Raw genomic sequence first — 115,343 nt, forward strand, 5'->3', positions numbered from 1 at the left:
TCCCAAATGGATTTGAACTCATTTGGCTCTCCGGCGCAACGGGAGGTGGCGGTCCCATTGGAGCGCAGCGTGTCGCTGGGTTGCTCTTCGTGAGTAGTACTTTGGCACCGAAGAGCTGCGATGGGTGCCTGGGTCCCCTCCCGCACACGCTGTGTCGTTGCCCGCGGCGGGGTCGGGACACCGGTGCGGCCTCTACTGGGGCAGCGGACATTCATCCGGAATAATGAAGAAATTTCCCGTGAAGTTCTTGACGCCAGATCCGGCGGGCTCGAGCACGCCATGCTCATAGCCGTACATACGGTAGCGCTCGCGTTCGAACATTGCACGAATCTCGTTGCGGTTCTCCGGCTTCCATATCTCGCAGAAGATCAGCGGACGGCAGCGCCTTATCAGTTCCATGCCTCCTTTGAGCACCTCGGCCTCGAACTCCTCGACATCGATCTTGATCGCGTGCACGTCTGTGCGTGTCTTCAGCTCCGGAACGTCGTCGAGCGTCTCTATCTTGATTTGGAAGCGGATGCCTTCCTTGTATTCGCAGTGCCCGTCGTCGACTTGGCACAGTGCGTGTCGTTTGATTCCGCCTATCACGGGCATGATCATCGGAAGCGCTGCAGCCTGGCGGCCCAAGCCGCATTCGTGAACGGTCACGTTGGCGAGCGTATGCTGCGCGACCACGCGCGTCAGGCTCCTGAAGTTCTCGGGCCCCGGCTCGAACGCATGGACTCGGGAGCCGGGCTTCGTGGCCGCCAGAAAATAGGCCGTCACTCCGATATTTGCGCCGATGTCGAGGATCACGCCGTCGTTCGGCACCATGTTAAGAAAGTACAAAAAGTCGGCTTCATAACGGAATGTCTTTATCGTAGCGATGCGCGCTTGAGCAACGAAGAAGAGATAGTTGTCAAATCCGAGAGCGCCGATGAGCAGGCGCTGCGTGAGACGCTTGAGCGGGCCTATCATTGGAGCGGTCTCTGCGGAGCACAACGACAAATCGTTCCGGCCGGCGTGGAGCATATTTCGCACCACTGGACCGTATATGTAGACTGAACTTGGTCTCCGGCCGTCACACAGCGAATCGCATTTGGCATCAATCTGGAGTGAGCGAAGAAGCGGCTCCGCATGATCTCATCGTCATTGGCACGCTGGCCCCAGATTTCGATCGGGCTGTTGTGAACCACTATCTCCTGCCCGAACAGCGTCATGCCGAAATGTACCACAGTTGGAACGATGCGAAGTGAAATGTCGCCATTAAGCGGGCTCGATTGCTCCGTTGCAAGACGGCCACCTTGTTCAGAGACGGAGAACTGGAGTTACCTCCACTGGCTTGTCGTTGCGGTTGCGGCGCCCGTGTCACCCGCATCAAGCGGTGCGCGGCCCATGCTGAGGTTTGGCGCGCGCGAAGACAGGCGGGCCAGGTTCACCATCATCGCGATGAGAAGGAACAGGTACATGTTCTCGAACGATGGGAATACCTCTCGCTCTGTAAACATACTTATTCCATAGCCGACGATGCACGCAAACAAGGCCCAATACAGGTCGCTATGCAACCGCCGGCCGACGCGCCACGCAGTTGATACCCCGACGCACATAAGAACGAGAAGAATGCAGGTCGCGATCGCTCCACAGTCGAGAAAGAAATCGATGATTGCGTTGTGTGCATGGGTCGCTTGTATGAGCGTTCCCGTGTACCAGGCTTCGCTAGTTATAATTCCGGACCGACCCGCACCGAACAGAAACAGGCCGAGATCACTCGTCCATTCATTGAGCAGCGGGATCCAAATGAAATCTACGCGGCCGGTAAGCAATTCATCAGCCGACACTTCCGACGAAGTCCCGTCGAAACCAATGGAAAGGATGGCGTACACAGTTGGCGCGATCCAGAGAACGGATGCGATGGCCACCATCGCGGCGCCGACAGCCAGGACAGCAAATTTGCGCTTGTAAATCAGAATCAGAACGTAGGAGCCCGCAACGGTTAGAAGCGCGCTACGCGATGAGAGTAGAAGGAGCCCCAAAAGCGACAAGGCGACGGGCACTATCCAGAGTGAGCTACGCGTAAGTGCCTTGTACAGCAGCAAAGGCGCCGTGCAGATGTATATCGTGCCCATCGTGTTGTAGTGGATGCCGAAGTAGGCTTCACACAAATCGTTAACGGCGGCCCGCCCTGAAAGCGCGGCCGATGGATTCATGAGGGCGACGAAGATGAAGCTGGCCGACAAGAGCAGAATCGAGACGCAGATTGCGTCGACGACTGTCTCAATCTCCGAAAATGAACGACATCGCTTCAGAATGAACAGAAACGGCAGTATGTAGAACGCCGGAACCATGCCGTATGACATGATGTAATCCAGATAGGACTCTGGAAATACATCCGGGAGGCGCTCATGAAGCAGAGGAGCATTCGGGATCGACCTAGCGAAAGCAATGATGAACGTTACGAAATACAGCAAGAGAATGCGAATGGATGTCCGTTCGATTTTATCGGTCGCTGATAAGAGCGAAACTCGGAATAACAAATAGACCAGGACTCCCGCTGACAGCAGGTTGAAGGGCTTGCAGCCCTGTATGCCGAGTAGGTTCGAATTAACAAACGGCACTCGCTGAAAGGGCAATATGAAAACGACCGCCAGAAAGAGCCATTTTGCACTTTGGCCGAGCGAGTACGCAGACGCGCGATGATAGGGAGTTCCGCCACCATATCTTAACGCAACGGTCATGACGGGCCGGCTCCTTGCCTTCCAGCGCGACCGAACTCGAACGCACGGCTTCTCGGTGCGCGCCGGCTCGCAAGCCCCTGAAGCTCACCTCGAGCGCGCTTGAGCGGTTCTATCGACATGGCCACACCGCGTCGAATCCGCACCCTGTCTTCATCCCAGCCACAAGCTGGACGGCTTGCGAACGCAAATTCCATCGGCCTTCCAGATGGCCCCCGGCCACCGTCATCCCAAACGTTGCGCCTGGGATGCGGCTCACGCCACGATCTCTGCGCCCCGCTCGCCGGGCCAAGGCGCCATCGTGCCTGATACTGATCGTCCGATGGCGCCTGCCCGCCCGCCGTCCATCATAATGCACCCCGAGCGTTGGCAAAAATGGCAACTCCGCCCTCACCCCGAACCCGTAAGGCGTACTGGTCTGGTCTTTGTCGATGTCTCAGATTGATGATCCGGTCGAACTGGGTCCGGGACAGGCCACTCGGCTCTATCATCGTCGCCGCGCAAGATGTCCCACGCACCGAAGTGGATGCGGCCATCCATCAGATCCTGCAGGACAGCGCCGGCGAGGCCAAGAAGCAGCCCGCCAAAGAGCGCTATTGCAAGCACATTCTTGGGCTTTGGCGAAGCGGCCCTCAGGGGAGGCAACGCCTGAGTAATCAGGCTCGCGGCAAACACCGGCGAGGACTGTTGTCGCGTAGCCTCCAGCCTGCGCAGCATGTGACGAAAATTATCATAGGCAGTTTTGGATGATTCCGCAGCGGCTACCAACTTATCCATATCGGCAGCGGAATCCGGTGCATCCTTTTTGTTTCTGTTGAAGTCCTCGAGTGCCTTCTGCGCAGCTGACGCTTGAGTGCTCAAGCCATTCAGTCGCTCCCGGACCCACGTCTCATCTTGCAACGAGCCGCCCTGGTCCATTTGGTGAGTAATATACTTTTCCGCGACGGCGTTCAGAATCTGCGCTGCTCGATCAGGATCTTTGGAACTGAAGGTGAGTTCGACAAGGTAAGTGGGACCGACACGCTTGGCGGTAAGCCTTTGTCCGAAGGATTCGACGGCGTAGCGCATGGCGCTACCCTTGCCTTCCGGTCTGGTCCAGCCGAGCAGACGCGATACCGACAGCACGCTACTACCCTGACCGCCCGCAAATTCCGGATCATGCGCAAGACCGAGCTTCTCGATCACGGCACTGGCGATGCTCTCGGACCTAATGATGCCGATCTGACTCTCGACAATCGTTGCGACTGCCGCAACGTCGCTGGGGGTCGCTTTCGAATCCACGATAAGTTGAGCCTTGGAAACAAACGTTGGAACCGCCATGATGAGGTAGAGCATGGCAACGCCAAGCGCTGCGCAACACGCCAGTGAAATGGTCAACAGGCGTCGCCTTATGAAGGCAATCACCGCTCGCGGGGAAATGACCGACGTGGGATGAAACTCCGGCGGCGGCGGATCGTCCCGATTCATCCAACTGTCCGTTGTATTCTGTAACATTTTCATTCCAGCGTTGATAATTGGAGCTCCGTTGCGGCAGCTAGGTCAAACAGCGCAAGTGGGCTCACTCAAGGAAGCAAGGCTAGCGGACGGTGCGGCCGGCTGAGTCACATCAATAGGCATTCATGCGCCTTTCGAGACGAGGGTAGCTGGCCGAAACCGGCGAGTGGTCACCGCATCAACCTGTGATAGACGACGGCCGCGAAACGAGCCGAAATCACGCTGGCGAGGAATTCGGCGGCGGCCATAGCCAGTGAAGCCATCAACCGGCCCGACGGCACCCGCTGAATTCACCCTGCTGCTATGGAGCGGATGCGCCGGAAGGTCGGCGGAGGCCGGCATGCTGGTGAAGAACACATCGTTCATGGCACTCTACGGCCCAACGGCTCATTTCCAGCTGAATCAGTACATTCCGGGTCACAGGTTGGGAAAGGCAATAAATGGGTAATTACGATGGTCCATTGAGCCGGGGCCCGACCGGACTAAATTCGAGTGGCGATCCGCTCGCTCGCACATCTCCATGGGTCTGATGCAACTTCGAATTGACGATCAACAAGGCCGATCAATCGAGAATGTGGGCGGCACGTCCTGCCCCCCGACAGATGTGGGAACGAACCTCGGTTTTGCCGATCGTCCGTCTCGTTGGCTACCGGAGTGTCAGCGGTGTTGACGTGTCGACACGCCGACAGATTCCGCGGGTTTCATCCTGGTGACCACGTCGCAGAGAAAGTTGCCGTCATGCCGAACCTCATACCGCGCAAGCGTTTCAAATTCAGTATTCTTGGCAACGACATCGGTGGTTACGTCAAATGGGGCTTGGCCGCCCTCGCCTTAACGAGTTCAGTGGCACAAGCGAAAGCCGACTATCTCGTCAATGCCGGAGATGTGCTGGAGGTCGCGGCCGCGGGCGTGCCGGAGTTGCGATCTCGTGCAGCCGTCCAGACGGACGGGAACATATCGTTGCCGCTCGTCGGAGTGCTTCAGGTAGCGGGCCTGAGCTTGCCGCAGATCCGAGCCAAGGTCGGCGCTGCACTAGCGAATAAGGTATTTCGACAGAGAAGTCCGGAAGGGCGTGAAAGCGTCATCGTGATAGATGCAGATGAAATTACTGCAACCGTGGCAGACTACCGGCCAATATATATCAATGGAGATGTCTCGAAGCCGGGTCAGTATCCCTACCTTCCGTCGATCACCACACGTCAACTCATAGCGTTGGCGAGCGGTTACGACATCATGCATGTGAGAATGAACAATCCGTATCTCGATCTGGCGGACCTGAGAGCCGAGTACGGATCGCTTTGGACGGAATTCGCCAAAGAGCAGGCGCGCTTGTGGCGTATCAAGACGGAACTTGGAGAAGCGACCCAGATCGCTCCAGACGCGGCGAAGGAGGCACCGATAGCTCGATCGGCGATTTCAGAAATCTTCAAAGCTGAAACGGAGTATTTGAAGGCGAAGCAGAGTGACTATCAGCAGGAGAAGGATTTCCTCCAGCGCGGTGTTCGGCAGGGAGACGAGGAAGTGCGCGTGCTGTCCGAGCAGCAAAAGCGGGAGGAAGAGGGATTTCAGTCGGACCAAGAAGAGCTGCAAAAGGCGCAAGATATGTTCGCCAGAGGTACCCTGACCAGCCCGCGCGTTACAGATGCGCGTCGAGCGGTTTTACTGTCGTCAACCAGGAAGCTGCAGACCTCTGCGCAGCTGCTGCAGGTCAAGAAGCAGCAGGATGACCTTTCCAGAAGGCTGACAAAGCTCGATGACCAGCGGCGACTTGACCTGCTGCGCGAGCTGCAGGACACGAGCTTGAGGCTTAACCAGGTTCGGGAGAGATTGCAGGCGGTGGGTGAGAAGATTCAGTACACCGCTATGGTTCGATCACAGCTCGTGCGAGGAAGCGGAAGCAAGCCCGACATTACCATCGTCAGGAAGGGCAAGAACGGGCCGGAACAGATTGCCGCAAACGAAGATACCGAATTGCAACCAGGCGACACGGTCGAGGTATCCTTGCGATACCAGGACCTTCCGGACGTACCTCCCCGAAAGCTGAGCGGTTTAGGCCCCTCACCGGCGACGGGCCGAACTGCTGTGACGGAAGCTGATGCGCCTTCAGTCGGTATCAGATGAAGAGGTCGGCCCGATCGCTCACGGTTGCGAGCTGATGGGCCTGGGACCGCGCGTGTCCGCAAATGTCAGCGATGCAGCGCGTCCAGCCGAGCTTTCGCCTCCTTGATTCCTGCTGCATCGGCCTTGGCATACAGCGCCTTTGCTTTGCTCGCATCGCTGCGCGTGCCGTAAGTTCCCCATTTTGCCAGAACCAACGGATCGTAGGTTTCTGCCAGCGCAAAGCTCGCCTGGGCACTGCCCATCTCGACGGCGCGCTCAAGCACAAGCCGCGCCGCACCTACATCGCCCTGCCGAAGCAGGGAACTCGCACGCGCGACCAACCCCGCAGCTTCCGCAACATGCTCGGAAGCGGGCTGAACAACAGCGCGAGCAGGTGCCAAGGGTGCCTGCTCGAGGATCGGATTGGCAGCCACGCCGATGGAGCCGGACTTATCAGAGCCGGTCGAACCGGTCGTCAAGGCGTCTGACACAGCGGCAAGCCCTTTGTGAGCCTGGGCCTCATAGGCATGGATCGCGCTCCGCGACAGGAAGACGTTCTGCGCCCTCACGCCTGCGCTTTCGGCACGCAGTTGCTTCAACTCGGCAGCCTCGGCTTCTGTTACCTTCTTCTGCAGCAAGACGTCCTCGTTAGCCTTTGCGGCCCTCGCCGTCTGCACCTCACTATCGCGACGCGCTGCTGCCAGGTCCTGTTCCAGCCGTGCGGACCGCTCACGCTCCTTTTGCAGGTCCGCGGCGGCGCTCTTGCTCGCTGCTTGCAATCGGGATGTTTGCTCGCTTGCCTGCGTCACCAGCGCGGTCCTACTCTCGACATCACGTCGCACCGCCGCCAGATCCTGCTCCAGCCTCGCGGATCGCTCGCGTTCCTTTTGCAGGTCCACGGCGGCGCTCTTGACCACTACTTGCAGCCGCGTGGTTTCGTCGCCTGCTTTCGTCACCAGCGCAGTCTTGCTCTCGGCATCACGCCGCGCCGCCACCAGATCCTGCTCCAGCCTGTCAGCCCGCTGACGTGCCGCCTGCAGCAGGTTCTGCGACTCTGCCGCGCCGTTCTCCCTCTCCCGCTTCAATCGAGCTGTTTCATCGCTTGCTTTCGCCGCCAGTGCGGCCTGGGCCTCGACTTCACTGCGAGCCGCCGCAAGATCCTGCTCCAGCCGGGCCAATTGTCCGAGTTCGGCGGGTGAGGCTTTCTGCGCTGAAGCCGTGCCGCCTTCAGCCGCCCGCCTGAGCTCCGCCACCTCTTCTCCCGCCTTCAGGGCCTGTGCCTCATATGCGTAGATCGAGCTGCGTGCCTGGGAGAGCTCCTGCGCAAGCGCGTCGGCCTTCGCGCGCGATTGCTTCAGATCGACAACCACCGCTTCCGCCGACAGCTTCTGACGCGAGACTTCCTCGCCCGCCTTTGCCGCCAGCGCAGTTTGGGCCGCCAGATCACGCCGTGTCGCCGCAAGATCCTGCTCCAGCTGCGCGGACCGCTCTTCTTCCCTTTTCAGGTCCGGCGTTCCGCTCTCCCCCGCGGCTTTCAGCCGGGAGGCTTCTTCGCCTGCCTGCACCGCAAGCGCAGTCTGAGTCTCCAGATCACGCCGCGCCGCCGCAAGATCCCGCTCCAGCCGAGCAGATTGCTCGCGTTCCTGCTGCAAGTCGGCTGCGTCTCTCTCCCCCGACTGCCTGAGGCGGAACGCCTCCTCGCTCGCTTTCGTCGCAATTGTCGTCTGCGTCTCCAGCTCCCCTCGCGCGACTACGAGATCCTGCTCGAGACGCGCGAACTTTTCCGGGTAGCGAAGCGACCCGGTATCGCTCGCAGCATCTTGTCCGAGTTCGGCCAGTTCTCCTCCAACCGCACCGGCTTGAGCTTCGTAGGCCTGGATTGCGCTCCGGGTCAAAGAAAAGCCGCCTGCCAACACTCCAACCCTTGCAGGTTGCCTTGTCTCGGCCGTGCCGATCTCCCCCGCCCGCTTCAGCCGTAAAACTTCCTCGCCTGCTTGTGCTGCCAGCGCGGTCTGGGTCTCGACATCATGTCGCGCCGCCACGAGATCCTGTTCCAGCCTTCCTGCCCTCTCCAGCGCTTGTTGCAGCGCATCCTGCACCCCCGCGCCACCCTGCACGGCTTGTTTCACCCTGGCAGCGTCTTCGACGGCCTTGTTGGCCAGGGCAGTCTGGACTTCGAGGTCGCGCCGAGCCGCGGCGAGACCCTGCTCCAACGTCTCTGCCCTCTCACGCTCGTGCTCGATGCGCTGCAACAAGCCAATGTCAAGCCTTGCAGTGGTGAGTTCGCAGGACAGGCTGCCACCCAAATCGGGCTCCTGGTCCGAGGGAGGAGGCCCGCTCTGGTCGCGCCCTCCCTGTGCGATCAGCGCCGGCCGCTTGGTACCGCCTTCGTCCCGCGGCGTAGCCTCGGAATTGCCGTCCTCCGCTGCGGCAGCCGAATTGGCAATGCGCAGCGCCATCGTTTGCTGCGCATCTGCCGCGAGACGCACAGGATCGGGCGACGCCCGTGTTGCTTCTGGTGCCCATGCGATTGCGAGCATGGCGACGGCCGTCGACCACAGGAGTACAGGCTGTGCAATACTGAGCAGGCGTCGCGGCGGTGCGCCTGCGATGTCGGAGGCGGTGCCTACTTCATTGTCGAGGAGAACCGTGCGGTCCATCCGCAATCACCCTTTCGTTTGGCGACACGATCTATCGAGGTGCGGCGTTAAGTGCCCTACCCTCGGCGCGAAGCCCATGATCCGGATTGACGCACCGCTCCCCTTCTCACCGAGATCGCTGTAACATTGCGCGACGTTGGTCGCATTGTTAAGGAGCGGATTGTTCGTGAGCACCAGCACCGCGCGCACGAGCACGGCAATCCGCCGTTTGCGGTTCGTGGCACTGCTGCATTTGTTTTCCCATGGGGCCCTGCCTTCGCCGATCCGAATTTTCATCGTAGTTTCGTGCAGTTCGCCCTCACACGCTATTTCCCCTTGGAGGAGCCCGCCTAACCCTTCCGGATTAGGCGCTCTCCCCACCCTGACCTGACGCTGCAACGAGGAATCGATTGACCGGTGCATCACCGCGCACCAGGAACACCGCTCGACCACTGGGATGGCAGGAGTTCGAAACACCGATCAACTGCGCACCGGAATATTTACAGAGGTACGGATTCGCCGTGCCGGTGTCTTGGCAGTCGTCTGCACTGTCGATCGCGGCAGCCTTTGCTCAACTGGTCCTTGACCACGGACACTGCCGGACTTGAGGCATCGATGGACCGGCGAATAATCCCCCTAGCGAGTGGCATCGTAGTTGCACAAATTGATCGTGACTCCGGATGGCTCCGCGACAGTTTGAAGGAATACCTCGGAATTTCCAGCCAACGCTCTGCAAGGAAGGATAACTAATCTACACTCGCTTGATTACAGCGGGAGCAAATCGTGCGTTGCGCGCCTTCGATATTAGCAAGATGCGGAACAAGGCCTCGATCTTGTAATTGCGGGAGGCCTTATGGTCCTGGATAGGTCGCGCCTCGCGCGATACCGGTTATGATGCGAGTACACATCGCGAGACGCTGCTCCGGTCGTGCAGGGAAGCCATTCGGTGCGCATCGTCGCCTTCCATACTGCCAGGAAAGGTTACGCAAAGTCACAACCGAAATCATTGAAGCGGCGCAGAGACAGTGGCGTGATCTTTCCCGGCTCTCTGCAATCTTGTTGGGAATGGCCGGGGGCTGTCTGCCTATTGCCGGTCTCGCATGGAGACGAAGATGACCGACGAGCAGTTGATGCGCCTGAAAGTCTACGGGAACAATGTCCAGCGCTATCGCCGATTGCTCAAGGGCAACCTAACCGAACAGGAGAGGGAATTCGTTGAAAGGCGCCTCACCGAAGAACAGTTGGCGATCCAGAGGCTACGGGCGAATGGCTTCGTACATCGCACGTCGGAGAAAATGTGAACGGGTTATTCGCTCCGTAAAACCATCGCATCGTGCTGACTTTTGACCGCAGCGCCGGGCGGGAGCATGTGAATGCAGAACAGGCTCTCGCGAAGTTCCCGGCTTGTTCTAAAGGCTCACAAAGCAATCACGGTCCTTAACGCTCAGCAATCACAGTCGAATTCCGCAAGGCCCGAACTTGTTCCACGATGATGTCGCCATTTTGCCCCGCCTCGTTCCCAGAGGTCTCATTCTGTTCATATACCTTACTGAGTAACACAGGCGTCATTTGTTCGCGGTCTGTTTCGTCGACACTTCGCGAGGCAGTCGATCACGATCAAACCCGAGCATTGCCCGCAGGTGCCGGGAGAGCGTCGGTCAACGCCTGCCTTATGTGTTCGGCCTGTTCCTTCGTCAGCTTCTCGGCAAAGCGGCCACCCCGTTCGAGCTGCGCCGGCCCCTTGAGTTCTCGATCATAAACCATCCAGTCGGTGCTTCCCTTCCGAACGAGGAATCTAGCCTGTACACGTGCGGTGAAGTTCAACGATGCCTCCCAATCGGTCAGTCCGCCGGTCTCAAAAGTACACAGCCGGGGACGGTTTATTCCTGAACCGGGACACTGAAATTCCCAGCATCGACTAGACAGCAAGGCCCATGCCGATTCACCCCGTTTCCGCGGCACCATGCGGCGGCGTGTGGTATGGCAACGACCTTGAGGCAGCAGATCTCCGACGCTGAGCTTTGCATGACGCAGAGCCACACAGTTCTCGCAGCTCGGCCTTCTACTCTGCGGGTTCCGCTTGATGTCACTCGCTCGTCCGAGGTATCGCCCGGGTGACGAAGCCCACTTCGCTCGTATGGAGCCGTCTCTTCGACTTTACGAAGGGAACCGTCGATGCCAACGAAGAGCGCTCGCGATGCGCCATGCGCGCGACGTGATCAGAATGAGGCCGCGGGTTAGCCGAGCCACCCGATTGCGCGGCGCCGTTCTGGAAGCACGCCACATCGTCCCGCACCACTTCGCGCGCTGGGCGAGGTGCCGCTCACTGACCGCCGATCCAAGTCACTCCTTGAGATCAGGTTGAAGGGGCCGCCGTCCCAGCGCCGGCGGCCTATCCGTTGCTGCCTGTCATGAAGGTGGCTTCGCAGATTAGCGCACTGACCACGGCCATGTCGACGGTTGCGGCTTGTTGGCTTGCGGGCGCGCCGCGTTCGGCGCCCGCTTCTGCGTCTGGGTGACATTGGTCGGTCGCCGCGGACGCGGCACTGGTATGTCGGGGGTTACCTTCGGTTGTTCTGACGGCTGCTTAGGCTCTTCAGGCTCTGCCTTTGGCGCCGAAGCGTTAGCGATCAGACCGGCCAGCTGTTCCTGGCTTGCGTTGAGCCGCTCGGTCATCGTCTTGCTTTCCTGCGCCATCTGAATCTGGACAGCCTTGATCTGGTCGATGACATCGTTGTTGCGTGCTATTTCCGCCTGACTCGCCTTGAGTTGGCTTGCCACCCCTTCATTGTCGCGGGCCAGCTGTTCTTGCCTCAGTTGCAGTTGTTCGACCGCTTGCCTTAGGGAGGCGAGATCGCGCGCCATCGGTTGGAGCTGTTGTGCAATATCCGGGGACGGTACGACGGCAGTCGACGCAATGTCTTTCGGCCGGGCTTGTGTCAAAGGTGTGGGGTTTGAGGGGGATACGACCGCCGGACCAACGGAGGACCACCACCAAATACCCCCAACAATGGATGCCAGCACAACAAAACCGATGGAGGCCGGATAGCGCCAATCTTCCAATCGATGAATCATTGCTCGCAACGCTCGAGGCACTTTCGTGCTGGTCGTTGGACTCAACGGACTGACTCCCGCTTCACGCGCGAAGCTCGAAAGCTGCTCCTCCAAGCTCGAGAGCCGCTCTTCCGCAGCCTTGTTATCCGGCGTGGAGTCCATTTGGTGCTCCGCAACAAGCAAAATACGATACGACCGACAGCAGAACCAATGGCCGACTGAACGGTCCATTCAAGTGCGCAATTGGGAAAGCGGGTAGCGTACCGCAGCCTAGGCGAGCAGGGAAGCGGCACGACGCGCTTGGCCCCAAACGGAAACTCCTCGGTCCCCGACAAACTAACGCTCGTGCCCTTAAAGCATGATCCGGAAAAGTGCGGAGCGGTTTCCGCAAGATCGTGCCCAAACAAAGAGCCAATGCGCGATGACGATTCAACCTTATCTCATCGCGCATTGGTAACTCAATGGAAAGACGTGGGCCCGGTGCCGTAGTTCTACGGCAAGGCGTTCGCGAACCAATTCGGACAAAATGGCTGCCCGATCGTCCCATGCCGGCGATTTCCGCCGCGCTGGTGCCAAGCTCCGCCGGCGACTTTCGTGGTCGTTTCCTAGCGGGATCGTTGCCCGTCAAACACACTGCGCAAGCAAATAGCTGAGAGACGCATGGCCATAACCATCTTCAACCGACCCTAATGAACGTCCATTCGGGGACTTCAAACGGCAGGCCGCGGGCCGACGGATAATGGGAATAGCCTCCGAGGAGATCGAGCGCGGCCACTGCCGAGTGATAGGACCCAAAATCCTCCTCTTCGAAGAAGAAGTGAAATCGCCCGTTCAGCGGCACGATGCGAAACGTGCCGCCCTTGGAGCGGAATTCCCAATAGCCTGACGTCATTGTCGCCACCAGACGCGCCGACGACCGGTCCTCACGGCTTCGAACGTGTAGGCCATCAACCTAACGTCATCGCCAAGGTGGACGGCTTGGAATGTCATATGAATCACCCCTCGAATCGGGGTGATTTTACAGCGGAGGGAGATCGTCAGCCAAAGCGCGGGCCGACTTATCCATCGACTTTCAAGGCGGGCGGCCAACAGAGCGGCAAGTCATCAATCGGCTGAAGCGCGGAATATGCCGAGAGTATGCACGCCCTGGTCGGCCTACGAATGTGGATGGCGGAGCAGCAAGAAAGCTCGTCTCGGATCGAGCCGGTTGCTACGCCAACGAGCCTCTCGGCGGACGCATGGTGCACGCCAATTGGGGAGCCGAGACGCTCTTAGCCACCGTCACTCGGTCGACCGACTCATCAAACCGCCCGATCAATCAGGTGCCCACTTGATGGAAGCCGGATCGGCGGGCCGCGTGGTGGTGTAGGTCACCAGGTCGTATCCTCGCTCGACGACGAGATCGGCAACTTCGATGAAGCCCTCGTCATTCCCCTCCTTCGAGCTGTGCAGCGTCACATCGCTGATGGAGACATCCTGGTTCGTCAGCGATAGCCTGACCATTCCCTGATGGTCTCGAATTGGCCTGCAGATCGGAACGAGCCGCGCCTCGAAATTTGTCGGGTGATAGGGCTTGAGACGCAGGTTCTTGTGGAAGGTTCTGTCTCCCTCGATCGACAGCACGCTCTTGCAGGCTGCCGAGTTCACCATGAGGCCGCGGATGGATGAATCCGACCCGATGTGGATCGGGTACGTCTCGCCGCGTTCCAGCCGGACACCTGAAAACGTGATCAGCCTCGACGAATACTCCACCGGTGTGCCCGCAATTTGATCTTTGAGCGGCACGCGGTCGTAAGCCGTGAATGCAAACGTGCGTTTGCACTTTGCAGTCTTGGCCGTCCTTATCTTAGTCAAGAAATTGCCAAGGTGCGTCGCTATCACGCCCGACAAGAACTCGGCCGGATGACTGCCGTCTGCATAGAGTTCCTTCGCTTCTACGTTCCTGGACTTGACGACCGCGGCAATGACATCCCTGACATCAAGATAGTACCAGTCCTGCTTCTGGCAGACGGAAATACAAGCGGAGATGATCGTTCTTGATGCGTTGATGTCGCTCACCGGTATGCAAACAAAAACCGGCTCGCAATTGGCGCGTTTGGCGGAATGCCCGATCCACTCGACCCATCTCACAACATCGTAGTAATCGATCGCGTTGGCGGAAAGCAGCGAAAAATCGATCACGCATGTATCGACAATGCAAAACTCCGAGCCTTTGAAGAAATCACCCTGGGCAAAATACGGACCGAGCAAGGACGGAGATGCACCGATCCTTCCTGCCGATGTCATTTCAATTGTGTCATCGGCGTCCAGAAATTTCTGGAAAAAGCCTGCCTTCAGGATGCTGTTTGACTGTCCCAGGATCGAAATGCTCAGCGACATCAGATTGACTGCCCTCAGATGGAACCGCGCAATGACATCGAAAACGCACGATGGAGAACCCCGCAACACCGCGTCAATCGTCCATGTCGCGGCGACGTTATCAATTGTCGCAGCGCTCTGTCTACCATCCGAGGGACGCGCGCAAAGTTCGAGAGCTGCATGCGACAAGACCGATACGCAATTCGCGGTAACAGCCGCGATGCCGGACAATGCCGATGCCCTGCGCAAATATGAGAGAAATGTGTCGAGCCTGTCCGGCGATGTCTCGACAGTGTTGCTTGGCGACTCGCTGGTTGAGGCGTGGCCGAGGGAACTATCTGCCTCGCTCGGCGCCGGCCCGGTGGCCAACCTCGGCGTCGGACGCGACAGGATTCAGAACACGCTCTGGTTCATCGAACACGAACGCGAGCGGCTGCGAAAAATCAGGCCAAAGTCCATCATCGTGCTGGTCGGGACCAACAACATCTATCTCGATAAGCCGTGCGGATTGATGGAATCCTATCAAAAGCTGTTTGAGGAGATCAGGTCGCTTTGGCCGAACGGCAGGATTTTCTCCATCCAGATTCTTCCGCGAGGCGAGCAGATGAAAGGTGCAACCGAGAATATTGCATCTGTCAATGCCGAACTCAGCAGACGAAGCAGGGAACTCGGAATCAGGACGATCGACGCCTCCGACATCGCATGCGGACGAACAACGCCGTGCGCCAATTACAAGAGCGATCTCCTGCACCTGACGCCATCCGGATACGAAGCCCTGACCAGGATCGCCAAACAAGGCATCGGTTCATCGTAGGCGTCCGATGAAGCTGCGCGGGAGCCGTCAATGAGGCTTGGGCGCGATCTGGTCTGCTAAAGCGCGATGAGATTGGGTTGAGATCGTCATCGCGTTTAGTTCATTGTTAAAGCATGATCTCCGCGCAAACGCCTTGCGTTGGCCGCGAGGGAAAACCGCTTCGCGATTTTTCCGGATCACGCCTTACGTCAGCATCGAGATGATCGATTGCAGCTGATCGGATGCCGACGCCACGAGCCCGTCGAACGACGTCTGGCCGTGCGCCGCCGCCCGCAAGATGCATTCTGCGACGGCCGCCTTGAGACCGAACACGGATTGATCGGCCGGCACGCTTGCCATCACCGTGTCCAGCGCATCGCGCATCGTCTGGATCAGTTCGGAGCTGAATTTCATGGCTATCCTCCGCATGCTCAGGATAGACCGGTCGCGCCAGGCCACCACTCACAAGCCCGCGATTCCGGATTGCCTTTTCTTAATGCAATGACAAGCCGGTGAATCGGCGAAGAGCTAAAGCATGATCCGGGAAAGTGCGAAGCGGTTTTCCGAAAAGATCATGCGCAAACAAGAAGCTAAAGCGCGATGACGATTCAACCTGATCTCATCGCGCTTTAGAGGTCCTTCTCGGCCAGCTTGCGGAAATCGTCGGGCACCGAATGAACGACCTCCAGCGCTGCCGAACCGTATCCGATCGCATCCCAGCCGAAACGATCGCGGACCTTGTCGATGGCACAGTCCGCCGCCCAGCGCGCCATCCCTGCCGGACTTCCAGGGCGAAGCGCCTGATCGGCCAGTCCGAGCGGGAGCTCGAGCGCAAGATCCCAATGCTCCTCGAGATGCGACACCGAGATTGCCAGCAGCGAGATGATTTTCTCGCTTGGATGGTCAGCAAGAGTGGCGCGCACCAGATTCTCGGCGAGCCGGGCGAGAATCACCGTCGTGCACACGGGTGCATCGAGCGTCATCGAGCGCGTCACCGATTTCAGGTCAGCGAAGCGAACGCGCACCGTCACGGTTCGTCCAAGCCGGGATTTCGCCCGAAGCCGCGTGGCGACGCGGTCGGCGAGATGGAGCAGCGTCGGCCGAATGACCTCCTCGATCGCGGGCTTTCGGCCAAGCGCCGATTGTGCTCCTGCCGATCGCGCGCGCCGATGCGGCGTGAGCTGTCGCGGATCGCGATTCCAGGCCAGCGCGGCGAGTTTCTCGCCCGCCGCCGGACCGAGCAGCCGCGTCAGCGACCGCTCCGACAATTTGGCGAATTGACCGATCGTCGAGACGCCGATCGCGTCCAGCCGTGTCTTGGTGACCGGCCCTACTCCCCACATCAACTCAACCGGCAGTTTGTGCAGGAATTCGAGCTCGGCGTCTGGATCAACGACGACAAGCCCGTCGGGCTTTGCGACCTGCGAGGCGATCTTTGCCAGATGCTTGGTGCGCGCGACGCCCACCGAGATCGCAAGGCCGAGCTCCGTGCGCACGCGCCGCCGGATCGCCGCGGCTATTTCGGCGGGCGTTCCGAACAGATGCGTGCAGCCGGCCACGTCGGCAAACGCCTCGTCGATCGAAATGCGCTCGACGAGCGGGGTGAAGTCGCCGATCACCTTGATGGCTGCGTCACCCAGCCGTTGATAATCGCTGAAGTGGCCGCCAACGAAAATCAGTTGCGGGCAGAGCCGGCGAGCTTCCTGTCCCGACATGCCGCCATGCACCCCGAAGGCCTTGGCCGCATAGGACGCGGCAAGCACAACCCCGCCTCCGACGGCGATCGGCTTGCCTTGCAGCGACGGATCGAGCAACTGCTCGACCGATGCGTAAAACGCATCCAGGTCGGCGTGAAGGATGGTGGCTGCGGCTGCCATCTCAACCCGTTCATCCCTGACCTGACCAAAACTGCGCGTCCTTGGACGCTACAATAGCCAATAGAACAAAACAAGAACAAAATCCATTCCAGTCGACCAGGAATGACCGCGGGCGCCGGCGGTCTCCCGATGAACGTTGGGCACGCGCTGTCGTACCGGGCATCGATGCGGGCTGCGGGTCGCCTTCGAAGGAATCACCGCAAGGCGGTTGGCAGGTCGCTCGACGTCCACGGGCATTCTCTGCCGAGGACGAGCGTGACAACGCGCAGCCCTCGCGTCCCGCTGCGCCAGCTCGCTCATGAGCCGGCGTTGTTTGACGAGCAGGCTTTTTCGGGTAGAGATCAAGAAATGACCGACCACTCTCATCAGGTGGACTTCCAGGCCGCGGCCTCCCTTTACAAGTGGCCTTCTCTCGGCAATTCCAGGCGAGAGGATCGCGCGCCCTATATGATCGTCAACGGAACACTCGACCAATGCATCCGGGACTTCATGGGTAAGCCCGAGAAGACCCGGCATCTCTACGAGATCCGGACCACGTCGCAGCCGCCCCTGGTGCCGGAGGTGCTGTCGCCCGAGCACGTGATCGAGCTCTCCAGGCTTCGCGAGTTTCTCTGAGGCGCTCCAGCGGACGTGATCCTGACGCGTCTCGTTCGCAGGCGGACTTATCCATCGGTCGTGCGCTGGAAGGCGCATTGTTTGCCTCTGAGGGAGCCGCTACACTTGCCTGGTTCGCCGACTGACGGGCGTCCGCGCCGGCGGTTGCCGGGGCATCGAGAGGCGCCACATGAGGTTCAATCTGGCGATCTTGAGCGTGCTGGCCGCAAGACCCGAGCAACGGATCCCGCTTGACGAGGTCAGCCGCGAAGTCAAGCGCATGATCGCCGCGGGCGATGCAGCTGCGAAGTTGAAGCAATCGTCAGAACTTGGCGATGCCGACGTCTTCCAATCCGGATGGGCTTCGATCAACGAGGCCGGGCTGCAGGTCACGGACTCCGGCCTCGCGCTATGGCACTCGCTTGAAGCGTCCCGCGTCGAACAGGAAATCAGCGAGCAGGAGTTCGGCGAGCAAGAGTTCGGCGACCGGCAAGCGGAGTGTGTGGAGACCGTTGCTGCCGACCCGCACGATGCGATCAGCGATGCTGTTGTCGAACCGAGCGACGCTATTTATGCGCAAATCCCGCGCGCTTCGATCATGCCCGGGCCGGCATTTGGTTCCCTTCACGAGACGGACCGAAACGCTTCCCGGCTCTCGCACCTTGTGAAACTCCTCGGCACCGGCATGCCGCGATTTGCCCGGGCGCGGCGGCGGCGTTCCGAGGGCGGCGTGCCGGATCGGAAAACGGCCAAGGGCGTTGGAATGCCGGGGCTGGCCGTTGCGTGCCTCAGCCTGATCTCGGTCGTTGCGTGCGTTGCGGCAGCGATTGCACTCGGCCAGATCTCGTCGCTGAAGTCGGACAACGCCGCGCTGCGGCGGGAGCTGGTCCCGCTGCGGGACCGTCTCGCTCGGCTCGAGCAGGACGCCGCGAAACGCGAAGCCGCCCAGCAGGAGGCGCAAGACAAGGCCGAAGCGGACAAGAAGGCCGCTGACGCCGGGAGCGAACAGGCCGCGCTCAATCTCTCGCGAGAAGAGATTCAGTTGATCAAGGAGTACATCAAGGCGGCCCCTTCGACCGCTGCCGGCGGGCCGCCGATCAACGTCGGCGATCCCATCACAGGCGGAATGATTCCGTTGCCGTCGTCGCTGACCGAGAAGGCGCCGCGACTGATCGGTGCGAAATTTGCGATCCGAAACGGCGCGATCATCATCAGCACGCGAAACAGCCGCCGCGTCGATGCCGTGCTGACGCCGAATTAGATCGGCACGGCGGCATCGATTGCCGCCGGGACAAGGATCATCAGCCTACGGCTGATTGTTCGGCGGCCGCTCGATGAACTTCCGGCTGCCGTTGAGAAGCTCGAGATTGTTGGCGATGACCGGATTGCCCGGATCGAGCGAATACGCCTTCTCGAACTTGCGCCGCGCGCCGCCCAGATTGCCGCGCAGCATCAGGGAGTAGCCCTGATCGTTGAGGATCTGGACGGTCTCGCCGCCAATCCGGATCGCCTGGGCATAGGCCTGATCGGCAAGATCGAAGCGGCGCAGCTTGTCATAGCTCGCCGCGAGCCCGACCCAGGCCGTCACGTCCTTCGGCGCCTTCTCGACCGCGTCCCTGAAATAGCGCTGGGAGATTCCGTAGTTGCCGCGGTTGTATTGCTCGAGGCCCATCCGCACCGGCTCATCGGAGGGATAGTATTTGACGTCGGTCGGCTCCTGCACAGGGTCCCCGCCCGGCGGATCCACCGGCGCGACGATCGCGGCCTCTCGCGTCGTGTAGTCGCAGGCCGCGAGGCCCGCAGCAAGCCAGCAGCAGGCGAGCGCCGGAATGAGACGCCGCAATGCTCGTCCCATGTTCCAGCTCCAGCGACTTCCCTGCGTCATTCGAAAATCCATCGTGAAACTACCTAACAAAAAACAGACGGCGCGATCCGACACTGTCAGGGCCACAACCCAATCTTCAGCTCGTTATCTGCCGCCTCCTCCTACCCCGACGGCCACCGATCCTCCGGTGCCTGCCCCCAATCCGGTTGTGTTGACGTTCTGAATGGTGGTGACGGGCGGCGCCTGGCCCATCGCCCTCGTGGGATCGCCCATGTCGGGAAGCTGATCCAGCGGGCGTTGTTGATTTCCATAGCGCGTGATCGCACCGCTCGTCCGCCGCGCGTCGTACGCGATCCTGCGATCGCCGACATTTGCCGGCCATGGGTGGATCGTGTGGGTGACGGCGTTGACCTCCTTGGCGTTGCCGGCACTCATCGTGATGGTGTCGGAACGCTGGACATAGCGGTCCATCTCGTCATGCCCGTAGACACCGTAGCAGCCGCCGAGCAGCACGGGGGCGAGCAGAGCCAGATATCTGATAGTCATCTCTCGCCTCCTCTAGTTCAGGGTTTTCACGACCGGCTGGTTGGCAGCGGCGGCCGGTAGCGGAACGGGAGCGACCGCGCTGGGCGCGATGATGTGGCCGTACGGCCCCTTCACCTCGCCGCCGGAATTGACGTAGTCGTCGTAACGCTTGCGAACTTCCATCTGGCCATTGAGGAAGAAATCGACGTCGTTGGCCGGCAGGCGGGAATCGAGCGGTGATGCCAGTTGCTGGCCTGGCGCCGCCGGCGCCACAAGGCGCGGCGTCACGATGATCACGAGATCGGTTTCTTCCTGCTGATAGGATTTGCTGCTGAACAAGCTTCCAATCACGGGCACCGAGCCGATCCATGGCAATTGCGACACGTCCTGCCGGTTGCGGGTCTGCAACAGGCCGGCGATGGCAAAGCTCTGGCCGTCGCGCAGCTCAACCGTGGTGCGCGCGTCGCGTCGGGTCAGCGACGGAACGGTGGTGCCTTGGATCGTCACCGCATTGGCGAAATCGAGCTCGCTGACCGAGGGCTCGACCCGGAGGTTGATCACGCCGCGCGACAGCACAGTGGGCACAAAGGCCAGTTCGACACCGAACTTCTTGTAGTCGATCGACACGGTCGGAAAGCCGGCCGCCGACTGCGTCGGGATCGGCACCGGAAATTCGCCGCCGGCCAGGAAGCGCGCGGCGTCGCCGGAAAGCGTGGTCAGGTTCGGCTCCGCCAGCCGGCGTGCCAGTCCCTTTGTTTCCAGTGCCGTAATCAGGAGGTCGACCGAACTTCCGTTGCCGGTCCGCAAGATGCTCGTCAGCAGGCTTCCGAACGGGGGCGGAGCTACGCCGCCGGCGGAACCAATGAGCGTGCCTGCCGTAGCAAGCACGGGAAGGCTGCCTGTGGGCGGAGAACCAACAGCACTTCCACCGGCGCCCAAGGGGCCATTGCTGGTATTGATACCACCAATGGGAGTCCGGCCCGCGGCCCCGACTCCGCCCTGCCCCGAAATGCCAACATTTGTCCCATTGGCGTTCGCCGCCATAAGGTTCACGCCGAGATCGCGCCCCGCCTGCCGGGAGACCTCGAGGAAGCGCACCTCGAGCATCACCTGCTGCGGCGCCGCAACGCTCATCGCGTTGACGACGATGCCGTCCTTCGGAACGCTGCCCTGGGCAATCGTCATCGCACGCTCCGCGGTGACCGCATCGGGAGCCATTCCGCTCAGTACAACCTGGCCTTCCGACGCGGACACGCGAATGCCGCGCGCACCCGTGCCGGTCTGGATATTCTGTTGCAGATTTCCGATATCGAGCGTCACGTCGACATCGAGAATGCCGATCTGCTTCATCGAGCTGTCGAACAGGATGACGTTGGTGGTGCCGGTCTTCTTGCCCTGGACGTAGATCAGGTGGTCGCTCAGCGACTTCACGTCGGCGATATCGGGCGAGCCGGCGACGATCGACGAGAAGGCCGTCTCGACCCGGAAGGTGCGCGACTTGTTGAGCGTTACCCTGACGCGCTGGACGTCGCTCATCTCGCTGACGAAGACGCCGCTCGACGACGGAGCCCGCCGGTCAGCAGCTGCAGCTGGATCAGCGCAATGAAACAGGGCAACCGCAGCGCCAAGCGCCATGGCGCTCAAGGCCAAGAGCCTAAGTCCCGCATCATCCGAAACGCGACTTCCCATCATGCCAATCCCCCTCGCCGCGTCTCCACGACGATCCCCGTAAATCTACGGCTTCGACGTCCCGATCACTCCCGTTAGCGCATCCACGCCGTAGAGCTTACAGTCTGTCCGACTACAAATAGTTACTTGCGAATTCCCACTCCCCGGCGCGCTGATCCGAACCAAAAACGCAACTCGCCCCAGACGCCAGGCCGCTAATGACGGCTTGAAGATCATCCTCCGCTACGAGCCTTGATTGCAAGGAAAGAGCCCATTCGAACGATGGCAACCCCTGAGAAAACTCCCGGATGTTGCCAGCGCGCACCACTTCCAACATCGGCATGGACGATCGCGAGCCTGCCTCGCAGCAGAGGCTGACCTGCCGGCTGTCGATCCCGAACAACCCACCCCAATCAGCCGCTGCGATTTGGCACTCCTCAGAACGGAATCTTGGTCGTCACGCTCGGCGCGTTGAGTGTCGTGCCCCAGACCGGCATCAGCATCTTGAAGCTGGGCGAAGATGCCGTCACGACGAGCGGACTGCTTGATGTCGACGGGACGTTCAGCGTCGGCGTGAGGCCACCGTTGAACAGGAATGGAGCAACGGCCTGCTTGGCCGCGGTCGTCGGCAGCGGGTCACCGGTGCAGCCGGTCGGTTGATTCTTCAGAATGACCGCGTTGGTGTAGCAATTGATCATCACCGCCCGGGCGCCGGCGTTGGCGAGTGAACGCAGCGACTGCAGCGTGATCGCGTAGCGTCCGAGATCGAAGATCGCGAAGATCAAAGTGAAAAGCGGCACGGCCACGAGGCAGAACTGCATCGCCGCCACGCCGCGCTGATCGAGCCTCCTCATCACTGCACCAATTGTACGTATTGCGGCGGACTCTTCACCTGCACTTGGGTCGGGCAACCAGAGCTGTCGAGCGTAGCATTGCCATTGAACGCGACCGACGCGGCGATCAACTGGCCGCAGGTTGTTCCATTGCCCATGTTGATCGTCGGATTACCCTGAAATGTCACGGCCGCGCTTGGCGCGTAAATTGTTCCTGTGAGGTTGATGTTGCTATTTCCGCCAAACTGCACAGCCGCTGCTGAAGCGTCGTACATGGACATGTCCTGGAACAAGCTGGCAGAAGACTGAAGCGCCGTCGGAAGCGACGATGGGGCAGTCGACGGCCCCGCAATGGTGATGACCGCATTCCCCTTGTTATCGATTGTCGCACCTGGCAGCAGAATGAAGGTCGCGGTACCCGAGATCGTGGGGGTTCCTGTGATTTTCAGAGTACCTGAGATGAAGTATACGCAGAACGATGTCGACGGGGTGCAAGTCGAGGCCGCTCCGTTCAGAGATATGGCCCCATTGGATGTGATATGGAGGTTATCATTAGTGCATGGAGTGGCGGCCGTGTAAGCGACGAGCCCCGATCCTGTGCATACTGGGAGGCCGCATTTGGTGGGGAGCGTCGGATTCGCTCCACACAACGTGGTGAGGGCGCCATCCAGGGCGGTGTAGGGGTTCTGAACCGGCTGCGAATAAAGGAAAGCCTTATTGCAGAATGTTGTATTCCCCGCGCAACCGCCTGCAGCAGACAATGAGCCGGTGAGCGTCATGCCGCCGCCAGTGAAGTCAATTGCGTTGTTGGCCTGACTGTCCGAAAACAGGCTGCAATTCTGCGCATTGATGTTAGGGCTCCCTTGGAAACTCAGAGAGCCTGACAAGGTCAGGACGCATGGTGGATTTGGCGCCACCTGATTGATCTTGGCAACCGCTGTCGCGCCGATGGTCACGGTGGAAAGCCCGAGCATCTTCGCCAGATACGTCGGCTGCGTCTGACTGACAGTGGCCTGAACGTAGCTTCCGGCCGTTCCGCCCCATGACGAGAGCGAGGCGATCTGGACGCTTTGCGACATTCCGTTCGGAAGACTCGTCGCGCATTTCGAACCGGGATAAGACGTATCGCCCGAATTGCAGAACGTGTTCTGCGCTGCAAACTGCTTGCCGCGATAGTCGAACGTCCCCGACGCGACGCAAGAAGTTCCGCAGGCCTTTTGCAGGCCGCCCGAATAGGCGGCGGCATCGGCAGCATTCTGCGCGCGCTGCTGGGTGACGTACCAGGATCCCGCCTCGCCGCCGAGCGCGAGCACGCCGATCAACGGTATCATCGCAACCGTGGTTGCGAATGCGACCGATCCTCGGCGGCAACGGAGCACGTTACGCATGGCACACTCCTATTGAAACCGTTCGGTATAGGGCAACGTGAACGAGCAGGAATTGGCATTGCCGCTGGTACACAGCATCGACTTCAGCACCAACGGCTTCAGGGTAACCGTCGTGCTGTATGAATAGTACTTTGGCGACGGAGGGTTGGCGCCCGAGCACACGGCATTGCTGTCGCCACAGATGAGCTGAATGCTCGTAATCGGGTAACGCGAATCGGCCTTGGCGAGCGCGGTGGTCGCCCAGCTCGACGAGTTCGTCACGTCGGGCGGCGGCGAGTACTGGATGGACTGCCCGAACGCGCGCAGCGCGTCCCACGCCGATGCATATTGGTAGCCGGCGGCCGCGAGATCAGCGAGCGGCAGAAAAACGATCATGAGCAGGAAAAGGTAGACGATCGGCATCTCGAGCGCGACCGCGCCGCGCTGATCCGCGATCAGAGTACGCTTGAGGCTCATTCGACTTTCCCTGCAGGACATGGCCACTCACCAGACATAGGGGATTAATCTCCAGCGCGACGCCTCGTAGCTGGAATATTCGGGAAGGTTGCGCCGAAGCACGTCCTCCTCGTAGAGAATTCGGCAAACCTGGATTCCGACGTGCAGGATCAGCAAGGCCACGGTCACGAGGCTCAGGTGCTGCAGCACGACACCCAGGAACACGATCTCTTCCGACAGATAGAGCGGGTGCTTGATCCAGCGGTACGGACCGGTCTGCACCACCGAACGTGCCTGCGGCACCAGGCTGAACGACCGTCCCAGATGCCGGATGGTGACGAGGATCATGATCATGCCGGTCAGCACGCAAAGTGTCGACGCAAGGTTCGGCACCGCCCCTTCAGTCTTGGCGAAGAACGTGATCGTCCACGGCCAATAGGTGCCGACGAATGCGGCTACCCTCGGCAGCAGGCCTTCGGCGTGCGCCTTGGCCGGCGCCCGGGTCAGAACCAGCACTGCCAGCATCAGGTAAAACACGCCGAGGCAAAGGCTCGACACGAGCGATGGCCACGGCTCGCCAGCCGATGCCCCGAGCTTGAATGTTACGGTCAGTCCCAGAAGAAGGAACCAGGCGCTGCCCAGCACCCGGGTTATCCGATCGTAAGCCAGGCTTGCCGGCAGTGTCATTGTACTTGCGCTCATGGCCTAGTGACCGATGTTGGAGAATGTACGCATGAGGTGAAGGAACGGGCTCGCGCCCAGAATGACGAACATCGCCGGCAGCATGAACAGCACCATCGGAACGGTGAGCTTGGCGCCCAGTTTGTGCGCCCGCTCCTCCAGCTTGGTGATGCGCTCCCGGCGCAAGTCGGTGGCGATGCTGCGCAGCGCCTGACTCAATGGCGTGCCGTATTGCAGGCTTTGGCTGACCATGGTGCCAAAACGACGCAGCCCCTCCGACGTGGAGGCAAGCTTCTCGAATGCATCGGCACGGTTCGGCAATATCCGGAGATCATCAAGAAGACCGTGCAACACATGGGCGATGGCTGGATTGGTCTCCCGCATCTCGTCCGCCACGCGCTCCAGCGCGCCCTCCAGGCCCATGCCTGCTTCACTGCAGACGACAAGCAAGTCGATCGTGTCGGGCGTGCCAAGCCGGATCGCCGCATCGAAGCGGCGCTTCAGCACCGACAGGATCAGGCGTGGTCCCACGATTCCGATCGCCAGGCCAAGCAGCGTATAGATCATCGTGTCGTTGAACGGGCTTCCGAGAATCTGCGCGACAGAGAAAGCTGCGATCGGAGACAGGAACATGCTGACCGTCTTGAATCCGATCCAGATCGGCAGCGTGCGATAGTGATTGAATCCGGCGGACTGGAGAACCACCCGCAACTGGTCGAGGTTTTCCTGACCGTAGAAGCGCCTGTAGCGCGTGCCGAGCGACGAAAGCCAGCCAATCAAGTCCCTTGACGAGGCCGATTGGTCGGGAATCCCCAGCACCGCGTTCGACACACGCGTGTTCAAGGCGCGGAGGTGCACCTCGCGGATGATCAACAGGAAGGTTGCAGCCGCGGTCACGACGGCAAGGGATGCAAAGGCGAGAACAGCCGTCATAGCGCCGTTTCCCTTCTGACCATCCAGCGGATCACGAAATGTCCTATCAGCACCGAACACGCCGCATAAGCGAGCAGCACGTTTCCTTCTGGATCGAACAACAGCAGATCGATCGACTGTGGATTGATCCAGTAGAGCAGCCCGCCGACAACCAGCGGCGCGAACGTAAGGGCGCGCGAGGAGAAGATGACCTCGCCCGCCAGCGCCTTCGCACGGGCCGCCAGCGCAACCCGCTGGCTCACCGTCTCGCCCAGCGTCTGCAGCGTTTCCGCCAGACTGCCGCCGGTCTTCAATTGCACCGCAAGCGTGACCGCAAACATCGCATATTCCGGCACTTGCGTTCGCTGATAGATCTCTTCCACGGCTTCCTCAGGCGACCTGCCCATGTTCAGTTCGCTACAGACGATGGCAAACTGCCCGGATGTCGGTTGCGGCATCTCGCGGGCGATGGTGCGGAATGCTTCGTTGACAGGCAGCCCCGACCGGACGGTACTCGTCACGAGTTGGACCGCGTCGGGAAGCTGCTGGAAGAGTCGATTGGCGAAGGTCCGTTGCTGCCACCCGAAAAGGCCACGCACGACCAGGAGCGCGACGACCGCAGCCGCAATAGCCGCTCGATAGCCAGGAAACTTCAGCACCTCATTGAGGTAGAGGACTCCCGCCGCGGCCATTGCCCCTGCAAGCAGCACATAGACCGGGCGCACGACGTACACCATCTCGGGGCGATAATTGATGAAGCGATTGAGCATATTCCAACGAGACGCCTTGGCCGCGCGACGGATGGACACCAAGATTTCGGCTTGAGCCGTCGGCAGAGCGATCTCGAGCCGGCGGTCCAAACGCCTCTGTCGCCCGTCGAGCCACAGGGTATTGACCGCAGCACACAGCAGAAGCACCAGAACGATGACCAGGGGTGTCGACATCAGATCTGCCTCATCGCTTCGGCCCAGGCTCGCTCGAGCCCGAAGTAGACGAGGCGGCTCTTGAATTTCGGGACCGCGTTCGTGGACCTGTAGCTGCCCGAGATCCGCCCGTGAACGTCCTCGTCCTTGTACTCGAAGAGCGCAATGTCATTGGTGGTGATCACTTCGCCCTCGAGGCCGATCACCTCGCTGACCTGCACGATGCGGCGCTGCCCGTCGCGCATGCGCTCGACCTGCACTATGAGATCCAGCGCGGCGACGATCTGCGCGCGGATCGCGCGCGACGGCAGGTTGACCTGACCCATCTGAACCATGTTCTCGATGCGGGTCAGGGCATCGCGCGCGCTGTTGGCGTGCACGGTGGAGATCGATCCGTCATGACCGGTGTTCATCGCCTGCAGCATGTCGAATGCCTCGGCGCCGCGCACCTCGCCCACGACGATGCGGTCCGGCCGCATGCGCAGCGCATTCCACAGCAGGTCGCGCTGCGTCACCTGTCCCGTGCCCTCGAGGCTCGGCGGCCGCGTCTCCAGGCTGATCACGTGCGGCTGCTGCAGCTGCAACTCCGCGGCATCCTCGATCGTGACCACGCGTTCGCTGTGATCGATGAACTGGCTCATCGCGTTGAGCAGCGTCGTCTTGCCGGAGCCGGTGCCGCCGGAGACCAGCACATTGAGCCGGCAGCGGGAGGCGATCTCCAGGAGTTGCCCGATCGCCGGCGTCATCGAGCCGTTCTCGATCATGCCGACGATATTCAGGCGCCTGCTCGGGAATTTTCGGATCGAGATGCAGGGGCTGTGGACCGAGAGCGGGGGGAGGATGATGTTGACGCGGCTGCCGTCCGGCAGACGGCAGTCGACCATCGGACTGGATTCGTCGACGCGCCGGCCGACCTGCGCGGCTATCTTCTGTGCGACCTGGGCGATGTGGTCGTTGTCGCGAAACCGGACGGCGACCCGCTCGAGCCTGCCGCCCCGCTCGACATAGACGTTGCTCGGCCCGTTGATCATGATGTCGTTGATCGTCTCGTCGAGCAAAAGCGGACGGAGCGGCCCGTAGCCGGTCATGTCGTCCGCGATCTCCTCCGCCAGGAAGAGCTGCTCGCGGCCCGAGAGCTCCAGCCGCTCCTGGTTGGCGATGCCGTGGATGATTTCCTCGATCTGCCGCCGAAGGACGTCGCGGGACACGGTCGCAGCCACCGCCGGCTCGATCTGCTCGATCACGCGTTCGCGCAGCGACGACGGCATCACCGGATGATGCGTCACAGGCTCTTCCTGCCTCGGCTCCGATACAAACAGGCTGGACGCCGAGGGCGCCACGCCCGTCTCCGTCGGCGGCAACGCCGGCGGTACTGGCCAAACGCCTGGCGCCTCTGCCGGCGGGCTTGGCATCGCCCCGGGCATCCGCACTGGCATTTCGTCTGCGCGCCTGCCAAACTTCTTCATAGCCCGAGCCACCTCTTCCACCCTGCCTTCTTCCTGGAGCCGACGCCGGTGATCTCCCGTACGATCGGAGCGAGGTGCCGCCGCAGCGCGGAGACATGCTTGAGAGCGGGAACGCCGAGGTTGACGGCCTGGGTCATTCCCTTGCCGAGGTCCGGGATGATCATGTCCGGCTCAGCGCCCAGCGCCTTGACGATGGTGGCCCTGGGCAGACCGCCGGGACGATCGGCACGATTGAGCAAGGTAAAGACCCGATCCTTGCCGGCGATGTTGGTGACGGCGTTACGGAGCGCGTGCGCGTTGCGCAGGCCGGTCACCTCGGCTTCGAGCAGCACCAGCACGTGACGCGACATCTGAAGTACCGGATAGATGGATGCCGGGAACGGCACCGGCACGTCGACGACGACGTAGTTGAACCGCTGGCGGAGCAGACCCAGCACGTGGCGCACACCCGCTTCGGTGATATCGAGCTTGGCATCGAGATCTTCGTCGCCGGAAATCAGGACAACCCGGTCATTCACCTCGATCGCCGCCCGCTCCAGGAACAGCGTGTCGGCCCGCATCGGGTTTTCAAGGGCGATGCGGAGGCCGGGTCCCGGGCGAACACCCAGCATCACCGCGGTCTCGCCGCCCTGCAGATGCAGGTCGAGCAGTGCCACCTTGGCTTTGGTGGTTTCGGCCAATTGCAGCGCGAGGTTGATGGCGATGCTGGTCGCTCCCGCACCGCCCTGCGCACCGCAGATCGACACCACATGCCCGCCACGGTCATTGTGAGCGGGCGCGACGTCGCCAACCAGCTTCGGCCGGAGTTGGTCCAGCACCATATCCCTTGTGATCGGCGTCGGGAGATACTCGGTAAGGCCGATCTCCATCAGCTCGCGGTAGAAGGTGATCTCCCTGTTCTCGCCGATCAGGCACACTTTGACATCGGGCGGACAGACGCTGGCTAGACGCTCCAGCTCCGTGAAGGGATCATCGATCCCGCTGATATCGGTCACCAGCGCGGACAGATCGGTGTCGGTCTCGAGCATGCGCGTCGCATGACGGATCGTGCCACGCCGGATCACGAGGTTGCTGCCGTCGAGCCCCTTGCGCAGGGCTGCGGCGCTCAGCTCGTCGTTGACGAAGCAGACGATGCGGTTACGCGCGACAATGGACGTCGTCTCTTCCGGTGATTCCATTACGGCCATACTCATCAACGTTTCTCCGGCCCCTTGCCCGCATCCCCCACCACCGCTGTCGCCTGACGATCGGTCTCCGTCGCGCCGTCGCAGTTCGCAAGGGCGTCGTCGTCGAGATCCTGCTTCCTGACCGAGTACTGCTTGACTTCGTTTCCGGTATATATCGCGACCATGGTGCTCTGGCCGGCAAGCGCGCTCTGGCGCGCCAGCTCGGGCGACACGTCGCAGCTGGATGTCGCTCCCGTATCGGTCTTGTCCCATTGCTCGGCCGCAGCCCGGATGACGAGAGAGAGTGTTCCGAGTTGCTTTGCAACGGACACCTTCTTGACCTGATCCGGCTTGAGCTCCAGCGATACGGTTTGCGCCGTCTTGCCCACGACCGCATTGGTAACGGGTCGGCCGCCCTGCGCAATCTCCTGATCGATCGCGATCACGCGCACATTGGACAGAACGGTTTCGCTCACGGCCCGCCGCGCCACGTTCGCCTTCTCGAACACCTGGGTCAGCACCACGTCCACATTGTCGCCCGGCCTGATCAGACCCGAGACGCCCGTCTCCTCATCGACCTTGATGCTGATCGCGCGGCTATCCGGCGCCAGAACACTGGCGAGGAAGCCACGATCCTTCGGACGCAGGATGTCCTCCAAGGTAATGGCGCTGCCGGCTTCGACGAACTTGCGAACCAGAGAACCCGGAAGTCCGGCCTTGGAATCAGGCGTTTCGAGGATGGCTCCTGCGGGAACACGGTTCGGCGCCGCCTGGCGGACTGCGAAATCCTCGTCCCGCGCCAATGTTCCTTTCGAAAGCGCTCGTGTCGTAACAAAATAACCGACTGTCGTTGGCACGGCCGGCTGCTTTTCGGCGACCGCCTCCGCAACAACCGTGGCCTTCGGCTGGTTCACGCTATAGGCAATGAGCCCAAGGGCCGTAGCCGCAAGCAACAGCACCATGATGATCGAGACGCGCAGAGCGGACGACATGTCAAAATCCTTTGCTCAAAATGGTCCAGATGCCGCCGCATGCGATGGCGACGCCGTAGGGCAGAGGCGCATGTCGCACATGACGCCAGCGCTCGACCGCGTAGACCCGGCGCATCAGCGACGATCCGGCGGGTGCCAGCTTCGGATGCGGCAGGCGGCGCATCATCAGATGCACCGCGGCCAGAACGCCACCGGCCAATGCGGTTACCGTCAGCAGCTCAATCACACCGGCCAATGGTAGTCCGATCGCCAGGGCAACCAGCAACTTGACATCGCCGCCGCCGATCAGGCCGCGCTGGTAGATCACGAACAGCGCCAGGAACAGGACTGCGGCGACCATCAGCGAATGGCCAACCTGCATCGGGCTGGCCAATTGGCCGACGATCCCAAGGAGCGCGAGCGCCAGGCAAATTTCGTTTCGGATCAACCGTGTCGCGATATCGATCGTTGCGACATAGAACAACAATGCGATTTCCAGACACGAGGTCGTGGACGCAATCCAACTCATGAAATATGTGCCTCAGAAATGGCGGGGGGCATAGAATGATGCCCCCCTCCGAAGCGCGGTCTTCCGTGTCTAGGCAGAGACCGCGGTCGTAACTGCAGTAGAGATCGCGGTGATCGCAGTGCTCAACGCTTGCCCGATACCGCTGGAAGTACTTGTGCCGAACGCGGCAGCGACCGCGGCCACGACACAGGCGGCCACGATCACGTACTCGAACGACACGACGCCGTCCTTGTCCGCGCGCAGACGCAGCAACACGTCTCTAGCCTTGATGCAATGATGCAACATGGAGCGAGCCTCCTTCTACCTTGCCGACATCTCAATCCTGTTGGCGACCGTTGGCAGAAATAATTCTGCCAACGCCGTCAATGATCGGATTTTAGGCCGAGACAGCGGTGGTGAGAGCGGTGCTGATGCTGGTGATCGCGGTGCTCAGCGCCTTGCCGATGCCGGACGAAGTGCTGGTACCGAACGCAGCCGCGACCGCGGCGACGACGCAAGCGGCGACGATCACGTATTCGAACGACACGACGCCGTCCTTGTCCGAGGCGAGACGCTTGACGGATTCGGTGGTCTGGATATAGAGCTTCAGCATAGGAAAAAATCCCTTTTAGGATGAATGCATTTACAATTAATTTACGCAACTCGTTGGGGCAAAATCCGCCAACTAAGTTTTGCTTATAGTCAGCCGGAAGAAATCTGTCACTCGGTAATCCTTTGTTAACCCTACCGATGTGGCGGCCGGCGTCCCCTTCTGGGCATGCCGCACCGAAGACAACGAACGAATACCCCTTAGATTATAGGTGTTTTGGCGTTTCGCGACATTTCAGTGTGGCGCCCCCGTGTGAATACGGTGACAGCCCCAAGAGCGCCCCCATGGCCAAGTTGTCGCAAGAACGACGTCCGCAATGACGGCCTCGCTTGAGTAACAGGTCCCGGAATCCCCACCGAGCCGGCCGCAGGCCTCCGGGTTGGATGTCGCCACTCGGCGACCGTCGCCGGCGGCTTGCTCGCCTGGGCCGGCGCGGCCGATATTGCCTCCTGCCGATACGAACATCACATCGAGCAGCGGGTCGATCGCGACCGTTCGTTATCGATGAGGGCGAGAGAGTTGCTGAGGCGACGCAACAGACACGCCGCCACGCAGCCACGCCCGCCGGCAATAACAGAAAGTCTGCTCAATCCGGGGACGCAAGGCCGTCCCCGCCTCCGGCGAAACCGGTCTCGGCGAAAACCTGCGTCTGCAAAAAAGTGGTATCTCGAAATATCGCATTGGCACAAAATGGCGCCGATACACCCGATTGATTTTGGATATAGTTTTGTTGGTGACGCATAGTCGCCTCCGGCGCGGCAGCTCGTCGGCGCCGCCGCGATGCACCATTGCCCGGCGCCCGCAGAGCGGCGCTCGCCCGATGAGGTCGAAATGCCATGGCGAGGGAATTCTTCGGCGCTGAATGCACCAGCGTGAGTCGCGGACATAAACGGCAACATTCTTCTCAACGGCGACCGCTTCATTTCCATGCGAGGGGCCGGCCGTACGCTTGGACCATTGCGTTATCAATGGGCGCACGAACACCATGGCACCCGCCGCAGTCGAAAATTACGCTTCATCCCCGCCGAGTCCTTGCTCTAGGATCAGACAGATATTTCAATTGAGCGCCCGGCATGCGCTCGCGAAATTTCCAGGACCAATATTTACTGCAACTGATCCGGGCCTCATGGGGACTTGAGATGACCGATCGTATTGCACTTTTCATCGACGGTGCGAATCTGCACACGACGGTCAAGAACCTCGGCTTTGAAGTCGACTTCCGGCGATTGCTCTCGGAGTTCGGCAAGCATGGGCAAATCGTCCGCGCCTATTTCTATACGGTCGTGAGGGACGACGACGAGTTCAGCAGCCTTCGGCCGCTGGTAGATTGGCTCGATTACAACGGATATGCGGTGAGGAGAAAGGCTGCCAAGCAGCACGACGACGGCGATGGACGGAGGCGAATGAAGCGCAGCATCGGCATCGAGCTCGCGGTCGACGCAATGGAGATTGCGCACCGCATCGACCATGCGTTCGTGTTCTCCGGCGATGGTGACTTGCGAGCCGTTGTCGAAGCCGTCAGGCGGAAGGGCGTGCGTGTCACCGTCGTTTCCAGCATTCGAACGAAGCCTCCGATGGTCGCCGATGAGCTTCGCAGACACGCCGATGCCTTCGTCGAACTCGAGGGCCTCAAGCCATCGATCGAGCGTCCTGCCCATCCGATAGCGCCGGAGTGACGTTGCGGGCGCCTTCCGAGCCACGTTGCGACTGCTTCGAAACGAGGCGCTACACGGCGCGGTTTTGCGTCGGCGAGCGGCCGCCGCCATCGGCGACCAGCACCGCTCCGGTCACGAAGGACGCCTCGTCGGAGGCCAGGAACAGGCAGCATGCCGCGATCTCCGCGGGCTCGGCCATCCGGCCCAAAGCGATCCGCCGTTCGACGCCGCGAAACTCGGTCTCGGCGGTGGTGCCATTCTGGTCCGCGAGCAGCTGCATTTCATAGGCGCTCATCGGCGTCCGCACCCAGCCGGGCGCCACGGCATTGGCGCGGATGCCGTCGGCGCCGTGGGCGTAGGCCAGCGAACGCGTATAGGCGACGACGGCCGCCTTGCTGGCGGCGTAGCTTGCGCTGTCCGGGCTGGCGTTGAACGCCGCAACCGAGGCGATGTTCACGATCGCACCGCCGCGCTGCCGGAGCAGTGGCAGGGATGCCCGGCAGACCCGCATGGTCCCCGTGAGGTTGACATCGAGCGTCCTGGCCCAGACCTCGTCGGAGACGCTCGCGGGCTGATCCGGCACGATCAAGCCGGCGGCGTTGACGACGATGTCGAGCCATGCGCCGCAGGCGGCGACGGCTTTGGCAATGTCGTCCGGACGCGTGACGTCGCCATGGACCGCCTGCCCGCCGCACTCCGCCGCGGCGGCCTGAAGCTCGGCGTCACCGAGGCCGAACATCACGACGCGCGCGCCGCTCAATCCCAGCAGTGAAGCCGTGGCCCGGCCGATCCCGGTGGCTGCGCCCGTCACCAGCGCGGTCTTTCCGTCCAGCCGCGGCATCAGAGCATGATCCGGAAAAGTGGAAACCGGTTTTCCGAAAAGATCATGCTCATCTAGAGCCCCCACTGCCGTTCGACGGCAAATCCGGTCTCCGGCAGCGTCGAACCGCCGTCGACGACGATGGTCTGCCCGGTGACATATTTTGCTTCAGTGGACGCGAGATAGAGCATCGCGCAGGCGATGTCGTCCGCGCTCCCCATATGCCCCATCGGAATGAAGCGTTCGAGCTTCGCCTTGTTCTCCGGCGCGCTCATGGTGCCCCGGCCGGGCTTCTCGATGAAGCCAGCTTCGACGCCGTTGACCGTGATGCCGTCGCGCGCGAGCTCGAAGGCGGCGCCGCGGATGAACGCGTTGACGCCGGCCTTCGCCGCCGAGTAATGCGCGCCGCCGCCCATCGCGACGCGCGCCGACACCGAGGATGTCACCAGAATGCGTCCGAAGCTGGCGGCGCGCATGTGCGGAACTGCGGCCTGCGCGAGCCAGATGCTGGCGTTCAGATTGAGCGCCAGCGTATCGTCAAGCTTGGCTTCGTCGAGCTCGTCAAGCGAGGCCCACGGACAACCGCCGGCATTGTGCACGACGATATCGAGCCGGCCGCATTTGGCAGCTACATCGTCAATCATCTTACCCAGGCTGCCGCGATCGAGCCGGTCAAACGGAACGCAATGCGCCGCCCGTCCATCGGCCGCCAGCTCGCGCGCCAGCGCCTCGGCCACGTCGAGCGTCCGATTGGCGATCACCACGGTCGCGCCGGCCTGCGCGAGCCGCGTCACTATAGCGGCGCCGATGCCCCGGCCGCCGCCCGTGACGATGGCGACCCGGCCGTCGAGATTGAACGGAAGCGTCTGCATCAGATTGCTCCCGCCCCGCGCAGCAGATCGATGAACTGCGCGAACACCGCGGTGTGCCTGTCGACGTCCTGCCCCGAGGTCGCCGGGCACATCAGCAGCATGGTGTGGAACGGGGTCACAAGAATGCCCTCGTTCATGTAGAACGCATGCAGCAAGGTCTCGAGATCGGGTTGCCGGCCGGCAGTGACGTCGGCGCCGCTACGCGGCGGTCGTGGCATGAACATGATCTCGGCACGCGCGCCGATCTGGGTAACGTGCCAGGGCAGCCCGGCCGCCTCGATCAGCCGACGCGCCTCCTGCGCGAGCCAAGTCGCGGTTCCGATCATCCGTTCGTAATTCGCTGATGTCAGAACCTTCTCCAGCACCGCGCGCATGGTCGCGACCGTCAGCGCGTTGCCGGCAAGCGTGCCGCCGAACCCGAGATGCGCCGACTGCCGCTCGCGCGGATTGACGTGGGGAACGAGTTTCCAGAGCCGCTCGGCAATCTCCTCGCTCAGACCGAACACGCCGGCGGGGATGCCGCCCGCGATCGCCTTGCCGGCGACGAAGATGTCGGGCTCGAGCCCGTGGCTCTCCGTGTAGCCGCCCGGCCCGCACGACAACGTGTGCGTCTCGTCGATGATGAGCAAGGTACCGGCGCGGCGGGTCAGCTCGCGCAACGCCTGGTGAAAACCAGGGTCGACCGGGATCATGCCGAAATTCGTCATCAGCGGCTCGGTCAGCGCGCATGCGATATCGCCCTGCGCCAGCGCCGCCTCCAGCCCCACGACATCATTGAATTCGACCACCCGGCTCACGGCGTCATGATCGATGCCGTTGGGATGGATCATGTTGCGCAAGCCGACGCGGCCGTCGCGGATCTCGACATGCGCCTCCTCGACGCCGCCATGATAGCAGCCGGAGAACACCAGCACCTTGCGGCGGCCGGTGATCATGCGCGAGATACGAATCGCGGCGCGGTTGGCGTCGGTCGCCGACGTCGTCAAGGTCCAGTATTTCGGACCGAAGCGGCGCGACAGCTCGGCACCGACCCAGAGGCTGTCCTCCGTCGGCAGCATCATGGTCGCGCCACGCTTGAGCTGATACAGCACGGCTTCCGTCACTGCCTCGGGCGCGTGGCCGCACATGCCGCCGGTGTCGCCGAGGCAGAAATCGATATAGTCGCGGCCGTCGATGTCCCTGATATGCGCGCCGTGCGCCTCCTCGACATAGACCGGGAAGCCGCCGGCCCAGCGCCGCATCCAGTGCGACGGACCGCCATAAAGGTAGTGCTGCCTCCCTTGCTGCCAAGCCGCCGCCGAGCGCGGATGAAGTGCCCGGAAGCGATCCTGCTCGGCATCGAGCAATCGGTTCAGAACGCCGGCGCGTTCGGCAGATGCTGATGTCATAGCGCGATCCAGGCGGTCTTGAGGTCGGTATAGGCGTCGAGGGCGTGGAGCGACTTGTCGCGTCCAAAGCCGGATTGCTTGAAGCCGCCGAGCGGCACCGTGATATCGGCGCCGCCATAGGCGTTGACGTGCACGACGCCGGCCTTGATGGCGCGCACCATTCGATGCGCCGTCGACAGACTTCCGGTCCACACCGCCGATGCAAGTCCATAGGGCGTGGCATTGGCGAGCGCTGTCGCGTCTTCCTCGCCGTCGAACCGCGTGACCGCCAGCACCGGACCAAACACCTCCTCGCGCCAGACCTCCATCGATGGCGTCACCTCGGTGAGGATCGCAGGCGCCATGAAGTTGCCGCCGCTCTCGACGCGGATCTGCTCGCCGCCGACCAGCCGCCTCGCGCCCTGCGCTTCCGCGCGGGCAACCGCATCCAGGTTCTTGCGCAACTGCACCTGGCTCGAAATGGCGCCGATATCCGACGTCAGATCGAGGGGATCGCCGACCCTGAGCTTTCCGGTGGCGTCGAGCAGCGCATCCATGAAGCGGTCATAGATCGCGGACTGCACCAGCAGCCGCGAGCCGGCCACGCAGACTTGACCCGAATTGCGGAAGATGCCGTTGGCCGAGACCTTGGCCGCATGCTTGATGTCGGGCACATCGGCGAGGACGATGTTGGGCGACTTGCCGCCAAGCTCGAGATGGACCCGCTTCAGGTTCGACCGCGCCGAGCATTCCAGCAGCCGCCGGCCGACCGCACCCGAGCCGGTGAAGGCCAGCACATCGACGTCCATATGCAGTGCGAGCGCCTCGCCGGCCGATGCACCGCGGCCGGTGACGATGTTGAGCACGCCGTCCGGCAGGCCAGCCTCGGTCGCAAGCTCGGCAAGGCGCAGCAGGGTCAGCGATGCCAGCTCCGACGGCTTGACCACGACCGAGTTTCCGGCGGCGAGTGCGGGACCGATCTTCCAGGCCCCGATCATCAGCGGGAAATTCCACGGCACGATGACGCCGACGACACCGAGCGGCTCGCGATGCACGAGCCCGAGCACATCACCCGAGGTCGGCGCGATCTCGCCATACACCTTGTCGATCGCCTCGGCGTAGTACCTGACGGTGCCGGCCGCCGACAGCGGCTCGGCCTTGTATGCCATACCGATCTCGGTGCCGTTGTCGCGCACACCGAGCACCGCGATCTCGAGCGCGTGCTGCTCGATCAGATCGGCGAACCGCAACAGCACTTTCTTGCGCTGCGCCGGTGCCGCGCGCGACCAGCTTCCCTGCTCGAAGGCCTGTCGTGCCCGCTTCACCGCAAGGTCGACATCGGTCGCATCGCCGTCTGCAATCGTCGTCAGCACCTTGCCGTCGATCGGCGACACCACATCGAGCCGTGCCTCGCCGACCGCCTGCACCGGCCGGCCGCCGATGAAGAGCTGCTGGGCCGGAATTGCGGCCGAGCGTAACAGATCAATCTGGGCTTGCTGCATGCGCGATCATCGTGACGGTGACAAAAGCGGCTCCCGACCGAGGACCGCTGGCATGGCGCAATCCTCGCCAAATCAAGGCTTTGGCAGCAATCAACCGATAGGTGGATGTCGCCGCGGCCAGCGCACTCATAGCGTGATCGCACGATGGCCGAACGCCCTGCCCGCTGGGTGCAAACCAACTCGTCCACATCCCTCACGCCGCCGGCGAGCCAAAGGTCATGCCCGAGATCACGCAGCCCCGCATTCTTCTGATCGGCACTGGAGACACCAAGGCCGACGAACTGTTGTTCATGAGCGCGTGCATCGCGCGCGCCGGCGGTAGCACGATCATGATGGACATCAGCGTGCTCGGCGATCCGCCGTACCAACCCGCACATGACAAGCACGCGGTGGCATCCGCTGCGCAGACCACGATCGCGGCGATCGCATCCAGCGGCGACGAAAACTCAGCGATGTCCCTGATGGCGATTGGCGCCGCAAATCTGGCGCGCAAGCTCGCGGCGCAGGATGCCATCGACGGCGTGATCGCGATCGGCGGCACGATGGGAACCGACCTTGCGCTCGACGTCGCGCAGGCGCTGCCGCTCGGCCTGCCGAAGCTGATCGTCTCGACCGTCGCATTCTCGCATCTGATCCCGCCCGAGCGCGTCGCCGCCGATCTGATGATGATCCTGTGGGCCGGCGGCCTCTATGGCCTCAACGGCACCTGCACCGCCGTGCTGTCGCAAGCCTGCGGCGCGATCGTCGGCGCGGCGAAAAGCGCAATCAAGCCGAGCCGGGACCGGCCGGTCGTTGCCATCACCTCGCTCGGCAAGAGCTGCCTGCGCTACATGGTGGAGCTCAAGCCGCAGCTTGAGCAGCGCGGCTATGAAGTGGTCGTCTTCCACACCACAGGCATGGGTGGACGTGCGATGGAGTCGATCGCCGCCCAGGGCGGCTTTGCCGCGGTGCTGGACCTCAGCCTGCAGGAGGTCGCCAATCAGCTCACCGGCTCGGTGGTCAATTCAGGCGCCGACCGGCTGGAGAATGCGGGCAGAGCCGGCATTCCGCAAATCGTCGCCCCCGGGGCGGTCGACATGGTCGACTTCCCGGCCTGGCTTGGGGTTCCGAACGAGCTCTCGGATCGGCCGTTCCACGCTCACAACCGGCTGCTCGCGTCGGCGACTTCGGGAGCCGCCGATCGCCGCCGGATCGCCCACGCGATTGCGGAGAAGCTCGCCGGCGCCAGCGCACCCGTCGCCTTTGTGCTCCCCGCCGGCGGCATCCAGCAATGGGACCGCGAAGGCGAAGCCCTGCACGACCCCGACGCCCTCGCCGCCTTTGTCGACGCGATGCGGTCGGCGGTCCGGCCGCCGGTCGAACTGCACGAGATCAAGGACCATATCAACAGCTCGGCGTTCAACGAAACGGTGCTCGGTATCTTCGACCGATGGGTCGCGGCCGGCATCGTTCGCCCCGGCAGCGCAACGGTTGCCGCATGACGAGGCCGTTCGCCAAGGCGCTGGTGCTCGACTTCGGCGGCGTCATCTCAAAGACCCTGTTCGAGACCCATGACCTGACCGAGTGCGCGGTCGGGCTCGCACCGTGCACGCTGCGGTGGCTCGGGCCATTTGCCCCCGACAGCGATCCGCTCTGGGCTGCGATGCAGCGTGGCGAGATCTCCGAACGCGATTACTGGCTGACTCGCAGCCGCGAGGTCGGGCGCATGGTCGGCGAGGACTGGCGCGACATGGAGACCTTCGTGAAGCGTGCGCGCGGCGCCGATCCCGACACCGTGATCCGTCCCGAGGCGGCGCGCGCGATCACCCTCGCCGCCGACGCCGGGTTCCGGCTCGCCATCCTCTCGAACGAGCTCGACCTGTTCTATGGCGCGGAGTTCCGCACCCGCCTCTCCATCCTCAAGCACTTCGATATCATCGTCGACGCGACCCATACCGGAATCCTGAAGCCCGATCGGCGCGCCTATCAAAGCGTGCTGGACGAACTAGCGCTGGAGGCAGAAGATTGCGTCTTCGTCGACGACCAGCGTCGCAACATCGCCGGCGCCGCGGCGTGCAACATGCGTACGGTGCTGTTTGACGTGCGCAATCCTGCCGCGTCCTACAGCGAGGCGCTGCGGCACTTCGGGCTGCAATTCGACTAAAGCGTTTTCGAGCGAAGTGGGTACCGGTTCGCGTGAAGAAAATGCGTCAAAACTAGAATCTGGAGCCTCGTTCCGATTCCATCGGAACGGAAAAGGCTCCAGCCGGACAGAGAGCGATCATGCGCGACAGAAACTTTCTGGTTGAGAACAACGCCAAGCCGATCTGGCATCCGATGGCCCACCCCGCCGAGATGCGGGCGCAGCCGCCGCGGATCGTGATGAAGGGCGAAGGCGTCCACGTCACCGACATCGACGGCAAGACCGTGATCGACGCGGTCGGCGGCCTGTGGAACGTCAACCTCGGCTACAGCTGCGATCCGATCAAGCGAGCGATCGCCGACCAGCTCAGCGCGCTGCCGTATTATTCAGGCTTCCGCGGCTCCTCGAGCGGTCCCTCGATCGAGCTCGCCTACGAGCTCACCGAATGGTTCAAGCCGGAAGGCATGGTTCGCGCCTTCTTCACGTCAGGCGGATCGGACTCGGTCGAGACCGCGCTGCGGCTTGCGCGGCAATACTGGAAGATCAAGGGCCAGGCCGACCGCACCAAGTTCCTGGCGCTGAAAAAGGGCTATCACGGCACCCATTTCGGCGGCGCCTCCGTCAACGGCAACGCCAATTTCCGCCGCAACTATGAGCCGATGCTGCCCGGCGTATTCCACATCCCGGCGCCGTCGACCTATCGCAATCCCTTCAACGAAGCCGATCCTGCGAGGCTCGCGCAGCTTTGCGCGGCGGCGATGGAGGAGGAGATCGCGTTCCAGGGCGCCGATACCATTGCGGCCTTCATCATGGAGCCGGTGCTCGGGGCCGGCGGCGTGATCGTGCCACCGGACAGCTTCATGAAGGTGGCGCGCGAGATCTGCGACCGGCACGGCATCCTGATGATCGCGGACGAGGTCGTCACCGGGTTCGGCCGCACCGGCGCGTGGTCGGGCTCGCTTCTGTGGGGCGTGAAGCCCGACATGATGACGATGGCCAAGGCGATCACCTCGGGCTATTTCCCGCTCGGCGCGACGCTGATTGGCGAGCAGGTCGCGGAGACCTTCGAGACTGACACGACCACGTTCGGCTCGATCGGCCATGGCTACACGTATTCGGGCCATCCGGTCGGCTGCGCCGCGGGCCTTGCTGCGCTCGCCGAGACCCGCCGCCTCAAACTTGACGAGAATGCCGCCGCACGCGGCAAGGACCTCGCGCAAGCGCTGGCCGCGCTCAAGGCCAAGCATCCGCTGGTCGGCGACGTCAGGGGCAAGGGCCTGATGGCCGCGCTCGAGCTCGTCGCCGATCTCGACAGCAAGAAGCCCGCCGACAAGAAGACCATGGCGAAGGTTGCCGATGCCGCCTACGAGGCCGGCGTGATGCTGCGCGTCTCCGGCAACAACCTGATCCTGTCCCCGCCCCTGATCCTCACCTCATTGGATGTGAAGGCGATCGCCGAAGGGATCGAGGCTGGCCTCTCAGCGGCCGGCTGACAGCGCACTGACACACGCCATGGCGCGCTCGAACGGCGCGCCGTCCGCCTTGTCACTATCGAGGCAATCGGCGAGTGATACCGCCGACATTCTCTGGTCGGTGCAGAATATCCGCATGAAGTCGGCCGCGAGCGCGACCTTGCGCGGCGCGGATTGGCGCTCCCAGTCGCCGCTGCTCAAATAGAGCAAGGACGCATCGTCAGCGCCGCTTTCGGCCGCCGCGCCCCACGCGACAGGCTGCGCCGCCAACAGCGCCAGCAGCGCGCCGGCAACCGCTCCCCTGTGATGCACGCGGTCACTCATTTGGTGTCCCTGGCATTCACCATGGGCGGCACATCGAGCGCGGGATTGCGATCGAAGAAGTTGAATGGACGGAGCCGGAAGCCATGCCAAAGGCCGGGCATCACAGGCCAATCCTCGGCGCGCGGCACGTGGCGGAAGCCGACCGTGTACCACAGCACAAGGTCGCGATCCTCGATCGGCCGCTTCGCGGCAGTCCATTTCGGCAAGCCATCGACCTCAGGATTCTCGTTCGGGTACATGCCTGCGGCATATCGCTCGTCCCTGGCGTAGGCCGAGGTCCATAGCGTGTAGGCGCTGAAGCCGGCGCGCAACTGGATCGGATCATCCTTGGCGAGCAGCGAAACGTCGGAATGTCCTGGCACCAGCTGATAGCTGGTGCGATAGCCCTGCTTGTTGGTCTTGCCCGTACTTTCGATCCTGAACTGCGCCGCGCTCAGCGGCGTCGTGATCGGTCCTTCGGTCGCGACCGGCCTGGTGTCGACCTGCCAGAGGCTCTTGCGCTGGCCCTCATCCAGCCGGCGGACGCTGAAGCGGTCCTCGACCAGCCGGTTCGAGGTGCCGTCGACGTCCATGTCGATCCGGAACGTCATGTAGTGATCGTGATTGACGGCCAGCAGCCGCTCGTCGACCAGCGTCCCGTAGGCCGTGTCCTGCTTCGCCGTCGGATCGCTCAAGGTTCGGCTTGCGACGCCCTTGGTTGCATCGATGCCGTAGGCGCCGAGCCGCACGTCGATATTGCCGGCACGGTCGAACACGTAGTCCACCAGATAGTCGTAATTGCCGACCACCGGAGCCATCCGCACCACCAGCTCATTGCTCGGCCGCACCTCGGCGGTATTGTTGAGCAGCTCGCTGTGGCGCCAGATCGGATCGCCGGTCGGGCGCTCGAAGATGCAGACCGCGCCCTTGGAGACGACCGGCATGCCCTTGGTGTCCGAGATCGTCAGATCGAGCAAATGCGCGCCTTCGGGGCAATCGATGCCGCGCTGCAATTCGCTGGAGAGCACGCCAAAGCCGTATTCGCCGATATCCATATAGGCGCGGAACGACCAGGTCGGCGCCGGGTCCATATAGGGCACAAACATCTCGCTCGCCGAGATCTGGTAGGCAATGTCACGGAACGTACCGTGGTCGTCGTAGCGGATCAACGACAGTACCGCGCCGACGCGCGGCTCGAGACGGACATGGAACGACCAGTTGTCCCAGCGGACCTGGCCGCCCTCCACCTTCACATTGCTGCCCTCGGGCGCGGTGATCTCGATCGGCTTCGGCGGCTTGCGGTATTTTCCGGAGTCGGCGTAGGCATGCGAGGGCGTCTGCGCCGGCGGCGGCAGCACCCCGAGATCGGTCACCGACAGCACCGTCTTGCTCTTGAGATCGACCTGGGCGATCAGGTTCTCGATCGGCTTGCCCCAGAGATTGTTGGCGGCGCCGGTGGTGTCGACACAGGGAACGTTGAGCAGGCGGCGGCCTTTCAGGGCGGGGTCGCTCACCGGGCCGACCGTTAACGGCAGGCACAGCACATTGCGGAAGTCGGTGATGCCGCGCTTGGCCATCGCGGCGATCCAGCGCGGGTCCTGCTTCGGCAGATCCCCGGCCGACACCAGCTCGTCGATGGTCAGCGCGGCCTCATGATCCCTGATCTCATCCCAGCCGAGCAGGCTGCGTGCGGCGAGATCGATATGCGCTTCGTAGAGGTGCCCGCCGCTCAGCAGCGTCGCGCTCGCCCGCCGCGCGAAGGGGTGTCCGGGCTTCCACGCCCGCACCTCGTCCTTGGGGTCCTCGTCGATCGTCATGGAGACGACCCGCGCCGCATCGTCGAGCTTGCCGGCGCCGCGGAGAATCTCGGTGACCGAACGGATTTCGTCCGTTGTCAGCCCGTCCATCGGGTGCGTGGCGGCCGCCTGCGGCCACATCCTGCGCTCCGCCTGCGCCGGCAGCGGCGCCGCCATCGTCATCGCAACCAGGCCGGCCAATGCCGATCCGCATCCCCGGAATATCCGAGCCATCACACCCTCCACGCAAAAGCCAGAACCGTCAGAATACAAGCAATGGTGACGGCGTGAAGGCCTGCCTCATCCGGCAACCCGTTCCGATGCACCCGGCAGGATGGTGGCCGCGGCCGGCCGTGGCGCGGCACGGTGGACATCGAGCAGCCGTACACCGAGGCGATCGCGCAAGGCCGGCCAGATGCCGCGCGGCGCCACGATCATCACGGCGACGGCAATGATACCGAGGCCGACCAGATACCAGCCGCCGGACAGGCCGAGCGGCCCGGTCATCAATTCGCGCAGGCCGAAGAAGACGATGACGCCGAGGATCGGGCCTTCCAGCGTCCCAATACCGCCGATGATCACGATGAACATCATGTAGACGGACCAGTTGACGTCGAAGGCCGCGAGCGGCGCGATGAACAGATTGCCCATGAAGCTCAACGCACCCGCAAGCCCGCATCCCGCCGCCGAGAGCACGAAGGCGATGAAGCGGTTATGCCGGACGTCGACGCCGACGCTCGTCGCGGCGAGGTCATTGTCGCGCACGCTCATCAGCCCGAGCCCGAAGCTCGAGGTCATCATCTTGTACAGCGCGGCGATGGTGACGAGCGTCAGCCCGCCCGCGAGCCAGAACATGGTCGGCTCGAACCAGTCGAAATCGATCAGCTTGCTGGTGGCGAGCGGCACGCCCGAGGTGCCGCCAACGGCCTGCGACTTCATCGTGAAGGCGCCGATGATCTCAGCGAACACCCACATCGCGATCGAGAAATAGGCGTCGCGCAAGCGAAACAGCGGAAAGGCGATGATCGCCGCGACAGCCGCGGCCACCAGCGGCGCCACCGGCAGCACCCAGATCGGGGTCACCTCGAGCCAGCCGGAGGTCAGGAACAGCGCATAGGCGCCGAAGGCGATGAAGACCTGATGGCCGAGCGACACCAGCCCGGCATAACCCGCCAGCAGGTTCCACATCTGCGCCATCGTGAGCAGCAGCAGGCATTCGGTCGCGAGCCGCAGGATGCCCTCGTTCAGCACGAAGGGCGCGCCGGCGATGATCGCGACCAGCACGATGGCGCAGGCGAGGAAAATTGTCCGTGTCGGCATCTGCGTCATACCCTGCTCGACACGAGACCCGACGGGCGGATCAACAGCATGATGAAGAACAACAGATGCGCGTAGAGCAGCCCGGCATTCGGATCGATCTTCAGCCCGATCAACTGCGCCATGCCGAGCGCGATGCCGCCGAGCAATGCGCCCCAGAACGAGCCGAGCCCGCCGAGCACCACCACCTCGAAGGCGATCAGCAGCCGCTCGGCGCCCGAGAACGGCGTGAAGCTCGACCGCACCGCGAGCAGCACGCCGCCGATCGCGCCGAGCGCGAGCGACAGGCCCATGACATAGTTGTAGACCCGATCCGGCTTGACGCCGGACAGCCGGACGATGTCGCGGCGGTCGGCGGTGGCGCGCACGATCCGCCCGAACTCGGTATGGCGCAGCACGAGCTGCAGCGCCATGAACAGCAGCGCGGCGAGCACCAGCGTGAGCAGCGGCATGATGCCGATGTTGAGGCCGGCGATCTCGAGGCTGGCGCGCGACAGCTCGCCGACCTGCAGGCTGCGCACGTCGGCGCCGAAGATTTCGACCATGACGTTGCGCAGGATCACCGAGACGCCGAAGGTCAGCAGCAACGGCGACAGCGGATCGGGCGACGTCACGACCCGGTTGACGATGGCCGCCTGATAGAGCCAGCCGACCGCAAAAGACAGCGCGATCACCGGGATCAGCATCAGCAGCGGCGAGACCTGCGGAAACAAATTGGCAAGCAGCACGGCGCAGAACGCGCTCAGCACCATGAACTCGCCGTGCGCGATGTTGACGACGCGCATCACGCCGAACACCAGGGCGAGCCCGATGCCGAGCAGGCCGTAGAGCCCGCCCAGCAGAGCTCCGTTGATCAATGTCTCAACCCAGATCATATCGTGCCAATCCTGGCTAGTTACCGAAATAGGCGTGCGTCAGCTGTTCCGGCTGCAACCCTTGCGCCGGGCCCGTCAGCGACACCCGCCCCTTCAACAGGCAGTAGATCCGCTCCGACGTCGCGAGCGCGCGCTTGACGTCCTGCTCGACCAGAACCACCGCGGTGCCCTCGCGGCGAATGTCGGCAAAGGAGCGATAAATCTGCTCGACCACGACAGGCGCGAGCCCGAGCGAGATCTCGTCGCACAGCAGCAGCCGCGGGTTCGACATCAGCGCGCGGCCGATCGCCGCCATCTGCTGCTGGCCGCCGGAGAGCTGGCCCGGAAACATCCGCCGCCGCTCTTCGAGGATCGGGAACAGGTCGAACACCCGCCGCAGCGTCCAGCTGCCCTTGCGCCGGTTGACGCTGCCCATCAGCAGGTTCTCCTCGATGGTCAGCGAATCGAACAGCAGCCGACCTTCGGGCACCATGATGAGCCCGAGCCGCGACACCTGCTCGGCTGGCATCTGCGAGATATCGATACCGTCGAAATGCACCGCCCCTCGCCGCTCCTCGTTCAGCCCGACCAGCGCCTTCAGGAACGTCGACTTGCCGGCGCCGTTGGCGCCGACCAGCGCCACCGCCTCGCCGTCGGCGACGGTGAAATTCATGTCGAACACGGCCTGGAGATCGCCATAGAAGATCTGCAGGCCGTTCACATCAAGCAACGCCATCGGCCTTCAATCCCATGTAGATCTCGCGCACCACGGCGCTGTCCATCACCTCGGCCGGCGGCCCCTCCAGTACCTTGCGGCCGAAATCGAGCACCAGGATGCGATCCGACGCCGCGCGCAAGGCGTGCGGAATGTGCTCGATCCAGATCATGGCGTGATCTGCCTTCACCGACTTGATGATGGCAACGAGGCGCTCAACCTCGGGCTCGGTCAACCCGGCGGCGATCTCGTCGAGCAGAATCAGCTTGGGTTTCGAGGCCAGCGCCTTGGCGAATTCCAGTCGCTTGCGATCGATCAGCGGCAAGGCGCCGGCGAGCTTGTCCGCCTTGGCGTCGAGCCCGGTGCGCTGCAGCACCTCCATCGTCCAGTTCGACGCCGCCTCGCCATACAGGCCCGCGCCGTAGGACGCCGCCACCAGCGCGTTCTCGTAAACCGACAGATGCGGAAACGGTTGCGGGATCTGGAACGCGCGCCCGAGCCCCAGCCGCGCCCGGCGATGCGGCGGCAGGCCTGAGATCTCCCTGTCGTCGAGCATGATCGAACCGCCGTCGGCCGTGAGCAGGCCGACGATCAGGTTCAACAGCGAGCTCTTGCCGGCGCCATTCGGGCCGATCACGCCGAGGCACTCGCCGCGCGCCAGCTCGAAGCCGACATTGTCGGCGACCACGATCTCGCCGAAACGCTTCGACAGCTCGCTGACGCGCAGAAGAGGTGACATCTCAGGCAAGCTTCGAGAGCAGCTGGAGATCGGCCTGCTTCGGGATGAACGGCGCCGTCCCGTTGTGCACGATCAAGAGCTCGTATTTCGCGTTGCCGCCCTTGGTCTTGCGCCATTGCCCGCCCGACAGCGACGTCACTGCGACGTTCTTGATCGGCGTTCCCTTGAACCTCACCGGTCCGACCACCGTCTCCATGTCGAGACCCGCGATGGCATCGCGCAGCGAGTTCTTGTCCTTCGGATCGCTGTTTTGCAATGCGGCGAGCGCAACCTCCCACAAGGCATGGGCGTAGCCGATCGGCTGGGTCCATTGCTTGCCCGTCGTCTTCTCCCATTCCGCGGCGAGTTCGGCGGCGGTCTGTCCGGTCAGCGACGACTTGAACGGATAGGCCGGTGTCCACCAAACTTCGGTGGACATGCCGTCACCACGATCGCCGAGCGCATTCACCGCACTTGGAAACAGGAACGCCGCCGCCACCGTGCAGATCTGCGGCTTGAAGCCGGCCTGGGCCGCCTGATTCCACAGCGTCACCCAGTGATTGCCGTAAGTGAATCCGGAGACGATGTCGACGCCGTTGTTCTTGAACGACGACACCTGATTGGTGAAGTCGTCGGTCGCAATCTGGAATTTTCCGGCGGAGAATTCCTGATAGCCCGCCTGCGTAATGCCGCCGGGCAAGCCGACCTTCGGGTCGGAGAACGCCTGGCCGGCGGGATTGTCGATGTAGAGCGTGCCGACCTTCTTGTTGGTCTCGACCGACTGCCACATGCCGAGGAAGTTCTTCACGACATCATCGGCGCCCCAGAAGAAGTGATAGCTGTAGGGGAAGCCCTTATCGGGCGTCGACTTGCGCGGAAACATCCAGCCCTGCCACGGCACCATGGTCGAGATCGAGGGAATGCCGCGGGCATCGGCGAGCTCCTGCACCGGTGCCTGCGCGTCGCCGTCCTCGATCAGGATCAGGTCGCACTTCTCGCGCAGCACCAGCTCGCTCGCAACCACCGACGAGCGGTTCGGATCGGACTGATTGTCCTTGAAGACAAACTCGACCTGCCAGGTCTTGCCGCCGATCTTGAGGCCATCCTTGAGGCGCGCCTTGATGCGTTCATGAATCCAGGTGTCGGGTTCGGCAAACGGCGCCCGGACGCCGGAGAGGCAACCGACCCAACCGATCTTGATGGTGTTGCCGGCGGCCCGCGCGACGTTGACCAATGGCACATTCATCGCCGATGCGAGGCCGGTCGCACCGGCCGCCTTCAGCAGCGTGCGCCGGTTGAGCCGGCCGATGGACGAGTTGGTCTTCGAATTCTCCGTCATGTCCCTCTCCCCTGAAACAATTGTCTGAAGTGAATCCTGCCTAGGCCGCCGATCGCCGGATCGCCGCACGGCTCACTGCTGCGAACTTGCACAAGGTGTTCTCGATGATCTGGCGCGGAATGCCGCGCACGATGAAGACCAGCCGCGAACGCCGGTCCGCCGACGGCCAGCCCTGCAGCGTGATCGGCGGATGGAACACATGCTGCACGCCATGCACTACGACCGGCGCATCGGGCTGTTCGGCGACATGCACGATCGCCTTGAAGCGCAGCAGGTCCTCGCCCTTGAGCGCCGCGACATAATCGAGCCAGCGCGCGAACGCGTCGCGCTGGATCGGCTCGTCGATGATCAGGCTGTAGGACGAGACATCAGTGTCGTGCGCATGGTGGCTGTGATGGCCGCACTCTGCGCCATCGCAATCGTGCTCGGCGTGATGATGCGGCGCATTCGCCGCCTGCGATGCCAGATCGAACCAGCGCACGACACCGGCAGAGCGCGCCGCCGGATCGAACAGGCCAGCATCGAGAACCTTCGCCGGATCGACCGTCCCGTTCCGCACGTGCGCGCGCGTCGCGACCGGATTGATCGCCGCGAGCCGTGCATCGAGCCGGGACAATTCATCTTCGCTGGCCAGATCGGTCTTGGTCACCAGCAGCCGGTCGGCAACCGCGATCTGCCTGACGGCTTCGCTGTGCGTATCGAGGGTGCGCGCGCCGTTGACGGCATCGACGGTCGCGACCACGCCGTCGATCCGGTAGCGACTGAGGACATCGGGCGCCGTCATCAGCGTGTGCAGCACCGGCACGGGATCGGCGAGACCCGTGGTCTCGACCAGCACGCGGTGGAACGGCGGGATCGCCCCAGTGGCGCGGCGGGCGGCGAGATCGGTCAGCGTCTCGATCAGATCCTCGCGCACCGAGCAGCAGATGCAGCCATTGTCGAGCAGCGCCAGGCGGTCCTCGCTGCTCTCGACCAGCAGATGATCCAGCGCCACCTCGCCGAACTCGTTGATGATGGCGACGACGCCATTGAGCTCCGGCTGGCGCAGCAGATGGTTCAGCACCGTGGTCTTGCCGCTGCCGAGGAAGCCGGTGAGCACCGTGACCGGAATCTGATTCGCCGTGCCCATCACGCGCCCCGCTGGTAGACCTTGCGGCCTTCGAAGAAGGTCATCTCGACCCGCGTGTCGGCGAGCTGGTCCGGCGGGATGTCGAAGATCATCTGGTCGAGCACGATCAGATCGGCCGACTTGCCGACCTCGATCGAGCCGATCGATTGGCCGAGGCCGGCCGCCCGCGCGGCGTCGATGGTGTAGATGTCGATCACGGTGGCGAGATCGAGCGCCTGCTCGGCCCATAACGACTTGCCGGGAAAATCGCCGGTGGGATTTTGTCGGGTCACCATGCCCTCGATGCCCTGCCAGGGATCGGGAATCGGGATTACCGGCCAGTCCGAGCCGCCGGCCATCAGTGCGCCGGCTTCTTTCAAGTCCTTGTTCGGCCAGAAGCGCTGCGCCCGCTCCTCGCCCATCGCGGCCTTGTGCGCCTCGAGGAAGATGGTCGGATACCAGATGATCGGCGACAGATCGGCCGCGACGCCGAGCTCGGCGAAGCGCTTGATGTCATCGGGCGCGATGTAGCTCGCATGCGCGATCTGGTGGACCAGATGGGTCGGGCCGTTGAAGCTGCGCACGACATCGATCGCGTCGAGCGCCTGCGTCACCGCGGCATCGCCCGCGCAATGGATCTTCGCGGCCAGGCCGAGCTTCTCGCAGCGCCCGAGCCAGCGGATCAGGTCCGGTACGGTCAGCATGGTCGATCCGCGGAAGCAGCAGCCGCGCACCGGATCGGCCACATAAGGCTCGTGGAACGCCGCGGTCTTGGCGCCGGGCACGCCGTCGAGGAACACCTTCACATAGTCCGGCTTCACATGCGCGCCGCGATACTGCTCGCGCAGCGCAAACAACTCCTCGCCGGCCTTGCCGAACATGAAGCCCGGCTCGACCACCGGCATCGCGCAGACCGCCCAGGCGGTCAGCTCGCCGCGATCGTCGAGCCCCTTCAGCGCCGCCATGATCGGCTGCATGCTGGCGGCGTCGATGAAGGCGGTGACGCCATAGGCATTCAGCACCGAAATCGAACGCGCCACCGCCGCGCGGTCCATCTCGGCCGTGTAGTGACCGGAGGCCGCGAGCGCCCGCTCGACCAGGCCGGAGGCGGCCTCGATCATGATGCCGGTCAGCGTCCCGGTCTTGAGGTCGCGGCCGATCTCGCCGTCGGTCGGATCGGGGGTCTCGGCCTGCACGCCGGCCAGCCGCAGCGCCGCAGAGCTCGCCCAGCGATTGTGATAGGTGTCGTCGCGCAGCACGACGGGATGTCCGAGGCACGCCGCATCCAGCAGCGCGCAGGACTCCGCGGTGTTCATCTCGTTCAGGAGATTGTTGCCGAACTGCCCGCCGACGATCCAGGCGCCGGGCGCAGCCACCGAGGCAGCCTTGTGCAAGGTCTCGGCGATCCTTGGCACGCTGTCGGCGTTGGAGAAGCGCAGCTCGTAGAGATCGGCCTGCCCGCCCATCATGATGTGATTGTGGATGTCGATGATGCCCGGCATCGCCATTCGTCCACCAAGATCGACGGTCTTGGTCCCCTCGCCGACCAGCGCCGCGACGTCGCGTTCCTCGCCCACGGCGATGAAGCGGCCGGCCTTCACGGCTGCGCACGCCGCCCAAGGCTGCGCCCGGTTCGACGTGTAGATCCGGCCGTTGCGGAAGACCGTGTCGGCGAATGTCCTGTTCATACGGATCAACTTCTCGATTGGAAAAGTCCGGAGCGATCAGCCTTCGCTGTGCGGTGCACAGGTCGGAACCGTGTACGGCGCCGGCATGATGGCAAAGGTTCGGCATGTCAGCGTCCGGAACAATCCACCATCCGGTGGATGCTACGGCCTGACGGATTCAGGAGACGGAAACGGGCAGCCGTCGGGAGGCCGCGCGATCGACGCAGCTCCCCTTTCTCGCCGTCTCGCGCGCTACGCCGGCGCGTGCGCTACCTGGTGAACATCGGACGTCTGGGCGGAAACACCAGCGGACGGCCATTGTAATATCCGGGGTTGGATACAGCGAGCGGCATGAAGACGAGCGCATCCGGCGAGGCAGAGCCTTGCTTTAGCAGGGCCTGCGTCGTCGTCTCCCGGACGATCTCCAGACCGCGGAGGCGGATCATCACCAGTCGTCCGGCAAACCTTCCCGACGACACCTGGTCCATTCGCATGTTCCAGCCGCTGATGCGCCCGGCATAGTCGCTCGCATCGACGCTTTCGGAATGCGGCGAATTAATCCGACGGCAACGCAGCAAAACTGTGTCAAACCTGTGCGTGAGGAGTGCTTTGACCTATCTGAGTAGTTGTGGGGTCGCCGGCCAATTTTGCGGTGGTTAACTGGTTGCCAAGCTCAGAGCACGATGGCACGCAATTTGGCTCATGTTTGATTTCCAATGCGGATGTCATCTCGCAAAGAGGTTCATGGCACCAGGCGAAATCAGTTCGGTTGCGGGGCTGGTTGGTTACGCATTGCCGCGCCTCTGATCACACTGTCATGCAGTGTCGTCGTTTTCGATGTGCACGCGGCGTCGCCTACGGAAGGGTCGGGCCCACAGGTGATGGCATCCGAATCGTCGGCTCAAGCCGATGCTCGGAGCGCGCCGCCAAGTGCGGACCGAGCGAGCCCCGAGGCTCTGCCAACGACGGAAACCGAGGAACAATCCGAGCAAGCATCTCGGACGGCCAACGTTGCCGACCCGCTCACGGTCACCCCAGACAATATTGATTCAGTCTTGGTCCTTGACGAGTGCTTTGTTGCCGAGGCATGCATCGACCGGTTCCTTGGAGCACTTTACACGCGAGCACCGAAGACCGACTGGATCGTCGTGTACGAGAAAAAGGACGTAACGATCAAGCGGAAGGGAAAACAGATCACCGTCACTCGCAGCATCCCCAAGCGGGTCGAAAACGACTTCGGATGGAAGGACCCCAAAGCAGCAGACAAAGTCGGCATGGCTCTGATGGATTACGTGATCGGAGGGATGGATGGAGCCTTCAAGGGAAAGCTGTTCCATTTGCTCCATGCAGCAGAACAGGCCGGACTGGCACCTGGGATTACAAGCGGATTCCGGGATGACTATCGCCAATCGATCGCAAGCGGGCTGAAGGCCGCGAATGACAAGTCCTATCACGGTGGCAGTTCGCGAGGAGGCTATGGTCACGGGCTCGCCGCAGACGTCACCAGCATGAACGGCGGGAGCAAGGACGAGCGCGTAATCGAGACCAAGCGATTATGGAAATGGATCGACGAACACGAAAAGCAGTTCGGAGTCGGACGTCCATATTTGAATGGAGACCCAGCGCATCTCGCACCGATCGATGGTCAGGAATACGCAGCTCATCGTTCAGCATCAAGCCACGCCAGGCTGATCGGCAAGCGACACACCCGAATTGCAGCATCTTCCAGCCATGGCGTGAAAACGCGAGCAAAGTCAAAGGCAGCGACGAAGCCTGCGACAACGAAAATCAGCTCGCGCCTGTGATCGGCGCACGCGTCGCTGCGCTTCGAAGGTGCGCTCCGGCGAGCCCCAGCCCAGGGGGTGAGCTGGGGCTCACGGCGGCTTCGGAGACTGTAGCGGCCAGCCTCCAGCCATGACGTTACGCCTCTCCCCTGAATCTCATCCACCAGGAACCGCAGTTGCTGCGCCGCGCTACTACCTTTGCGCTGCTGAGTCTGCTCACCGCGAGATCTGTTACTCAGAGCTAGTTCAGAATGGCAATTGTCGCGCGCAACTGTCGATTCTACTATGTCCCCAGTCGTGCGGATTGGCCGACGTCAACCCCACACCCCGACCATGCACATCGCGCGATCAGGGATCGCCGCTTCGGCCCACGGAGCGACGGTCCCGCCCCATTTGGGATGCGACAAACTAACCGACGGGCAACTCAGCAAACACGTGTCAACCCCTCGCCATCAAAATTATTCGGTTTATCGGAATTGCAATTCGGTGTATGGTTGACGCACCTCACCCGATCGAGGGGCGCTGCGCATCGTCTCGGTGTTGCGGTGAGATGCGGTGGACGTTGATTTGCGCAACTGACGATTGCGCATGAGACAGGCGGTGAAGTCGTGTGGTCCTGACGCCCTGGTGGCAGGTGTCCTCTAGCACCTGTGGTCCTGCCCCCGAGCTTAGCTCTTTTGCTCGGGGCCCATGGGTGCGATCGGCACCCGGCTTTCCCTGCGCCCTCTCTTCTCAGAGCGACGAAATGAAATGCAGAGCTCGGACAAATCATGTCGCGAGAGCGCGGACCCTTGACTCACAGAATGCGTCACATCTTCGGTGTCGTCCCGGCGCAGGCCGGGACCCTTAACCACAAATGCCGATTGTTATGCACCGCTGGAACGACGAGTCCCGTCAACTACATCCGCCGCGGAGTATGGGCCCCGGCCTGCGCCGGGACGACGGGAGGAAAGAGCCAGCGCCTCAATGCGGCCGGGACATCAGCGCGACGACGGCGGAGCGGGTCTCGACGCCGAGTTTCTCGAAGATATGGATCAAATGCGTCTTCACCGTTGCGAGACCGATGCTCAGGCACTCGCCGATCTCGCGGTTGGTGCGGCCGCAGCACAACAGCTCGACCACTTCCATCTCGCGCGAGGTCAGTCCGTAGCGCGCCGGCTCGTCGGGATTCGGGGATAGCCGGCTGGTCAGGTTGAACTCGAGGTAATCGTGGATCTTCTCGGCAATGTGCATGCTGCCGTCCGGAATCTTGCAGCCCGGCGCCCAGAGCACGCTCATTCCGGCCACGATCCGGTCGTTGCGGCGGAAGAAGAACTCGATCATGTCGGCGACGCCGCATTGGCCGGCGAAGGCGCGGTAGGTCGCCGCCTCCTGGGACGCGCATTGGTCGAGGGCGACGCTCAGCCGGGCGATCGGCCGGTTGCTCGCGGAGCGCGGATGCAACGGATCGAGCCGGTTCATGCCGGCAAGATACTGGTCGTGGAAGCTCGGCGGAACGTTGCTGCTGAGCACGAAGCGGTTGAGGGTCAGATCGCCGTCGACCTCGTAGAACGCAGTCGCCGAGCCTTCGAGAATCCCGCGCGCGAACTGGATGGCCCGTGTGGTTGCCGGATCCGGTCGGCCCAGAAGCGCGATCATGACCTACCTCCCGATGTTTCCCGATGGCGAGCGTCTGCGCGTCGCATGGTCGTCACGCTGGGGCAGACGCAGGGCGTAGTCAAGCAATTTGCGGGCCAAGCGCACATCCCGGAAACGGTTACGCCGGAGTAACCCGGCCATGACCTCCACCATCTGGTTGATTGCGAGCGGCGCGACCTATACGGAACTTTTGCACGTCCCGGTATCATTATTGGATCAACAATGAATTCGCGTCGCATCATGGCCGCCTTCCCGTCGGCGGCCGACGAACAAGTCACGCTCGCCAACTGGCGCCAGCATCCCTTCAGCGAGTGGGCATTCCGCAATGTCCGCGAACTGCTGCCCACCGCCAACATCGCCCGCGCCTCGACGCCGGCCCCACTGTCCTTTGCGCCGCGCTATCTCGACGACGTCAGCTTCGCTAACCCGCGCGGCGAGACGCTCGGCGTCGGCCAGGCCCTGCGCGCCAGCCACACCGACGGCATCGTCGTGTCGCACCGCGGACAGGTCGCTTTCGAATGGTATGCCCACGGCCTGGCGCCGGACACCCCGCATCTGATTTTTTCGGTCAGCAAGTCGGTGGCCGGAACGCTTGGCGGCATCCTGGCCGATCACGGCAAGCTCGATCCCGACGCGCCGGTGACGCGCTACATCCCGGAGATGGAGGGATCGGTCTATGGCGGCAGCTGTACGGTACGCCATCTGCTCGACATGAGCGTCGGCATCCGCTTCGATGAGGACTACATGGCGCGCGACGGTGACGTCATGAACTACCGGCGCTCGACCGGCTGGGAGCCGCCGGACCCGACCGTGCCGCCGACCAACCTACGCGACTATCTGCGCACCCTGCGGCCGAACGGTACACCGCATGGGCAAACCTTCCACTACGTCTCGACCAACACCGACGTGCTCGGCTGGGTCTATGAGCGCGCCTGCGGCATGTCCTACGCGAAGATCCTCGCGCAGTATCTGTGGCAGCCGATGGGCGCCGAGCACGACGCCTACATCGCCGTCGACTCGCGCGGCGCGGCCCGCGTCGCCGGCGGCATCTGCGCGACACTGCGCGATCTCGCCCGCTTCGGCGAGATGATGCGCAACCACGGCATCAGCAACGGACGGCAGGTGGTGCCCGGCTGGTGGGTCGACGACATCAGGCAAAACGGCAATGCCGAGGCCTGGTCGTGCGGCGACCTGACCAAGGTGTTTCCGAACGGCAACTACCGCAACAAGTGGTACACGATCGATCGCAACGAAACCCCGTTCGCCGCGGTCGGCATCCATGGCCAGTGGATCTACATCGATCCGGCCAACGAGACCGTGATCGCGCGCGTCTCCTCGCAGCCGCTGCCGATGGATCTCGATCTCGATCACATGTGGATGCGCGGCTACCGTGCGATCGCAGCCAAGCTTACCGGCAAGGCCTGATAAAGCGCGACCGGGGGAGTCAACGACGACGCGCTAATCGATCGGCGGCCGCCGCGTATGCCAGTCCGTCACCGATTGGAATGCGGCTCCGGCGCGGACCAGCACGTCCTCGGCGAGATGAGGGCCGACCAGTTGCATGCTGAGCGGCATCTGGTCCGACGCCATGCCCATCGGCAGCGTGATGGTCGGGCTGCCCGAGAAGTCGAACACCGCCGTGAAGCGCAGAATGTTCAGGAGGACGCTGGGATCGGCGCCGTATTCGCTCATCTTGGTGAGCGTCGGGATCGGCACCGGCATTGTCGGGATCAGCAAGAGATCGATATCCTCGAACATCACAGCGAGGCTACCTACGAACTTCAGGCGCTCGTGATGGATCGCCGCGATGTCGACACCGCTCGTCGCCCTGCCCTGCTCGATCAGCTGGGCGAGGTCCGGACCATATTCCGACTTCCGCGACGGATAGGTGTCCAGATGCGCCTCCGCCGTCTCCACCGAGCACATCGCAATCCACTGGCTGACGAGCTTCTGATAGGGCGGGAAATGCACCTCGCGGATGTCGGCGCCGAGATCGACCAGCGTGCGCTCGGCCTGCACCAGGGCGGCGACGACCTGCCGATCGATTCCCTCCTGGGTGTACCTGCGATCGACGCCGATCCTCAAGCCGCGGATGCTCTCGCCGACGCCGGCCAGATAGTTCGGCACCGGCGCGCGCAAGGCGGTCGGATCGTTGGCATCCGCGCCGGCGATGATGCCGAGCATTGCTCCGGCGTCGGCAGCGCTGCGGCACATCGGTCCGACGTGATCGAGCGAGTCCGCCAGCGGGAAGATGCCGTGGCGGCTGACACGGCCCCAGGTCGGCTTGATGCCGGTCAGGCCGCAGGTCGCCGACGGAAACCTGATCGAGCCGCCGGTGTCGCTGCCGATCGAGCCGTAGCAGAGCCCCGCCGAGGTCGCGACGCCCGACCCGGTCGACGACGAGCCGACCCAGTAGTTCACATTCCACGGATTGAGCGGGGCCTGGTCCGCCGGATGATGGCTGGTATAAGCGCCCTCCGTCATCTTGAGCTTGCCGAGCGTGACCGCGCCGGCGACTTCGAGCCGATCCACGATCGTGGCATTGAAGGACGGCACGAACTTCGCATGGATTGTCGTGCCGCCGGCGGTCGGTGCAAACGTCGTGTAGCAGAGGTCCTTCAGCCCGATCGGAACGCCATGCAGCGGGCCGCGCCAGATGCCCTTGGCAATCTCCGCGTCGCGCTGCTTCGCCTGCGCCATGGCGCGCTCCGCCAGGACGAGCGCGTAGCCATGAAACTGCCCATCGAGCTTCGCGATCCGGCCGAGGAGTGCCTCCGCGATCTCCGAGGCCTTCGCCTCGCCACGGCGGATGAGCCCGGAGATCTCGGTGATGGACTTGTAGTGCAATGGATCCGCTGACATGTCGTTGTGGCCCCGGCTAGAACTGGACACCGCGCGTCAGGGCGCCGTCCACGACGAGGTTGGTCCCGGTGATGAAGCTCGCCGCCTTGCTCGCAAGGAACACGACGGCATTCGCCATCTCCTGCGGCGTGCCCATCCGGCCGGTCGGGTTGAGCGCCAGCGCGGTCTTGTAGAGTTCGGGATTGCCGTCCTTGATCATGTTCCAGACGCCGCCCTCGAAATAGGTGTTGCCCGGCGACACCGAATTGGCCCGGATGCCCTTGGCCGCGAGCTGGTAGGCGAGGCCCTGCGTGTAGTGGATGATCGCGGCCTTGAACGTCCCGTAGGGACCGCTGGCAAAATCGACCTCGCGCCCCGACACGCTGGAGATCGTGACGATCGCCGCCGCCGCGCTTTTCTCGAGATAGGGCATCGCCGCGTTGACGAGGCGCACCGTCCCCATCATGTCGGTGGAGAATTCCTTCTCCCAGCTCTCCTCGTCCTGCCCGATCGACAGCGCGCTGACATTGGCGACCACGACATCGATGCCGCCGAGCTTTCCAGCCATGTCGGCGACCCAGGCCTTCAGCGCCGGTCCGTTCGAGACGTCGACGGCACCGCCGAACGCCGCAACGCCCTTGGCCTTGATCGCGGTAATCGCAGTGTCGACATCCGCCTGATTGCGCGCGCAGATGCCGACATTAGCACCCTCGGCCGCGAACGTATCGGCGATCGCGCGCCCGATCCCCCTGGTGCTGCCAGTCACGAGAACCTTTGCTCCCTTGAGTCCCAGATCCATATCCATTCCCTCCGTTGTTATCGATTATGGAACGCTACTTCCTCACCACATGGCGTGGCCGATCAAAGCAGCAGCTGCGCGCGAACATTGTCCGCGTTAACCTCCTCACCGGCCAGCGATCGCGTGATCTTGCCCTTCTCCATGATGTAGCAGCGCTGGGCGATCGCCAGGATGGTGTCAAGGTTCTGCTCCACGAAGATGATCGTGGTCCCGAGCTCGGCTTGGAACGATTGCAGCGCCTCGCAGATGTGCTGCACGATCGAGGGCTGGATGCCCTCGGACGGCTCGTCGAGGATCATCAACGACGGATTGCCGATCAGCGCGCGGCCGATCGCAAGCTGCTGCTGCTCGCCGCCCGACATGGTGCCGGCGATCTGCCGCCGGCGCTCCTTCAGGCGCGGGAAATATTCATACACGAGTTCCGGCAGCTTCTTTCCATCGGTTCCGCCGATCAGTTCACCGACCTGCAGGTTCTCCTCGACGCTCATCTGCGGGAAGACATCGCGGCCCTGCGGGATGTAGCCGAAGCCGGCACGCGCTCGCGCATCGGCCTCGAGCTCCGTGACATCCTGATCCATGAAGGTGATGGTGCCGCGCCAGGATTGCAGCAGCCCGATCAGGCACCGCATCAGGGTCGACTTGCCGACGCCATTGCGGCCGATCACGCCGACGATCTCGCCGCGCGAGACCGACATGCTGACGCCCTGCAGGATCGGCGTCGCGCCGTAGCCCGCCCAAAGTCCCGATACGTCCAGGATGCGATCAATGGGCATGGGTCTTACCCAAATAGATTTCCGCGACCTTCTCGTCTTCCAGGATCGCCTCTAAGCTGCCGCGCGCGAAGATCTTGCCAAGATGCAGAACGGTGACGCGCTGGGCGACCTGACGCACGAACGCCATGTCGTGCTCGACGACAAGAACCGTCATGCCCTCGGCATTGAACGACTTGATCAGTTCGCCGGTCTTGTAGGTCTCTTCCGGCGACATGCCGGCGGTCGGCTCGTCCAGCAGCAAGAGCTGCGGTTGCAATGCCAACGCCATCCCGATCTCCAGCCATTGCTGCTGGCCGTGCGACAGCGCACCGGCAAGCTTGCCGCTATCATCAGCCAGATTGAGCAGCGCCAGCAGCCGTTCCTCCTCAACCCGGCATTCCGCGCCCGAAAGCCGCTCCTGCAGCGCGATCTGGATGTTCTGGCGCACCGGCAATTCCTTGAACACGCTCGGCGCCTGCATCTTGATGCTCATGCCGCGCTGCACACGCGCGTAAGGTCGCTCCGCGGTGATATCGACGGAGTCGAAGAAGATGCTGCCGGTGGTCGGCGGATAGAGGCCGACGATCAGCTTGAACAGCGTGCTCTTCCCGGCTCCGTTGGGCCCGATCAGACAGTGGACTTCGCCGGCATTGACCGTCAGGTCGACCTCGGAGACGGCGGTCAATCCACCGAAGCGTTTGGAGACACCTTTTACATCGACCAGCGCCATGGATCAGGTCTCATCCGATTGCAGACGGCTGGCGCCCGCCAGCGCAGGGGCCTCGTCGCGCCGCCGGCGCCTGGTCCACCAATCGACAACGAGCTTGCCGATGCCGAGGACAAAGCCCTGCGGCGCCAGCATCACGGTGGCGAGCAGAAGCACGCCCATCAACACCAGTGCCGCTTGCTGGCTATAGACCGTGATGGTCTGGAAGCCGAACAGCAGCAGGAACGATCCGACCAGGGTCGCGGTGAGATCATTGCGTCCGGAGAACGCCACCCACACGATCGGCATCGCCGCCGCCGGCAGGCCGATGCTGGACGGCGTGATGAACTGCCCCCAGGACGTGTACAGCGCGCCGCTGAGGCCCGCGAGGCCGCTGCCGATCACGAAGGTCAGGAGTTGGTACTTGCGGACGTCGTAGCCGAGCATCTCGGCGCGCTGCGGATTCTCGCGCGTCGCCACGATCACGTTGCCGATGCTCGAGTTCACCAGCATGCGGAGCGCCACGTAGACGATCACGATCAGCGCGACCATGAGGTAGTAGAGCGCCGATCCTTCGATGTCGAAATTGCCCACGGTGAGCGGGTCCATCCCCTTCATGCCGTTGAAGCCGTTCAGCCGCGCCGGACCGATATGCCATTCCGGCCCGGCGGTCTGCCCGAGGAAGAAGGCCAGCACCAGCGTCGCCGACAGCGTCACGATGCCGAAGAAAATCCCGCTGATCCCACCCCAGATCATGAAATAGCCGAGGACCCCCGCCGCCATCATCGCGATAACAACCGAGAGCACGAGCGCGGCGATCGTGGCCGTTCCCCCGCCCATGTTGATGGCGAGCACGCCATAGCCGTAGCCGGCGATGCCGAAGAAGAAGGTCTGGCCGAACGACAGCATGCCGCCGTAGCCCCACATCAGGCAGAGCCCGAGCGCCATGAAGATCCAGATCAGGAAGTAGGCAAAGTTGCCGACATCATAGGAGTCGGCGAACAGCGGATAGATCAGCGTGCCCGCCAGCACGGCAACAAAGCAGGACCAGAAGATCTTTCCGCGTCCGAGCGTCTGCGGACCGTCGAGCAGCTTCAACATCAGAAATTCCCGTCTAGCGCCCACGACGAACCAGCACGCTGGATAGCCCTTCAGGCAGCACCCGTATGATCAGGATCACAGCAAACAGCATGCCGATCTGCCCGATGATCTGCCCGTAGCTCGCATTGAGCGCCATCCTGATCATCGCCAGGAACACCGCAGCCGGCGCGGTCCCGAGCAGGACATTGGCGCCGCCGATCACGACGGTGACAAAGCTCTCGACCACGAAGGTCGCGCCCATGGTCGGGATCAGCGTCATGGTCGGCGCGTAGAGCGCACCGCAGAGTCCCGCGAGCGCCGTGCCGATCCCGAAGCTGATGGAATAGATGCGTCCCGTACGCGCGCCGAGCGCCTTCGCCATTGCCGCGTTCTGCATCGTTGCGCGCGCGATCACGCCAAAGCGCGTCTTCATGAAGACGATGTAGAGCCCGGCCAGCACGGCAACCGCACAGCCGAACAGCACGAGGCGATAGGTCGAGAACGTGTAGCCTCCGATCGCGAAGCTTCCTTCCGGCGTGCCGATGCCCCGCACGGCCGAGCCTACGATCAGCAGCATCGACTGCGTCACGATCAGGCTGAGGCCCCAGGTGGCGAGCAGCGAGTCGAGCGGACGCTTGTAGAAGCGCCGCACGACGAGGTACTCGACGATCATGCCGATGATCCCCGCGGTCAGCGCGGCCAGGATCTGCGCGATCGGGAGCGGCACACCGAATTCACGAGCCCGACCGTCACATAGGCCCCGCACATGATGAACTCGCCATGCGCCATGTTGATGACGCCCATCATGCCGAACACGATGGCAAGTCCCGCCGCCGACAGGATCAGGAACGCGAAGACGTCGGCGAACTGATAGAACACCGAGAAGAATTCAGCCGACATTCCACTCTCCGTGATCACGGCGCCGCATCATTGCGGCGCCGGTTCGCTTCAAAGCCATGATGCAAAGCACGAGCAAGATACGTGCCCGCTTGCATCACGATTTGCTGGGAAGATGACTCGGCGTGTACTGATCCTTGTCGTTCTTCTTGGTGAGGTCGCAGCCGATCTCGCCGAGCCAGTATGGCTGGATCGTCCCGTAGTCCTTCTCAACGGTCACCTCATGCTTGGGTCCGACCGAGATCAGGCGCATGCGGTGCGACGTATGCTGGCTCTTCGGATCGATGCAGACCTTGCCCTCGGGTGCGTCGATGCAGGCATCACCGGTCGCGATCACCTTGCGCATGTCCTCGAGCTTGGTCGACTTCGCCTTCTCGACCAGAGTCTTGTACATGTAGAGCGCGTTATAGGCATTGTAGCCCATGTCGTTGATGTAGAGCTCGTCAGGGAACTTGGCGTGCCAGCGCTTCTTGAAGTCGTTGGCTTCGGGGGTGTCGATCTCCTCGAACCAGTTCGCGGTCGCATGCATGTTGTTGAGCGCCGGCGGCTTGAACCGCTTATGCTCGAATCCGAGCATGATCTTGATCGAGGACCCCATCGGCAAATTGAGGTTGGCGGCGGCCGCCTGCTCGAAGAACGAGTCCTGCGCGGCGCCGACATTGATCGTCAGCAGCCAGTCCGGCTTCGCCTTCTGGATGTTCTGGATCGTCTGCGCGAATTGCGATACGCCGAGCGGGATGAACTCCTCGCCCACCACCTCGCCGCCGAGGTCCTTCATGATCTTGCGGTTCCACTCCGCCGAGATCTGGCCGAAATTATAGTCTGCGGCGATGACGTAGACTTTCTTGCCGAACTTCTGGACCATCCATGGGATCAGGGTCGAGAATTGCTGCTCCGGCACCGCGCCCATGCTGACCATGGAGGCATCGCAGACGCCGCCCTCATACTGGTTCGTGTAGAAGTACGGCGTGGTGGTGCGATCGACGATCGGGCGCAATGCCTCGCGCGAAGCCGACGTGATGCCGCCGATCAGCACATCGACCTTGTCGCGGTTGAGCAGCCTTCGGCCGAACTCCTGATAGCGGGCATTGTCACCTTGGGGATCAAGGTGAATCAGCTCGATCTGGCGTCCGAGAATGCCGCCGCTCTTGTTGATCTCCTCGACCGCGAGCTGCGAGCCGTGCAGCTTCGGCATGCCCATGAAGGCGAGGTCGCCGGAGACGTCCTCCAGCAGGCCGACCTTCAATGGCGGGTCGGCCGCCTGAGCAGCACCAATGACAGCCGTCCCGAGTACGGCACCAAGCAAAGCCATTCCGACTATACGCCCCGAATTCATCGCGATGTTTCCTGTCGTTGAAAGGTGTTGGAAGTCACGCCTTGAGGTAATTCTTCAGGATCGACGCCCCCATCGTGTATTTGGGGTCGACCATGTTGCCGAGCCGCATGCGGCCGGCCTGGCTGAGCAGCATGTAGGCGTCGATCTCGTCGAAGCCGTAATCCGCGCTCATCCACCGCACGAGCTCGCGATAGGCGATCCGCGCCGCGTCCTCGAGCGGCCGCGCGCTGCCGATCGTCATGATGAAGTCGCGCGTCTCGAGCCGCGGCCAGGCGAAGCTCCAGTTCTTGATCAGATCGATCTGCAGCGTCACGGTGGCGCGCTGCTCGAGCGCGACGCCAGAAAGTTCGCCGTCGCCCTGCGTGGCGTGGCAGTCGCCGACATAGAGCAGCCCGCCTTCGGTATGCACCGGAAAATAGATGATCGAGCCAGGCGCGACGTCAGGCAGATCCATGTTGCCGCCGTGATAGTCGGGCTGCAGCGAGGAGATCGCCTCGATTTCGGGCGACACGCCGATCGTTCCGATGAACGGCTCATAGGGCAGCGTGATCTTGTCGCTCCAGCGCACGCCGTTGCGGTCGACGTGCAGCTTCTTGACGCGCTCCGGCAGCGGCGGATTGAGCAGCGCCGTGGATGCGGTCCCGACCAGGCCGCCGAACTCCGGGATGATGCAGGTGGTGCCTGCCGGCTGCGCGCCGCGGGTCTCGACGTCGCGGATATAGACGGCGAGGCAATCGCCCTTCCTGGCGCCCTTCACCGCGATCGGCCCGCATTGCGGGTTGAGATAAGGGAAGTTCAGCTTCGCCGTCGGGCTGTCGCTTTCGCTGGTGAGCACGCCGCCGAAGGCATCCTCAGTCTCGACGACGACCACCCCGCCCGGATCGATCGACAGGGTCGGCTTGGCATAAGGTCCATAGACGTAATGGAAGCTACCCTGTTGCTCGATCGTCAAACTATGGGTCGTGCCCGTCGCGCCCTTGGCGACGGCCCGCTTGGCCATGATGGAACTCTTCAACCAGTCTTCGGTCATGCGAACGGCTCCTCAACTCAGATCGCGGGATGGCGCTTGTGCCAGTCGGTGGCGCGCTGGAAGGCATCACCGGCACGGACGAGACTTGCCTCGTCGAAATGACGGCCGACAAACTGGAACGCGACCGGACCGCCGTTCGGCGCGAAGCCGCCGGGAAGCGTCACGGTCGGGCTGCCGGTCATGTCGAATGGACAGGTGAAGCGCAGCAGCCCGGTAATCAGCGACGGGTCCTCACCGAGTGCCGCCATCTTGGCCAATGTCGGCGCAGCGAACGCCTGGGCCGGGACCGCGATGAGATCGACCGTCTCGAACAGCAGTCGCACGGCGCCGCGAAACGCCTCGCGCCGCAGCACGATCTTCTGATAGTCCATGCCGGATTGCGCGCGGCCGAGATCGAGCAGGCCGGCGAGCGCCGGACCATATTCGTCCTTGCGTGCCGGATAAGTCTCCTCATGCGCGACGGCCACTTCGATGCCGCACAGCGGGAACCAGTCCTCGATGACCGCCTTCGGATCGGGGAAGGTAATCTCCTTGATCTTCGCGCCCAGATCGGCAGCAATACGCAGACCTTCGCCGAGCACCTTGCCGGCAGCCTCGTCGGTGCCCTCGCTGGTCCAGCGCCGATCGACCCCGATCGTCACGCCGCGCAAGTCTCCGGACAAACCAGCGAGATAGTCCGGCACGGCCAGCGGCACGGACGTGGTGTCCTTGGGATCCTGGCCCGCGATCACGGCCAAGATCGCGCCGCAATCGGCCGCGCTGCGCGCCATCGGACCGATGTGATCCAGCGTTGCGGCGAGCTCGAAAGCGCCGTAACGGCTGACGCGTCCCCAGGTCGGCTTCAACCCGGTGATGCCGTTGGCGGCTGAGGGAAAGCGGATCGACCCGCCCGTGTCGGTTCCCAGCGAACCGAAGCAAAGCCCCGCCGCGGTGGCGACGCCGGAACCGCTCGACGATGCGCCGGACCACAGATCGGCATTCCACGGATTCTTCGGCGGATCGATCTTCGGGTGATGATCGGCATAGGCGCCCTCGGTCTGCTGCAGCTTGCCGAGGATAACAGCGCCGGCGTCCTTCAGCCGCGCGACCACGGTGGCATCCTCACTCGGACGGAAGTCGCGATGAATGGTCATGCCGTGCGCGGCCGGCGCGCCCTTGACCCAGCACAAATCCTTGACGGCGATCGGCACGCCGTGCAGCGGCCCCTTGATCTTGCCGGAGGCGATCTCCTTTTCGGCTGCCGCGGCTTGGGCGAGCGCTGCGTCGCCCATCACATAAGCGTAGCTCTTCAGCTTGCCGTCGAGCTGCTCGATCCGCCCGAGCATCGCTCTCGTCACTTCGACCGGCGAGAGCTTTTTGGCCTGGATTTGCTGCCCGACCTCAATGAGCCCGAGATAGTGAATATCCGTCGTCGGCATCGTTTCTCATCCCCGCACTTGGCCTGCACTTGGCACGACGCAAGCGCAGGCACTGCCCATCACCGCGCATGCGCCTCCGGCTTGGCGACACGGATGTGTCGCCAATTTGTTTGGCGGCAAAAGCAAAAAGCCACCCGCCCCTCCAAACGAAGGTGACGAATGGCCCAAATGCCGCGGCTATGAACTATCGCGTGGGTCCGGGATCGAACGGAGCACTCTGCGCGGCGATCGGGACGTCATCGGCCAAATCGACGCGCGCAAGGTTCGACAGGAAGCCCTGTGGGAGAAAATTCTAAGGAGGTGTGCAGCGCGTTGTCAACGAGGCCGGCTGCACAAATTTCGCGAGGTGCTGCGCAGCAAATCGGCATGACCTCTTGCACCGGTCTCTGCGAAGATGGTTTCCTGCATGAGTTGCACTGAAAGTCGTCGATGACAAAGCCGTCCATTCCCGTTGGCATTATCTGCTCGCAGCACGGGCCCTATCAGGCCATGGGGCGCGAGATCCTCAAGAGCGCCATGATGGCGGTCGACGAAATCAACGAGCAGGACGAGTTCGACTTCGCGATATCGGCGCATGTCCGCGATCCCCGCGGCATCGTTTCGGAATATCATACGGTCTGCGACGATCTCATTCGCAATGTCGGGGTCGAGCACATCATCGGCTGCTACACCTCGGCCTCGCGCAAGCAGGTGCTCCCGATCGTCGAGCGCACCGACCGCCTGCTCTGGTATCCGGCGCGCTACGAGGGGTTCGAATGCTCCGACAACGTCATCTATGTCGGCGCCTCGCCCAATCACAACGTGCTGCCGCTGGTGCGCTATGTGCTCGACAATCTGTCGCGCGAGATTTTCTGCGTCGGCTCCAACTATGTCTGGACCTGGGAAACCAATCGCGTCACCCGCGAACTGGTGACGGCGGCACGCGGAAAGATTCTCGCGGAACGGCTGCTCGAGCTCGGTGAAAGCGCGGTCACGCATATCGTCGACGAAATCGTGCGGCGCCGGCCGCCGGTTGTCTTCAACACGCTGGTCGGCAGTTCGAGCTATGATTTCATCCGTGCGTTTCATGCCGCAACCCTTGCTGCGGGTCTCGACATCCCGCTGCTGAGCTGCAGTCTGTGTGAGCCCGAGCTCAAGATCGCAGGTCCCGCATCGGCCGGCTGCATCACGTCGTCGGCCTATTTCGAAAGCATTCGCCTGCCCGAGAACCAGGCCTTCGTCGCGCGCTGGAAGGCGCGTCACGGCGAGCACAGCAGTCCGTCGGTGGACGGGCAATCCGCCTATGTCGCGGTCTATCTGCTGGCCCGCGCGCTGCAACGCGCCGGCACGTCCGATATCGGCGAGGTACGGCGCGCCGCGGCCGGCCATCGCTACAATTCGCCGCAGGGTCCGGTCTGGATCGACGGCAGCAACAACCACTGCGTCCTGACGCCGCGGCTCGCCGTCTCCAATGCCGACGGACAGTTTGACATCTTCTGGGAAGCTGAAGCTCCGGTTAAGCCGGATCCTTATCTGGCGCAGCTCGACATCGCCGCCGGCCCCGCAAGGGATGGAACGTTGCCGAATGCGCCGCATTTGCGGGTTGTGAAATGAGCAAGCCGTCGTCATTTTCTCTGCGCGGGCGCAAGGCGCTCGTCGCCATCAAGGACGAGCGCGACGCCACCATCGTCAGGCGCCAGTTCGAGCGTCTCGGGATCGACATCGTGACATGGGAGCCGAGCTGGGATGGCGGCGCCGATATCGACTGCCGGCCGGACGTGACGCTGATCGACGACGAGTTCCTGCCGCTCACCTCGCCGGCGCAGCGCGCGTCGCTGGGACGAAGCCCGGTCATCGCCCTGCTCGGCACCGAGACGCCGAGCCGCCTGAAGCTGGTGCTCGACCTCGATCCGGCCTCGTTCCTGGTCAAGCCGCTGCGCTCGGCCGGCATCTATGCCGCCCTCGTCCTGGCCTTCGAGCGAAGCGAGCGCACCAACGAGCTGAAGCAGCAGGTGCTCAAGCTCGAACAGCGCCTTCGATCCCGCCGCGTCGTGCTCGCCGCCGTCCTTCAGGTTATGCACACCCATGCACTCGCCGAGCCGGCCGCCTTTGCGCTGATCCGGCGCGCCGCCATGGAGCAGCGCAAGACCATCGAGGAGCTCTCGGCCGAGATCACCGCGAAAGGCTCCCTGCCCCGAGCGGCCGGCGGTTAGCCGGTATCGCCGCTACCCGGCTCAAGATCGGGCACGACGAGTCCGTGAAGCGATCGAGCACGATTGCCCTGCCGCCGCAGGTGCGCGCCGCCAAAATATCGAAAACAACCCCATGCAAAGGAGCTGGCGGCTGCGGGCGCTCGACCGGGCCACTTGACACGTCGGGCAACTCAGGGGCATATTTCCAATATTCAGAAATCGCGCAAGCGCCTCTCGCCCGCAATCAGCTCAACGGGATGTTCTAGATCGGCAGGCTCTCGCGGCCGAGCGCGAGCGGCTGATCAAGCCGGTTGAGATGATGGCGCGGAGATAGCGTGGTGGATTGTACCTTCGGCAATCTGCACGAAAAACGCCTCATTCACCGACGAGCTTGAAAAAGCCCTTCGAGAAGGAATGAAGCGGGTCGGAACGGCGTTCGAGTTTGGCGCGAAGAACCGCGCCCTCCCAACCGATCCAGAAGAACTCGGCAAGCCAGTCGCAATCTTGGTTGGAAGAGATTGCACCAGCAGCCTGGGTGGCTCTCAAGCACTTGGCAGTGCGTTGCTGCCAGTCGATGAACACATCGAACAGCTGCTGGCGAAATGATTGTGGAAGTACGCTCATCTCCTGCCCAAGATTGCCCACCAAACAGCCTCGCGCATAACGGAAGCGCTTCATGGCGGACGTAGCATCGTCGGTAAAGCCTCTGAGCCTTTCGAGCGGGGGATGCTGCTCGTTCAGGAAGAAGCCGTCGAGCTTCCGCGAAAAGTAGCCAGCGTAGCTGTCGATCAGCTCCGCTCCAAATGCCTCTTTGCTCGGAAAGTAGTGGTAGAACGACCCCTTTGGCACGTCGACGCTCTGCAAGACTTCCTCGATCCCCGTCGCGGAATAGCCCTTCTCCGTCAGCATGACGACACCTGCACGGACCAGCGCGTCACGGGTCGCGCTGGTGCCGGCAAGTTCCTTGGGGGGTCGCCCGCGACGGCGGCGAAGCAGCGTCTTGCTCATGCAGATCGTAATAGACCGATCGTCTAGGCGTAGCAAACTGGCCGTGATGCAGCATTCCGCAAGTGGCGGAGACCCTCTCACTCCGTCAACTAGTTCAGTGGCTGGCCTGGGCTCCGGCTTGGCTCACTCAACGTGGCTCGGAATTCGTTGGCGCGGGCGCGAACAGGTTGGTCGACGCGGCTTCCTGAACGATCACTGCTGCGTCGTCCGGCAGCAGAAACCCACGCGCCATCAGATCCAGGGCGGCGATCCGGATCCGGTTCACGTAATCGTCGCGGCCGTGATAGCGCTCTTCGATCGACGGGCGGGCGTCACCGGTACGCTCCCGTTCCGCTTTCGTCGCTGCGAATGGCGAGAAGGACCCGATCAGCATGCAGGTGAATGTCTGCGGCTGGTTCTGGGCGCCATTGGTGCCGGTCGGCACCGCGACATCCGGCAGCCGCACGCCGCCGAGTGCATTGCCGTCCTGATCGCGCTTCGGCACTTGTATCACTGCGGCGGAATGCCTGGTCGGGGCGCGCAGCGCAGGTGGCTCGCCGCTCGCGGCTTCAAGCGACATCAGTTCGCTGGCGGGCGGCTCGGTGCCGCGGCTTACCCAGGCATCAAGGTCCAGCAGGAGGGCCCGCGACAGCGGCGACCAATCGAGGCGGCCTGGCGTCAGTGTGCAGGCCGGCGTCTTGGGGGCGGGTACATGCGGGCCTCCCGCGATATCGTACATCCGCACATTGGCGGGCAGTGGCTGATCCGCGGTTCCGGACGCGCCCGTGCGGCCAAGCGAAGCGCGCAGCGAATAGTAGTCCGTGGTGGAGTTCACGAGTATCATCCTCGGAGGCACCTCGCCGCGCGCCTCGACTTTGGCCGTGATCTCCCCGATCGTGAGCGGTCCGTCATTCACGCCGGGGAAATCCGGGTTGTCGAATGTGGGAGCCCCCTCGGCGCTCGACATGGGTCCAAGGCCCGTCTGCAGGATCGGAAGAAGGCCGGCGGCCGAGACGAACACATGCATTCCGTCGAAGACGCGCCGGTTGCCCATCATGTTGAATCCGTCCAGGAGAAAGGTCTTCAGGAATCGTCCATCCTGGGATCTGCCGCTCGCGAGCACGCGGTTGATCGCTCCCTTGAGCGGGTTGGGCGTTCCATCCTTGCCAGAAGCTGCATGCGCGAGGAAATCCGCGGCATCGCGGACGATCGCAAAGCCCACTCCCTCGACGAAGCGTGTCTTGCCGTCGGCGTCAGCGAACGAAGGCAGGTCCGCGCCCTGTCCAAGCTCCCAAAAAACCTCCGCAACCGCGAAACCATGGTCCTGAAGAAAGCCGGTGCCCTGCTCCAGCGTGCCCGGGAGAAACCGCACGTCGCGTGGCGAGTTGTAGATCGCCTCGGCCCAGACTTGCCCGCGGTTGGGTACGTCCACCAGCAGCGCGCCGCTTTCCGCGCGTGGAGCCGCCGGCATTATGAGAATGATCTTCGCCGCGTAGTCGACGCGACCGCGTTCATTGCGCGACGCCTGGTCGATCCCAGGGATGGCCTCTTGCGGCGATAGGTCGCCGCGGATCTTGCCCTGCCAGATCACATAGTCGCCGGCGCGAAATGTGCCGTAAGGCTGCTTCGACGTGAACTCGATCCGGGTAACTTCTGCGCTCACCGACCGCGCCGTCGAGATCAGGCTGAACAAGCAAAACAAGAACATCACAATTCGCTCGTTTCGACGATGCGGCATGCGAATTCTCCATGGGAAATAGCGGCTGGTTTCGAGCATTTTTCGATGACGACACGCCGTATCAGAACGGACATGATGGACCGGCAACTTTTCACCGGTCCATCGCCTATCGCGAAGGCCTTCTCACTCCATCCAATAGTCGATGTCCGTCTGATTGGCATTGATGCCGGCCTTCGGCTCGGACGGGCCATGACTGCTGATGATGCCACGCATTCTGGCGAGGCTACCCGTGCCACCGGTAATGACGCCCGATGTCATGTTCGTAAGCTTCCCATCTCCATTGCTTTGAGCGACCAGAGATGTCCTGACAAAAAACTTCTCCCCGTTCTCCAGTATCCAAACGTTGTAGATGAGAGCCGGACCGTTGTTGTCGATGTAGTCCGACATGCCGCGCGTCCACTGCTCCTTCAACCTCGATCCGTTGATGAGGGGAGCATCGTCACCATAGGTCCGCCGAATTTCGAACAGCCGGGCTTGATGTCCCGGAATGTCGCCAACGTCGATGACGTGTTGTTGGGTGTATACCGTCTTGGTTGCCGGCGTATCATAGCTGACGTGGTGCTTTTGCTGCGCAATGGCCACCGGCGCCGTTAGAGCCATCGCGAGAGTGATCGTCATTCCAAGCGCGATATTGCGAAACATGCGTGACCTCTCATGCTGGAATCCACCCAACCGTGAAAGTATGGGCGGACGTTGTTTGTTGAAGATTCCCTCATCCACCGGGTCAGCGCTCGGTAGCGACCAAGCCCCAACCAAAGCTGATTTCACCGCGCTTTTCCGAGGTGACATAAATTAGACCGATCGTCTAGCAATCGACTTGGCTGCAAGCGATTTGGCCCATCAATCTTATTTGACAGTGCTTTGTCGGACGAGGCTTCTGCCCGCTAGGCGGGTCATTGCGGTGCCCGACGCGGAGGTCAGCTACCGGCCAGGAAGGGACATAATCGATTGGTGGGCGTACCGTTGCAGTTCAACGCAAAGCACCATCCAAGGACAATGGAGGTGTCGATCATCTGAACGGCGATGCGTAGGCTCATGGATCCGAGCCCACCCGCGATGGCAGCCCTATTTCTTCAGTTCCGCATAAAGCTGCATCACCCGTTGCGGCAATACCTCGATGCGGGGCACCCGGAGCGCATGGCGCTCGCCAAAAATGCGATCGAGCTGAGGAAACCGGTCCTCACCGATGCCGAAAGCAAAAATGTCGATGCCGCGCCGCCGCAACTGCTGAGCGGCACGGCGCGCGTCCTCCACCAGATATTGCGGATCCGGCACATCGACGTCGGACGGCTCGCCATCGGTCAGAACCAGCAACACTTTGCGGAATGCGCGTCGTCCCGCGAGGTAGCCCCCGGCGTGGCGCAACGCGGCACCGAGCCGGGTGGAATGGCTGCTGCCAAGGCCCGCGACACGCGAACGCACCACGGCGTCCATCGGCTCCTCGAAGCTCTTGATGCGGAGATAGCGCACGCGCTCGCGGCCGTCGGAGCTGAAGCCGTGCACCGCGATCGCGTCATTGGCGGCCTCGACCGCCGTCGCCATGATCGCGGCGGCCTTGCGCTCGACGTCGAGAACCGTCCGGCCGCGACGATCACGGTCCGCGGTCGATTGCGACAGGTCGAGCAGCAGCAGGACCGCAAGATCGCGCGGTCCCGGCGCATCGCGTTGATAGACCCTGGGCTCGCTGATACTGCCGGCACGGCGCTCGATCGTCAGCGCGATCGCCGCATCGATGTCGAGCGCGTCGCCGTCGCGCTGACCTTTATGTCTGATACGGCGGCCGATCGAGGCGTCGCGGGTCAACTCGGTGATCCAGCGCAACGCCTCCGCATCCGTGGAAGGGTCGAACGGCTGTGCGGAAACCACTGCGTCAGCCTCCAGGATCGTGGTCCAGTCCGCGCGCTCGGTGCGCGTCGCATAGTCCCATTCCGGGTAGGTTGCGACCGGAAATCCGTCCAGCAGGGTCACCGCTGCGGCCTTCGCGCGCAGCGTTTCGTCGGGCCTTGCGTCGTTGTCGGCCGACTTTCCATCCGCGTCGTCGCGGCGCTCGATCCGCACCGGATCGACTGCAAGTTCGATCGTCTCGGCCGGGCTGTCCGGCTGATCGCCAAAATCCCACAGCGCCAGATTGTCATCGCGATAGGCCGGCTCGACGACGTAGCTCTTGGCGTTGAACTGCAGCCGCATCTGCCCGATGTCGTTGCCGAGCAGCCCGCCGATCTCGCGGCTGATGGCAGGATCAATCCAGCGGTCGGCGGCTTCGGCAAACAGCGTCCGCCCCTTGGTCACCCACGCGTCGGGATCCTGATAGTCCGGATCGATCAGCGCCCGCGTCAACCGCACCATCAGTCCGGCGGCAGTTGCCTGGCCGGTTGGCGTCGCGCTGTGAAACGGCAACCAAAGCCGGCGCAGCCCGGGCATCTCGCGAAGCGCCAGCGCTTCAACCCTGGCATCCTCGATCAGCGAAACCAGCGCGATCTGCAGCGCCTTCAGTCGCCCCACGGGAAAGCGGACGGTGGAGTGCACCAGATGCGCTCCGGCATGCGCGACGGCGGCGAGATAGATGGTGTCCGCCGCCTCGTCCGCGAAGCCGGGAAAGGTCTCCGGAAGGCCGATGAGGCCGGCGGCGAGCGAGGTACGCCGCGGCACCGGCGTCGGCGCCACGGCAAGCTTGCGGAAACGCGGCTTCCTGTTCCAGAGGGCGAGCGTGGTTGCGGCGAGGCGCCTTTCCAGTCGCGCAAAATCATCGCCGGTCCGGCCGACCGCGAACAGCCGCACCGAGAGCGGATCGTCGAGCGCGAAATAGGCGCGCCGGCGCGACGCGCGGCCGCCGCTTGCGCGCAAGCCGGCCGAAACCCAGGCGGAAAAATCGTCGGCCCCGGCGTGCGCGAGCAGCGGCTCCAGCCGGCCGATCGCAAGGCCCACCGATTCCGGGCCTGCATTTGCGAGTTGGCTAAGCGCTGCAAGAACCGCAGTGAGTTCTCCAGCACCCGCAAGCCGCGGCAGTACTTTGGACAATTCGGTCAACAACCCATGGGCAGTGCGGCTTCCGGCACCGCGGCCGATATCCCCTGCGGCGCGTCCGATCGCGATCAGATCATCGGTCGATCGCAGTGCTGGCCATTGCTCCGATAGCTTTAGAAAGCCCAGAACCACGGCCTGGCCGAGATTGGCCTCGAACAGGTCGTGCACCGCCTCGTCCCAGGCCGCCAGACGATCGAACGCCCCGATCCGGTGCAAGGCGGCGCGTGCCGCCTGCACCGCCACGGCGATCTCATCGTGGCCGCGCAAGAGCGCCGCGAGCCGGCGCCCGGACCGGAAGCCATCGAGCGAACTGATTTGCGCGACCGCCACCTCCGGGCTTCCATTCACGCAGAGGCCGAAATCACGTCACGCAACGTGTTCCTGGTGTCCGCATCATCGGTCAAGGGAACGACGATCATGGTCTCGCAGGCCTTTTCGAGGCTGATGCCGCATCCGATCAAGCGGCCGGCATTGACCAGCATCCGGGTCGAGGCGCCTTCGTCGAGCCCCTGGCCCTTCAGATTGCGGCTGTGCTGGGCGATCTTCACCAGGAGATCGGCGAGATTGGGCTCGATGCCGGCCTCGCGCGACACCACCTCGGTTTCCGCCGACCGGTCGGGGTAACCGAAATCCAGCGCCGCGAAACGCTGCTTGGTGGACTCCTTGAGGTCCTTGATGGCGCTCTGGTAGCCCGGATTGTAGGAGATCACGAGCTGGAAATCGGAATGGGCGTGGATCAGCTCGCCACGTTTTTCCAGCGGCAGCACACGCCGATCGTCGGTCAGGGGATGGATCACGACCGTCGTGTCCTGGCGCGCCTCGACGATCTCGTCGAGGTAGCAGATCGCGCCAAGACGCACGGCCGTCGTGAGCGGCCCGTCGCTCCACACCGTACCCTCCGCATCGAGCAGCCAGCGTCCCACCAGATCCGCCGCCGTCATGTCCTCGTGACAGGCGACCGTGATGAGCGGTCGGCCGAGCCGCCAGGCCATATATTCGATGAAGCGGGTCTTGCCGCAGCCGGTGGGGCCCTTCAGCATCACCGGCATGCGGTTCGCATAGGCTGCGCCGAACAGTTCGACCTCATCCTTGAGCGGCCGGTAATACGGCTCCTGGCGGACGCGGTACTGGTCGAGCAGCAAAGCGGGATTGGACAAGCTCACGCCTCCCATGATTGCGCAGGCAGCAGCCGTTCGTAGCCGATTGAACTCACGATGCGAGCAATTCCTTGAGCTTGGTATCGATGAAGGCGACATCGACCGGATTGGTCCCCGGCCCGCCCGCGAAGTGTCCCCAGATCGACGGCACCGGCACGAACCTGGCGTTCGGCATGTTCGCGACCTCGTTCTCGCTGTCTTCAGGCGGGAAGTAGAGATCGGTCTGCCCCGGCATGACGTAGGCCTTGGCCTTGATCGCCTTCAGCGCAGCCTTGAAGTCGCCGTTGTAGATCTCGTTGGCGCTGATGTCGCCATTCTGCCAGGTCCACAGCATGGTGAGCAGGTTGTTGGGATCCTTCGGCAGGAAGAAGCCCTCCCAGAATGCCACCAGGAAATCCTCCAGCGACGAATAGCCCATCGTCTTGATGTCGAGCTGCTCGCGATAGAAGGCCTGCGAGAAGCCCCAGCCGGCATAGACCCGCGCGGCGGCGCGCAGGCCGCGGGCCGGCTTGTCGGTGTACCAGCCCTCCTTCCACGCCGCATCCGCGGTGAGCGCGGCCTTCACGCCTTCGAGGAACACGTAGTTATGGCGCGAGCATTTGGCCGAGCCGCAGAACGGTGCTAGCAGATCCATCATATCCGGATAGAGCGCCCCCCAATGGAATGTTTGCAACGCGCCCATCGACCAGCCGACGACGAGACGGATGTGCTTGATGCCGAATTTCTCGGTCACCAGCCGGTGCTGGGCGCGGACATTGTCATAGGCCGTCACCCGCGGAAAACGCGGCCCGTTATACGGCTCCGGCGTGTTGCTCGGCGATGACGACAGGCCGTTGCCCAGCATATTGGGAATGATGATGAAGTACTTCGCCGGATCGAGCGCCATGCCCGGCCCGATCAGCCATTCATTGTCGTAGTGCTGGCCGGAGTACCAGGTCGGATAGACGATCACGTTGTCCTTGGCCGCGTTGAGCTGGCCAAACGTCTTGTAGGCGAGCTTGCAGTCGCGGAGGGTCGCGCCGCGCTGCAAGGCCAGATTGCCGAGATCATGGATCTGATAGTCGACGCTCATTGATGTACCCTTCTTGCTTGATCGAGCTTGTCGCTTACGCGGGACGTGCCACCTTTTCGGTGGAAGATTCCACCCGCGCGATCGCCCCGTACACGATGCCGGCGACCAGCGCGGCTGATATCGCAGTGGACAGCCCCGGCATCAGATTTTCAACCGCAAATGCGCACAGCGACCCGATGCCCCAGGCGATGAAAGGCTTCGCGCGCCAGTCCAGATCCGCGCGCGCCTCGGTTCGCAACAGGTACTGATCGACCAGGATGATCGCACCGATCGGCGGCACGAGGATGCCGAGCAGCGACAGCCACTGGATGAAGAACGCCCAGACATTCCCGGCGGCAACCACGATGCCGATGGCGCCGAGTATCACAGCCATCAGCCGCATGTTGGTCCCGAGGATACGCGACCAGCCGGTGGCCGCATTGTAAAGGCAGTGCGAGCAGACCGAGCCGAGATTGGCGTAGAGGAAGATGAAGGCGAGGATGCTGAGCCAGGTGAGCTGCTTGCCGTTCATGTAGCCGAACATGTTGTCGACACCGAACGGGTTGGCGTTCGGCACCGCAAGCGCAGCCGTCATCACGCCGCCGACTAGCATGGCCACCAGATTTGCGAACGGAAACGCGCTGAACGTGGAAAACAGGGATGCCCGCGGACTCGGCGCCCAGCGGCTGAAGTCCGCGGTCACCGTGCCGGCGTCGATGAACAGCGCAAGCACCACCGTGAGGCCGACGCCCATTGACATGCTGGCTACGCCATTATTGCCGGCATAACTTAAGATCGCCGCTGCCGTCGTGGTCGAGGCAGCATCGGCCGCGACCCAAAGTCCAAGGACGACAAACAACGGCACCGACGCCAGGCCGATATAGTGCAACCCCTTCACGCCGACGAAGGTGATCCCGATATAGAGCACGCCTGCGACGATGGTCATCGCCACATAGTTGAGGCCGTAGGTCGAGGAGATCAATGCGCCGGTGATGCCGGTCTGCACCGCATACCAGCCGAGCAGCAGGGTCGAAAGCAGGCCCGACGCCAGCACATAGCCCTTCTTTCCGAACACGATGCTCGCGATCAGCGCGAAGTTCATGCCGCGCCTGGTGCCGATCAGGCCGAGCGCGCCCACATAGGCGAACATGACCACATTGCCGATGATCATCGCCACCAGTGCATTCTTGAAGCCCATCCCCAGCACCAGCACCGATCCCGTCATTGCGCCGGTGATGATCATCGGAAAGCCCAGCCACACCATGGTGACCGAGAAGGCGCTGCGCCGGGCGCTGATCGGCACCGGCTCATGCTCGAATTCATGGCCGAGAAGGTCGTCGATCTGCCCCTCGGACTGATGCACCAGTCCGCTATTTGCTTCGCTGCTCATGGTAACCCCCGTTTCCCGTTGCAACAGTTTCAGAACCGCGCCGGCGCGAATGATCGCGCCGGCGCGGCTCGGCTTTTTCGATCAACGATGTGCGACTTTCTGGTTCGGAATGCCCTCGATCGGACACTCGTCGGTCCCGACGGTCGGACGCGTCATGGCTTCAACCATCTCGCGCGTACCTTCGGGGTCCGTGATCCAGTTCTTGTAGAAGGTGTACGGGCAGACCGCGTGGCCGCGATCGCCCTCTCCGGAATTGATCAGGCCGGTATAGCCGCGGTGCATCAGCTTGAAGAGATGGTTCTGCGACTGCATGTTGCGGCGGGCGTCGCGGATCAGCGACACCGAGAGCTGGGCGTACTGGATGCCGTTCTCCTCGGTGCCGCACTCGCCGAGCGTCCGGCCGTCGAAGCCGATGAGCGCGGAATGGCCGAAGTAGGAATAGACGCCGTCGAAGCCGGAGGCGTTGGCGACCGCAACGTAGCAGTTGTTGGCCCAGGCCATCGATTTCGAGATCTGGATCTGCTGCTCTTTGGCCGGATACATGTAGCCTTGGCAGCGCACGATCAGCTCGGCGCCGCGCATCGCGCAGTCCCGCCAGATCTCCGGATAGTTGCCGTCGTCGCAGATGATCAGGCTGATCTTCAGGCCCTTCGGCCCTTCCGAGACGTAGGTGCAGTCGCCGGGATACCAGCCTTCGATCGGCACCCACGGCATGATCTTGCGATACTTCTGGACGATCTCACCCTTGTCGTTCATCAGGATCAGCGTGTTGTACGGCGCCTTGTTGGGATGCTCTTCATGGCGTTCGCCGGTCAGCGAGAAAACGCCCCAGACCTTCGCCTTGCGGCAGGCATCGGCGAAGATGCGGGTTTCCTCGCCCGGCACTGACGAAGCCGTCTCGTACATCTCCTTGGAGTCGTACATGATGCCGTGGGTCGAGTATTCCGGGAAGATCACGAGGTCCATGCCCGGCAGACCGAGCTTCATGCCCTCGACCATCTTGGCGATGTTGCGCGCGTTATCCAGCACCTCGGCCTTGGTGTGCAGACGCGGCATCTTGTAATTGACCACGGCGACGCCGACCGTGTCCTTGCTGCTCGATATATCTCCATGCAACATGTCTCGACTCCCTTTCTGAACGATAATTCCCGCTACACGGCCATGTGCAGCTGGATGAGATCATCGGTGAGCTCACCGATCGCGCCCTTGGCGACGACGCGTCCCTTTTCGAGCAACGCGAAGCGGTGGGACGCGCGCCGCGCGAACGCGACATTCTGTTCGACCAGCACCACCGTGATTCCGCGCTCGCGATTGAGTTTGACGATCACGTCCTCGATCTGCTCGACGATGTTCGGCTGGATGCCCTCGGTCGGCTCGTCCAGCAGGATGACCTTGGGCTGGGCAAGCAGCGCGCGTGCGATTGCCAGCTGCTGCTGCTGACCGCCGGAGAGATTGCCGCCGTAGCGACTGAGAAAATCCTTGAGCACCGGAAACAGCTCGAGCACCCATTCCTCGATGCCGTTGGCCGATTTCGCCGCGAAGGTTCCGAGCGTCAAATTCTCCCGCACGGTGAAGCGCGGCAGGATCCCACGGCCCTGCGGCACATAGGCAATGCCGGCCTTGGCGCGCTGATGGGTGCGCAATGGCGAGATGTCGGCGCCATCGAGCGACAGGCGTCCGGTGCACCGGTCCATCAGGCCGAGGATGCTGCGCATCAGCGTGGTCTTGCCGACGCCGTTGCGGCCGAGCACCGATAGGAATTCGCCGTTGCCCACCATCAGGTTGATGCCCTGCAGGGCGCGGCTGTTGCCATAGAAGGCGTCGACGTCGGTCAGCTCAAGCATGGCTGATGCCCCCCGATCCGAGATAGGCGCGCCGAACTTCGGGATGCGCCTCCACTTCCGCCGCGGTGCCCTCGGCCAGCATCTGGCCCATATGCATCACCGAGATGATGTCGCCGATCGCCTTGACGAAGCCCATGTCGTGCTCGACCACGATCAGCGTGTGCTTGCCCTTCAGTCGCGCGAACAGTTCGGCGGTCTTGCGGGTTTCCTGCGCCGTCATGCCCGCGGTGGGCTCGTCCATCAGGATCAGCTCGGCGTCCTGGGCGACCAGCATGCCGATCTCCAGCCATTGGGTCTGGCCGTGCGACAGATAGGCGGCCGGCCGGTCGAGCTGTTCGGTGAGCCCGACCAGTTCGGCAAGACGTTCGATGTCGTCGCGCCGGGCATTGCCGATGTTCCAGCGCAGATTGCCGAAAACGGAGGTGCGGCGCGCCCGCGCCACTTCGAGATTGTCGCTGACCGAGAGCTCGCGGAACACGCTCGGCACCTGAAACTTGCGGCCGACGCCGGCGCGGGCGATCTCGTATTCCTCGAGATCCTGCAGCGCGGTGCCGTCAAAGCTGACGGTGCCGGCGCTCGGCTTGACCTTGCCGCAGATGATGTCCAGCGCCGTGGTCTTGCCGGCGCCATTCGGCCCGATCAGGCAGCGCAGCTCGCCCTTGCCGACGCTCATGTTGAGCGAATTGAGCGCCTTGAAACCGTTGAAGCTGACCGAGACGTCGCGGAGATCGAGATGGGAGCTCATGTGCTGCCCTCCGTCTGGCTGACACCCCGTGCAACTGCGCCGCTGGCGGCCTGTCTGCGCTGGGCAACCCAGCGCCAGGTGGCCTGCGCGAGGCCGGCGAGCCCCTTCGGCAGGAACAGCACCACGAGCACGAACAGCGCGCCCATCACCAGCGTCCAGGTTTCCAGGAATGCCGCGGATTCCGACAGCGCGCCCTGCATGCCCGCTACCAGCACCGCGCCGAGGAACGCGCCGACCAGGCTTTGCCTGCCGCCGACGGCGCACCACACCACCACCGAGAGCGAGAGCTGCACGCCGAGGAAGGTCGGCGAGGCAAACTCCATCACGACCGTGTAGAGCATGCCGGCGAGGCCCGCGATCGCAGCCGACAGCGCGAACACGAAGATCTGGTAGAGCGCGACGTCGTAGCCGAAGTAGCGCACCCTGCTCTCGTGGTCGCGGATCGCCTGCACGATCAAGCCGGCCCTGGACTTGGTAAAGGCAAAGGCAACCAGCAGGCTGAGCAGCACGCACCCGGCAACGAGATAGTAGGTCGCACGGCCATAGGCATCGAACGCGACGCCGAACAGCTCGAGCTGGGCGAGATCGGTGATGCCGTTGAAGCCGCCGGTGTAGCTCTGCTGGTCGATGATCACGAGATTGATCACCACCATGGTGGCGAGCGTGATGATCGAGACGTAGACGCCGGTGACCCGCCCCCGGAACATGAACCAGCCGAGTCCCGCCGCAACCAGCGCCGGCACGAGCAGGCCTGCGGCGATGGCGAAGCTGAGCGACCGGAACGGCTCCCAGAACCAGGGCAGATACTGGACATTGTTCCAGACCATGAAGTCCGGCAGTCCGCTCGCCCCCGTATGCACCGGCACGGTCTTGAGCTTCAGCGCCATCGCCATGGCGTAGGAGCCGAGCCCGAAGCTCATCGCCTGGCCGAGATTCAGGATGCCGCCGAAGCCCCAGGACAGCCCGAGCGATATCGTAAGGATCCCCAGCACGAGATATCGCGCGACCTTGTTGAGCAGGAAGTCATTGTTGAGCAGCACCGGGAGCGCGAACACCAGCGCGGAAACGATGAGCAACGGGGCAAGTTGCGCGATCAGGCGCTGCAATCCGCTGGAGTTGGAAATATTCGACGGCATAGATGAGCGATCTGTCTCAGGCCCGCACGCGTGCGGTGAAAAGCCCCTCGGGGCGGAAACGGATGAGGACGACGATGGCGAGCAGCACGATCGTCTTGGCCACCGTGTCGTTCTGCAGGAAGGCGATGCCGCCGGAGAGCTCGCCGAGGATGAAGGCACTCGCCACGGTGCCGGCGAGGCTCTGCACGCCGCCGAGCACGACCACCATGAAGGCGTCGACCACGTAGCCGGTGCCCATATCGGGCGACACGCTCTTGAGCGGCGACACCAGCGCGCCGGCGAGCCCGGCAAGCCCCGCGCCGTAAGCAAAGGTCAGCGCGTAGACCCGCTTGGCGTTGATGCCGAACGAGGCGGCGACCGAGCGATCCTGGATGATGGCCCGCAGCTTCATTCCGACCGTGGTGCGGTTCATGAGCAACCAGGTCGCCCCGAACAGCGCGATCGACACGACGAACAGGAACACGCGATACGACGAGATCGGGATGCCGAACACGTCCATGCTGTCGGCCAGCGCCGGCGGCAGTTGCACATAGCGGAGTTCGCTGCCGACCATCAGCCGCACCGCCTGCTGCAGCATGATGCCGACGCCCCAGGTGGCGAGGATCGTGTCGAGCGGCCGGTTGTTGAGCAGGCTCAGCACGTAACGCTCGATGACCCAGCCGAACGCGGCAACCACCAGGAAGATCGGAACGAGGCTCGCGAGCAGACTGAGACCGAGATAGGTGTGGAACACCCAGGCCGCGTATGCGCCGAGCATCACGAACTCGCCATGGGCGAGATTGATGATGCCCATCGAGCCGTAGATGATCGACAGTCCCAGCGCGACCAGCAGCAGAATCGACCCGATGCTGAGGCCTGTGACAATTTGTTCGATGAGTTGGTCCACGTCGGAATCCGCTTTCGATGTTCGTTTGGGCGCCCTGCGCGCCCCTCGCATGTGTGCGAGAGGCGGCTTCGTTGCGGGAAGCCGGCCGCCGGCGCCGCACGCCGACGGCCTTCGTCAGCCCCCGTCAGCTCTTCTCGACCAGGCCCTTCTCGGTGCAGGACTGCCCGGGATAGGCCGCGTAAGGCACCGGCTTCAGCCAATCCTTGGCCTCGACGAGAATCTCGAACTGGCCGTTCGACTTCGCCTGCGCGATCTTGGGCCACAGCCAGGTGTGCAGGTTCTCCGGCTCGATCCGGACCTTGCCCTGCGGCGCGATCACTTCCTGGCCCTTGACCGCGTCGCGGATGTTCGGCGGCGTGAGGTCGCTGGTCGCAAGCTTCTCGACCGCCTGCTTGAACAGATAGGTCTGGAAGTAGCAGGCCTCAGAGACGAAATGCGTCACTTTGTCGGCGCCCCAGCGCTTCTTGTAGGCCTCGACGAATTTCTCGTTCTCGGGCGACTTGTGCACCATGAAGTACGGCGCCGAGGTGAAGTGACCGGCGGCGGCTTCTCCGCCCATCGCCGCGACCTCGTTCTCGGAGGTCGTCAGGCTCGCCATCGGCATCTTCTCGGGATCGAGGCCGGCAGCCTTGTACTGACGATGCAGTGCGACCACGGAATCGCCGACCACGGTGGAGAAGATCACGTTCGGCTGCGTCGAGCGGATCTTGTTGATGACGGAAGAGAATTCGGAATGGCCGAGTGGCACATATTCTTCCGCCACGACCTCGCCGCCGAGCTTCTCGAGTAGCTTCTTGCAGTAGTTGTTCTCTTCCTTCGGATAGATGTAGTTGGAGCCGATCAGATAGAACTTCTTGCCGAACTTCTTGACCAGCCAGGGCACGAACTCGTCCTGCTGCTGGTTCGGCACCGCGCCGGTGTAGATCACGTTCTTCGAGCACTCGCGGCCTTCATAGAGCGTCGGATACCAATAGAGGTTGTTCTGCCGCTCGAAGACCGGGAGTACCGCCTTGCGGCTCGCCGACGTATAGGAGCCGAACACGCTGACGCATTTGTCGCCGACGACGAGCTTGCGGGCCTTCTCCGAGAACGTCGCCGGATCCGACGCGGGATCCTCGACGATCGGCACGATCTTGCTACCCTTGATGCCGCCGGCGGCATTGATCTCCTCGATCGCAAGCAGCGTCGCCTTGTTGAGCGATTCCTCGATGATCGCGGTCGTTCCCGTCAGCGAGAACAGCACGCCGACCTTGATCTCGCCGCCCGCGGCGTACGCGAGGTCGGCGTTCTTGATCCAGATATGCGGCAGTCCGGCTCCGGCAAATGCGCCAAGCGCCGCGGTATTCCTCAGCAAAGTCCGCCGTGAAATGCTCATCCCTAGCTCCCTTCAGGACTGAAAAAACAAAAAGCCCTCCCGATGCGCGCTTACGCGAGCATTGGGAGGGCTTTGTTGCCGGTTGTGTCGAAGGCGGCGCTGTCGCCGCCGGCCCCGCTATTGGGGCTTACTGTTGATGATCGTAGCCAAGCAGTTCGAACGAGTCAACAATCGCCGCGGCGACTGCGCTTGCCGACACGCGACGATCCATCGCCTGTCGTCTGATGAAGCCATAGGCTTCGGTTTCCGGCATCTGCCGCGTCGCCATCAGGATGGCCTTGGCGCGTTCCACCGTGCGCATCGAGCGCAGATTGTCGTCGAGCTTCTCGATCTTGCTGCGAAGCCGCCGTTCGTAGCTGAACTGGCTGCGCGCCAGCACGAGGCTGGACAACACTGCATTCTGCGTGAACGGCCGCGGCAGAACGGCGTTTGGCGTCGCATGACACAACGCATCGGCATGAACCGTTTCCGTCGCCGGCAGGATCACGACCAGCGCGGAACGCGCATCGCCTGGAATCCACGGCAAGCGCCGTGCCAGATCCGGCGAATATTCGCAGTACACCACGTCGGCATCGGCCGGCACGCTCTCCGGCATCGGCCAGACCTGGCGCACCCGCATCCTGAATCGCTGCAATTCGCGCAGCAACATGCCGACCTGATCGTCGACCGGCGCGACCACGACAGCCGACAGATCGGCAAGTTCCTGAACCATGGTCTTGCGTCCGCCGACGTCTCGGCTCAGCTGCGGCTTACGCGACTGCTCGCTCATTGGACGCTTCCTGTTTGCGTTGCACGACCATACCCGATCAGGAACGGATCCGCATGCACCGGCTCCTTCGACTGGCTGACCACGTCGAACTGCCCCTGGCGGTTGGCGCGTCCGATGCGTGTCCACAGATCGGTATGACCCGACATCGGGTTGACGGTGACGGCACCTTGCGGTGCATCAAAGCTGGTGCCGAACACCATCGAGCGCAGCACTTCGGTGTCGAGCGAATTGACCTGCTCGAGCGCTTTCGCAAACAGATGCAGCTGGAAATAGGATGACTCGGCGCACATGTTGGTCGAGATGTCGGCGCCGAACCGCTTCTTGAAGCGCTGCACAAACGCGTTGTTGGCGCTGCCCTCGACGCCCTGGAAGTAGGATGCCGCGGTGACGTGTCCTTCGCCGACGTCGAAGCCCATGGCAGCGATTTCGGCTTCCGTCGTGGTCAGGCTGGCGATCGGCACTTGCTTTGGATCGAGCCCGACATTCGCGTAGGCCTGATACAGGAAGACCGTGCCTTCCCCCACGACGGTCGAGAAGATCACGTCGGGCCGGACCCGCTTGATGTCCTGGATGATCGGGACAAAGTCCTGCCAGCGCGCGTAGACATTGACGTAGCGCTCGCCCACGACCGAGCCGCCATTGCTCTTCAGCAGTTCCCGCATCACCCGGTTCGACTCGCGCGGATAGATGTAGTCCGACCCCACGAAATAGAATCGTGTTCCGAACGTATCCATCAGATAGCGGCACAGCGCGAGGCTGTTCTGATTCGGCGAGGCGCCGGTGTAGATGACGTTCGGCGACGCCTCGAAACCCTCATAGAGCGTCGGGTACCACAGCAGGCCGTTCAGCCGTTCGACCACCGGCAGCACCGCCTTGCGGCTCGACGAGGTGTAGCAGCCGAATATAGTGCTGACCTGATCCTCCACCATCAACCGTTTGGCGTAGTGGCCATAGGCGGCCGAGTCCGAGCCGGGGTCGTAGGCGACGGGAACCAGTTCGCGGCCGCAGACCCCGCCTCCCTCGTTCACCTCCTCGATCGCAAGCTGCGTGCCCTGATACTGGGTCTCCTCGATCACCGACATGAAGCCGGTTCGCGAGAACAGCACTCCTATCCGCCATGGAGCGGAGGTCGCTTGGGTAGGGTTCGACATGATCAGGCCCTCGACAGAATTGGAGGGACGAGAGGGATTATTGTTCTTGTTGCTCTCGAACAGCATTGCCGGGGGCGGAAGATTGCATGTCATCTGCCGCGAGACAAGGACCCTCGAAGCTCATCCTGTCGGCGAGCTGACGCGAAACCAGGCAAACCGGATGTCACCCGCGACGGAGCACAGGTGCAGCGATCCACGGGCCATCTATCTCCGGTAGACGCGCGATCGATTGCCCGTATCGAGCGCAGGGATCGATAGTAACTCCGGGGAAACCTACGCTCGGCGCCATTGCAGCAAGGAGTAGGGTGGATCCGACTCCGGGTGATGCTCGAAGATCCCTTCGACATCGGTTCCGATTGCAACCGCCTGTTCGGGATCGCCGAGCAGATTGCCGACCATGCGAATGCCGCCGGCCTGCGGCAGTTCGACCAGCACCGCGATGTAAGGTCCATGCCCTTTCAGCGCCGCATGCGACGGATGCCAGGCGCGTTCCCAGCTGAAGATGCGGCCGCGCGGCGCGACCTCGGTCCATGCCGGGTCGAAAGCGTGACAGCGGTGGCAGAGCCATTCGGGTCCGAACTGCCACGTGGCGCAGCGGCCGCAGCGTTGCACCAGCAGCTTGCCCTGACGCAATCCTTCCCAATAAGGCGCAGACAGGCCGTCAGGTTCTGCGACCGGGATCGGCAGACCTGCCGGGAGATAGCGCGCGCTCGGGTTGCTCATAAGGTGGCCTCCGAACCCAAGATGAGGTTGCTCGCGGGAGAGACCATCGGACCTCCGATGACCATTGCGACGTCGCCGCGTCGAGCCTGGTTCGCCGAGGTGCCGCGCACCTGGCGAACCGCTTCCAGCACGAGCTCAAAACCGTGCATGTAGCATTCGGCGAGGTTACCGCCGCTGGTGTTGAGCGGCAGCCGCCCGGACGGCGCGATCAGGTTCTCGAAGGTCAGGAAGTCGTTGGCCTCCTCCGGCTTGAAGAAGCCGTGCTCCGCCAGCGCCATCACGACACCGCCGGTGAAATTCTCATACGCCTGGACCACGCCGACATCGGACGGCCCTACTCCGGCCATCCGGTAAAGGTCGGGCGCGACGGTGTCGAAGCTCGCCGTGGCGTAGAGCGGCGCATTGTGCGCCGTCGCCGCCGCGCGATGTCCGGACCCGGAGGCCGCGCCAAGCAGATAGGCCGGCTTGTGGCGGAATTCTGCGGCGCGCTCTGCCGATACCAGCAACAATACCGCCGCGCCGTCATTTTCCATGCAGCAATCGTAGAGATGGAAGGGCTCCACGATCCAGCGCGAGGCATCGTATTTCTCGATATCCAGCGGCTTGCCGTGCATCACGGCACGCGGGTTGGCCTGGGCATGGTGATAGGAGGCGAGCGCAATCGCGCGCAACGCCTCCTGCCGAACGCCATGCTCGTGCATGTAGCGCTGCACCCGCATGGCAAAACGCTGCGGCGGCGCCAGCACGCCATAAGGCATCAGATAGGACCGCTCGCCCGAAACCGTGTGGATCCCGCCCGCCTGTCCAAACCGGCCATATTGGCCCTGCGCCAACGAGCGGAACACCACGACACAATCGGCGAGGCCCGCGACGATCGAGGCCGCCGCATTGGCAACCGCAGCACAGCAACCGCCGCCGCCGCCCCCCCATTGCATGGTCGCGGAGCGCAATCGATGCGTCCCCAGCGCCGCGGCCAGCCGCGAGGCCTCGCTGCGATCGTCGCTGTAGGATGAGAAGCCGTCGATCTCGCGCGGATCAAGCCCGGCGTCCTCGCAAGCCGCCAGAATGGCTTTCAGCGCGAGCTTGAATTCCGGATCGGGAGAAGCGCCGTGGCGATAATAATCCGTTTCACCGATCCCGATGACAGCCACACGGGCCCGCAGCGTCCGCTCGTCTCGCGCGCGCGCCGTCACGACTTGTCATCCTGTCGCGCGGGCCGGCTGCCGAAAGCCCCGCCTGCGGCGAGGCGCGCAATCTCCGCCTCGTCGTAGTCGAGCAACTCACGCAGGACATTCTCGGTGTGCTGCCCAACGGCTGGTGCCGCAACGGGATCAACGATCGGCGTCCGCGAATAGCGGATCGGCAGGTTCACGTTCGGCACCCAACCCAGCGTCTCGTGCGGGATCCGAGTGACGATCCCGCGCTCCCTTGCCTCCGGGGAACGGATCGCCTCGCCGACGGTGCGCACCTGACCGCAGGGCACCCCGGCCGCCCGCATCCGCGACTGCCAGTGCGACCAGGGCTGCCGGGCAAAGGCGTCGCCAAGAATCGCAAACAACTCCTCGCGCCGGCGGATCCGATCGGGGCCGGTTGCATAGATCTCGGCCGCCGCGAGATCTTCGCGATCGAGAACCTGCGCCATCAAACGCTGGAAGATCTTGTCGTTGCCGCAGTTGATATAGAAGGCACAATCGCTGGCCAGGAACACACCCGACGGACACGTATCCGGACTGGTATTGCCGCTTCGCTTCGGATCGGCGCCGCTGAACAACGACTGCATGGTCGCGTAGCCGGTCATCAGGACGGCATTCTCGAACAACGACACCTCGATAGCCTGGCCCTGCCCGCTGCGTTCCCGCGCGAACAGTGCGCCGAGGATTGCATTGCTTGCCATCATCGCGGTGCTGATATCCATCACCGGCGACAATGCCCGCACGCCCTCGCGGTCGGCATAGCCGTTCATCGAGACGAAGCCGCTCTCGACCTGCGCGATCGGATCGAAGCCAAGCCGGTCCGAAAATGCCCCCTCTCGGCCATACGCCGACACCGAGCAATAGACGATCTCGGGCTTGATCTTGCGGCAGCTCTCGTAGTCGAGCCCCAGCCGAGTCATCACATCAGCCGAAAAATTCTCGACCACGACGTCGGCCTTCGCGATCAGCTCGCGCGCGACCTTCAGGCCCTCGGGGGACTTGAGATCGAGGGCGACGCTACGCTTGTTGCGGTTGGTCCAGAGAAACGGCGCGCCGTGCCCGAGATCGGGATGCACCGGGGGATAGCGGCGCAAATCGTCACCGCGGCCCGGCGCTTCGATCTTGATCACCTCGGCGCCCATGTCGGCGAGGATCATGGTCGCAAACGGTCCCGCGATGAAATGCGAGAAATCGATCACCCGGACCCCCTCGAGCGCCCTTGGCGCATCGACGGGGCGCGGCGTGTGCTCGGGGAAGTCGGCTTCAAGCTGATCCAGCATCGGGAGGTCCGTCAGTTTGAGAAGGGTTGGTCCGAGGGGCGCGGCGGTCGTCGTCAATTGCTCTTCGGCGGCTCGACGAGCGAGCATCCGCCCTGGTCGAGCGGCCGAAACGCCTCCGGCCCTGTGAGCACGCCGACCTGCTCCAGCAGGTCCCACTTGCTCTTCGACGCATTCGGGTTCTTCACTTTGAAGATGTACATGTTGTGAATGGCACGGCCGTCCGCGCGCACCACGACCGGCCCGAACAAGGCGTCATCGATCGGCTTTTCCTTCAGCTTCTGGATCACGGCCGGCGCGTCATTGGTTCCCGCCGCCAGTGCTGCGTTCAGATAGGCCAACACGGAGGAGTAGACGCCGGCGTGGAAGGCGGTCGGCGATTGCCCGTGCTGACGCGCGCTGAAGCTGGCCGACCAGGCACGGCTGGCATCGTTCAGGTCCCAATAGAACGGCTGGGTGATGATCAGCCCCTCGCCGACCGCAAGGCCGCTGGACTCGACATCGTTGATGGTGGTCAACAGCGCCGCGAAGGTGCGTCCGCTCTGCTTCAGCCCGAACTCGGCGGATTGCTTGATCAGGCTGACCGTGTCGCCGCCGGCGGTCGCGAACGCGATCACGTCGGCGCCGGAGCTCTCGGCCTGCAGGATGAACGACGCATAGTCCGCATTGTTGATCGGCACATTGACCGACCCGAGAACGGTGCCGCCGCCGGCGCCGATCACGGCCGTCCCGTCGCGCACCATCGACTTGCCGAGCGCATTGTCGGTCGCGATGAAGTACCATTTCTTGCCGCCGTGACGCACGAGATAGGCACCGATGGTGTGCGAGGCCGCCCAGGTGTCGAAGGTCCACTGGATGGTGTTGGGCGAGCAGTATTTTCCGGTCAGGTCCGAGGACGCAGCGCTCGATGCAATCAGCGCCGCCCTGGTGCCGCGCAAGACCTCGTTGACAGCGAGCCCGACGGCCGAGTTCGGCACGTCGGCGACCGCATCGACCTTCTCCTGGTCGATCCAGCGGCGCGCGATTGCGGCGCCGACATCCGCCTTGTTCTGGTGGTCGGCCGAGACGATCTCGACCTTGAAGTCGGGATGCAGCCGCATGAAGTCCTCGGCCGCCATCTTGGCCGCCGTCACCGACCCCTCGCCGGCATTGTCCGAATATGGGCCGGACGCGTCGTTGAGCACGCCGATCTTCAGGGAGCGCGCGGCGTCCGCCGACGCCGGCGAGGTAGCGCAAACGGCCAGCAGCGACAGCGCGAGAATGCGAGAGAGATAGTTCACTTGTTTCCACCCATCTTGTGTAGTTGTTTTCAGAGATCGAGCACGAGCATGCCGGATTTGGCGCCCGAGCAGCAGATCATCACGCTGCGGTTCGTCGCCTGCTCTTCCTCGCTCAGGAACTGATCGCGATGATCCGGTATGCCTTCGAGCACGCGCGTCTCGCAGGTGCCGCAGACTCCCTCGGTGCAGGCGTAGTTCGCGGCGATCCCGGCATCCAGCAGCGCATCTAGGATCGTCTTGCCAGGCTCGACCGCAATCGTGCGGCTGCTCCGCGCGAGCCTGACCTCGAAGCCGCCCTCGGTGGCCGGCGCTTCCCGCGCCTTGAAATACTCAACATGCACGTGATCGGACGGCCGATCGGCCGTCGCCGCCTCGAATGCCGCGAGCATGGGCACCGGACCGCAGCAATAGAGATGCGCCCGCGCCGGCGCGTTTCCGACAATCGCCGGCAGATCGAACAGACGCCCCGACCGCTCATCGTCGAAATCGACATGCATCCTTGAGCGAAGATCGGATCGGAATGCGTCGAGCTCGTCGAGGAATGCGGCGGCGGCCCGCGTTCTCGCGGCGTAGAACAGCTCCCAGCGACGTCCGAGCGCCTCCAGACGCCGGATCATCGACAGCAATGGCGTGATGCCGATGCCGCCGGCGATCAGGACCGAATGCTCCGCCTCTTCGTGAAGCGCGAAATTGTTGCGCGGCCGGGAGATCGTCATGATGTCCCCGACCTTCACGGCGTCGTGGACGAAGCTGGAGCCGCCCCGGCTCTCAGCATCCTTGTTGACCGCGATCACATACCGGTGCCGCTCGCGCTGGTCGTTGACCAGCGAGTAGCTGCGGATCATGCCGTTGGGCAGATGCAGGTCGATATGGCTGCCGGCCGTGAACGGCGTCAGCTCTCCGCCTCTACGCGCGATCAGCTCATAGGAATTGATCCGCTCGGTCTCGTAGCCGATGCGCTTGACCAGCACGTCCTGCGTCACGTCAGCCATGGCGGGATGCGCTCACAGCTCGTAGCCGAAATCGGCGCCGAGCTTCGCCCGCATGAACGGCGCGCCGACATCGACCCATGAATCCTCCGGCGGCAGCCGCAGCGACACCGCCCGCACCATGAACACGTCGGGGTCCAGGACACCCTTGGGCTTGATGGCGTGATCGCGATAGGCGCCGAGCGCTTCCAGAATGAAGCGCCGCGTCATCGCGATGCCGGTATCGCTGGAGCAGAGCGTCTCCCTGGTGCGATCGAAGATCGGCGAGACGCCGCTCTGACAGGCGCCGTCCTGCACCCAGAGCCCCGGCAGGCCTGAGAACCAGGTGGTGCGCTGCGCCTCGTAGTCGAATTGAAAGCCGTTCTGCGGATTGTATTTGGTCCAGTAGCCTGCATACGGAACCGTCACCGGGTGCTGGAGCAGCGCGTGGCGGCTGGCATGGCCACTCTCGCGGCCCTTGTGTCCTTCGGCGAAGACCTGCCGCGTCTTCTCCAGCAGCGGCTTCGACGGATGATAGGAGAACATGATGCAGAGCGTGTTCTCGTCATCGATCGGCACCCAGGCGTGTCCGCTCAGATCCGGGAACGGAGACAGCGGCGGCACCAGCGTATAGAACGGCAGCAGGAACTGGTTGACGCGCCAGTACAGCGTGTTGGCATCGTAATTGCGCCGCGCGGCGATGCTCATGCCGAAGTCCTGCTTGATGCATTCGAAGGTCGGCCGCAGGTCGCGTTTCTGGATCCAGGCGCTCGTCGTGCCCTGGGCGTCCAGCCGACCGTGCAGTAGCGGGGCGTGCGCCGAGTCGATCTCGCCCTCGACCGCCTGCAGCCAGTTGCACTCCTGGACGCGAACCGAGATGTGCACCTGCTCGGCCGGCACCAGATTCCATTCGAGGTTCGGCAGCGGCGGAAGCTCGGTCTGGTCGGGACCCATATGGGTCCAGATCATCCCGTTGCGCTCCTTGCAGGGATAGGCCTTGATCCGCACCCGCTCCTTGAGGCGGCTGCGCACCGGCTCGGCCGGCATGTCCGTCACCGCGCCGGTGACGTCGAATTTCCAGCCGTGGTAGACGCAGCGCAGCCCGCAATCCTCGTTTCGCGCGAAGATCAGCGGCGCGCCGCGATGCGGACAGGCCTGGTCGACCAACCCGATGCGGCCTTCTGAATCCCGAAAGGCAACCAGATCCTCGCCGAGCAGCCGGATGCGCTTCGGCTGTCCGTCCTTGGCGAGATCCGCCGACGGCAGGAAGGGAATCCAGTACAGCCGAAAGAGATCGCCGAGCGGCGTGCCCTTGCCGACCCTCACCAGGCGTTCATTGTCTTCGCGCGACAGCATGCGTTGCCTCCTTCAACTGCGGGTGGTCGGACCGGTCGCGTTGCCCAACAGCGCGGCGACGCGGTCGGAAAGCCCGAGGTCCTGTGCGGTCCAAAGCGGATCGGATGCGGCGAGCGGATCGCGTGGAATGGGAGGTTGCTTGCCTTCCTCCACCAGGCCGACGATCAGCTCGATGCGCCGCCGCTCGAGCGCCCTGAGCGCGTCCTCGACGACGGCCGCCTCAGCCGTGCATCCCGGCAGCTCCGGATAGGCGAGACGAACCCGCCAATGTCCCGGCTCGGTTTCGACCGCCTCGGCCTCAAGCAGATAGGGAATCGACAGCAGCTCGCGCAGGTCCAACAGCAACCTCCCTGAACGACGTCTTCGCGTCGCATGTGATACGTATACGTACTATATTGTCAAATGCCTGACAAGAGCCCAAGAGGATTGCATCGTGCCGGAACAGCCTGGCCGCGGTTCACCGCAGGGTTGAGCACGTCAGGCCAAGCTGCTACGGGCTAACGCGAATTCGTGAAATCGGAGTCCAACGACGGCATGGCAGCCGACAAGGCAAAGAAGACCAGCTCGGCCGCAGACGTCGCGCGCGACTGGCAACTCGAAGGCGGCGTCGGATTTCTGCTGCGGCTGCTGGAGGCTCGCTACGACGGGCTCTATCAAAGCATGACGCGCCAGAGCGACATCACGCCGCGGCAGTTCGGCGTGCTGATGGCGCTGTACCAATTGGGTCCTCTCACCCCCTCGGTGCTGGCGGAACGGATCAGTTGCGACCGCAATACACTCAGCGAGATGCTGAAGCGGATGGTTGCACGCCGGCTGGTTTCAAAGAAGAACAATCCGGACGACCGCCGCTCGCTCCAGGTGCAGATCACTGCCAAGGGAGAGGAAGCGCTTCTTGCCGTCATCCCCGCGGCGGCCGAGCTGCAAAACATCATGCTGGCTCCCCTGCGCAAGGAAGACCGCGCGCATTTCCTGAAATGCCTGCTGGCGATCGCGAAGGCTCCGCCGCCGGACGCTCCGTCCGATACCTGAGACCGCCGGCGTCCGGCTGCCTAAGCCTGCGCCCTGCCAAACGTGCCTGCAGCCGCGAGCGCCGCGATTGCGTCCGGCGACAATCCCAAGATCCGCGACAGCACATCGTCGCGCTGCGCGCCAATCCCGGGAACTTGGCTTCCGATCGACGTATCGGCCCCGGACATCTGCCATGGCGCATTGACGCCGACGAATTCGCCGGCGCCATCCGAGACCGTCCCAAATACGCCCCGTTGACGCAGATGGGCATCGGTCAGCGCCGCGCCCGGCGTCCGGTACTCGGCGCAGGGAACGCCGGCACGATCCAGCGCCGCGATGCATTCAGCGACGGTGTGGCGCTCGGTCCATTGCTCGATCACCTGCATCATGGCGGTCCAGTTGGCACCACGCGCCGGAATGGTCGCAAAGCGCGGATCGTTTGCCAGTTCGTCCTGCCCCGTCACCTCACATAGCGCCGCAAAATTGCGCGGCGTGACCGGGGCGATCAGGATATCACCATCGCGCGTGCGGACCGGCCCATAGGTCGGACGCGGCGAGCGGATCGGGAATTGCGCTTCCTGAAGCTCGTAGACCAGCAGGTTGAGCATGCAATCCATCAACGCCACATCGACGCGCTGCCCCTTCCCGGTGCGTTCGCGCTGGACCATCGCGGTCTGGATCGCGGAATAGCCGAAGATGCCGCCGAGGATGTCGGCGACAAAAATGGCTCCCGCCGCGGGACGCTCCCGGTCGCCGGCATAGCGCATCAGCGAGGTATCGAATCCGCTCTCGGCGTGCACGATCATCGCGTAAGCGGCCCGCTCGGCGGCGGGACCCGACTGGCCATAGCCCGAGATCGAGCAATAGATCAGGCGCGGGTTGATTTCGCGAAGCGCCTCGTAGCCAAGGCCGAGGCGGTCCATGACGCCCGGGCGGAAATTCTCGACGAGAATGTCCGCCTCCGCGACCATGCGATGCACGAGCTTGATGGAATCGGCGTTCTTCAGGTCCAGCGCCAGGCTGCGCTTGCCGGCATTGAGCTGGCCGAAATAGGTGCTGTGGCCGTCGCGCAGCGGCGTCCGCAGCCGCATGTCGTCGCCTTCCGGCGGCTCGATCTTGATCACCTCGGCACCGACGTCGGCGAGCAGCCGCGCGCAATAGGGCCCCGCCACCATGATGGAAAAGTCCAGCACCCGCACCCCGGCGAGCGGTGCCCTGTCGCCATCCTTCTGCATCCGATCTCTCCTATCTCGGCAGCCCGAGCGCACGTTGTGCGATCAAGCTGCGCTGAATCTCATTGGTCCCGATGCTGATGACCCACATCAGCGAATGCCGCAGGTTCTGCTCGAAGCGGCCATTGTCGATCGCGCCCGGCATCTGTTCGGACAGCGCGGCGCGCATGCCGAGAATGTCGAGCGCGGCCTCGCCGAAGCGCTCCATCAGCTCTCCGGAAAACACCTTGCTGATCGCGCCATATTCCGGCGGCGTCATGCCGTCGGCGGCAAGCTCGGCACAATGCATCATCAATAGACGGCCGATCTCGATCTCGGATGCCAGGGTCGCCATCCTGTCGCGAACGATGGGATCATCGGCCAGAGACCGCTCACCTTGTCTCGCCATCACATGCAAACGCAGCTGTTCGAAGACGTGCGCGACCTTCAGGACGATCCCGCCACCAACCAGCCCTCGCTCGAAGGCGAGCGCGCCGGTCAGCACCTTCCAGCCGCCATTGACCTCGCCAACCAAATTCTTGGCGGGAATGCGGACGTTGTCGTAGAAGATGTTGGCAAACGTGCCATCATACATCGTTGCCGACGGACGTATCGAGATGCCCGGTGCATCCATCGGCACGATGAACATGCTGATGCCGGCATGCGGCGGCCTCGCGTCCCTGTCGGTCCGGGCAGCGAGGAACATGTATTTGCCCCACCAGGTGGTGGTCCAGATCTTCTGGCCGTTGATCACCCAGTGATCGCCATCCCTGATCGCACTGGTGCGCAGCGCCGCGAGGTCCGAGCCCGCCTGCGGTTCGCTGTAGCCCATGCCGTGCATGGCTTCGCCGCGCAGGATCTCCGGAAGATACTTTTGCTGCTGCTCTGCCGTGCCGAACATCATCAACGCGTTGGCCTGGATCGCCGCACCGATCCGCGGTGCCTCGCCTCGCTCCATCGTCTCCATGAAGGCGATCTGCTCCAGTGGAGAGCGCGCCTGGCCGCCGAACTGCTCCGGCCATCCGAGGCCAATCCATCCGGTCTCGCCGATATTTCGGGCGAAGCTCGCATCGAACTCGCGCTTGGCGAACGGCCTCTGGTCGAACGCCTGCTTTGTGTCTCCGGTCCAGTTCTGCGTGAGCCAGAGCCGGATCTGCTCGCGAAACGCATTTCCGGCGGACCCGAGGTCGTATTGCGGCAACCCGGCGCCACCCGCATCCAACAGTCGCGCGGCAAGTCTGCACTTCGCATCCGAGGCGCCGCCGAGCGCGATCGTATCGAGGTGCACGCGCTTGAAATGGATCGGCACCTCGTGCTCCTCGGCATAGCCGATCGCACCGAATGTATGCTGGGTCTCCAGCGAGACCTGCCGCAGCGCATTGCCGGAGAACGCCGATGCGCAATCGGCGAAGTAGCGCCAGTCGTCGTCGCCGCCATCGTGCAGTCTGGCGGCATGCTCGAGGATCAGCCTGACGCCTTCGAGGGCGATCAGGCAGTTGGCCAGCTTGTGCTGGATCGCCTGGAACTTGCCGATCGGTTGTCCGAACTGCTGCCGTTCCTTGGCGTAGTCCACGGCCAGCTCAAACGCGCGCCGCGCCGCGCCGTAAGCGCGCGCGGTCAACGCCGCCTTGCCCTTGATGCGGAGATCTTCCAGATCGACCATCCCGACGGGAATGCACGTGAGCGGCGTTGCGTTCAGCCTGACCTCGGAGAGTCCCCACGCCCCCATCGCGCGGGTCGCGACGCATTCGACACCGGATCCGGCAAAATCGATCAGCGCAAGATGGGCTTGATCGAGCGCGACCAGAAGATGCGTGGCGGTTTCCGCAGCCTCGACGAAGCGGAGCACGCCCGTTGCCTTGAGGTCCGTGACCTCGATCGAACCCGCCCCCGGATCGCGATCCAGCGCCCCGAACGAGAAGGCGAAGATCGCCTTCCCGGAATGCAGCCGCTCCAGGAGATCCACCACGACGCCAACCTGCGATCCAGCGATCGCAAGATTGGCGAGCGCCGCAGACCACATCGGCGCCGGACACTCGGCGCGGCCGAGCTCCGCCATGACGACAAGAATCTCGGCGAGCCCGCCTTCGCCGCCCTCCGCACCGAGCGCGGCGACGCCCTGCCCGACCAGCTTGCGCCAGATCGCCGACACCTCGTCCGGCGAGGACGACGCCGTTGCGCAGCGCGGACGCCAATGCTCATCCAGGAAGCCGCGCAAGGAGTCGCGCAGCATCCCCGCGACATCGTCATTCGACGCTTCGGGCGCCATCATTGCAACCCGCGCTAAGCCTGGCCGAACCTGGGCTTGCGCTTCTCCTTGAACGACATCGTCGCCTCCTTGTGGTCCGCGGTCTCGAACGTCACCTGCTCCAGCGCCATCGAGGCCTCCAGCAGCATGTTCACGCGCTCCTTGACGATCTGGTTGATCGACAGCTTGGTCCAGCGAATGGCCCAGGTCGGACCGTTGGCGAGTTCGACCGCGATCTCGCGGGCCTTGGCCAACACCTCCGCGCGCGGCGCGACATGATTGACCAGCCCGATCCGCTCTGCCTCCTTGCCCTTCAGCAGCGTGCCGCGGATCAGGAATTCCTTGGCCTTGTTGATGCCGACCAGCAGCGGCCAGATCACCGTGCCGCCGTCGCCCGCGACCAGACCGACGCGCGAGACGTGGGTGTCGCCGATCCGCGCATCTTCCGCCATCACGGTGATGTCGCAAAGCAGCGCATGGGTCGCTGCAAGGCCGATGGCGTCGCCGTTGATCGCCGCGATGATCGGCTTGTCGAGCTCGAGCTGGCGGGTGACGCCGCGGCGGCTGATCATGGGATCGTGCACCTCGCCCTCCTCGAGCACGTCGCCGCCCGGCCGCTCAGACATCGCCTTCACGTCACCGCCGACGCTGAAGAAGTCGCCGGCGCCGGTCAGGACCACGGCATTGACGGCGTGATCGTCGGCGAGGTCGTCCCAGATCGTCCGCAGCTCGCGGATCAGCTTCTGATTGATGGCATTGCGCGCCTGCGGGCGATTCAAGGTCACGGTCGCGACCTTGTCCGCGACCTCGACCGTCAGGCATTCATACTTGGCGTAATTGGACACGTTTGCCTCCATTGTTGTTGCTGTTTGAGTGTTGATCTATTCGCCGGCGCTGCGCGCTACCGGCGCAGTCCGGGTTGCACGTCGGCCAATGCGACATGAAGCGACATCGCTCCCGGATCCTGCTCCAGCATGCGCTGCACGGATTCCAGGTGCGTCCGCAGCAGCCGGCTCGCCAGCGCCACGTCTCGCTCGCTCAGCGCCGCCAGGAACTGGCGCCGCTTCTCGGCGAGCCGCGCCATCGCGACCCCGCTGGAAGCGACCTTGGCGTAGACAAAGCGCATGTGGATCTCGGTGACCGAGTCCACGATCATCGCGATCACCTTGTTGCCGGTCGAGGCCGCGAGCAACTTGTAGAACTCGCGCGAGCATTCGACCCGATCGAGCAGCCGGCCTTCCTTCGTGGCGAGCTCCGTTCGCTCGATATTGGCTTCCAGCGCATCGAGGTCGGCCCGCCGTGCATTTGCGCACGCCAGCTGCACCACGAGGTCGAGGACGTGGACCCGCGCTTCCGACAATTCCCGCACCGAGATCGTCCCGAGGCTCAGCATGTCGCGCATGACCTCGTTCATGCGGCGGGTGTCGCCTTGCTGGATGAAGGCGCCGCCCTTGACGCCCTTCTGCAGCCGCAACACGCCGGCCATCTCCAGGCTGCGCAGCGCCTCCCGCAGCACGTTGCGGCTGACCCCAAGCTGTTGGGCCAGCTCGCGCTCGGCCGGCAGCTTGTCGCCGGGCTTCAGCACGCCGAGCGCCAGCTGCTCGCGAATGCGCTCGCAGATCTCCTCGAACGTCCGCCTGGTGTGAATCGGCTTGAATGTCGGCGCGGCCGCGGAGCCGGCCGCACGGAGATCGGTGGCCCGCTCGCGCCGGTTCGGCGAGGCGGTGCGGGGGCGCTGCGGCGCGCGAGGGCTTGACTTGGTGCTCATGCGGTGAATTATTAAATGGATCACCCATTCAATGGAAGCCCCTTTTTGGCTTCCGGCAAAGAAAACAGACGGGGAGCCCGTATGAGTTTTTCCGAGGAGCAGGTCGCCTTCCGCGACAACGTGCGCAGGATGGTCGCAAGGCATGTGGCGCCGATTGCCGCCGAAATCGACGAGACCGACCGCTTCCCGCTCGAACTGGTCAAGCTGTTCGGCGAGATGGGATTGATGCAGCTCTGGGTGCCGGAGCGCTACGGCGGCCCGAACGGCAACCTCACCATGGCCTGCATCGCGCGCGAGGAAATCTCGAAGGTCTCGCCTGCCTGCGCATCGATCGCGGCGCTCAACACCATGTTCATCATGCCGCTGCTGCATTTCGGCTCGGAGGAGCAGCGCCAGAAATATTTGCCGATCATCGCCCAGGGCGGTGTGGTCACGGCGATCGCGATCTCGGAGCCGCAGGCCGGCTCCGACGTCGCCGCGCTCAACACCCGCGCCCGGAAGGACGGCGACAGCTATGTCCTCAACGGCCGCAAGCAATGGTGCAGCTACGGCGTCGTCGCCGACTACATCGTGGTGATGGCGCGGACCAGTGACGGCGCCGGCGCGGACGGAATCAGCGCCTTCATCGTCGAGCCGAAGAAGATGCCCGGCACTACGTTCGGCCGCCATGAGCGCAAGATGGGCTTTCGCGGCGCCCCCAATACCCCGATCTTCTTCGACAATGTCCGGGTGCCGGCCGAAAACCTCGTCGGCGAGGAAGGCAAGGGTTTTCGCGCGTCGATGCGCGCGCTCGACCTCAACCGCCCGACCATCGGCGCACAGTCGGTTGGCCTCGCCCAGGGCGCGCTCGATGCGTGCATCGCCTACGCCAAGGAACGCAAGCAGTTCAAGAAGCCGATCGCCGAATTCCAGGGCGTGCAGTTCATGCTCGCCGACATGGCGATGCAGATCGAGGCGGCCCGTGCGCTGGTCTACGAATGCGCCCGTGCTGGCGATGCCGGCGACTGGAAGCGCCTCAACGTGCTTGCCAGCATGGCCAAATGCGTCGGCAGCGACATGGCCATGAAGGTGACGACCGACGCGGTACAGATCTTCGGCGGCTACGGCTACACCATGGACTACCCGGTCGAACGCATGATGCGCGACGCCAAGCTGACCCAGATCTTCGAAGGCACCAACCAGATCCAGCGCGTGGTGATCGCCCGCGAGCTGCTGCGCTAGCGCAGATCGATTGCAACAAGAAACGAATTACAGGGAGAACGACCTTGAACCACATCATCGACCGGGCGTTGGCGGCCGTCGCGCTGTCGGCCCTGCTGGCGGCGCCTGCCTACGCGCAAAAAGCCTATGGACCCGGCGCCAGCGATACCGAGATCAAACTCGGCCAATCGACGCCGCTGAGCGGCCCCGCCTCCGCCTTCGGCGCCGGCGCCGGGCGCGCCGTGGTCGGCTATTTCGAGATGCTGAATGCGAAGGGCGGCATCAATGGCCGCAAGATCAACTTCACCCAGCTCGACAACGCCTACAGCGCGCCGAAGGCGGTCGAGCAATCCCGCAAGCTGATCGAGGATGTCGGCATCTTGGCCGAGGTCGGCACGATCGGCACCGCGCCCAACGTCGCGATCCAGAAATACCTGAACGGCAAGCAGGTGCCGCAGCTCTTCATCACGGCCGGCGGACGCCGCTTCAACGATCCCAAGACGTTCCCATGGACGATCCCGCTCTATCCGGACTTCGAAACCGAAGGCCGCGTTATCGCCAAGTACATCCTGAGCACAAAGCCCGACGCCAGGATCGGCGTGCTCTACCAGAATGACGACTACGGCAAGGACTATCTCAAGGGCCTGCGCGCCGGTCTCGGTCCGAAGGCCGAGCTGATCGTGGCCCAGGCCTCCTACGAACTTGCCGACCCGACGATCGACTCGCAGATCGTCCAGCTGAAGGCCGCCGGCGTCGATACGCTGATCGAGCAGTCGTCGTCGAAGGCCGCCGCGCAATCGATCCGCAAGGTCTACGAGCTCGGCTGGAAACCGCTGCACGTGATCGGCGGCTCCACGGCATCGGTCGAAACCATCCTGAAGCCCGCGGGCCTCGAGGCATCGAAGGGGCTGGTCACCACCCAATTCCTCAAGCAGCCCGGCGACCCGGCGTGGGCCAATGACGACGAGGTCAAGGCCTACAAGGATTTCCTGAAGACGTACGCAGCTTCGGCAAACCCGGACGACTATTCCGTGCTGGTTGCCTATATGAACGTGCACGCCGTGGAGCTGGCCTTGCGCAAATGCGGCGACGACCTGACCCGCGAAAACCTGATCAAGCAGGCGACGTCGCTGCACGGCGAGCGGCTGCCGATGATGCTGCCGGGCGTCTCGATCAGCACCCGGCCCGGCGACTACACGCCGTTCAGGACCTTGCGGATCGCGACGTTCGATGGCGAGAGCTGGTCGCTGACCGGCGAGCCGCTGTCGGCCGACTGAGCCGGATTGGCGAGAACCGTCATCGGCGGCTTCTCGCCAAGGTCAACTCACGCGCGCCGGCTCGGCAGATCGAGGCCATTGGCCTGGGCGCATTCGATCGCCGTTTCATAGCCGGCGTCGGCGTGGCGCATGACCCCCGTCGCCGGGTCGTTCCACAGCACCCGCTCGAGCCGGCGCGCCGCCTCCGGCGTTCCATCCGCCACGATGACCATGCCGGCGTGCTGCGAATAGCCGATGCCGACGCCGCCGCCGTGGTGCAGCGACACCCAGGTGGCGCCGCTCGCACAGTTGAGTAGCGCGTTGAGCAACGGCCAATCGGACACCGCATCTGAGCCGTCGCGCATCGCCTCGGTCTCGCGGTTCGGGCTCGCCACCGAGCCGCTGTCGAGGTGATCGCGGCCGATCACGATCGGTGCCTTGAGTTCGCCGCGCGCGACCATTTCGTTGAAGGCAAGGCCAAGCCGATCGCGGTCGCCGAGCCCGACCCAGCAAATCCGCGCCGGCAGCCCCTGAAACTTGATGCGCGCCTTCGCCATGTCGAGCCAGTTGTGCAAATGGCCATCGTTGGGCATCAGCTCCTTGACCTTGGCATCGGTCTTGAAGATGTCCTCGGGATCGCCGGACAACGCCGCCCAGCGGAACGGCCCCACGCCGCGGCAGAACAGCGGACGGATATAGGCCGGAACGAAACCCGGAAAGTCGAACGCCTGCTTCAGGCCCATGTCCTTGGCCATCTGGCGGATGTTGTTGCCGTAGTCGAGCGTCGGGATTCCCTGCGCGTGGAAATCCAGCATGGCCTGGACGTGATCGACCATCGAGCTCTTGGCCGCCGTCTCGACCGCCTTCGGATCGGCGGCGCGCCGGGCCTCCCATTCGGCGAGCGTCCATCCCTTGGGCAGATAGCCGTTGATCGGATCGTGCGCGCTGGTCTGGTCGGTCACGATGTCCGGCCGGACATCGCGGCGCACCAGTTCGGGAAAGATCTCGGCCGCATTGCCGAGCAGGCCGACCGACACCGGCTTATGGGTCTTGGCCGCGTCGGCAATGATCGCCAGCGCTTCATCGAGCGTCGTCGCCTGCCGGTCGAGGTACCCCGTGCGCAGCCGCATCTCGATGCGGCTCGGCTGGCACTCGACGGCGAGCATCGAGGCGCCGGCCATGGTCGCGGCTAGCGGCTGGGCGCCGCCCATGCCGCCGAGGCCGGCCGTGAGGATCCATTTGCCGGCGAGGCTCCCGCCATAGTGCCGGCGGCCGACCTCGACAAACGTCTCGTAGGTCCCCTGCACGATGCCCTGGCTGCCGATGTAAATCCACGAGCCTGCCGTCATCTGGCCGAACATCATCAGGCCCTGGCGATCGAGTTCGTTGAAATGGTCGAGCGTCGCCCAATGCGGCACAAGGTTCGAGTTCGCGATCAGGACCCGCGGCGCATCCGCATGGGTGCGGAAAATCCCGACCGGCTTGCCGGATTGGACCAGCAGCGTCTGGTCGCCTTCGAGCTTACGCAAGGAGGCGGCAATCCGGTCAAAGCTCTCCCAGTCGCGCGCCGCGCGGCCGATGCCGCCATAGACCACAAGCTCGCTCGGCCGCTCGGCGACATCAGGATCGAGATTGTTCATCAGCATGCGCAGCGGCGCTTCCGTCAGCCAGCTCTTTGCGCTGATCTCGGTGCCGCGGGGCGCGCGGATGATGCGTTCGTTATCCAGTCGGCGGTTCATGACGGATGTCCCTGTCGGCTAAGCAAGTTTTGGAAACGGATCGGTCGGAAGGGCCGCGAGCACAGCCGCGGGCAACGCGTCGGTTTCGATCAGCGACGCGGCCCGCGCGAGATCGTCGGCCATGTAACGGTCGGCGGCGAGCGCCGGAACATGCGCACGCAACGCGGCAATCACCGCAGCGAGCGGTGCGCTGGTCCCATGCGGGGCGCGCAGCGTGATGCCTTGCGCGGCAACCAGAAGCTCGATGCCGAGGATAGCCGCGAGGTTGTCGGCCATATCGGACAGCCGGCGCGCGGCGTGCGCGGCCATCGAGACGTGATCCTCCTGATTGGCGCTGGTCGGTGTGGAGTCGATCGAGCACGGCATCGCGCGCTGCTTGTTCTCGGCATAGAGCGCCGCCGCCGTCACCTCGGCGATCATGAATCCGGAGTTGATGCCGGGCTCGGGTGTCAGGAACGGCGGCAAGCCGAAGTTCAGCGCGGGATCGACGAGGGTCGCGATCCGGCGCTCGCTGGTGGCGCCGATCTCCGAGAGCGCAAGCGCGATCTGGTCGGCGGCGAACGCCACCGGCTCAGCGTGGAAATTGCCGCCTGAGACGATCTCGCCGGTCTCGACCAGGACCAGCGGGTTATCCGTCACGGCATTGGCCTCAATCGTCAGTCCACGCGCGGCTTGCACGAGCAGGTCGAGCACGGCGCCCGCGACCTGTGGCTGGCAGCGCAGGCAGTATGGGTCCTGCACACGCTCGTCGCCTTCGAGATGCGATTGCCTGATGTCGCTGCCGTCGAGCAGGGCGGTCAACGCTGCAGCCGCGGCGATCTGCCCGTCATGGCCGCGCAACGCCTGGATTTCAGGACGAAACGGCACCGTGGAAGCCATCGCCGCATCGACCGACAGCGCACCGGTCACCAGCGCGGCACACGCCAGACGATGCGCGCGCAGCAGGCCGGAAATCGCATAGGCCGTCGAAAATTGCGTGCCGTTGATCAGCGCGAGCCCCTCCTTGGGGCCGAGCGTCAACGGCGCGAGCCCGGCAGCGGCAAGCGCTTCATGACCCGGCACGATCTTGCCACCAAGGAATGCGTGCCCCTCCCCGATCATGACGGCGGTCATATGGGCGAGCGGCGCCAGATCGCCGGAGGCGCCGACCGAGCCCTGCTGCGGCACCAGCGGTGAGACGCCGCGCGCCAGCATGCCCTGCAACTGCTCGATCACATCACGCCGCACGCCGGATGCGCCGCGCCCGAGCGAGATCACCTTCAACGCCATCATCAGGCGCACGATCGGTTCCGGAGTGGCGGGGCCTACTCCACAACAATGCGACAGGATGAGATTACGCTGAAGCAGTGCGGTTTGATCTGGCGCGATACGCGTCGAGGCCAGCTTTCCGAAACCGGTATTGATGCCGTACACGGGAACAGCAATTTGCGCCGCTTTCGCCACGATCCCCGCTGCCGCCTCGACGCGCGGCCAGAACAATGGATCGAGCACGATTGACGCGCCGGCGAGCACGCGCGCCAGAACGTCGAGACTGACCGCTCCGGGCTTCACGACAATGGGGACATCCGGATCGTTCATTGCCCCCTCCACACCCGTCGGTGCAACGGATTGAAGCCGATGCGGTAGACCAGCTCGGCGGGGCGTTCGATGTCCCAGATCGCCAGATCGCACCATTTGCCGGCCTCTAACGTCCCGGTCTCGGCGAGCAGGCCGAGCGCACGCGCCCCTTCCCGCGTCACCCCGGCGAGGCACTCGGCAACGGTCATCCGGAACAACGTTGCGCCCATGTTCATCGCAAGCAGAAGCGAGGTCAGCGGCGAGCTGCCGGGATTGCAGTCGGTCGCCAGCGCCATGTTGACGCCATGGCTGCGGAACAGCTCGACCGGCGGCTTCTGGGTTTCGCGAATGAAATAGAACGCACCGGGCAGCAGCACCGCGACCGTCCCGCTCTTCGCCATCGCGACAGCACCGGCTTCATCGGTGTGCTCCAGATGATCGGCCGATAGCGCGGAGAATTTTGCGGCGAGCGCCGCACCGCCGAGATTTGACAGCTGGTCCGCATGCAGCTTGACAGGCAGCCCCAGCGCACGCGCCGCCGCGAAGACCCGGGCCGTCTGCTCTCCGGAAAATGCGATGCCCTCCATGAAGCCGTCGACCGCGTCGGCAAGGCCAGCCTTGGCCACCGCCGGCAGCATCTCGTTGCAGACCCGATCGATGTAGCGGTCCTTGTCGCCGTTGGCTTCAGGCGGCAATGCGTGAGCACCTAAAAAAGATGTGCGGATCGCGACCTGCCGCAAGCGGCCGAGGCTGCGTGCCGCTGCTAGCTGCCGCATCTCGGTCTCCGCATTGAGGCCATAGCCGGACTTGATCTCGACGGTGGTCGCGCCCTCGCCGATCAGCGCGTCCAGCCGTGGCAGCGCGCCGGCGACGAGCTCGGCCTCGGTCGCGCTGCGCGTGGCGGCAACGGTCGAGACGATGCCGCCGCCCGCGCGCGCGATCTCTTCATAGCTCGCGCCTTTCAGGCGAAGCTCGAATTCGTGCGCGCGATTGCCGCCAAAGACCAGATGGGTGTGACAATCGACCAACCCGGGCGTGATCCAGCGGCCCGCGCAATCGATCCGCTCAACCGCGTCCGCATCCGCAGGAAAGTCGTACTGCGTGCCTGCGTAGACGATGCGGCCGTCGCGCGCCGCGACCAGGCCGCGCTCGATCTCGCCGAGATCGGCGCGATCGCCGCGCATCGTGGCGAGCCGGGCGTTGTGCCAGATGCGGTCGAAACGCTCTGCCATGCGATCGTCCCCCGAGGTGGGATGCTTGACTTATATGTCTAGACATATAATCGTGTCGGAGTTCTGTCCAGCCGGCGTGGAAAAATGACACGACTGCATTTCGCATTCGCGCTGCTGCCCTCGGGCTGGGCCAATGATGCGCAAATCGTGGTCACCGACGGCGCGATCGCCTCGGTGACGGCAGGCGTGCCCCCCGCCGCGGGCGACGAACGTCACCAATTGGCGGTTCCGGGATTGGCGAGCCTGCACAGCCACGCGTTTCAGCGCGGCATGGCCGGCCTTGCCGAACTGCGCGGCGATACGACCGACACGTTCTGGACCTGGCGCGAGACGATGTACCGCTTCGCGCTGACGATGACGCCGGACGACGTCGCGGCCGTTGCGACCCTGCTCTATGTCGAGATGCTCGAGCGCGGCTTTACCCGCGTCGGGGAGTTTCACTATCTCCATCATGATCGGGACGGCTCACCTTACGCCAATCCGGCCGAGATGGCCGTGCGCATCGCGGAGGCGACTGAGGCCTCCGGCATCGGGCTCACGCTGCTGCCGTGCTTTTATGCACACGGCACGTTCGGCGGCGCAGCACCGCATGCCGGGCAGCGTCGCTTCATCTGCTCGGTCGATCAGTTCGCCACGCTGATGGCTGCCTCGCGCGAGGCAATCCGAAAACTGCCTGGCGCGAACATCGGCATCGCCCCGCACAGCCTGCGCGCAGTGGCGCCCGATGAGCTCGCGGCGATCATTCCGCTTGCCGGCACCGACCCGATCCACATTCACGCCGCCGAACAGGTGCGCGAGGTGGAGGATTGCATGGCCTGGTCGGGGCAGCGGCCGGTGCAGTGGCTGCTGGAAAACGCGCCGATCGATCAGCGCTGGTGCCTGATTCACGCGACCCATATGACGGAACGGGAAGTCGCTGCGCTCGCCAGCAGCGGCGCGGTTGCCGGCCTCTGCCCAGTCACCGAAGCAAGCCTCGGCGACGGCATCTTTTCAGCGCGCGAATTCCTTGCCGCAGGCGGCCGATTCGGCATCGGGACCGATTCCAACGTGCTGGTCGGCGTCGCCGACGAGCTTCGCCAACTCGAATACGGTCAGCGGCTCAAGCATCGCGAGCGCAACGTGCTCTCCGGACAACCCGGTGCATCCACCGGCCGCGCTCTGTTCGATCACGCGCTCGCGGGCGGCGCGCAAGCTCTGGCGCAGCCCAACGCTGGCCTCGTACCCGGCGCGCGCGCCGATATCGTGAGCCTCGATACCGCGCACCCATCCCTGGCTGGACGGTCGGGCGATGCCGTTCTCGACGGCTGGCTGTTTGCGTCCGGAAGCGACGCGATCGACTGCGTCTGGGCCGGCGGCGACAAGGTGGTCACAGGCGGCCGGCACCGCTCGCGCGACAACGCGCGCGAGCGGTTCAATGCCAGCGTCCGGAGGCTCGTCGCATGAGCCTCGCTTCCGATCGAGCCAAACCGCGCGCAGCCGAAAAGCCGACGCTCTACAAGCGGATCCGGCTCGATATCGAGACACGGATCCTGACTGGCGAATGGCCACCGGGCCACCGCATCCCCTTCGAACACCAACTCATGGCGCGCTATCGCTGCTCGCGCATGACGGTGAACAAGGCGTTGTCGGAACTGGCGCAGGCTGACCTGATCGAGCGGCGGCGGCGTGCCGGCTCATTCGTGCGTCGTCCACAGCATCTGTCGGCGGTGCTCAAGATTGCCGACATGCGCGCCGAGATCACCGCGCTCGGCCGCAGCTACGGCTATCAGCTGATCGATTGCCGGCGTCGCACCGCGACCGCAGCCGATCGCGCCCGGCTCGGCGTGAGCACGGCCGGCAAGGTGATCGCGATTGCCTGCCGGCACAGCGCCGACAATGTGCCGTTTGCGGTCGAAGACCGGCTGATCGATCTCTCCACCGTTCCAGAGGCCGCGACGGCGGACTTTGCGCGCGAACCTCCGGGATCATGGCTGCTGCATCATGTGCCGTGGACCGAGGCTGAACATACGATCAGCGCGGTCATTGCGGACGATCGCACCGCGAAGGCGCTCGACATCGCAGTCGGCGCGCCCTGCCTCGTGATCGACCGCTACACCTGGCGCAGCGCGCGCACGGTAACGGCAGTGCGGTTGCACTATCCAGGCGAGACGCACCGGCTGGTAGCCCGCTTCAAGGGAGGCTGAGGACGGCTTGCGCGGCATATTTCATGCAATGCATCATGGACTACCATCCACCGACATGCTCATGCGGCAATCCGCTGCGACTGGCGTGAAGACATCACTGACGTGACGACACCAACAAGGTTCAATCCATCGTCCAAGAGGTCGACAATCATGCGTTCCTTCAAGCTATTGCCCGCAATCGCAGCCTTGCTCGCGTCCACCGCCGCGTTCGCGGATGACGTCAAGGTCGGCGTCGGCATTTCCGGGTGGACCGGCTTCGCGCCGCTGACGCTCGCCAGGGAGGCCGGCATCTTCAAGAAGAACGGCCTCGACGTGACCTTGAAGAAGATTCCGCAGAAGGACCGACATCTCGCGATCGCCTCGGGCGACATCCAGTGCGCAGCGACGACGGTGGAGACGTGGATTTCCTGGAACGCCAACGGCGTCGCGACCAAGCAGATCTTCCAGCTCGACAAGAGCTATGGCGCCGACGGCATGGCCGTACGCAATGACGTCGCCGCGATCAAGGACCTCAAGGGAAAGACCGTCGCGGCATCGGCGCCGGGCACCTCGCCCTACTTCGCGCTGGCCTGGATGCTGAAGAAGAACGGCCTCTCGGTGAAGGACGTGACCGTAGTCAATCTGGAGCCCGCCGCCGCGGCGCAGGCTTTCGTCTCCGGCCAGAACGATGCCGCGATGACCTACGAGCCTTACCTGTCGACGGTACGTGCCGCCCCCGACAAGGGCAAGATCATCGCGACCACGCTCGACTATCCGATCGTGATGGATACGTTCGGCTGCACGCCGAAATTCCTGACCGACAATCCGAAAGCGGCGCAGGCGCTGGCCAACAGCTATTTCGAGGCGCTCGACATGATCGCCAAGGACCAGGCCAAGGCTTACGAGATCATGGGCGCGGATGTGAAGCAGAGCGGCGAGCAGTTCGGCAACTCGGCAAAGTACCTGCGCTGGCAGGACAAGGCCGCCAACCAGAAATTCTTCGCCGGCGACTTCCTCAGCTTCAACAAGGACGCCGCCGAGCTCCTCCTCGAGGTCGGCATCATCAAGGCCGCGCCGAAGGTCGAGGACATCTACGACGCGAGCTTCATCAAGTAACGCAGCCATCATTTCGGCCGGTCCCGCCCCGCGACAAGCCAGGCGGGACTGGCGCATGAGATACGCCTGGACAAATTTGATGCGTCCCCTCGAACCCACAACATCGACGCAGCGCGTGGCCTACGGCCTCGCCTTCTTCGTGCTGTTCGTCGCCCTCTGGTCCTGGGCGACGTTCGGCGGCCATGTGTCGAAGACATTCCTCGCCAACCCGCTCATCATGGTTCAGGAAGGCTATGAGCTGCTCGCCAAGCAAGGCTTCCTGTTCGACATCGGAATGACGATCTGGCGCGTCATCGGCGGCTTCGCCCTTGCCGCCGTCATCGCAGTGCCGCTCGGCGTGCTGATGGGGGCCTACAAGCCGGTCGAGGCCTTTCTCGAACCCTTCGTGTCCTTTGCGCGCTATCTGCCGGCATCGGCCTTCATCCCGCTGTTGATCCTGTGGGCGGGCATCGGCGAACTGCAAAAGCTGCTCGTGATCTTCATCGGCGCGGTGTTTCAGATCATCCTGATGGTGGCCGTGACCGTCGGCGCCACGCGGCGCGACCTGGTCGAAGCCGCCTACACGCTCGGCGCCGGCGACAGCGGCGTTATCCGCCGCGTGCTGCTGCCCTCCGCGGCGCCCGAGATCGCAGAGATCCTGAGGCTGGTGCTGGGCTGGGCCTGGACTTACGTCATCGTGGCCGAACTGATCGGCTCATCGTCCGGCATCGGGCACATGATCACCGACAGCCAGGCGCTGCTCAACACCGGCCAGATTATCTTCGGCATCATCGTCATCGGGCTGATCGGCCTGGTTTCCGATTTCCTGTTCAAGGCGTTCAACGCCTGGCTGTTCCCGTGGAAACTCGCATGACCTTGCTCAGGATCGATCAGGTCTCGCGAACCTTCCCCGCCCGCGCAGGCAACGCGCCGACAAGGGCGCTCGAGCCGACCACGCTCGACGTCGGCGACAACGACTTCGTCACCATCCTCGGCCCCTCCGGCTGCGGAAAATCCACCCTGCTCCGGATCATCGCCGGGCTCGACCGGCCGACCAGCGGGCGCGTCACGCTCGACGGGCGCGAGGTCACCGGCCCCGGCGCCGATCGCGGCATGGTGTTTCAGTCCTACACCCTGTTTCCGTGGCTGACCGTGCGGGAGAACATCGCCTTCGGTCTGCGTGAGCGCGGCGTTCCGCAACAAGGGCGTCATGACATCGCCGACGCCTTCATTCGCCGGGTCGGGCTGTCTGGCTTCGAAAATCACTGGCCCAAGCAGCTGTCGGGCGGCATGCAGCAGCGCACCGCGATCGCCCGCGCGCTGGCCAATGACCCGAAGATCCTGCTGCTCGACGAACCGTTCGGCGCGCTCGACAACCAGACGCGGGCGCTGATGCAGGAGATGCTGCTCGGGATCTGGGAGCGCGACCAGAAGACGGTGCTGTTCGTCACCCACGACATCGAGGAAGCGATCTTCCTCGGCAGCCGCGTCATCGTGATGAGCGCCCGTCCCGGCCGCATCAAGGCCGAGATCACTGTCGACCTGCCGCATCCCCGCTCCTACAAGATCAAGACCACGCCCGAATTCGTCGCCCTGAAGGAACGGCTGGTCGAGGAGATCCGCACCGAGGCCCTGAAGGTCGCTGAACATGCCTGACGATCGGCCACCCCATCAGTGGCTGATCATCCAGGGACGCGCAGTCGGAAAGCCCTTGGCGCCGCTCTTGGTCTTTGTCATCAGCCGCGCCGGCTTCTTCTTTCCCGTGGAGCAACAGCCGCAACCCGGGCCGTGCGCGGCCTTGTATTGATCGAGCGTTTTCGGCGCGTGACGGCTCTGCTCGTTGGTGGCATGCGCCTTGCGCTTGTCCGAGGGCATGCAGAAGAACGCCGGCGCAGTGAGGATCACACGCGGCGACGTCGTCTCGCATTGCGGGCAATCCTGCGGCAGATCGCATTCCGCCATCGGCCGCATGTCGGTAAACGGGCCGCAATCGTTGCAGAGATATTCGTAGATCGGCATTTCCCTAGTCCTTGCGCAGTCGTGTGAAGTCCGGCGATGGATGCGGGGCGGCCAATACGCAGCCGTCCCGCACCCTTCGCGCAGGGATCACCTAAAGGATCACTTGTCCGGCGAGATCGGCATCTGCACGTCACCCTTGATGTGCTTGATCGGTCCCGCCGACGACGGCATGACGTCGAAGTCGAAGATCTCCGTCGGCAGCCACAGCGTGGCGCAGGCGTTGGGCACGTCGACCACGCCGGAGATATGGCCCTGGCACGGCGCTGTGCCGAGGATCGAATAGGCCTGGGCGCCGGAGTAGCCGAACTTCTTCAGATATTCGATCGCATTCAGGCAGGCCTGGCGATAGGCGATGTGGACGTCGAGATAGTGCTGCTTGCCGGCCTCGTCGACCGAGATGCCCTCGAAGATCAGATAGTCCTTGTAGTTCGGCGTGATCGGCGACGGCTTGAACACGGGGTTCTTGATGCCGTACTTCGAGACGCCGTCCTTGATGATGTCGACCTTGATGTGCAGCCATCCGGCCATCTCGATGGCGCCGCAGAAGGTGATCTCGCCGTCGCCCTGGCTGAAATGCAGGTCGCCCATCGAGAGCCCGCCGCCCGGCACGTAGACCGGGAAGTAGATCTTCGAGCCGCGCGAGAGGTCCTTGATGTCGCAATTGCCGCCATGCTCGCGCGGCGGCACGGTGCGGGCGCCCTCGAGACCGATCTTGGCCTTGACGTCGCCCTTGGCCTGGCCCGCATGCGCGGTCGGCGCGAACGGCGGATTGGCGAGGCCCGGCACGCGGGTCGGGTTGGTCGCGATCAACTCGGCTTCGCGCTTGTTCCAGGCCGCCAGCATCTTGGCATCGGGCAGACAGCCGATCAGACCGGGATGGATCAGGCCGGCGAAGTTGACGCCCGGGATGTGACGCGACGAGGTGTAGAGACCCTTGATGTCCCAGATCGACTTCTGCGCCAGCGGGAAATGGTCGGTGAGGAAGCCGCCGCCATTCTGCTTGGAGAAGAAGCCGTTGAAGCCCCACAGGCTCTCCTTCAACGGACCGACGTCGAGCAGATCGACGACGAGGAGATCGCCGGGCTCGGCGCCCTTGACGCCGATCGGACCCGACAGGAAGTGCACGATCGACAGATCGATGTCGCGCACGTCATCGGCGGAATCGTTGTTCTTGATGAAGCCGCCGGTCCAGTCGACCGTCTCGATGATGAAGTCGTCGCCCGGGCTGACCCACTCGACAATCGGAACCTCCGGATGCCAGCGGTTGTGAATCTTGTCGTTTTCATAGGCCGATTTGCTGAGGTCGACCTTGATCAGTGTATCTGGCATCGCGATGCTCCCCTTGGGTTACTGATAGTTAGACGGACAGGTACTTGGAAATCTGCGCGGCATCGACGCTGACGCGCGGATCGTCGCGGACGATCTCGCCGTTCTCGATGACGAGCACGCGATCGGCGATGTCGAGCGCAAAGCTCAGAACCTGCTCGGAGACAACGATCGACAGCCCCCGTTCATCGCGGATCCGCTTCAGGGTGCGCGCCATGTCCTTGATGATCGACGGCTGGATGCCTTCAGTCGGCTCGTCCAGCAGCAACACCTTCGGCTTGGTCGCCAGCGCGCGGGCGATCGCAAGCTGCTGCTGTTGTCCGCCCGAGAGATTGCCACCGCGGCGGCCCTTCATCTCGAGCAGCACCGGAAACAGCTCGTAGATATCGCCGGGCACCTCCGAGCCGCCTGACACCACGAGCCCGGTCTCGATGTTCTCCTTCACCGTCATGGTGGAGAAGATCATCCGGCCCTGCGGCACGTAAGCGAGCCCCTTCGCCACCCGCTCGTAGCTCTTCATCGCACCAAGCTCGGTACCGTCCATGATCACCTTGCCGCTCTTGGCCGGCAGGATGCCCATCAGCGACTTCATCAGCGTGGTCTTGCCCATGCCGTTGCGGCCCATGATCGCGACGATCTCGTTGGGCGCGACGGAGACGTTGAGGCCGTGCAGCACCTCGCTCTGGCCGTAGGCGACGTGAAGATCATTGATTGCCAGCATGTGGTGCTCCTCAATGGCCAAGGTAAACTTCGATCACCTTCGGATCGTTCTTGACGTGCTCCATCGTCCCCTCGGACAGGATCTGGCCCTGATGCAGCACCGTGACCTTGTGCGCGATGTCCTCGACGAATTTCATGTCGTGCTCGATCACCAGCACCGAGCGATCCTTGATGATGCGGTTGAGCAGCTCGGCGGTCTTGGCGCGCTCCGAGACGCTCATGCCGGCGACCGGCTCGTCCAGCATCAAGAGGTCCGGGTCCTGGATCAGCAGCATGCCGATCTCGAGCCACTGCTTCTGGCCGTGGCTGAGCTGGTCGGCGTAGGTGTTGAGGCGATCCTTCAGGAAGATCATCTCGGCGACCTCCTCGACCCGTTGCTTGACAGCGTCATCGCGCTGGAAAGTCAGTGAGCCGAACACGGTGCGGCCGCGCGGGTAGGAGATTTCGAGGTTCTCGAACACGGTGAGGTCCTCGAACACCGACGGCGTTTGAAACTTGCGGCCGACACCGGCCTGCACGATCTCGTTCTCGCGCAACCGGGTCAGCTCCTGGCCGCGGAACTGGATCGAGCCTGACGTGGCCCGGGTCTTGCCGCAGATCAGATCGAGCACGGTAGTCTTGCCGGCACCGTTCGGGCCGATGATGACGCGGATCTCGTTCTCCTCGACATAGAAGGAGAGATCGTTCACCGCTTTGAAGCCGTCAAAGGACACTGTGAGTCCGGAGACCGCGAGCAGGAAATCCTTTGGCTGATGGCCGACAAGCATGATGGACCCTCCTCACTCGGCCGGTGCGCCGTCGGCGACCAGGCCGGCCGCCGATTTCGGTTTGCGTGATGCGAACAGGCGATCGATGTGGGGCTGGATATGGTCCGCCCAGATCCCGGAGAGCCCGTTCGGGAAGGCCAGCACGACTGCGATGAACAGCGCGCCGAGGCCGAACAGCCAGAGCTGCGGAAAGGATTCGGAAAGGCTGGTCTTGGCGAAATTGACCAACAGTGCGCCCCAGACCGCACCGAAGATCGACATCCGGCCGCCGACCGCGGTGTAGATCACCATCTCGATCGACGGCACGATGCCGACGAAGGATGGCGACATGAAGCCGACCTCGAGCGTGAACATGGCGCCGCCGATCGCAGCGAACACCGCCGCGGCGCAGAACGCGAAGATCTTGAAATTGGCGACGCTGTAACCGGAGAAGCGCACGCGATCCTCCTGCTCCCTCATCGCCACCAGGATGCGCCCGAGTTTTGTCAGCCGGATGAATTGCGCGGCAACGATGCATCCGAACAGCAACACAACCTCGACAAAATACAGAATGAACTTGGCGTGATCGGTGCGGATGTCCCAGCCGTGCAGTGTGCGCAGATCCGTGATGCCGTTGATGCCGCCGGTGTAACCCTGCTGCCCCACGATCAGGATGGTGAGGATCGCGGCGATCGCCTGCGTGATGATCGCAAAGTACACGCCGCCGACCCGGCGCTTGAACATCGCGGCACCGATGATCAGCGCGAACAGGGCGGGCACCAGCAAGATCGCCAGTACCGTGACCGGAAAGCTGTGGAACGGCTTCCAGAACAGCGGAAGCTGCGTGATCTGGTTCCAGTCCATGAAGTCGGGAATACCGGGCGTCGACTGGATCTTGGTGTTCGCGACCGAGGACGCCTCGAGCTTGAGGTACATCGCCATGCAGTAGCCGCCGAGGCCGAAGAACACGCCCTGCCCCAGGCTCAGGATGCCGCCATAGCCCCAGCACAGCACGAGGCCGATGCCGACGAAGGCGTAGGTCAGGTATTTGGCGACCAGGTTGAGGCGGAAGATATCCAGCGACAACGGCAGGATGAGTAGCAGCAGCACCGCGAGCGCAAGGAAGCCGAGCAGTTCGGAGCGATTGAAAAAGCGCGAGTTGATGACCATGACCTGCCTGCTTGTTCTTATTTGCGGACCTTGAGCGCGAAGAGCCCCTGCGGACGCACCATCAGGATCGCGACGATGGTCAAGAGCGTGATCACCTTGGCCATCGATCCCGACAGGAAGAACTCCAGCGTCGACTGGGTCTGCGAGATCGAGAAGGCCGAGGCGATGGTGCCGAACAGCGAGGCCGCGCCGCCGAACACGACGACCAGGAAGGTGTCGACGATGTAGAGCTGGCCGGCGGTCGGCCCGGTCGAGCCGATCATGGTGAAGGCCGAGCCTGCAATGCCGGCGATGCCGCAGCCCAGACCAAAGGTGTAACGGTCGACCTTCTCGGTATTGATGCCGACGGCGCCAGCCATCACGCGGTTCTGCACCACGGCCCGCACCTGCTTGCCCCAGCTGGACCAGAACAGCACGTAGGCGACCGCGATCGTGATCAGCATGGTCAGCGCCATCACGAACATGCCGTTGATCGGGATCTGGATCGAGTCGGTCGCCTGCCAGGAGCCCATCATCCATTCCGGCAGCTCGACGCCGACCTCGCGCGCGCCGAAGATCGAGCGATAGGCCTGTTGCAGGATCAGGCTGAGGCCCCAGGTTGCCAGCAGCGTATCGAGCGGACGCTTGTAGAGATGGCGTATCAGCGCCCACTCGACCAGCATGCCGAGCGCACCGGAGGCGATGAACGCCAGGATCATGGCGATGAAAAAGTAGCCGGGAAACAGCCAGGGCGCGAAGCTCTGCACCGCGTTCGACGTCATCCAGGTGACGTAGGCCCCCAGGATCATGAACTCGCCATGGGCCATGTTGATGACGCCCATCTGGCCGAAGATGATGGCAAGCCCCAGCGCCATCAGCACATAGACGGAGAACAGGATGAGCCCGGCAAATCCCTGCATCGCAAGGATGGCGCCGAGATCGCTGATCGAATAGTCGCCGAACATCTATCGTTCTCCAGTCCAGAGGCCAGCGCCGCGACAAAGCGGCGCCCGATCGGCGGTGTGGGCAGTGGCGTCCACGCCGCGACGTGCTGAAGTGAGGTTGCGCTTTACGCGCCAGAACTCACTGGTAGCCCTTCGGGAACGGATTCGGCTCGACGAGATCGGCGGTCTCGTAGATCAGCTCATACTGGCCATCAGCCTTGGCGCGTCCGACGCGGGTCTTCGACCACAGATGATGGTTCTCGTGGATCCGGACATAGCCTTCCGGCGCGCCCTTGAACTCGA

General features: G+C 63.4%; 107 protein-coding genes and 1 pseudogene (1 of these 108 running past the window's edge). 22 read left to right on the forward strand and 86 right to left on the reverse strand.

What is annotated here, in order from left to right:
- Positions 1–192: 192 nt before the first annotated feature.
- Positions 193–957, reverse strand: a complete 765-nt coding sequence (locus HAP47_RS26650) for an FkbM family methyltransferase (protein WP_173642064.1) — start codon at positions 955–957, stop codon at positions 193–195.
- Positions 958–1,094: 137 nt separating this feature from the next.
- Between HAP47_RS26650 and HAP47_RS26655 the strand changes: the two genes are divergently transcribed.
- Positions 1,095–1,235 carry a hypothetical protein gene (locus HAP47_RS26655; protein WP_173642063.1) on the forward strand — a complete coding sequence of 47 codons (141 nt, stop codon included), beginning with the start codon at positions 1,095–1,097 and terminating at the stop codon, positions 1,233–1,235.
- A 72-nt stretch (positions 1,236–1,307) separates the two neighbouring features.
- On the opposite strand, the gene HAP47_RS26660 is transcribed toward HAP47_RS26655, so the two are convergent.
- Both HAP47_RS26660 and HAP47_RS26665 read right to left on the reverse strand, forming a co-directional pair.
- Positions 1,308–2,714: an O-antigen ligase family protein gene (locus tag HAP47_RS26660; protein ID WP_173642062.1), complete on the reverse strand. Its 1,407-nt coding sequence runs from the start codon at positions 2,712–2,714 to the stop codon at positions 1,308–1,310.
- A 387-nt stretch (positions 2,715–3,101) separates the two neighbouring features.
- Entirely contained in the window at positions 3,102–4,178 is a 1,077-nt protein-coding gene (locus tag HAP47_RS26665; protein WP_173642061.1) for a GumC family protein, read from the reverse strand.
- Between the two features lie 765 nt (positions 4,179–4,943).
- Between HAP47_RS26665 and HAP47_RS26670 the strand changes: the two genes are divergently transcribed.
- A complete protein-coding gene (locus HAP47_RS26670; RefSeq protein WP_173642060.1) occupies positions 4,944–6,326 on the forward strand; it encodes a polysaccharide biosynthesis/export family protein in 1,383 nt (460 codons plus the stop codon).
- 65 nt (positions 6,327–6,391) lie between these two features.
- On the opposite strand, the gene HAP47_RS26675 is transcribed toward HAP47_RS26670, so the two are convergent.
- Positions 6,392–8,965, reverse strand: a complete 2,574-nt coding sequence (locus tag HAP47_RS26675; protein WP_173642059.1) for a hypothetical protein — start codon at positions 8,963–8,965, stop codon at positions 6,392–6,394.
- A gap of 6 nt (positions 8,966–8,971) precedes the next feature.
- Positions 8,972–9,241, reverse strand: a complete 270-nt coding sequence (locus HAP47_RS26680) for a hypothetical protein (protein ID WP_173642058.1) — start codon at positions 9,239–9,241, stop codon at positions 8,972–8,974.
- A gap of 815 nt (positions 9,242–10,056) precedes the next feature.
- Here HAP47_RS26680 and HAP47_RS26685 point away from each other — a divergent pair.
- Positions 10,057–10,245, forward strand: a complete 189-nt coding sequence (locus HAP47_RS26685) for a hypothetical protein (RefSeq protein WP_173642057.1) — start codon at positions 10,057–10,059, stop codon at positions 10,243–10,245.
- Between the two features lie 316 nt (positions 10,246–10,561).
- Here the strand turns inward: HAP47_RS26685 and HAP47_RS26690 are convergent, their stop codons facing one another.
- From HAP47_RS26690 to HAP47_RS26705, 4 genes are all read right to left on the reverse strand, one after another.
- Entirely contained in the window at positions 10,562–10,768 is a 207-nt protein-coding gene (locus HAP47_RS26690; RefSeq protein ID WP_231168403.1) for a hypothetical protein, read from the reverse strand.
- A 606-nt stretch (positions 10,769–11,374) separates the two neighbouring features.
- Positions 11,375–12,160, reverse strand: a complete 786-nt coding sequence (locus HAP47_RS26695) for a hypothetical protein (RefSeq protein WP_173642056.1) — start codon at positions 12,158–12,160, stop codon at positions 11,375–11,377.
- 514 nt (positions 12,161–12,674) lie between these two features.
- Positions 12,675–12,890 carry a hypothetical protein gene (locus HAP47_RS26700; RefSeq protein WP_173642055.1) on the reverse strand — a complete coding sequence of 72 codons (216 nt, stop codon included), beginning with the start codon at positions 12,888–12,890 and terminating at the stop codon, positions 12,675–12,677.
- Positions 12,891–13,312: 422 nt separating this feature from the next.
- The gene (locus tag HAP47_RS26705) at positions 13,313–14,377 is read right to left on the reverse strand and encodes a hypothetical protein (protein WP_173642054.1); all 1,065 of its coding nucleotides are present in this window, start codon (positions 14,375–14,377) and stop codon (positions 13,313–13,315) included.
- Between HAP47_RS26705 and HAP47_RS26710 the strand changes: the two genes are divergently transcribed.
- On the forward strand, positions 14,364–15,170 hold the full coding sequence (locus HAP47_RS26710) for an SGNH/GDSL hydrolase family protein (protein WP_173642053.1): 807 nt from the start codon (positions 14,364–14,366) through the stop codon (positions 15,168–15,170). The two genes, HAP47_RS26705 and HAP47_RS26710, sit on opposite strands and share 14 nt — an antisense overlap.
- Positions 15,171–15,353: 183 nt before the next feature.
- On the opposite strand, the gene HAP47_RS26715 is transcribed toward HAP47_RS26710, so the two are convergent.
- The gene (locus HAP47_RS26715) at positions 15,354–15,563 is read right to left on the reverse strand and encodes a hypothetical protein (RefSeq protein WP_173642052.1); all 210 of its coding nucleotides are present in this window, start codon (positions 15,561–15,563) and stop codon (positions 15,354–15,356) included.
- A gap of 215 nt (positions 15,564–15,778) precedes the next feature.
- Positions 15,779–17,026: a DNA polymerase IV gene (gene dinB, locus HAP47_RS26720; protein ID WP_173642051.1), complete on the reverse strand. Its 1,248-nt coding sequence runs from the start codon at positions 17,024–17,026 to the stop codon at positions 15,779–15,781.
- A 348-nt stretch (positions 17,027–17,374) separates the two neighbouring features.
- Here dinB and HAP47_RS26725 point away from each other — a divergent pair, with 348 nt between their 5' ends.
- Together HAP47_RS26725 and HAP47_RS26730 are read left to right on the forward strand one after the other, a co-directional pair.
- Positions 17,375–17,641 carry a hypothetical protein gene (locus tag HAP47_RS26725; protein WP_173642050.1) on the forward strand — a complete coding sequence of 89 codons (267 nt, stop codon included), beginning with the start codon at positions 17,375–17,377 and terminating at the stop codon, positions 17,639–17,641.
- A 190-nt stretch (positions 17,642–17,831) separates the two neighbouring features.
- Positions 17,832–18,881, forward strand: coding sequence for a hypothetical protein (locus HAP47_RS26730; protein WP_173642049.1), 1,050 nt, complete (start codon positions 17,832–17,834; stop codon positions 18,879–18,881).
- A 45-nt stretch (positions 18,882–18,926) separates the two neighbouring features.
- Here HAP47_RS26730 and HAP47_RS26735 read toward each other — a convergent pair whose 3' ends face one another.
- From HAP47_RS26735 to HAP47_RS26805, 15 genes are all read right to left on the reverse strand, one after another.
- On the reverse strand, positions 18,927–19,475 hold the full coding sequence (locus HAP47_RS26735) for a tetratricopeptide repeat protein (RefSeq protein ID WP_231168404.1): 549 nt from the start codon (positions 19,473–19,475) through the stop codon (positions 18,927–18,929).
- A 114-nt stretch (positions 19,476–19,589) separates the two neighbouring features.
- Positions 19,590–19,991, reverse strand: a complete 402-nt coding sequence (locus HAP47_RS26740; protein WP_173642048.1) for a hypothetical protein — start codon at positions 19,989–19,991, stop codon at positions 19,590–19,592.
- Positions 19,992–20,003: 12 nt separating this feature from the next.
- Positions 20,004–21,662, reverse strand: coding sequence for a type II and III secretion system protein family protein (locus HAP47_RS26745; protein ID WP_173642047.1), 1,659 nt, complete (start codon positions 21,660–21,662; stop codon positions 20,004–20,006).
- A gap of 413 nt (positions 21,663–22,075) precedes the next feature.
- Positions 22,076–22,492, reverse strand: a complete 417-nt coding sequence (locus HAP47_RS26750) for a TadE/TadG family type IV pilus assembly protein (protein WP_210285350.1) — start codon at positions 22,490–22,492, stop codon at positions 22,076–22,078.
- Positions 22,492–23,859 carry a pilus assembly protein TadG-related protein gene (locus tag HAP47_RS26755; RefSeq protein ID WP_173642045.1) on the reverse strand — a complete coding sequence of 456 codons (1,368 nt, stop codon included), beginning with the start codon at positions 23,857–23,859 and terminating at the stop codon, positions 22,492–22,494. The genes HAP47_RS26750 and HAP47_RS26755 overlap by 1 nt, the downstream gene beginning before the upstream one ends.
- Positions 23,860–23,868: 9 nt before the next feature.
- The gene (locus tag HAP47_RS26760; protein ID WP_231168405.1) at positions 23,869–24,315 is read right to left on the reverse strand and encodes a hypothetical protein; all 447 of its coding nucleotides are present in this window, start codon (positions 24,313–24,315) and stop codon (positions 23,869–23,871) included.
- Between the two features lie 27 nt (positions 24,316–24,342).
- Positions 24,343–24,996 (reverse strand): methyltransferase family protein, encoded by a 654-nt coding sequence (locus tag HAP47_RS26765; RefSeq protein ID WP_173642044.1) that lies wholly within the window; start codon positions 24,994–24,996, stop codon positions 24,343–24,345.
- 3 nt (positions 24,997–24,999) lie between these two features.
- Positions 25,000–25,968, reverse strand: coding sequence for a type II secretion system F family protein (locus tag HAP47_RS26770; protein WP_231168406.1), 969 nt, complete (start codon positions 25,966–25,968; stop codon positions 25,000–25,002).
- On the reverse strand, positions 25,905–26,831 hold the full coding sequence (locus tag HAP47_RS26775; protein ID WP_173642043.1) for a type II secretion system F family protein: 927 nt from the start codon (positions 26,829–26,831) through the stop codon (positions 25,905–25,907). Before HAP47_RS26775 ends, HAP47_RS26770 begins: the two co-directional genes overlap by 64 nt.
- Complete coding sequence (locus HAP47_RS26780; protein WP_173642042.1) at positions 26,831–28,276, reverse strand: CpaF family protein; 1,446 nt, start codon at positions 28,274–28,276, stop codon at positions 26,831–26,833. Before HAP47_RS26780 ends, HAP47_RS26775 begins: the two co-directional genes overlap by 1 nt.
- Positions 28,273–29,469, reverse strand: coding sequence for an AAA family ATPase (locus HAP47_RS26785; RefSeq protein ID WP_173642041.1), 1,197 nt, complete (start codon positions 29,467–29,469; stop codon positions 28,273–28,275). Before HAP47_RS26785 ends, HAP47_RS26780 begins: the two co-directional genes overlap by 4 nt.
- Positions 29,469–30,434: a Flp pilus assembly protein CpaB gene (gene cpaB / locus HAP47_RS26790; RefSeq protein WP_173642040.1), complete on the reverse strand. Its 966-nt coding sequence runs from the start codon at positions 30,432–30,434 to the stop codon at positions 29,469–29,471. Before cpaB ends, HAP47_RS26785 begins: the two co-directional genes overlap by 1 nt.
- Position 30,435: 1 nt before the next feature.
- On the reverse strand, positions 30,436–30,942 hold the full coding sequence (locus tag HAP47_RS26795) for an A24 family peptidase (protein WP_173642039.1): 507 nt from the start codon (positions 30,940–30,942) through the stop codon (positions 30,436–30,438).
- 69 nt (positions 30,943–31,011) lie between these two features.
- Entirely contained in the window at positions 31,012–31,227 is a 216-nt protein-coding gene (locus tag HAP47_RS26800; RefSeq protein ID WP_173642038.1) for a hypothetical protein, read from the reverse strand.
- Between the two features lie 91 nt (positions 31,228–31,318).
- The gene (locus HAP47_RS26805; protein ID WP_173642037.1) at positions 31,319–31,534 is read right to left on the reverse strand and encodes a hypothetical protein; all 216 of its coding nucleotides are present in this window, start codon (positions 31,532–31,534) and stop codon (positions 31,319–31,321) included.
- Positions 31,535–32,604: 1,070 nt separating this feature from the next.
- Between HAP47_RS26805 and HAP47_RS26810 the strand changes: the two genes are divergently transcribed.
- Positions 32,605–33,207 carry a LabA-like NYN domain-containing protein gene (locus HAP47_RS26810; RefSeq protein ID WP_231168407.1) on the forward strand — a complete coding sequence of 201 codons (603 nt, stop codon included), beginning with the start codon at positions 32,605–32,607 and terminating at the stop codon, positions 33,205–33,207.
- A gap of 49 nt (positions 33,208–33,256) precedes the next feature.
- Here HAP47_RS26810 and HAP47_RS26815 read toward each other — a convergent pair whose 3' ends face one another.
- Genes HAP47_RS26815 through HAP47_RS26830 form a run of 4 tightly spaced genes read right to left on the reverse strand, consistent with a single transcriptional unit; the run spans position 33,257 to position 37,747 of the window.
- Entirely contained in the window at positions 33,257–34,027 is a 771-nt protein-coding gene (locus tag HAP47_RS26815) for an SDR family NAD(P)-dependent oxidoreductase (RefSeq protein WP_173642035.1), read from the reverse strand.
- Between the two features lie 53 nt (positions 34,028–34,080).
- Entirely contained in the window at positions 34,081–34,878 is a 798-nt protein-coding gene (locus HAP47_RS26820; RefSeq protein ID WP_173642034.1) for an SDR family oxidoreductase, read from the reverse strand.
- Positions 34,878–36,266, reverse strand: a complete 1,389-nt coding sequence (locus HAP47_RS26825) for a transaminase (RefSeq protein WP_173642033.1) — start codon at positions 36,264–36,266, stop codon at positions 34,878–34,880. The genes HAP47_RS26820 and HAP47_RS26825 overlap by 1 nt, the downstream gene beginning before the upstream one ends.
- Entirely contained in the window at positions 36,263–37,747 is a 1,485-nt protein-coding gene (locus HAP47_RS26830) for an aldehyde dehydrogenase (RefSeq protein ID WP_173642032.1), read from the reverse strand. The genes HAP47_RS26825 and HAP47_RS26830 overlap by 4 nt, the downstream gene beginning before the upstream one ends.
- Before the next feature lie 218 nt (positions 37,748–37,965).
- Between HAP47_RS26830 and HAP47_RS26835 the strand changes: the two genes are divergently transcribed.
- From HAP47_RS26835 to HAP47_RS26845, 3 genes are all read left to right on the forward strand, one after another.
- Positions 37,966–39,228 carry a Tm-1-like ATP-binding domain-containing protein gene (locus HAP47_RS26835; RefSeq protein WP_173642031.1) on the forward strand — a complete coding sequence of 421 codons (1,263 nt, stop codon included), beginning with the start codon at positions 37,966–37,968 and terminating at the stop codon, positions 39,226–39,228.
- On the forward strand, positions 39,225–39,890 hold the full coding sequence (locus tag HAP47_RS26840; protein ID WP_173642030.1) for an HAD family hydrolase: 666 nt from the start codon (positions 39,225–39,227) through the stop codon (positions 39,888–39,890). The genes HAP47_RS26835 and HAP47_RS26840 overlap by 4 nt, the downstream gene beginning before the upstream one ends.
- Before the next feature lie 119 nt (positions 39,891–40,009).
- Complete coding sequence (locus tag HAP47_RS26845) at positions 40,010–41,362, forward strand: aminotransferase class III-fold pyridoxal phosphate-dependent enzyme (protein WP_173642029.1); 1,353 nt, start codon at positions 40,010–40,012, stop codon at positions 41,360–41,362.
- On the opposite strand, the gene HAP47_RS26850 is transcribed toward HAP47_RS26845, so the two are convergent.
- The 10 genes from HAP47_RS26850 to HAP47_RS26895 form a co-directional block, all read right to left on the reverse strand.
- The gene (locus HAP47_RS26850; RefSeq protein WP_173642028.1) at positions 41,348–41,665 is read right to left on the reverse strand and encodes a hypothetical protein; all 318 of its coding nucleotides are present in this window, start codon (positions 41,663–41,665) and stop codon (positions 41,348–41,350) included. The two genes, HAP47_RS26845 and HAP47_RS26850, sit on opposite strands and share 15 nt — an antisense overlap.
- On the reverse strand, positions 41,662–43,674 hold the full coding sequence (locus HAP47_RS26855) for a copper amine oxidase (RefSeq protein ID WP_173642027.1): 2,013 nt from the start codon (positions 43,672–43,674) through the stop codon (positions 41,662–41,664). Before HAP47_RS26855 ends, HAP47_RS26850 begins: the two co-directional genes overlap by 4 nt.
- 66 nt (positions 43,675–43,740) lie before the next feature.
- Positions 43,741–44,760 (reverse strand): branched-chain amino acid ABC transporter permease, encoded by a 1,020-nt coding sequence (locus tag HAP47_RS26860; protein WP_231168408.1) that lies wholly within the window; start codon positions 44,758–44,760, stop codon positions 43,741–43,743.
- A gap of 5 nt (positions 44,761–44,765) precedes the next feature.
- On the reverse strand, positions 44,766–45,632 hold the full coding sequence (locus HAP47_RS26865) for a branched-chain amino acid ABC transporter permease (protein WP_173642025.1): 867 nt from the start codon (positions 45,630–45,632) through the stop codon (positions 44,766–44,768).
- Positions 45,633–45,648: 16 nt separating this feature from the next.
- Positions 45,649–46,347: an ABC transporter ATP-binding protein gene (locus tag HAP47_RS26870; RefSeq protein ID WP_173642024.1), complete on the reverse strand. Its 699-nt coding sequence runs from the start codon at positions 46,345–46,347 to the stop codon at positions 45,649–45,651.
- Complete coding sequence (locus tag HAP47_RS26875; RefSeq protein ID WP_173642023.1) at positions 46,334–47,065, reverse strand: ABC transporter ATP-binding protein; 732 nt, start codon at positions 47,063–47,065, stop codon at positions 46,334–46,336. Before HAP47_RS26875 ends, HAP47_RS26870 begins: the two co-directional genes overlap by 14 nt.
- 1 nt (position 47,066) lies before the next feature.
- Positions 47,067–48,383: an ABC transporter substrate-binding protein gene (locus tag HAP47_RS26880; protein ID WP_231168409.1), complete on the reverse strand. Its 1,317-nt coding sequence runs from the start codon at positions 48,381–48,383 to the stop codon at positions 47,067–47,069.
- A gap of 40 nt (positions 48,384–48,423) precedes the next feature.
- Positions 48,424–49,512, reverse strand: a complete 1,089-nt coding sequence (locus HAP47_RS26885; RefSeq protein WP_173642022.1) for a CobW family GTP-binding protein — start codon at positions 49,510–49,512, stop codon at positions 48,424–48,426.
- Positions 49,512–51,179 carry an amidohydrolase gene (locus tag HAP47_RS26890; protein ID WP_173642021.1) on the reverse strand — a complete coding sequence of 556 codons (1,668 nt, stop codon included), beginning with the start codon at positions 51,177–51,179 and terminating at the stop codon, positions 49,512–49,514. The genes HAP47_RS26885 and HAP47_RS26890 overlap by 1 nt, the downstream gene beginning before the upstream one ends.
- 248 nt (positions 51,180–51,427) lie before the next feature.
- Positions 51,428–51,646 carry a hypothetical protein gene (locus tag HAP47_RS26895; protein WP_173642020.1) on the reverse strand — a complete coding sequence of 73 codons (219 nt, stop codon included), beginning with the start codon at positions 51,644–51,646 and terminating at the stop codon, positions 51,428–51,430.
- A gap of 393 nt (positions 51,647–52,039) precedes the next feature.
- On the opposite strand from HAP47_RS26895, the gene HAP47_RS26900 reads away from it, so the two are divergent.
- Positions 52,040–52,963: a D-alanyl-D-alanine carboxypeptidase family protein gene (locus HAP47_RS26900; RefSeq protein WP_231168410.1), complete on the forward strand. Its 924-nt coding sequence runs from the start codon at positions 52,040–52,042 to the stop codon at positions 52,961–52,963.
- Between the two features lie 942 nt (positions 52,964–53,905).
- Here HAP47_RS26900 and HAP47_RS26905 read toward each other — a convergent pair.
- Positions 53,906–54,580, reverse strand: a complete 675-nt coding sequence (locus HAP47_RS26905; RefSeq protein WP_173642018.1) for a helix-turn-helix transcriptional regulator — start codon at positions 54,578–54,580, stop codon at positions 53,906–53,908.
- A gap of 222 nt (positions 54,581–54,802) precedes the next feature.
- On the opposite strand from HAP47_RS26905, the gene HAP47_RS26910 reads away from it, so the two are divergent.
- A complete protein-coding gene (locus HAP47_RS26910; protein ID WP_173642017.1) occupies positions 54,803–56,005 on the forward strand; it encodes a serine hydrolase domain-containing protein in 1,203 nt (400 codons plus the stop codon).
- 33 nt (positions 56,006–56,038) lie between these two features.
- Here the strand turns inward: HAP47_RS26910 and HAP47_RS26915 are convergent, their stop codons facing one another.
- From HAP47_RS26915 to HAP47_RS26955, 9 genes and pseudogenes are all read right to left on the reverse strand, one after another.
- Positions 56,039–57,442: an amidase gene (locus HAP47_RS26915; protein WP_173642016.1), complete on the reverse strand. Its 1,404-nt coding sequence runs from the start codon at positions 57,440–57,442 to the stop codon at positions 56,039–56,041.
- Positions 57,443–57,458: 16 nt separating this feature from the next.
- Positions 57,459–58,220, reverse strand: a complete 762-nt coding sequence (locus HAP47_RS26920) for an SDR family NAD(P)-dependent oxidoreductase (RefSeq protein ID WP_173642015.1) — start codon at positions 58,218–58,220, stop codon at positions 57,459–57,461.
- 62 nt (positions 58,221–58,282) lie between these two features.
- On the reverse strand, positions 58,283–58,993 hold the full coding sequence (locus HAP47_RS26925) for an ABC transporter ATP-binding protein (RefSeq protein WP_173642014.1): 711 nt from the start codon (positions 58,991–58,993) through the stop codon (positions 58,283–58,285).
- Positions 58,983–59,702 (reverse strand): ABC transporter ATP-binding protein, encoded by a 720-nt coding sequence (locus HAP47_RS26930; RefSeq protein WP_173642013.1) that lies wholly within the window; start codon positions 59,700–59,702, stop codon positions 58,983–58,985. The genes HAP47_RS26925 and HAP47_RS26930 overlap by 11 nt, the downstream gene beginning before the upstream one ends.
- Before the next feature lie 3 nt (positions 59,703–59,705).
- A complete protein-coding gene (locus HAP47_RS26935) occupies positions 59,706–60,779 on the reverse strand; it encodes a branched-chain amino acid ABC transporter permease (RefSeq protein WP_173642012.1) in 1,074 nt (357 codons plus the stop codon).
- 13 nt (positions 60,780–60,792) lie between these two features.
- Positions 60,793–61,658 (reverse strand): annotated as a pseudogene (locus HAP47_RS26940) (ABC transporter permease subunit).
- Between the two features lie 94 nt (positions 61,659–61,752).
- Positions 61,753–62,967, reverse strand: a complete 1,215-nt coding sequence (locus HAP47_RS26945; RefSeq protein WP_173642011.1) for an urea ABC transporter substrate-binding protein — start codon at positions 62,965–62,967, stop codon at positions 61,753–61,755.
- 58 nt (positions 62,968–63,025) lie between these two features.
- Positions 63,026–64,021 (reverse strand): acetamidase/formamidase family protein, encoded by a 996-nt coding sequence (locus HAP47_RS26950; RefSeq protein ID WP_173642010.1) that lies wholly within the window; start codon positions 64,019–64,021, stop codon positions 63,026–63,028.
- Between the two features lie 17 nt (positions 64,022–64,038).
- Entirely contained in the window at positions 64,039–65,439 is a 1,401-nt protein-coding gene (locus HAP47_RS26955) for an amidase (protein WP_173642009.1), read from the reverse strand.
- 429 nt (positions 65,440–65,868) lie between these two features.
- Here HAP47_RS26955 and HAP47_RS26960 point away from each other — a divergent pair, with 429 nt between their 5' ends.
- The gene (locus HAP47_RS26960; protein WP_173642008.1) at positions 65,869–67,032 is read left to right on the forward strand and encodes a transporter substrate-binding domain-containing protein; all 1,164 of its coding nucleotides are present in this window, start codon (positions 65,869–65,871) and stop codon (positions 67,030–67,032) included.
- On the forward strand, positions 67,029–67,631 hold the full coding sequence (locus HAP47_RS26965; RefSeq protein WP_173642007.1) for an ANTAR domain-containing response regulator: 603 nt from the start codon (positions 67,029–67,031) through the stop codon (positions 67,629–67,631). The genes HAP47_RS26960 and HAP47_RS26965 overlap by 4 nt, the downstream gene beginning before the upstream one ends.
- Positions 67,632–67,985: 354 nt before the next feature.
- Here HAP47_RS26965 and acuR read toward each other — a convergent pair whose 3' ends face one another.
- From acuR to HAP47_RS27075, 22 genes are all read right to left on the reverse strand, one after another.
- Positions 67,986–68,618, reverse strand: a complete 633-nt coding sequence (acuR, locus tag HAP47_RS26970) for an acrylate utilization transcriptional regulator AcuR (RefSeq protein ID WP_173642006.1) — start codon at positions 68,616–68,618, stop codon at positions 67,986–67,988.
- 127 nt (positions 68,619–68,745) lie between these two features.
- Positions 68,746–70,335, reverse strand: a complete 1,590-nt coding sequence (locus HAP47_RS26975; protein WP_173642005.1) for an alpha/beta hydrolase domain-containing protein — start codon at positions 70,333–70,335, stop codon at positions 68,746–68,748.
- A gap of 123 nt (positions 70,336–70,458) precedes the next feature.
- A complete protein-coding gene (locus HAP47_RS26980; RefSeq protein ID WP_173642004.1) occupies positions 70,459–70,977 on the reverse strand; it encodes a hypothetical protein in 519 nt (172 codons plus the stop codon).
- Between the two features lie 423 nt (positions 70,978–71,400).
- Positions 71,401–73,689: a nitric oxide reductase activation protein NorD gene (locus HAP47_RS26985; RefSeq protein WP_173642003.1), complete on the reverse strand. Its 2,289-nt coding sequence runs from the start codon at positions 73,687–73,689 to the stop codon at positions 71,401–71,403.
- Positions 73,690–73,703: 14 nt separating this feature from the next.
- Positions 73,704–74,516, reverse strand: coding sequence for a CbbQ/NirQ/NorQ/GpvN family protein (locus tag HAP47_RS26990; RefSeq protein WP_305879358.1), 813 nt, complete (start codon positions 74,514–74,516; stop codon positions 73,704–73,706).
- Between the two features lie 52 nt (positions 74,517–74,568).
- Positions 74,569–75,588, reverse strand: a complete 1,020-nt coding sequence (locus HAP47_RS26995; protein WP_173642001.1) for an alpha/beta fold hydrolase — start codon at positions 75,586–75,588, stop codon at positions 74,569–74,571.
- 34 nt (positions 75,589–75,622) lie between these two features.
- A complete protein-coding gene (locus HAP47_RS27000) occupies positions 75,623–76,957 on the reverse strand; it encodes a purine-cytosine permease family protein (RefSeq protein ID WP_173642000.1) in 1,335 nt (444 codons plus the stop codon).
- A gap of 81 nt (positions 76,958–77,038) precedes the next feature.
- On the reverse strand, positions 77,039–78,076 hold the full coding sequence (locus tag HAP47_RS27005) for an aliphatic amidase (RefSeq protein WP_092125395.1): 1,038 nt from the start codon (positions 78,074–78,076) through the stop codon (positions 77,039–77,041).
- Between the two features lie 32 nt (positions 78,077–78,108).
- Positions 78,109–78,801 carry an urea ABC transporter ATP-binding subunit UrtE gene (urtE, locus tag HAP47_RS27010; RefSeq protein ID WP_173641999.1) on the reverse strand — a complete coding sequence of 231 codons (693 nt, stop codon included), beginning with the start codon at positions 78,799–78,801 and terminating at the stop codon, positions 78,109–78,111.
- On the reverse strand, positions 78,794–79,546 hold the full coding sequence (gene urtD, locus HAP47_RS27015; RefSeq protein ID WP_173641998.1) for an urea ABC transporter ATP-binding protein UrtD: 753 nt from the start codon (positions 79,544–79,546) through the stop codon (positions 78,794–78,796). The genes urtE (HAP47_RS27010) and urtD (HAP47_RS27015) overlap by 8 nt, the downstream gene beginning before the upstream one ends.
- Positions 79,543–80,682 (reverse strand): urea ABC transporter permease subunit UrtC, encoded by a 1,140-nt coding sequence (gene urtC, locus HAP47_RS27020; RefSeq protein WP_173641997.1) that lies wholly within the window; start codon positions 80,680–80,682, stop codon positions 79,543–79,545. The genes urtD (HAP47_RS27015) and urtC (HAP47_RS27020) overlap by 4 nt, the downstream gene beginning before the upstream one ends.
- A 16-nt stretch (positions 80,683–80,698) precedes the next feature.
- Positions 80,699–81,568, reverse strand: coding sequence for an urea ABC transporter permease subunit UrtB (gene urtB, locus HAP47_RS27025; protein WP_173641996.1), 870 nt, complete (start codon positions 81,566–81,568; stop codon positions 80,699–80,701).
- Between the two features lie 124 nt (positions 81,569–81,692).
- On the reverse strand, positions 81,693–82,943 hold the full coding sequence (locus HAP47_RS27030) for a transporter substrate-binding domain-containing protein (protein WP_173641995.1): 1,251 nt from the start codon (positions 82,941–82,943) through the stop codon (positions 81,693–81,695).
- Between the two features lie 127 nt (positions 82,944–83,070).
- Complete coding sequence (locus tag HAP47_RS27035) at positions 83,071–83,712, reverse strand: ANTAR domain-containing response regulator (protein ID WP_173641994.1); 642 nt, start codon at positions 83,710–83,712, stop codon at positions 83,071–83,073.
- Complete coding sequence (locus tag HAP47_RS27040; protein WP_210285348.1) at positions 83,709–84,863, reverse strand: transporter substrate-binding domain-containing protein; 1,155 nt, start codon at positions 84,861–84,863, stop codon at positions 83,709–83,711. The genes HAP47_RS27035 and HAP47_RS27040 overlap by 4 nt, the downstream gene beginning before the upstream one ends.
- 273 nt (positions 84,864–85,136) lie before the next feature.
- A complete protein-coding gene (locus tag HAP47_RS27045; RefSeq protein WP_173641992.1) occupies positions 85,137–85,586 on the reverse strand; it encodes a Zn-ribbon domain-containing OB-fold protein in 450 nt (149 codons plus the stop codon).
- A complete protein-coding gene (locus HAP47_RS27050; protein ID WP_173641991.1) occupies positions 85,583–86,779 on the reverse strand; it encodes a thiolase C-terminal domain-containing protein in 1,197 nt (398 codons plus the stop codon). Before HAP47_RS27050 ends, HAP47_RS27045 begins: the two co-directional genes overlap by 4 nt.
- Positions 86,776–88,059 (reverse strand): CaiB/BaiF CoA transferase family protein, encoded by a 1,284-nt coding sequence (locus HAP47_RS27055; protein WP_173641990.1) that lies wholly within the window; start codon positions 88,057–88,059, stop codon positions 86,776–86,778. The genes HAP47_RS27050 and HAP47_RS27055 overlap by 4 nt, the downstream gene beginning before the upstream one ends.
- Before the next feature lie 53 nt (positions 88,060–88,112).
- Complete coding sequence (locus tag HAP47_RS27060) at positions 88,113–89,336, reverse strand: ABC transporter substrate-binding protein (protein ID WP_173641989.1); 1,224 nt, start codon at positions 89,334–89,336, stop codon at positions 88,113–88,115.
- Between the two features lie 29 nt (positions 89,337–89,365).
- Positions 89,366–90,328: a PDR/VanB family oxidoreductase gene (locus HAP47_RS27065; protein WP_173641988.1), complete on the reverse strand. Its 963-nt coding sequence runs from the start codon at positions 90,326–90,328 to the stop codon at positions 89,366–89,368.
- Between the two features lie 12 nt (positions 90,329–90,340).
- Positions 90,341–91,660: a Rieske 2Fe-2S domain-containing protein gene (locus HAP47_RS27070; RefSeq protein WP_173641987.1), complete on the reverse strand. Its 1,320-nt coding sequence runs from the start codon at positions 91,658–91,660 to the stop codon at positions 90,341–90,343.
- A 12-nt stretch (positions 91,661–91,672) separates the two neighbouring features.
- The gene (locus HAP47_RS27075; protein WP_173641986.1) at positions 91,673–91,999 is read right to left on the reverse strand and encodes a hypothetical protein; all 327 of its coding nucleotides are present in this window, start codon (positions 91,997–91,999) and stop codon (positions 91,673–91,675) included.
- Between the two features lie 171 nt (positions 92,000–92,170).
- Here HAP47_RS27075 and HAP47_RS27080 point away from each other — a divergent pair, with 171 nt between their 5' ends.
- Positions 92,171–92,689 (forward strand): MarR family winged helix-turn-helix transcriptional regulator, encoded by a 519-nt coding sequence (locus HAP47_RS27080; RefSeq protein WP_231168411.1) that lies wholly within the window; start codon positions 92,171–92,173, stop codon positions 92,687–92,689.
- A gap of 20 nt (positions 92,690–92,709) precedes the next feature.
- Here the strand turns inward: HAP47_RS27080 and HAP47_RS27085 are convergent, their stop codons facing one another.
- From HAP47_RS27085 to HAP47_RS27100, 4 genes are read right to left on the reverse strand one after another with little or no spacing between them, the layout of a single operon-like run.
- Positions 92,710–93,903, reverse strand: a complete 1,194-nt coding sequence (locus HAP47_RS27085) for a CaiB/BaiF CoA transferase family protein (protein ID WP_173641985.1) — start codon at positions 93,901–93,903, stop codon at positions 92,710–92,712.
- 10 nt (positions 93,904–93,913) lie between these two features.
- Positions 93,914–96,151 carry an acyl-CoA dehydrogenase family protein gene (locus HAP47_RS27090; RefSeq protein WP_173641984.1) on the reverse strand — a complete coding sequence of 746 codons (2,238 nt, stop codon included), beginning with the start codon at positions 96,149–96,151 and terminating at the stop codon, positions 93,914–93,916.
- 11 nt (positions 96,152–96,162) lie between these two features.
- On the reverse strand, positions 96,163–96,972 hold the full coding sequence (locus HAP47_RS27095; RefSeq protein WP_224924346.1) for an enoyl-CoA hydratase/isomerase family protein: 810 nt from the start codon (positions 96,970–96,972) through the stop codon (positions 96,163–96,165).
- A 56-nt stretch (positions 96,973–97,028) separates the two neighbouring features.
- Entirely contained in the window at positions 97,029–97,895 is an 867-nt protein-coding gene (locus HAP47_RS27100; RefSeq protein ID WP_173641982.1) for a FadR/GntR family transcriptional regulator, read from the reverse strand.
- Positions 97,896–97,976: 81 nt separating this feature from the next.
- Between HAP47_RS27100 and HAP47_RS27105 the strand changes: the two genes are divergently transcribed.
- Complete coding sequence (locus HAP47_RS27105) at positions 97,977–99,116, forward strand: acyl-CoA dehydrogenase family protein (RefSeq protein WP_173641981.1); 1,140 nt, start codon at positions 97,977–97,979, stop codon at positions 99,114–99,116.
- Between the two features lie 53 nt (positions 99,117–99,169).
- Positions 99,170–100,372 carry an ABC transporter substrate-binding protein gene (locus tag HAP47_RS27110; protein ID WP_231169005.1) on the forward strand — a complete coding sequence of 401 codons (1,203 nt, stop codon included), beginning with the start codon at positions 99,170–99,172 and terminating at the stop codon, positions 100,370–100,372.
- Positions 100,373–100,419: 47 nt separating this feature from the next.
- Here the strand turns inward: HAP47_RS27110 and hutU are convergent, their stop codons facing one another.
- Genes hutU through hutI form a run of 3 tightly spaced genes read right to left on the reverse strand, consistent with a single transcriptional unit; the run spans position 100,420 to position 104,879 of the window.
- Positions 100,420–102,090: a urocanate hydratase gene (hutU, locus tag HAP47_RS27115; RefSeq protein WP_173641979.1), complete on the reverse strand. Its 1,671-nt coding sequence runs from the start codon at positions 102,088–102,090 to the stop codon at positions 100,420–100,422.
- A gap of 18 nt (positions 102,091–102,108) precedes the next feature.
- Positions 102,109–103,668, reverse strand: coding sequence for a histidine ammonia-lyase (hutH, locus tag HAP47_RS27120; protein ID WP_173641978.1), 1,560 nt, complete (start codon positions 103,666–103,668; stop codon positions 102,109–102,111).
- A complete protein-coding gene (hutI, locus tag HAP47_RS27125; protein WP_173641977.1) occupies positions 103,665–104,879 on the reverse strand; it encodes an imidazolonepropionase in 1,215 nt (404 codons plus the stop codon). The genes hutH and hutI overlap by 4 nt, the downstream gene beginning before the upstream one ends.
- An 84-nt stretch (positions 104,880–104,963) precedes the next feature.
- Between hutI and HAP47_RS27130 the strand changes: the two genes are divergently transcribed.
- From HAP47_RS27130 to HAP47_RS27150, 5 genes are all read left to right on the forward strand, one after another.
- A complete protein-coding gene (locus tag HAP47_RS27130; RefSeq protein WP_173641976.1) occupies positions 104,964–106,322 on the forward strand; it encodes a formimidoylglutamate deiminase in 1,359 nt (452 codons plus the stop codon).
- Positions 106,319–107,062, forward strand: a complete 744-nt coding sequence (gene hutC, locus HAP47_RS27135) for a histidine utilization repressor (RefSeq protein WP_173641975.1) — start codon at positions 106,319–106,321, stop codon at positions 107,060–107,062. The genes HAP47_RS27130 and hutC overlap by 4 nt, the downstream gene beginning before the upstream one ends.
- Before the next feature lie 150 nt (positions 107,063–107,212).
- Positions 107,213–108,157: an ABC transporter substrate-binding protein gene (locus tag HAP47_RS27140; protein WP_173641974.1), complete on the forward strand. Its 945-nt coding sequence runs from the start codon at positions 107,213–107,215 to the stop codon at positions 108,155–108,157.
- Positions 108,158–108,236: 79 nt separating this feature from the next.
- Positions 108,237–109,010, forward strand: a complete 774-nt coding sequence (locus tag HAP47_RS27145) for an ABC transporter permease (protein ID WP_173641973.1) — start codon at positions 108,237–108,239, stop codon at positions 109,008–109,010.
- Complete coding sequence (locus tag HAP47_RS27150) at positions 109,007–109,792, forward strand: ABC transporter ATP-binding protein (protein WP_173641972.1); 786 nt, start codon at positions 109,007–109,009, stop codon at positions 109,790–109,792. The genes HAP47_RS27145 and HAP47_RS27150 overlap by 4 nt, the downstream gene beginning before the upstream one ends.
- A 15-nt stretch (positions 109,793–109,807) precedes the next feature.
- Here the strand turns inward: HAP47_RS27150 and HAP47_RS27155 are convergent, their stop codons facing one another.
- From HAP47_RS27155 to urtA, 7 genes are all read right to left on the reverse strand, one after another.
- Complete coding sequence (locus tag HAP47_RS27155) at positions 109,808–110,155, reverse strand: FmdB family zinc ribbon protein (RefSeq protein WP_173641971.1); 348 nt, start codon at positions 110,153–110,155, stop codon at positions 109,808–109,810.
- A 99-nt stretch (positions 110,156–110,254) separates the two neighbouring features.
- Entirely contained in the window at positions 110,255–111,484 is a 1,230-nt protein-coding gene (gene fmdA / locus HAP47_RS27160; protein WP_173641970.1) for a formamidase, read from the reverse strand.
- A 28-nt stretch (positions 111,485–111,512) separates the two neighbouring features.
- Positions 111,513–112,202, reverse strand: coding sequence for an urea ABC transporter ATP-binding subunit UrtE (gene urtE / locus HAP47_RS27165; protein ID WP_173641969.1), 690 nt, complete (start codon positions 112,200–112,202; stop codon positions 111,513–111,515).
- Between the two features lie 10 nt (positions 112,203–112,212).
- Positions 112,213–112,968: an urea ABC transporter ATP-binding protein UrtD gene (gene urtD / locus HAP47_RS27170; protein ID WP_063695194.1), complete on the reverse strand. Its 756-nt coding sequence runs from the start codon at positions 112,966–112,968 to the stop codon at positions 112,213–112,215.
- A gap of 12 nt (positions 112,969–112,980) precedes the next feature.
- Positions 112,981–114,117: an urea ABC transporter permease subunit UrtC gene (gene urtC, locus HAP47_RS27175; protein WP_173641968.1), complete on the reverse strand. Its 1,137-nt coding sequence runs from the start codon at positions 114,115–114,117 to the stop codon at positions 112,981–112,983.
- 17 nt (positions 114,118–114,134) lie between these two features.
- Positions 114,135–115,061 carry an urea ABC transporter permease subunit UrtB gene (gene urtB / locus HAP47_RS27180; protein ID WP_173641967.1) on the reverse strand — a complete coding sequence of 309 codons (927 nt, stop codon included), beginning with the start codon at positions 115,059–115,061 and terminating at the stop codon, positions 114,135–114,137.
- Between the two features lie 118 nt (positions 115,062–115,179).
- Positions 115,180–115,343, reverse strand: partial view of an urea ABC transporter substrate-binding protein gene (gene urtA, locus HAP47_RS27185; protein WP_173641966.1) — the end only. 1,099 nt of this gene lie beyond the right edge of the window; only the last 164 of its 1,263 coding nucleotides appear in the window; its start codon lies off the right edge, out of view — the gene reads right to left on this strand; the stop codon is at positions 115,180–115,182.

The organism is Bradyrhizobium sp. 41S5, from assembly GCF_011516665.3.
Lineage (GTDB): Bacteria > Pseudomonadota > Alphaproteobacteria > Rhizobiales > Xanthobacteraceae > Bradyrhizobium > Bradyrhizobium quebecense.

Coding starts and splice junctions, on each gene's coding strand:
- HAP47_RS26965 (WP_173642007.1), top strand. CDS start 67,029: ATGAGCAAGCCGTCGTCATTTTCTCTGCGCGGGCGCAAGGCGCTCGTC.
- fmdA (WP_173641970.1), bottom strand. CDS start 111,484: ATGCCAGATACACTGATCAAGGTCGACCTCAGCAAATCGGCCTATGAA.
- HAP47_RS26805 (WP_173642037.1), bottom strand. CDS start 31,534: ATGCTGAAGCTCTATATCCAGACCACCGAATCCGTCAAGCGTCTCGCC.
- HAP47_RS26955 (WP_173642009.1), bottom strand. CDS start 65,439: ATGCCGACGACGGATATTCACTATCTCGGGCTCATTGAGGTCGGGCAG.
- HAP47_RS26855 (WP_173642027.1), bottom strand. CDS start 43,674: ATGGCTCGGATATTCCGGGGATGCGGATCGGCATTGGCCGGCCTGGTT.
- HAP47_RS26660 (WP_173642062.1), bottom strand. CDS start 2,714: ATGACCGTTGCGTTAAGATATGGTGGCGGAACTCCCTATCATCGCGCG.
- HAP47_RS26980 (WP_173642004.1), bottom strand. CDS start 70,977: ATGTTTCGCAATATCGCGCTTGGAATGACGATCACTCTCGCGATGGCT.
- HAP47_RS26920 (WP_173642015.1), bottom strand. CDS start 58,220: ATGGATCTGGGACTCAAGGGAGCAAAGGTTCTCGTGACTGGCAGCACC.
- acuR (WP_173642006.1), bottom strand. CDS start 68,618: ATGAGCAAGACGCTGCTTCGCCGCCGTCGCGGGCGACCCCCCAAGGAA.
- HAP47_RS26870 (WP_173642024.1), bottom strand. CDS start 46,347: ATGGCGTTGCTTGATGTGAACGGCCTGCAGATCTTCTATGGCGATCTC.
- HAP47_RS27055 (WP_173641990.1), bottom strand. CDS start 88,059: ATGCTGGATCAGCTTGAAGCCGACTTCCCCGAGCACACGCCGCGCCCC.
- HAP47_RS26680 (WP_173642058.1), bottom strand. CDS start 9,241: ATGAAAATTCGGATCGGCGAAGGCAGGGCCCCATGGGAAAACAAATGC.
- HAP47_RS26995 (WP_173642001.1), bottom strand. CDS start 75,588: ATGAGCGTCGACTATCAGATCCATGATCTCGGCAATCTGGCCTTGCAG.
- urtC (WP_173641968.1), bottom strand. CDS start 114,117: ATGGTCATCAACTCGCGCTTTTTCAATCGCTCCGAACTGCTCGGCTTC.
- HAP47_RS26735 (WP_231168404.1), bottom strand. CDS start 19,475: ATGGGACGAGCATTGCGGCGTCTCATTCCGGCGCTCGCCTGCTGCTGG.
- urtE (WP_173641999.1), bottom strand. CDS start 78,801: ATGCTTGAGCTGACCGACGTCGACGCCTTCTATGGCAACAGCCGCGCC.
- HAP47_RS26695 (WP_173642056.1), bottom strand. CDS start 12,160: ATGGACTCCACGCCGGATAACAAGGCTGCGGAAGAGCGGCTCTCGAGC.
- HAP47_RS26865 (WP_173642025.1), bottom strand. CDS start 45,632: ATGATCTGGGTTGAGACATTGATCAACGGAGCTCTGCTGGGCGGGCTC.
- hutU (WP_173641979.1), bottom strand. CDS start 102,090: ATGAACCGCCGACTGGATAACGAACGCATCATCCGCGCGCCCCGCGGC.
- HAP47_RS27155 (WP_173641971.1), bottom strand. CDS start 110,155: ATGCCGATCTACGAATATCTCTGCAACGATTGCGGCCCGTTTACCGAC.
- HAP47_RS26885 (WP_173642022.1), bottom strand. CDS start 49,512: ATGGGCACGGCGAATCAGATTCCGGTCACGGTGCTCACCGGCTTCCTC.
- HAP47_RS26710 (WP_173642053.1), top strand. CDS start 14,364: ATGCTCAGCGACATCAGATTGACTGCCCTCAGATGGAACCGCGCAATG.
- HAP47_RS26850 (WP_173642028.1), bottom strand. CDS start 41,665: ATGAGTGACCGCGTGCATCACAGGGGAGCGGTTGCCGGCGCGCTGCTG.
- hutI (WP_173641977.1), bottom strand. CDS start 104,879: ATGGCAGAGCGTTTCGACCGCATCTGGCACAACGCCCGGCTCGCCACG.
- HAP47_RS27045 (WP_173641992.1), bottom strand. CDS start 85,586: ATGAGCAACCCGAGCGCGCGCTATCTCCCGGCAGGTCTGCCGATCCCG.
- HAP47_RS26715 (WP_173642052.1), bottom strand. CDS start 15,563: ATGAAATTCAGCTCCGAACTGATCCAGACGATGCGCGATGCGCTGGAC.
- HAP47_RS27070 (WP_173641987.1), bottom strand. CDS start 91,660: ATGCTGTCGCGCGAAGACAATGAACGCCTGGTGAGGGTCGGCAAGGGC.
- HAP47_RS26650 (WP_173642064.1), bottom strand. CDS start 957: ATGATAGGCCCGCTCAAGCGTCTCACGCAGCGCCTGCTCATCGGCGCT.
- HAP47_RS26755 (WP_173642045.1), bottom strand. CDS start 23,859: ATGCGTAACGTGCTCCGTTGCCGCCGAGGATCGGTCGCATTCGCAACC.
- HAP47_RS26950 (WP_173642010.1), bottom strand. CDS start 64,021: ATGACCGAAGACTGGTTGAAGAGTTCCATCATGGCCAAGCGGGCCGTC.
- HAP47_RS26900 (WP_231168410.1), top strand. CDS start 52,040: ATGGCATCCGAATCGTCGGCTCAAGCCGATGCTCGGAGCGCGCCGCCA.
- HAP47_RS26815 (WP_173642035.1), bottom strand. CDS start 34,027: ATGCCGCGGCTGGACGGAAAGACCGCGCTGGTGACGGGCGCAGCCACC.
- hutC (WP_173641975.1), top strand. CDS start 106,319: ATGAGCCTCGCTTCCGATCGAGCCAAACCGCGCGCAGCCGAAAAGCCG.
- HAP47_RS26675 (WP_173642059.1), bottom strand. CDS start 8,965: ATGGACCGCACGGTTCTCCTCGACAATGAAGTAGGCACCGCCTCCGAC.
- HAP47_RS26840 (WP_173642030.1), top strand. CDS start 39,225: ATGACGAGGCCGTTCGCCAAGGCGCTGGTGCTCGACTTCGGCGGCGTC.
- HAP47_RS26825 (WP_173642033.1), bottom strand. CDS start 36,266: ATGACATCAGCATCTGCCGAACGCGCCGGCGTTCTGAACCGATTGCTC.
- urtD (WP_173641998.1), bottom strand. CDS start 79,546: ATGAGCTCCCATCTCGATCTCCGCGACGTCTCGGTCAGCTTCAACGGT.
- HAP47_RS26945 (WP_173642011.1), bottom strand. CDS start 62,967: ATGGCTTTGCTTGGTGCCGTACTCGGGACGGCTGTCATTGGTGCTGCT.
- urtC (WP_173641997.1), bottom strand. CDS start 80,682: ATGCCGTCGAATATTTCCAACTCCAGCGGATTGCAGCGCCTGATCGCG.
- HAP47_RS26860 (WP_231168408.1), bottom strand. CDS start 44,760: ATGCCGACACGGACAATTTTCCTCGCCTGCGCCATCGTGCTGGTCGCG.
- HAP47_RS26670 (WP_173642060.1), top strand. CDS start 4,944: ATGCCGAACCTCATACCGCGCAAGCGTTTCAAATTCAGTATTCTTGGC.
- HAP47_RS26915 (WP_173642016.1), bottom strand. CDS start 57,442: ATGTCAGCGGATCCATTGCACTACAAGTCCATCACCGAGATCTCCGGG.
- HAP47_RS26750 (WP_210285350.1), bottom strand. CDS start 22,492: ATGAGGAGGCTCGATCAGCGCGGCGTGGCGGCGATGCAGTTCTGCCTC.
- HAP47_RS26835 (WP_173642031.1), top strand. CDS start 37,966: ATGCCCGAGATCACGCAGCCCCGCATTCTTCTGATCGGCACTGGAGAC.
- HAP47_RS26905 (WP_173642018.1), bottom strand. CDS start 54,580: ATGATCGCGCTTCTGGGCCGACCGGATCCGGCAACCACACGGGCCATC.
- HAP47_RS27040 (WP_210285348.1), bottom strand. CDS start 84,863: ATGTCGAACCCTACCCAAGCGACCTCCGCTCCATGGCGGATAGGAGTG.
- HAP47_RS26765 (WP_173642044.1), bottom strand. CDS start 24,996: ATGAGCGCAAGTACAATGACACTGCCGGCAAGCCTGGCTTACGATCGG.
- cpaB (WP_173642040.1), bottom strand. CDS start 30,434: ATGTCGTCCGCTCTGCGCGTCTCGATCATCATGGTGCTGTTGCTTGCG.
- urtB (WP_173641967.1), bottom strand. CDS start 115,061: ATGTTCGGCGACTATTCGATCAGCGATCTCGGCGCCATCCTTGCGATG.
- HAP47_RS26700 (WP_173642055.1), bottom strand. CDS start 12,890: ATGACGTCAGGCTATTGGGAATTCCGCTCCAAGGGCGGCACGTTTCGC.
- HAP47_RS26960 (WP_173642008.1), top strand. CDS start 65,869: ATGACAAAGCCGTCCATTCCCGTTGGCATTATCTGCTCGCAGCACGGG.
- HAP47_RS27105 (WP_173641981.1), top strand. CDS start 97,977: ATGAGTTTTTCCGAGGAGCAGGTCGCCTTCCGCGACAACGTGCGCAGG.
- HAP47_RS27090 (WP_173641984.1), bottom strand. CDS start 96,151: ATGATGGCGCCCGAAGCGTCGAATGACGATGTCGCGGGGATGCTGCGC.
- HAP47_RS27085 (WP_173641985.1), bottom strand. CDS start 93,903: ATGCAGAAGGATGGCGACAGGGCACCGCTCGCCGGGGTGCGGGTGCTG.
- HAP47_RS26800 (WP_173642038.1), bottom strand. CDS start 31,227: ATGTTGCATCATTGCATCAAGGCTAGAGACGTGTTGCTGCGTCTGCGC.
- HAP47_RS27140 (WP_173641974.1), top strand. CDS start 107,213: ATGCGTTCCTTCAAGCTATTGCCCGCAATCGCAGCCTTGCTCGCGTCC.
- HAP47_RS26780 (WP_173642042.1), bottom strand. CDS start 28,276: ATGAAGAAGTTTGGCAGGCGCGCAGACGAAATGCCAGTGCGGATGCCC.
- HAP47_RS26685 (WP_173642057.1), top strand. CDS start 10,057: ATGACCGACGAGCAGTTGATGCGCCTGAAAGTCTACGGGAACAATGTC.
- HAP47_RS26925 (WP_173642014.1), bottom strand. CDS start 58,993: ATGCCCATTGATCGCATCCTGGACGTATCGGGACTTTGGGCGGGCTAC.
- HAP47_RS26830 (WP_173642032.1), bottom strand. CDS start 37,747: ATGCAGCAAGCCCAGATTGATCTGTTACGCTCGGCCGCAATTCCGGCC.
- HAP47_RS27035 (WP_173641994.1), bottom strand. CDS start 83,712: ATGAGCGAGCAGTCGCGTAAGCCGCAGCTGAGCCGAGACGTCGGCGGA.
- HAP47_RS26775 (WP_173642043.1), bottom strand. CDS start 26,831: ATGTCGACACCCCTGGTCATCGTTCTGGTGCTTCTGCTGTGTGCTGCG.
- HAP47_RS27030 (WP_173641995.1), bottom strand. CDS start 82,943: ATGAGCATTTCACGGCGGACTTTGCTGAGGAATACCGCGGCGCTTGGC.
- HAP47_RS26745 (WP_173642047.1), bottom strand. CDS start 21,662: ATGATGGGAAGTCGCGTTTCGGATGATGCGGGACTTAGGCTCTTGGCC.
- HAP47_RS26810 (WP_231168407.1), top strand. CDS start 32,605: ATGCGCTCGCGAAATTTCCAGGACCAATATTTACTGCAACTGATCCGG.
- HAP47_RS26935 (WP_173642012.1), bottom strand. CDS start 60,779: ATGTTGAAGCTGCTCGACGGTCCGCAGACGCTCGGACGCGGAAAGATC.
- HAP47_RS26760 (WP_231168405.1), bottom strand. CDS start 24,315: ATGAGCCTCAAGCGTACTCTGATCGCGGATCAGCGCGGCGCGGTCGCG.
- HAP47_RS26725 (WP_173642050.1), top strand. CDS start 17,375: ATGACCGACCACTCTCATCAGGTGGACTTCCAGGCCGCGGCCTCCCTT.
- dinB (WP_173642051.1), bottom strand. CDS start 17,026: ATGGCAGCCGCAGCCACCATCCTTCACGCCGACCTGGATGCGTTTTAC.
- HAP47_RS27145 (WP_173641973.1), top strand. CDS start 108,237: ATGCGTCCCCTCGAACCCACAACATCGACGCAGCGCGTGGCCTACGGC.
- HAP47_RS26975 (WP_173642005.1), bottom strand. CDS start 70,335: ATGCCGCATCGTCGAAACGAGCGAATTGTGATGTTCTTGTTTTGCTTG.
- HAP47_RS26795 (WP_173642039.1), bottom strand. CDS start 30,942: ATGAGTTGGATTGCGTCCACGACCTCGTGTCTGGAAATCGCATTGTTG.
- HAP47_RS26665 (WP_173642061.1), bottom strand. CDS start 4,178: ATGAATCGGGACGATCCGCCGCCGCCGGAGTTTCATCCCACGTCGGTC.
- HAP47_RS26845 (WP_173642029.1), top strand. CDS start 40,010: ATGCGCGACAGAAACTTTCTGGTTGAGAACAACGCCAAGCCGATCTGG.
- HAP47_RS27000 (WP_173642000.1), bottom strand. CDS start 76,957: ATGAGCAGCGAAGCAAATAGCGGACTGGTGCATCAGTCCGAGGGGCAG.
- HAP47_RS27100 (WP_173641982.1), bottom strand. CDS start 97,895: ATGAGCACCAAGTCAAGCCCTCGCGCGCCGCAGCGCCCCCGCACCGCC.
- hutH (WP_173641978.1), bottom strand. CDS start 103,668: ATGAACGATCCGGATGTCCCCATTGTCGTGAAGCCCGGAGCGGTCAGT.
- HAP47_RS26705 (WP_173642054.1), bottom strand. CDS start 14,377: ATGTCGCTGAGCATTTCGATCCTGGGACAGTCAAACAGCATCCTGAAG.
- HAP47_RS26910 (WP_173642017.1), top strand. CDS start 54,803: ATGAATTCGCGTCGCATCATGGCCGCCTTCCCGTCGGCGGCCGACGAA.
- HAP47_RS27130 (WP_173641976.1), top strand. CDS start 104,964: ATGACACGACTGCATTTCGCATTCGCGCTGCTGCCCTCGGGCTGGGCC.
- HAP47_RS26785 (WP_173642041.1), bottom strand. CDS start 29,469: ATGAGTATGGCCGTAATGGAATCACCGGAAGAGACGACGTCCATTGTC.
- HAP47_RS26820 (WP_173642034.1), bottom strand. CDS start 34,878: ATGCAGACGCTTCCGTTCAATCTCGACGGCCGGGTCGCCATCGTCACG.
- HAP47_RS26740 (WP_173642048.1), bottom strand. CDS start 19,991: ATGACTATCAGATATCTGGCTCTGCTCGCCCCCGTGCTGCTCGGCGGC.
- HAP47_RS26880 (WP_231168409.1), bottom strand. CDS start 48,383: ATGACGGAGAATTCGAAGACCAACTCGTCCATCGGCCGGCTCAACCGG.
- urtE (WP_173641969.1), bottom strand. CDS start 112,202: ATGCTGGCAATCAATGATCTTCACGTCGCCTACGGCCAGAGCGAGGTG.
- urtD (WP_063695194.1), bottom strand. CDS start 112,968: ATGCTTGTCGGCCATCAGCCAAAGGATTTCCTGCTCGCGGTCTCCGGA.
- HAP47_RS26890 (WP_173642021.1), bottom strand. CDS start 51,179: ATGAACAGGACATTCGCCGACACGGTCTTCCGCAACGGCCGGATCTAC.
- HAP47_RS26895 (WP_173642020.1), bottom strand. CDS start 51,646: ATGGACCAGGTGTCGTCGGGAAGGTTTGCCGGACGACTGGTGATGATC.
- HAP47_RS27005 (WP_092125395.1), bottom strand. CDS start 78,076: ATGTTGCATGGAGATATATCGAGCAGCAAGGACACGGTCGGCGTCGCC.
- HAP47_RS26930 (WP_173642013.1), bottom strand. CDS start 59,702: ATGGCGCTGGTCGATGTAAAAGGTGTCTCCAAACGCTTCGGTGGATTG.
- HAP47_RS27150 (WP_173641972.1), top strand. CDS start 109,007: ATGACCTTGCTCAGGATCGATCAGGTCTCGCGAACCTTCCCCGCCCGC.
- HAP47_RS27065 (WP_173641988.1), bottom strand. CDS start 90,328: ATGGCTGACGTGACGCAGGACGTGCTGGTCAAGCGCATCGGCTACGAG.
- HAP47_RS26875 (WP_173642023.1), bottom strand. CDS start 47,065: ATGTCACCTCTTCTGCGCGTCAGCGAGCTGTCGAAGCGTTTCGGCGAG.